Raw genomic sequence first — 115,343 nt, 5'->3', positions numbered from 1 at the left:
AGGGCGCGGGTCAGTTTTCTGCGTGTAAGTTTCATTCCCTTTTCCTCCCGTTAAACCTTCCCTTCGGTGCTCCTCAAGCAACCGAAGCGGAATCCTCCTCTGTCGGCGGTTTGTCCTCCGCCGGCGCGGCCGCTGTTCCGGCGATGACCAGCGTCACTCCCGCGGCCTCCACCATGCGTGCGGCCTCGTCTGAAATGTCCTCGTCGGTGATGATGGTCGATACCGTATCCAGTGGCGTCAGGATCAGGCTGGAGCGTTTACGGAACTTTGAGGAATCGACCATGACGATCAGCTCCTCTGCTTGGCGCATCAGCTTCTGCTCACTCTGGATCACCATTGCATCGGATTCCATGATGCCGAGCGCGCCCACACCCTGCGCACCGATAAAAATACGCCGCGCATAGAAATTGCGGATCGCATCATTTTCAAAAGGCGACAGGATCAGGCTCTGGTCGCGATAGATCGCACCGCCGGGCACACTGACATTGCACTTCGAGTGCTTCACCAGATGCTCGGCAATGGCGAAAGAATTCGTCATCACCTGCAGGCGCCGGGCTGACATGTAATGCACCATCTGGAAGGTCGTCGTGCCACCATTGATGATGATGGCGTCACCCTCTTCGCACAAATCGACGGCCTTGCGCGCAATTGTGCGTTTCTTATCGATATTGACCGATTCCGATACACGGAAGGGACGTGCCGCCAGATTTCCAAGCTGTGGAGGATGTACCGCTTCGGCACCGCCGCGCACCCGGCGCAGTTTTCCTTGAACATGGAGAGAGGCAATATCGCGCCGGATCGTCGCTTCCGACGCATCCGTCAGCTCGGCGATATCCTGCACCGTCACAACAGGCTTTTCCTGTATGGCGCTCAAGATGATGCGATGACGTTCGCTCTCGTACATGGGGTCCTCCTGACCGCAATCTTTCGTAAACTTCTGTTGTTGTCAATCAAGTTCAATCAAAAATATCAATTTTGCGGCGCACAATGAAAAATTATGATCGTTTTTGATTGACATGACGCTTTTAGATGCGCGATATCTGCGCTCAAGGGAGGCGAGTTCCTTTGAGAGACTCGCGACAATCGATGTGGGAGGATACTGCGATGGGACAAACCCGTCTTCTCGAAAATCGCTGGGACGATGCTTATGCAGCGACGCTGGATGAGCCGGGAAAGCTGCTCTATCGCTCCAACCTGCTCGGCGCAGACAAGCGGATCACCAATTACGGTGGCGGCAATACTTCTGCCAAAGTCTGGGAGACCGACCCGCTCACCGGCAATAAAGTCCGTGTCATGTGGGTCAAGGGATCTGGCGGCGATGTCGGCACGATCAGGCTTGACGGTTTCGCCACCCTCTACATGGAGAAGCTGGAAGCGCTGAAGGGCATTTACCGCGGCGTAGAAGATGAAGACCGTATGGTCGGCTTCCTCCCCCATTGCACGTTCAATCTCAATCCGCGCGCCGCCTCCATCGATACGCCACTGCATGGCTTCGTTCCCTTCGATCATGTCGATCACATGCATCCCGACGCAATCATTGCCATTGCGGCCTCGAAAAACTCCCGTGAACTGACAAAGGAAGTTTTTGGCAGCGATATCGGCTGGCTACCGTGGCGTCGCCCCGGCTTCCAGCTCGGTCTCGATCTTGAAGCTTTCGTCAAGGCAAACCCTGATGCCAAGGGCGTTGTGCTGGAAAGCCATGGCTTGTTCACGTGGGATAATGATGCAAAGGCCTGCTACGAGCTGACGCTTTCGATCATCAACAAGGCGATCGAATGGTTCGCCGCCAAGACCGAAGGCAAGACGATTTTCGGCGGTGCAGTCGCGAGCGCCCTCCCCAAGGAAGAGCGGCGGGCGATCGCCGCGCGCCTCATGCCGGAAATTCGGGGACGCATCGGGAAGGACGAACGCAAGCTCGGCCATTTCGACGATCAGGATGCGGTGCTGGAGTTTGTCAACTCGAAGGAATTGAAACCGCTCGGCGCGCTTGGAACATCCTGCCCAGACCACTTTCTGCGCACCAAGATCCGGCCCCTTATCCTCGACCTCGATACGTCGAAACCCGATGTCGATGCGCTGCTGGCTGGCCTCGATCAGGCCCTTGAAGACTACCGCGCCGACTACACCCGCTACTACGAGAGCTGCAAACACGCAAATTCGCCGAAGATGCGCGATCCGAATCCGGTCATCTTCCTTATCCCCGGTGTGGGTATGTTCTCTTTTGCCAAGGACAAGGCAACGGCTCGTATTGCCGGTGAGTTCTACGTCAACGCCATCAACGTGATGCGTGGCGCCTCCGCCGTTTCGGAGTACCAGGGACTGCCGGAACAGGAAGCCTTCGACATCGAATACTGGCTACTGGAAGAAGCAAAGCTTCAGCGCATGCCGAAGCCGAAGAGCTTGGCCGGGAGGGTGGCATTCATCACCGGTGGCGCCGGAGGTATCGGCCGGGCCACGGCAGAGCGGCTTGCAAGCGAGGGTGCATGCGTCGTCCTTGCCGATATCGATGAAGGTGCACTCGACAACACAAAGGGTGATTTCGAAAAGAGGTTCAGCGCTGATGCCGTTCGTACGGTCAAGCTGGACGTCACGCAGGAAGATGCCGTCCTTCGGGCGTTCGCCGAGGCGACCGTCGAGTTTGGCGGCATCGATATCCTTGTTTCCAATGCGGGCATTGCTTCGTCTGCACCGGTCGAAGACACCACACTTGCCATGTGGAACAAGAATATCGACATTCTTGCAACGGGCTATTTCCTCGTGTCGCGAGAAGCCTTCCGTCTATTCCGACGTCAGAAGCTCGGTGGAAATGTCGTGTTCGTCGCGTCTAAGAACGGGCTGGCATCTTCACCCAACGCATCTGCCTATTGCACGGCGAAGGCCGCAGAAATCCATCTTGCCCGCTGCCTGGCGCTTGAAGGCGCTGATGCCGGCATTCGCGTGAATACGGTCAACCCCGATGCGGTTCTGCGTGGCTCGAAGATCTGGAACGGCGAGTGGCGCGAGCAGCGCGCGGCATCCTCCAAGATCGAAGTGGACGATCTGGAAGAACATTACCGCAAGCGCTCCATGCTGAAGCTGAACGTCTTCCCGGAAGATATTGCCGAGGCAATCTACTTCCTGGCCTCGGACGCCTCCGCAAAATCGACGGGTAACATTATCAATGTCGATGCTGGCAACGCCCAGAGCTTCACGCGCTGACGCTAAAACGCCCGCCTGTTAACGCGCGGGCGTCTCTCAGATGAGACCGATACGTTCAAAAGAGCAAGTTCCACAATCGAGCTCCGGTCCTGCGCGCCAAGAATAATGACGGTGCGGGCAGTTTGAAAAAAGTGGTGCAGAGGGAGGATGAAATGACGGAACTTAGGATTGCCGCCGATGTGGTCGGTCGCGAAAACGAGAAGCGCGCGAAGGCTCATGAGGCCGACTATTCGGCTCTCGGTGAACATCTGTCGCGCCGCAATATCGATATCCATGCAATTACCGCCAAGGTCGCAGAATTTTTCGTCGCCGTTCCCTCCTGGGGGGTCGGCACCGGTGGGACCCGCTTTGCACGATTTCCGGGCCTGGGTGAACCACGCGGTATCTTCGACAAGCTGGACGACTGTGCCGTCATCAACCAGCTGACGGCTGCCACGCCGACCGTCTCTCTCCACATCCCATGGGATAAGGAAGATCCTGCAAGGCTGAAATCGCACGCCGACGCCCTTGGCCTCGGCTTCGATGCGATGAATTCTAATACCTTCTCCGACGGTGCGGATCAGCAGCATTCCTACAAATATGGCTCGTTGAGCCACACGGATGCTGCAACGCGCCAGCAGGCCGTCGAGCACAACATCGAATGCATCGAGATCGGTAGAGCACTTGGTTCCAAAGCCCTGACCGTCTGGATCGGCGACGGCTCGAATTTCCCAGGCCAAAGCAATTTCACCAAAAGCTTCGAGCGCTACCTTGCCGGGATGGCCGAGATCTACAAGGCTTTGCCGGACGACTGGCGGATTTTCTCCGAACACAAGATGTATGAGCCCGCCTTTTACTCGACCGTGGTGCAAGACTGGGGCACGAATTACCTGATCGCCAACACGCTGGGTGAGAAGGCCTTCTGCCTTGTCGATCTTGGGCATCATGCACCCAACACCAATATCGAGATGATCGTCGCGCGTCTGATCCAGTTCGGCAAGCTCGGCGGCTTCCACTTCAACGATAGCAAGTATGGCGACGACGATCTCGATGCGGGCGCCATCGAGCCCTATCGCTTGTTCCTCGTCTTCAACGAACTGGTGGATGCAGAGCATCGCGGCGTGAAGCAATTCCACCCCGCCCATATGATCGACCAGTCGCATAATGTGACCGATCCAATCGAAAGCCTGATCTCCAGCGCAAACGAAATTCGCCGGGCCTACGCGCAGGCATTGCTCGTAGACCGCCAGGCGCTCGAAGGGTTCCAGCAGGAGAATGATGCGCTCATGGCGTCCGATACGCTGAAGCGCGCTTATCGCACTGATGTCGAGGCCATTCTTGCTGAAGCACGAAGGAGGGCGGGTGCGGCAATCGACCCGATCGCGACTTACCGCTCCAGCGGCTATCGCACACAGGTTGCAGGTGAGCGGCCCTCACAGCGTGGCGGATCCGGTGGCATTGTCTAGGCATGGCGACATAAGGAACTTCATGATAAACTTGTGCTAAAGGAGTGAGTGAGCGCGACGCAGCTATCATTCGACCGAAACAACCTCATCGTGGCGGATTGCGTGCTCTTCCCGGCATCCTCGACTTCGTTGCCGGCCGACTACTGCCACTCCCCGGATCCCTCATCGCCACCCGTCGCCCAAGGTTCTACATCTTTCGCGAAGTCGGCGCCGGGGATGGTGACGTCAGGCCGAATGGGCATCGCTTTCAATGATGGTAGGCGTTCCAAAACGCTTGGTCATCTCGCCGGCAAAATCGATGTTGACTTCGGCAGTACTGATCTGAATCAGACCTTTCCGGTGCGGTGCTCGATCACGCCGGGAAGGCCGGCAAGCCCCGTCGGCATCCTTGAGCGAAAACCCTGCATCGATAATGCTTGGAGGCTTCAAGGCGCTCGGTGCTCTGCCTCTCAATCCCTTCAGTGTGTCAACTGAATGGCAGGGGGCGAACGACGAAGATATCCTGCTTGGAAAGCGCTACTGGCCGGGCACTTTGTCTGAATGTTCGCGGCGCGTGCAGTTGTCACGAGCGCCGGGCAGTCTTGTTGCCAGACCGTTATCAGGTGACCGGAATTTAGTAAAAATCCCCGGAATGATCGCATCTTTCCGGGGATTTGTGTGACATGCCGCAATTTCAGACGGCTTCGCTCATCTTATAGTCTGTGTTGGCAGGCTCCTCCTTATGCTGGACCAGCGGTCGGTTGCCCGAAAGTCTGCGGACGAGGACGTAGAAGACAGGCGTCATGAAGATGCCGAAGAATGTGACGCCGATCATGCCGGAAAACACCGCAACGCCCATGGCCGCGCGCATTTCCGCCCCTGCGCCAGTGGAAATGACCAAGGGTACTACGCCCATGATGAAGGCGAGCGATGTCATCAGGATGGGACGGAGGCGAAGTCGGCTTGCCTCGATTGCGGCAGCGACAGGTGAGCGTCCTTCGAACTCCAACTCCCGCGCAAATTCAACGATCAGGATGGCATTCTTTGCCGAGAGCCCGACGAGGACGATGAGCCCGATCTGGGTGAAGATGTTGTTGTCCCCGCCCGTCAACCAGACACCCGTCATGGCCGCAAGCACGCCCATTGGCACGATCATGATAATCGCGAGCGGCAGAGTGAGGCTTTCATACTGCGCAGCCAGTACGAGATAGACCAGCAGCAACGCCAGTGGAAAAACGAGAAAGCCTGAGCTTCCGGCCAAAATCTGCTGGTAGGTCAGATCCGTCCACTCGAAGGAGATGCCCGAGGGCAGCGTTTCGCTTGCGATGCGTTCGATGGCGGCCTGGGCTTCGCCGGAGGAGAAGCCAGGGGCCGGGCCGCCATTGATGTCGGCCGAAAGAAAGCCATTATACCGTGTCGTCCGCTCTGGTCCCGTCGTGGCATCCACCTTTAGCAGTGCGGACAAGGGGATCATCTGACCGTTGGATGACCGGACCTTCAAATGACCGATATCTTCCGGTTGGGAGCGGAATTGAGCATCTGCCTGCAGGCGAACGCTGTAGGTGCGACCAAATGCGTTGAAGTCATTTACGTAAAGAGAGCCTAGATAAATCTGAAGCGTCTCGAAAACGTCCGTCACGGAGACACCCAACTGCTCGGCCTTGGCGCGATCGAGATCTGCATAGAGCTGGGGCACGTTGATCTGGAAGCTGGAGAACAAGCCGGCCAGTTCGGGTGTCTGATAGGCTTTCCCGAGAAAGGCCTTCGTGACCTCGTCAAGCGTCTGATAGCCAAAGCCCGCACGGTCCTCGATCTGCATTTTGAAGCCGCCGGTGGTGCCGAGTCCGTTGACGGGCGGTGGCGGGAACATGGCGATGAACGCGTCCTGGATAGCGCCGAATTTCTGGTTGAGGGCCATGGCAATGGCGCCGCCGGAGAGGTCCGCTGTCTTGCGTTGCTCAAACGGGCTCAATGCAACGAAGACGACACCCGCGTTTGAGCTGTTCGTGAAGCCGTTGATGGACAGGCCAGGGAATGCAATCGCATGCTCCACGCCTGGCTGCTGCATGGCGATGTCACTCATACGTTTGATGACGTCTTCCGTGCGGTCCAGACTTGCGGCATCCGGCAACTGGGCAAAACCGATCAAGTACTGTTTGTCCTGCGCGGGGACGAAGCCGCCGGGGACTGCACTGAACACGCCATATGTAGCACCGGCGAGAGCCAGATAGACGACCATTACAATGCTTTTGCGGTTGAGCAAGCCACCGACGCTTTTACCGTAGCCGTTGGACGCTGCGCCAAAAGCGCGGTTAAAGCCACGGAAGAAGCCACCGAACAGCTTGTCCATGCCACGGGTCAACCAATCCTTCGACGCATGGTGATCCTTCAGCAGAAGAGCAGCGAGCGCAGGGGATAAGGTCAAGGAATTGATGGCTGAGATGACCGTAGAAATCGCGATGGTAAGCGCGAACTGACGGTAGAATTGTCCCGAAAGGCCCGAGATGAAGGCAAGCGGGACGAAAACCGCCACAAGTACCAGCGCGATCGCTATGATCGGACCGGACACCTCCCTCATGGCGCGATAGGTGGCATCGCGTGGCGACAGGCCGTTTTCAATGTTTCGCTCGACATTCTCCACGACGACAATAGCGTCATCCACGACAATGCCGATCGCAAGAACAAGCCCAAACAGGCTGAGCGCATTGATCGAAAAGCCGAAGACATACATGACCGCGAAGGTGCCGATGATCGATACGGGAACGGCAATCAGCGGGATAATCGAGGCACGCCATGTCTGCAGAAAGAGAATGACGACGATTACGACGAGCGCGATGGCCTCGAGCAGCGTGTCGATAACCTTGTCAATGGAAGCGCGGACAAACTGCGTGGTGTCGTAGACGATTTCATATTTTACACCGTCAGGCATAGCCTTTTGCAGATCCTGCATGGTTGAAGCGACCTGGTCGGAAATGGTGATGGCGTTGGAGCCGGGGGCCTGGAAGACCGGGATCGCCACGGCGGATTCGCCGTCAAGGAGCGAACGCAGAGCATAATCCGCGGCACCGAGTTCAACACGCGCGACGTCACGCAGACGGGTGATTTCACCGTTCGTGCCGCTCTTGACGATAATATTGCCGAATTCTTCCGGAGTGGAAAGGCGGCCCTGAGCGTTGACATTCAGCTGCAGATCGACGCCGTTCGGGCTTGGAGAAGCACCAATGGTGCCAGCCGCCGCCTGAACATTCTGTTCGCGGATCGCATTGCTGATATCGCTCGCCGCAAGATCATGCTCGGCGGCCCTCTGAGGATCGATCCAGACTCGCATGGAGTAATCCCCCGCGCCGAAGATCTGGACTTGTCCGACACCCTCGATGCGGGCCAGCCTGTCCTTGATGTTGAGAACGGCATAGTTGCGCAGATAGGTGAGGTCGTAGCGGTTGCCCGGGGACACGAGATGCACGACCATCATCAGGTCAGGCGAGCTTTTGACCGTGGAGACGCCAAGGCTTCTTACTTCCGCGGGCAGGCGCGGCTCGCCTTGCGAGACGCGGTTTTGTACCAATTGCTGCGCCTTGTCCGGATCCGTTCCCAGCTTGAAGGTGACGGTCAGTGTCATGACGCCATCCGAAGTTGCCTGGCTGGACATGTACAGCATGTCCTCGACGCCGTTGATCTGCTCCTCTAGTGGCGTTGCCACAGTCTCTGCGATGACCTTTGGGTTCGCACCCGGATAAGTGGCGCGGACGACGATGGATGGTGGTACGACTTCCGGATATTCAGAAATCGGCAGCGCGCGCATGCCAATGAGGCCGGCGATAACGATGAGGACCGATAGGACCCCAGCAAAGACTGGACGGTCGACAAAAAATCTGGAGATGTTCATGGGTTTGCCCTCTCCTGGTGAAAATTGGATGCAAAAGATCTTTCCGGTGACGTTTCGCCACCAGTCGAAGGTCTTTCTGTTGTTACTGGCTCTAGGCGGACCGGGACGATCCGCCGGATCGACTATTGCGCGACGGCGACCTTGTCTTCGGCCTGCGGAGCGACGATGGCACCCGGCCGTATGCGCTGCAGACCGTTGACGACGATCCGGTCACCTGCGGCAAGACCGCTCTCAACGACCCGCATGCCCTCGTCCGAGGGACCAGGCTTGATCTGCCGGTAGCCCACCTTGTTTTGGCTATCGACGACGAACACGAACTTCTTGTCCTGATCGGTGCCAATGGCGCGGTCTGTGATGACGATACGTCGCTCCGATTTCGGCTCGCCGAGGCGAACACGTACAAACTGGCCAGGGATGAGGTGCCCGTCAGTATTGGCGAAGACCGCACGCACTCCGATCGTTCCGCTGGCGCCATCGACCTGGTTGTCGATCAGGTGGAGCGTGCCTTTGATCGGCGTACCCTCATCGGCAAGCGTTCCAACCTCTACCGGGATCTGCTCAAGCGGCTGGACTGCGCCGTGCGATGTCGGAAGCTGCGACAAGGCTTTGGAAACGACCTCTTCGCTTGCATTGAAGCTCGCATAGATAGGATCTACCGACACGAGCGTGGTAAGCGCGGGAGAGGCAGACCCGGCGGCAACCAGATTACCCACAGTGATATCAAGCTTGCCAACGCGTCCCGAAATCGGCGCGCGAAGTTGCGTGTAGCTCAGATCGAGCTGCGCGGTTGTCAGGGCTGCGCGGGCCGCCCGCAGTTGCGCCTCTGCTTCTGCAACATTGCTCTGACGCTGGTCGAGGTCGCTCTGCGAAATGGTGCGATTGTCGGATAGGCGTTGGCCACGCTCGAGTTCGGTTTTGGCGAGATCAACTTTTGCTTCCGCTGAGGCTACTTGTGCTTCTGCTCCCGCGACTGCTGCCTGATAGGGTGCCGGATCGATAGTAAAGAGCAGGTCGCCCGTCTTTACCAGCGCGCCCTCCCGGAAGTGGACCGCTTGAAGCTGGCCCGCAACACGGGAGCGGATCTGAACTCGCTCGACAGCTTCCAGCCGACCGGAAAACTGCTCCCAGTGGGTGATGTCGCGGTCTTTCACCACCGCAACAGTGACAGGGATTGCAGGCGCGGGCGCCTCTGGTGCTGCGGCCACCGCGCCGGTGCTCACAGGAAGATCGAATAGCAATGCCGCTGCTGCAACAGACATAGCAAGGCCGATACCGGCACCCGTAAGGGCGCGGCGCTTGTTCTTGAGCGTCATGGGATACTCCTTGGCTTCATAAGGAAGCTGATCAGTGATTGTCTTTAATGCTAATGCTTGAGGTCTTGAACAAACCCCGAAAATTCATCGCAAACCGCCGAAAGCCATTTGCCACCTTCACATCGATAAAGCCCCGTCCAGCCGGAACCTGAGGGGAAAACATGCAGCCTGACAACTATTCCTGCATCCCGCAGCCGACTGGCATAATTGATAGTCTCGTCACGCAGAGGATCATCTTCTGCGGTAAAAATCATGGCTGGAGCCACACGGCCCAGCCTCGTACACAGACATGGTGCCGCGTAGGGATGCGCCGCCCCACAGGCTTTGCCCAAATATCTGCTCCAGCCTTCTGCCCAGCGTTGCCGCATGCCGATCCTGTCTGCATCTCTCATCGATATCGATGCCATAAGCGGATCGATCATCGGCGACAGAAGGATTTGCCCAGCGAGTTTTCCCGGCATACGATCCCGCGCCTTTAGCGCCAACCCTGCAGCAACATTGCCACCTGCTTCTTCGCCCGCAACGAACAGCAGAGATTTGGCGCTGCCATACTGCTTTCGGCTGTTGCTTAAGCAATTAAGCGCTACAAAAGCACGATCGATCACCGCGGGGAACTCATTGGACGAGCCAGTGCTATAGTCCGCCTCGATAACGACGGCACCGCTACTGGCCAGCGCTTTTGCAACAGGCAGTTCCGCTGGCTCGGCCTTATCTTCAAGGAAAGAGCCGCCCCTTAGATAAAGGACCAACGGAGGCGTACGAACTTTCCCCTCAGCACTGTACACGCGCACGGAGACAGGCGGGCTCGCTGTGCAGCTCATCTCGATCGTGTGCCATCGGCTGTCCATCTTTCATCCTTCAGAGGAGATCGCTTCCTCTCTTGTAGTGATTTCGAATATTGATATATTGTTCGGTGTAAGTCGCGCAAGCGCGCAAAATCGAAAACACTATTCCAAATTCGTGGATAATCTGTGGGGGATGACATGGATCAGTTGGCGGCGATGCGCGTATTTGCAAGGGTGGTGGAGACGGGAAACTTCACCAAGGCAGCCAACGCTCTCAATATTCCGAAGACCACCGTGACGAATATGGTCCAAGGGCTTGAAGCACATCTGCGCACTACCTTGCTGAACCGCACGACGCGGCGCGTGATGGTGACGACTGACGGCGCTCTCTACTATGAGAGAGCCACTCAGATATTGGCGGAGATCGATGAACTGGATGGCAGTGTCTCAAACGCCAACGTACAACCTTCGGGTCGCCTGCGTGTTGAAATGTCTGGAATGTTTGCAGATGAGATCATTATTCCCAACCTGTGTGATTTCCATCAGCGCTTCCCGCAAATCAGGCTCGATATCGGGGTCGGAGACCGCCTTGTGGACTACATAGCCGAAAATGTTGATTGTGCCTTGCGCGTGGGAACACTGCGCGATCAGTCGCTTATTGCCAGGAAGGTTTCCGAACTCAGTTTCCTCACGGTCGCTTCGCCTGCTTATATCGAACGCTTCGGCATGCCCCAGGCGCCAGAAGATCTTGAGGTCGACCATCACTGTGTTGGATATCTGAATGCCAATGCGGGCCAAGTCATGAGCATGGCCTTCGACAATGGTATCCGTTCAGTCGAAATCAATCCGCGCTACATTGTCTCGGCGAATGATGCGCGCACTTATCAGCATGCCGTTTTTGCCGGAATGGGAATTGGACAATTGGTGCCATTCGCGATCCGAGAGGAAATGAGGCAGGGGCAGCTGGTTCGCGTGTTGCCGGAATGGAAAAGCGAAGCCATGCCGATCTACATCGTCTATCCACAAACGCGCCACGTCACCAACAAGGTTCGCGTATTCGTGGACTGGGTGGCAAAGCTCCTGAACAAAAACGCACTGGGAAGTTTGTGAGCGGTATCACTACGATCACCATCGATTGCCTGGCAGGCGCTTGAAGCTAAAAAATCGCAGGTCTTCGATCATACCGCGTTGTCTGGTGTGGATAATTCAGTTCTGCGCCCGAGATATAAAGCGGCTTGGGAGGAGACTGATCGCCTTTTCGTTTCTGCTGGAGCATCCTTTGTGCGTTTTAAGCGATGCACAAAGGGTGCTCCATCTTCTTTAAACTACGTAACGTGCTTTCTGGAAAATCGTGTTCGATTTTCGAGCCGTTGGCGTAGAGCTTTTCCCGCTTGCGAGAGAAAATCCTCGAAATACTTCAATCGTTCATCACTATTGTGACTAGCAATCTCGAAGATAATTCGGTCCTCGGTGCGGCGACCGGCGAACTCTTTCACCAAAAGCGCGATTGCCTTGGCTGGCGCTTTTGCAGTGACGTTCAAGGCCAGTGCCTTCGGGCCAGCTTCAAGCCTGGAGAAGCCCAGCCGTGCTGCGGTAAGCTGAAGCCGAGTCGTGCGTAGAAGAAGCAAGACCTGTGGCGGTGGTTCACCGAAGCGATCTTCGAACTCCGCTTCAAGATCATCTACTGCGCTCAGATCAGACGCTCGAGAAAGCTTTGCATAAAGATTAAGCCTCGTCGCCGGATCCGCCACATATGCTTCCGGTATTGTTCCTGACGCGTCGAGTTGTAGAACCGTTCGTTGAAGAAAAGGGGGAGGGCGCTTGGTGAGGTCTGCGACCGCAGCGGCCAAGAGCTTCTGGTAAAATCCGACACCGAGCACCCGCATATGACCGGCTTGATCATCGCCGGCCATGTCGCCGCCGCCACGCAGATCAAGATCGCGCAGGCTGATCGCCAAGCCGGACCCAAGCCGGTCACCTTCAATAAGGGCGGTAAGTCTGGAGGACGTATCGTCGTCCAACTCCGCATGCTCATCCGTCAAAAGAGTGACGTGGCCTTGCGCACCTGAACGACCAACGCGGCCACGCAGTTGATGGAGTTGTGCAAGTCCGAAACGCTCCGGGTTAAATATGAACATGGTGTTGGCTCGTGGTATATCGAGCCCGTTTTCAATAATATTCGTCGCGAGTAGTATGTCCCCGTCACCTGCTGCAAAGCTGACAACGGTCTCATCTATTAGCGCTGCAGGCATCTTTCCGTGTGCTACTTTGACCGACAGCTCCGGAACAGCCGTCTCAAGTAGTCGTTGGATCGCATCTATGTCCTCGATACGAGGCACGACGACAAAACTTTGCCCGCCGCGGCGGTGTTCCCTCATCAGTCCCGCTCTAATTGAGGCATTATCTACCGCAGTGATAGAGGTTCGCACCGCTCGCCGTTTCGATGGCGCTGTTGTGAGAAGGCTGACCTCCTGAACGCCGACCATTGCCGACTGCAGAGTGCGCGGAATTGGTGTTGCCGACATCATCAGGGTGTGAAGCGAAGGCGCGAGCTTCGTCATGGCTCTCTTTTCCCTCAGGCCGAAGCGATGCTCTTCGTCCACAATCAACAAACCAAGCTTTGCAAATCGTACATCCTTCGCAAAGATCGCCTGTGTCGCCACGATCACGCCCAGCTTCCCTCCCGCCAGAGCCGCTTTCGTTTGCTTGGCTTCAGCAGGCTTAAGAAGGCGCGACAGCATGCCGACCGAAATGCCCGTACCCCTAAAGCGTTGCTCGAACGTGTGAAAATGCTGGCGTGCCAGCACAGTGGTGGGAGCGATAACGACAACCTGCGCACCGCAGAGAGCCACAGCGGCCGCTGCTCGTAAAGCCACCTCTGTTTTTCCGAAGCCGACGTCTCCGCAAACAAGACGGTTCGTGACGCGTCCTGACCCGAAATCAGAAAGGACGTCACGGATTGCGCTGGCTTGATCGCGGGTTTCGACAAAGCGGAAGCGACGGGTGAAGGCCGTGAATTGCGCACGTGGAGGGACGAACTTTTCCGCTTCTAATTCCCGCCTCTCTTTTGCAACCTTCGAGAGATGGCGCGCAGTGAAAGCGATATCCTCGGCGATCTTCTGGCGTCTTTTGCTCCAAGCCTCGGTATAAAGGCGATCGAGTGACACGGCGTCGGGCTCGGAACCGTAACGCCAGAGCTTGTCGAACTCCTGCATGGGCACGAGGATTGAATCACCATCGCGATACTCCAGTCGAGCGGCGTCGCGTGGTACATCCTCGACGATGATGGTCTCTAGCTCCTTAAGGACCCCAATGCCGTGATCTTCATGAACGACAACGTCGCCGATCCGAAGCTCGGGCTCCGATAGCAAATCGTTGGGATTTTCGGCAGACGATCCGCCGGGCGCTGCAATGACGACGATGTTAAGCGATTGATCGCAAAATCCCTCTTGTAGCAAACAGCTGCTTTTAAGCAGGCTACCCGGCTTGGCTTCCAACAAATCGCTCCATTGAACGAAAGAATCGGTCTTGAATTTTGCGGCATTCTCCAATCGCCGATAAAAAGTTTCTGCGCTCTTTCCTTCGCCAGCAACCAGAACTTTCTTCTCCTGCTGCAATGCCTCCCGTGCAAATTTTGTAGCCAACCTTCCATAGTTAGCCTCATATGTCCGTACCGGCAGGCCGCTGCCTCCTTCGAGGTCCAAGGTCTGTGTTTTGAAACGGTCTACCGCCTGATCCCATTCTTCGCGACTGAGGTAGAGCGAGCGCCGCGGCGAGGTGTTAGTTTCGTCGAGGTCTGCACTGCCCTGATAAGCGTCTGCAATTATCTCCAAACACCGTTCGATCCTCGTATGCATGCCTTGGCCCAGGATCAGGTCTGCGTCGCCAATGAGATCGAACACACTTGCCATGACATCGTAGTGGCTCAGCAGCAAATGCTCGATGTTGCGAGCCGACAGGCGAGTATCTTCGCAATTCTCGGTGGCCCAAACAACTTCCGATGCAGGGCCGATCGACACGTTCTCCAAAGAACTTTCTGTCCGTTGAGATATGCGGTCAAAGCCGTGCAACTCCAGCACTTCGTTATTCTCGCCAAGCACAATTCGCAGTGGACCAGGCGCGCCAGCAGGATAAACATCGATCACGTCCTCATGAAGAGCGAATTCTCCGGGATCGTCCGCAACGCCTTCTTCGGAATATCCATGACGCACGGCAAAATCGATGAACGCGTCGCGATCCAACGTCTTTCCAACTGCCAGCTCAAAGTGCGCTTGCGCGATCACGTGTAATGGCGGAACACGTTGAAGCAATGCCTCCAAAGATGTCAGAAGCAATCGTTGGGCGGATGTCTCATTGGTCCAGAGCCTCAACGCGTCCATTCGTCGTCCCATGGAATGTCGCGAGGGCGGCGCACGATCATACGGCGGGCAGTCCCAAGGCGGGAGGACGACGTGATCTATCGCCGGAAAGAGCGCGCTAATCGTCTGCGCGATGCCGTCTGCCTCTTCCTCATTCCTTGCAATATAACATATCGGCTTGTCCGATCTGCCGAGCCATTCTGCAAGCCTGGTCGCTATGAAAGCGGGCGGTGCCTTCAAAACTCTGCCTGCTTCAAGCTCTATTGTGGGGGCAGCGGCCCTTTTTTCCCGGCGTTTCGTCGCGCTCACGTCCATCGGCATTTCTTTCATTGGCAATTCGACCGTCAGCGCGAACAAAGTTCACCGCAACTTGTTCCGTTGCCAGTACAATACGTGCTTATAGGGCTCAGCCTTCTAGGCGCTTTAAGACAGGAAGCGTCTTGACGAGACGGATACTCTCTCTGCGGGCAGGTCCGTCCTCAATAACATGCCAGTAATGTCATTCAGCTTAGTCCTGCAGGCGCTAGCGAAGACAAAAGCTGAGCGTATTGGTATCAAACTATAAAACTTGCACCATGATGTGCGCCCACCGTCAATCGGATACGATGTGTCGTTGATGCTGCGGTTGCAGTAGCCTTGAATTCGCCGACATTTAAGGTCGTGTTAAGGAATACAGTCCTCTTCCGGAGAAAAATTTATGGCGCTTGGCGCATCGCATCGCTTGCAGGAAAGCCTGGCAGCGGTCGAAACGATGACACGTTTTGCCCTTGCTGTTCTTGCTCTCGCTTCCGGCGTCTACACATATCTCGGTGTACGTAGTATTCTCGACGGCTCGCCAACAGCGATCTTTTTCGCGGCCATCATCTACTCCGCTTCAGTTTCTGTCGGAATCTACGCGTTTTGGACATACATGGCGCGATTTTATCCGCACGTCACCAGCCGTTCCAGCCGCACCGCAATGCTGGCGGTGATGGCCGTTGGCTGCGTCATGATCCTGGCGATGTCGAGCTGGTTGAATGCTGCTGCGCTCGCAGGATCGGCAGCTCTCGAACAGCATCTGGCAGAGACTGTCGAGGATTACACGTCGGATCTGGAGCAGGCACACCAAAACGCGCTGGCTGCACAAAGCCTGCTGCCGGACATTCAACGCGCAAAGGAGCGTTTCGCCCAGCTGGCGTCCTCCGAGCAACAGTCCGGGGCGCTGACGGGCACGACAGGTTCCGGTAGCGTTGTCTCGCTGTTGTCGCAGATGTCTTCGCAACTAAACGAGTTGGAAAACGGCATCAATGCGTCGCGCGAGCAGGTCACCAGCTTGTTCAACGAAGGACAGAAGCGCCTTGAGACCATGCGTGGTCTCGTCTCGGCACCCGGTATTGTCGAACCCCGGGCAGATAAGTTTTCGTCGGAAGCCGTGGCTCTAACCGGCGTAATCACCTCGCTCCAGCAAACCTCTATCGCTCCCTCGATCCGCCGCGCGGCAGATGATCTGTCGCTCGGCTTCATAGCTCCAATCCCGGATGGTGGCGAACAGGATCTCATATCGCGCCAAGATCGGGTGATGGAAACGATCCGCACTTCCGTTGCAGCACAATCAAAGGTGCTGTCCGATGCCGCAGATGAAATTCTATCGCGTTCACCCGTGGCGGAGCGGAGGTTCGTGCCGCTTTCATCGGCGGAAGCCGTTCTGCGCTATGCGTCCGACTTCATTCCTGCATGGGCTGGTGCTATTTCCATCGATCTGTTGCCAGGGGTCATGGTTTTCATCCTTGCTGTCGTGAACGGCGCGATCCGCAGGCAAGAGGAAACGATGCCGCTTGCTCAGAGGATCACAGTGGCAGAGCTGATGCAGGCGCTCGCCATGCAAAAGGCGATCGCCGGAGAAGGCATGTCAGCCAGAGAGGAGCAGGATATCGAAGACGCTCTCGCCAAGGCCGGAGATGAAAAAGACGACGCCGAGGTCAATAACATCACGAGTCTCGGCCTTAACAAAGCACCGCGCAAAGGCCCCACGGCATGAAGCCGGCAACTGCGCTAAAGGCCATGACGAACATCAACGATGGGGTGCTGATGCGCGGCGCCTTCTATCTGCTGCTCGCAGCGGCGGCGACCTTTTTGGTAATTGACATAATAGAGATCAGCGAAGTCGAAGCAGCCCGACCAGGCGTGGAAACAGTCCCGGACGTGCCCACCTTTTTACCGCCGAAGATTGCGCCAGATGCCCCCGGAGCTCCACCGGTTAAACCCTCAAGCCCTGAGGCGGTTCTTCGTAAACCAATGACGTTCAATTTGATTTCGGGCGGAGTGCTCTATGCCGAGGGAACAATCGATCCGGGCGCAGCCGAACGTTTCGCCCACGAGATTGAGGCCCGAGGCGAATACATCAAATTCGTCGCGTTGAACTCGCCGGGAGGTTCGGTCGATGATGCAATCGCGATGTCCAAGCTGATCCGGCAAAAGGCAATCGGTACGAAGATCGACGAGAGGGCGCTTTGTGCCTCATCCTGCCCAATCGTTTTTGCTGGTGGTGTGACGCGAACAGCCGAAAAAGACGCCGTGATAGGCGTGCATCAGGTTTTCAATGGCGGCATCGAGCCTGTTTCACCAGACCAAGCTATGTCCAGTGCTCAGGCCGTCACCGCACGGGTCGCGCGACATCTCGACGAAATGGGTATTGGCGCTGGCTTGTGGATCCATGCGCTGGAGACTCCCCCCAATCAGCTCTACTATCTCACGCCCGAAAAAATGGCGGAATACCGGCTGACCACAAACGCAGCTGCAGTCGTAAAACTGAACCAAGGCTAACACTGATAAGATATATAAATTAGGGTTATGGCACACGATTTCTGTGCCGCCCCGTCTGAAGGCCCACGTAATCTGCGGGTTATGGGTTGAGAAACGGGTTCGATCGCGTTGAGCTTGGTAACCAGTAGTCTTTCGGTATTTTCCGGGCAGGGAGTGTAGTTTGCCTGACGCTATGCAGTCAGATCGGATTTCAAACCTGCGGCAGGTCGTGCATCTGATACGCGCCAGCGGTCGCCCTGCGTGCCATACCAACGAGGGCGTAGTTTCATTCGCCGGAGCTCGCGACATTCCTGCGTGACGCCTGGACGAACGAAGCGTCTGAGCTAACGGCGAAGGACGTGGAAGCAATCAGAAAGCTCGGTAACGCACACTGATTTGAACGCACATTTGGACACGGAGCCTGCTGCCAAAACAGCAGGCTCCTCCGCACCCCAATGACATCAATCTTTGAGTGGATCATGGCCCCAGTTCATGAGCGAGTGCCGCCAGGTGGAATTCTCCACATCTTCTTTGGGTCCGCCTTGGGCCACGTGACGGTGAACATAGCCGATCACCTTCTTCATGTGGGCAAAGTCGTCATTCGTGAGTTCCGATTTTGATTTGTGCTTGATTTCCACGATACGACGACCAGACTTATGACCAACGGTTTCGCTCTTGCCCTCTCCGGACCAGCCAGCTTCCTTGCTTTCTTCAGTCTTTAGCCACTTCTCCAACGCGGATGGTGTCATATTGACGGCGTCGGAAAACTCTTTCCAAATCTTCTCGTGATCGGTCTGCTCGCTACTCACACTGCACCTCTCATGGCGGCACTGCTTGCTCGCTCGATTGTTCCGTTTTCCTCGCCATCCCAGAATTCGATGGTGCCAGCCGATACCTTGATCAGAACGATTCGTGGCGTATCGGCGCCCTGCGGAAACCATCTATCTAGATCGCGCGACCAGTGAGCTTCGAATTGTGACTTGTCTCGAATCAGCCTCGCCTGACCGTTCACAGATATAAAAATTCCGGGCTTGCCGAGCATGCTTGGTGGAGCGGTAAAAGTCAGAGTGACCGACGCGTCTTGCTCGATCTCTCGAACCTTCTTGGTGTCTTCATAGGAGAAGAACCATGAGTCACCGTCATATTCCACATCGCCATTATTGCTCATCGGTCGGCTGTTAATGTGCCCAGCTGGATCGTGCGTGTTGAACATGCAGAAGTCGATCTTGCTGAGCTTTTTAGAAAGCTCTTCCATCTTCATCGGCAAATCCTCGTTTTACATCGTGAATTTCAACCCATGATGACGCTTGAAGTTCCTTCGGATCCGTTCGCGGATCGTTGCAAACTGACGACTTTCCTGCGGTCGTTCTTTCCCGTCTTGAGCTATTTCAGAAACCAGCGGATCAAAATTGCTATTGCGGCGAGCGTCCCGACGCCGGCCAGCCACAGGACAATGAACCACATTGTCTTTCGAAGGCCATCGCTCATCAATGATATCCTTCCTCCGGGTCGATTTTGCCGCGAAAGACCCAATACGCATAAGCCGTGTAGGCGAGAATCATGGGGAGGAGTACCACGGCGCCCACGAGGAGAAACATCAGTGAACTCTCCGGAGCCGCGGCCTCCCTGATCGTGAGGACGCCGGGGATAATATAGGGATAAAAACTGATCCCAAGTCCGGCGAAGCTCAACACGAAGACGCCGAGCGCTGCCAAGAACGGTTGCAGGTGCTTCCCACTGTTAAGGCCGTTCCAGAGCAAGAAAGCGCAACCAGCTAGCAGCAGCGGTACTAATGACGAGAAGAACGCGGTTGGCCAGCCAAACCACCGTTCGAAGTAAATCCGATTGATGAACGGTGTCCAGAGAGAAACGATCCCGATCAGCGCCAAGAGCGCGACGCTCAGAGGACGCGCGAGCAGTGCCGAGCGTGCCTGGATATCGCCGGAGGTTTTCAGGTTGAGCCACGTTACGCCAAGCAGCGCGTAGCCTGTGAGAACGGCGACGCCTGTCAGGATCGAAAAGGGCGTCAGCCAGTCCCACCAGCCGCCCGCATACTGCCTGCCATCAACTGCGATGCCCTGTACCAAGGCGCCAAGGGAGATGCCCTGCATGAGGGCCGCGATCGAGGATCCTATCCAGAAGCCGAAATCCCAAAGATGGGATTCGTCGTGAGTTCGCCAACGAAACTCGAATGCGACTCCTCTGAAGATAAGGCTGACCAGCATCAATATGATCGGCATATAGAGTGCTGGCATGATGATGGCGTAGGCGAGCGGGAACACGGCCATGAGGCCACCACCACCCAGCACCAACCATGTCTCATTGCCGTCCCAGACCGGAGCGATCGAATTCGTCATGACGTCGCGGTCGCGACGCTTTCGGAAGAATGGGAAGACGATCCCGATCCCGAGGTCGAAACCGTCCAGCACAACATAGGCAAGCACGGCGAAGGCAATGATCCCCGCCCATACAAAGGAAAGATCAATGTCCATGGCGGCCTCCAGGCTGATGGTCCTGCGTTACGCCGGGCACAATACCAGCGGTTCGGATTGGGCCGGCGTCGAGCTCCTGATCCATATCGAGCGGGGTCGGTGGCCGCCGCATAAGCTTCAGCAGGTAGTAGACCCCGACGCCGAAGACCACGAAATAGACGCCGATGAAAATGAGCAGGGAGGTCCCGACCGCGGGTGCGGAAACCGGTGACAGACTGTCGACAGTTCGCAGATGTCCATAGACCGTCCAAGGCTGGCGACCGACCTCGGTCGTGTACCAGCCAGCAAGCACGGCCATAAAACCAGAACCTCCCATGGGCACAGCGATGCGATGGAGCCACGGCGTGCTATACAGCCTACCCTTCCATCGAGCCCAGAGCGACCACAGCCCAACGCCGAGCATAAGGAAGCCGAGGCCGACCATGACGCGGAAGGTTATGAATGGCATGAGTGCAGGAGGGCGCTGATCGCGGGGCCATTCCTTCAGGCCTTTGATCTCGCCGTTAAGTTCGTGGGTCAGGATCAGCGAGCCGAGCTTCGGAATCTCGATTGCATAGCGGGTGGTCTCTGCCTCGTCGTCCGGTATGCCGAAAAGGACGAGAGGGGCACCTTCCTTATGTGTCTCGTAATGTCCTTCCATTGCTGCGATCTTCGCGGGCTGGTGTTCGAGTGTATTCAGACCGTGGAGGTCACCAACGAAAATCTGAACGGGTGTGACGATTGCCGCCATCCACATCGCCATCGAGAACATGATGCGAGCCTGGCGGTTCGTATTGTCCTTCAGCAGGTGCCAAGCGCCGACCGCGCCTACGGCGAAAGCGGTGGTTAGGAAGGCCGCCAGCACGGTATGGGTCATTCTGTAGGGGAAGGAGGGGTTGAAGATAATATTCCACCAGTTTTCGGGCACAAAGACGCCGTTAGAATCGATGCTAAAACCTGCGGGCGTGTGCATCCAACTGTTGGCTGACGTGATCCACGTAGCGGAGATCAGCGTGCCTAAAGCGACCATGGCGACGGACACCATATGTGCTGAGTCCCCGACGCGCTTGCGACCGAAAAGCGCGATACCGAGGAAGCCCGCTTCAAGGAAAAACGCCGTCAAGACCTCGTAACCCATCAGCGGTCCGATGACCGGTCCGGCCTTGTCTGAAAACGCGGACCAATTCGTCCCGAACTGATAGCTCATCACGATTCCGGACACGACACCCATCGCGAAGGTGACTGCGAAGATGGTCTTCCAGTACTCGAAGAGCTTCAGGTAGGCTTCGTCACGCTTCCACAGCCATAACGCGTTGAGAACGGCCAAGTAGCTCGCCGTGCCTATCGAGAAGGCAGGAAAGAGAAAATGGAAGGATACGGTGAACGCGAACTGTATCCGCGCCAGCATGTCCGCTTGTAGGCCGAGGAAGGTCATGGTAACTCCATCATGGAAACTCTCGAACTTTGCAACGCGGCCCCATGTTCCGGGCGGGCACTGCAGTTTCACAGAGTCGATGGCGAGCATCTTAAGCTCATGTCAAATGAGCCCAACCCCCCATAGTGTCGCGTGACGCAATGTCACGTCTAGAGGGGGCACAGAAAAGGTCCACCCACGGAAATACATTGCCCGTTCCCCGAGCTTGTACAAGAACCTATAAGGCCTCGTGTGTGGATATGACCTTTGGTGACATCCGGTATTTATAGAAGAGCCGTGGGCGTCATTACCGAGCTTCGTCCAAGCAGTACCAGTTGGGCCAATGCCACTCTAAGTCATTTTCCGCTTTCTTTATTCTGTGGTGCGATGTCGTAAATAGACGTATTCCCACTTCCCGCGTTAGCCCTCAAATCTCGCGACCCGTTGGTTGCTATCAAGAGGGTTTTTGTCAGTCTGACGAGACTGGTGCTGCTGCCAAAGGACCTCTCAAACGCTCGCGAAAACTCACTTCGCGAAAAATATTTAGGGTTTTTTTATGGACATTGAAAAAAAATTATCTTATGTAGCGCCTATCAGTGAGTTTGATGCTCACTATCCCGCGTCTTTATCGGACCAAATCGTGCGTGTGCGAAGTCGTCATCACGAATTTGGATCCGCGTTTTTGAAGCTTGTGCTAGCGGTGATGTCGCAAACGAGCTTTTATCCTGTCGATATCCCGCGTCTTAAGCGCTGAGGGTGTCAGGTGCAATTGCGGTAAGAAGGAGAGCGCCCCTGCTCTATGCTGGGCTGAATAAAATATATGAATTCTCAAACTGAAAATGACGCACTGGCTCCGCCGGTTACGACCAAAATCAGTCTCAATAACGTCTACAAGATCTTCGGTGAGGATACCGACAAGGCGCTGGATATGGTTCGCGCCGGGAAGACGAAATCTGAAATCCATTCTTCAACCGGATGCTCGGTCGGAGTCAACAAGGCAAGCTTTGACATTCAAGCCGGCGAAATTTTCGTCATCATGGGCCTCTCAGGCTCGGGCAAATCCACCCTCCTACGCCTGCTCAACCGACTGATCGAGCCCACAGCGGGTTCAATCAAGATCGACGGCCAGGATATCACGAAGATGTCCCGCCGCGACCTAATAGAGGTGCGTAGGCGCGATATCAGCATGGTATTCCAGTCCTTTGCTCTTCTGCCCAACCGCACCGTTATCAACAATGCCGCTTTCGGGCTTGAGGTTGCCGGTATGGGGGAAGACGAACGTAAAGCAAAGGCGCTTCTGGCGCTGGAGGCTGTTGGTCTCGCCGGTTACGCAGACAGCATGCCCGATCAGCTGTCAGGTGGAATGAAGCAGCGCGTCGGCTTGGCTCGCGCACTTGCCAGTGAACCCACAATTCTGCTCATGGACGAAGCATTTTCCGCTCTCGATCCTCTAATCCGTACGGAAATGCAGGATGAGCTGGTCCGCCTTCAGGCCGAACACAGCCGAACCATCGTTTTTGTCAGTCACGATCTCGACGAAGCCATGCGCATCGGTGACCGGATATGCATCATGCAGAACGGCGATGTCGTTCAGGTCGGCACGCCGGACGAAATCGTCATGAACCCGGCAAACGACTACGTCCGCTCCTTCTTTAGGAACGTTGACGTGAGTCACGTCTTCAAAGCTGGCGACGTCGCTCGAAAAACACAGGTGACGATCATCGAGCGACAAGGTGTAACCGCTGCCGCAGCACTCGAGCGAATGAAGACATTCGATCGCGAATATGCGATCATTCTGGGGCGCGACAAAACCTATCATGGCGTTGTCAGCCAAACCACGCTCGTCGAGAATATGCGTTCTGGACATTCGGATCCCTATAGAGCGGCGTTTCTATCCGAGATCGAACCGATCCCGGCTGACGAGCCATTGTCGAACGTACTGGGACGCGTAGCGGCGAGCCCATGGCCAGTTCCCGTTGTCGACAACTCCAGGCGCTACCTCGGCTCTATCAGTAAATCGACACTGCTTGAAACGCTCGACCGCGCGAGCTGATTTCAGCATTTCCCCCAACCGGCCAACAACCGGAGTCTGACTATGAATTTCGATATAGGGGACGGCGTCGATGCCGTCGTCAATTACATTCTGGACAATTTTTCACCCCTCTTGGATTTCGTCGCCACTCTGATCGGGTTCGTGACCAGTACCATCCAGGACACGCTCACTGCCATTCCCATGCCAGTGGGCATTCTCATCTTCGTCATCCTGTCATTTTGGCGGGTCGGCGCAGTTTTTGGTGTCTTGGCTGGACTTGCGCTCTGGCTCGTTGACCACATGGGTCTTTGGACCGCGATGATGGAGACTCTATCACTCGTCATAGCTTCAACGCTGATGGCTATGATCATCGGTCTTCCGCTTGGGATCGCCATGGCGCGGAAGGATTCGGTTGCTGCGATCATCCGACCGGTCCTCGACCTGATGCAAACCATGCCTGCATTCGTCTATCTTATTCCTGCGGCGATGTTTTTCGGACTTGGTGCAGTACCCGGCGCTATCGCAACTGTCATATTCGCTATGCCGCCGGTGGTCCGCCTCACCAATCTAGGCATTCGCCAGGTGCATGTAGAGTTCATAGAAGCTGGAAACGCATTTGGCTGCACGCCCTCGCAGTTGCTCTTCAAGGTCCAACTGCCGAACGCCATGCCCTCCATTATGGCGGGCATCAACCAGACGATCATGCTGTCGCTTTCCATGGTTGTCATTGCATCCATGATTGGCGCAGGCGGTATTGGGAACACGGTTCTCACCGGCATACAGCGCCTGGACGTGGGCACCGGTTTTGAGGGCGGTCTTGCTGTCGTGATTCTCGCGGTGATCCTCGATCGCCTGACACAAAGCCTTGGAAAGCCTCAAGCTGCCTTTTGGTCGGGGCTTTTCAACAGAAAGAGCGAGCGCAAACACTTGTCTCCGGCAACTGTCTGAGCACCGCGCCGCCCAACGATGCGGATGCTGAATCCGCAAATTCAAACCTCCCAAAAGGAGAACATATGTTCAAGACACTTTCCTCGACCCGCAGGGCTGCACTTGGTGGCGCCATTGGCTTTGCTGCCGCTGTGCTTTTTGGCTCAGCAACGCCAACGATGGCTGAAGATGCGAAAACTGTGAAGCTTGGCTTTGCCCCGTGGTCCGACGCTGAGTTCGTCACCAAACTCGCCGCCAAGCTGATCAAGGAGAAGCTCGGCCAGGATGTGGAACTCGTTCAGACGGATGTCGCGCCGCTTTACCAAGGCGTCAGCCGAGGCGATATCGATGCAATGATGATGGCGTGGTTGCCGGCAACTCACGCGGATTACTTCGCAAAGGTGAAAGACAAGGTAGAGACGCTCGGCACGGTCTATGACGGCGCGAAGCTCGGTTGGGTCGTGCCTGCCTATATTCCTGAAGCAGAGATTTCTTCGATCGAGGACCTGAAGAAGCCTGAGGTTCAGAAGAAGTTGTCTGGCACGATACAGGGCATCGATCCGGGTGCTGGTTTGACCCGCCTTTCGCAACAGGCGGTCAAGGATTATGCGCTCGACCAGTACAAGCTGCAAATCTCCAGCGAAGCGGGCATGCTAACGACAGTTGACCGCGCGATGCGAGGTGAAAAGTGGTTCGTCGCTACGTCCTGGAGCCCGCACTGGATGTTTGGAAAGTACAAGCTCCGCTATCTTACTGATCCGAAAGAATCCTTGGGTCAGGCCGAGCATGTCGATATCCTTGCATCGAAGAAATTCAGGCAAGAAAACCCCAAGGCTGCCGACTTTCTTTCGCGCATGAAGGTGCCGCTTAACGACCTGGAAGCGGCGATGTTCACAGCCCAAGAGACGTCTTACGACGCAGCTATCGAAAAATACATCAAGGACCATCCAGATCAGGTGAAGGCCTGGGTTGGGGAACAGAGCTGATGCAATCCGGCCTTCTCGTAAGATATTCGAGGAGGCCGGATCATTTTCGGGGGCAGGGATGGCACTAGAAACCAATCATAGAGCGCTCACCGAAACTGACACGCTCGGGGGACGCATCTCATTGGCGCGAGATGCATCTATGCTCTCTATCGATAATGCTGCGAAGATGGTTGGGGTGGAAAGCGACGTTTGGAGCGCTTGGGAGAATGATCGAAGCGAGCCGGGCTGCGAGTACCTTGAGCCGATCGCCGCTTCTCTCGAGGTCAGCGAAGCATGGCTTTCTACAGGCATCGGTGTCGGGCCGCGATGGCCAGATGATGAGACGTTGTTCTAAAATCTGTCCAGGTGGATTTGGACGCTTGAAGTGCTGTGGACGGCCTGCTCATCGCCTCTGACGAATTCGATCAGACCGTCGGCCGCGTTGTCAGAATCCTTTGGCAGCCATTGTTTTCACGGATCGCCTTGCGCGAAATCGCGTTGCTTACCTTCAAATCGAGCTCTGTTGCTCAGTCTGGGTATTTGTCCGCTTCGAAGATGTTGTTGCAGGATAAGCTAGACGCGTGCTTGGCTACACATGGCGCCCCTCGATCCAGACACTCGCTAGTGTTCTAGATATTCGGGACTGGAGCCGCTTGCTACGATGTCGCTGGACACGATCATGTCCGGCTTTGTGCCGACCATTTAGCACAACCTATCATTCGAGCCCTCGAGGAAGCATCTTTACGGGGTGCAAGGTTTCTGAGCGAATAGGTAGGGAGTACAAGAAGTCACTAAGCAGCATCGCTTGCCTGTTCTGTTTGCGAACAGGCTGCGGGAAAGCTGACGAAAACGGATAGGGTGTTTATTACGTCATAGCCATTAGAGACGACTTTGGGGCTGCTTGGATAGCCGGATCGAATAAGGTCATAGGCGCCGTCAGTCTTCTCTACGGAACATTGGCATGGCTTGCCCGTTTTATCGCCAGAAATGTACGGGGCCTCCATCGATGAAAATCAGAGTGAACTCTGTCCGGCTTAGCCTTTGGGCCTTGCCGACAGTCGGGATGTTAGTGACGTGCGGCGCCGCCTTTGCCGCCGATGGAAAATCCCCCGGCCCCTCAGAGGCCTTATTTCTAATCCAGATCATTGTACTTGTGGTCGTCGGGAGATTGCTCGGCGAGGCTATGGTGCGCATTGGGCAGCCGTCTATCATGGGCCAGATCATCGGCGGTGTCTTGCTAGGTCCTTCAGTATTTGGCCTTGTGTTTCCCGAAGCCCAGTCGACGCTGTTTCCGGATGGCGAGGCGCAAAAGGCGATGGCAGACGCCGTTGCTCAACTCGGTATTTTGTTCTTGCTTCTGCTCGCAGGTATGGAAACGGATCTTGGTCTGGCGTTGCGGCTGCGTCGTGCGGCGGCTGGAGTTTCGCTCTCTGGGATCGTGGTGCCTTTTGCACTCGGTTTTGCTTTGGGGGAGGTCATCCCCGCAAGTCTGTTGCCTGATCCCGACGCGCGATTGGTCACGTCGCTCTTTCTTGGAACCGCACTGTCGATCTCTTCGGTGAAGATTGTGGCGTCTGTGGTGCGGGAGATGGACTTCATGCGCCGTAATGTCGGTCAGTTGATTGTCGCTTCTGCTATTATCGATGACACGATCGGCTGGGTTATCATCGCTGTGACCTTCAGCCTGGCCACGAGTGGCGTTGTTGATGTTGCAATCCTCGCAAAGAGCGTCATTGGCACGATCGCGTTCATGGCCTTCAGCTTCACGATCGGACGGCGCATCGTTTTTGAGATCATTCGATGGGTCAACGATACCTTCAAGAGTGACCTGCCAGTGTTGAGTGCGATTATCGCCATTATGGGTGGCATGGCGATAATCACCAATTTGATCGGTGTTCACACTGTCTTGGGCGCGTTTGTCGCGGGCATTCTCGTCGGTCAATCCCCAATCCTGACACGCCAGATCGAAGGACAGCTACGTGGATTGACGACCGCGCTGTTCATGCCGGTCTTCTTTGGTCTGACGGGTCTGAATACTGATCTCGGCCTCTTGGCTGACCCATCTATATTGCTTCTGGCGGTAGGACTGATCCTGATCGCCAGTCTTGGAAAATTCGGTGGTGCCTTTGTCGGTGCTAAAATGGGTGGGTTCTCCAATCCAGAAGCTATCGCGCTTGGGTGCGGAATGAATGCCCGGGGATCAACTGAAGTTATTGTAGCTTCCATAGGGCTATCGGTCGGCGTGCTCGACGAACGTCTGTTTTCCGTGATTGTTGCTATGGCAGTCGTAACGACGATGGCTATGCCACCCACCTTGCGGTGGGCATTGGCGCGGTTACCGATGCGGGAAGATGAGGAGGATCGCCTGCGGCTTGAATCCTTCGAGGAAAAAAGCTTCCTGTCCAATTTCGAGCGTATCCTGCTTGCGGTCGACCATTCAGCCAGCAGCGATCTTGCTGCCCGCATCGCTGGACATTTCGCTGCCGTGCGCAAGATGCCAATTACCGTTCTGGATGTCTTGGACGAACCCGGCGATGGTCGAGCTGACGAATTGGCGGGACGTATGCCGGACAGTCGCGCGAAAGAGGTCGGCGAGCGCGTGCAGAGCACTGCTGATGCGGCCATGCAAATGGACGACGTCAAGCAAGCTTCGGCCGATGGCGAGGTCCATGTTACGATCCGAGCAAAGGACGGGGAACTGGACGACATCCTGTCGGAGACTGCGGACAAAGGCCATGACATGATGTTCGTGGGCGTTGAGCCGAGCACTGCCGAGGGCGGTGGGTACGGTGGTCGACACACAACGATGGTGGATGCATTCGGCGGGACGACAGCGATTGTTTCGGCTCGAGGACATCTTCCAGAAGCGGATACTCAACTGCGTATACTTGTACCTGTCAGCGGGACAGAGCGTTCGCTGAACGCAGTAGAGTTTGCATTTGTCATCGCAAAGGCTACCGGCGGATCGATCGCTGCAGTGTATTTCAAGGATCCTGCACAGGCAGCGTCTCTGTCGAGAGTGAGCGACACGAGTGGTGTCCAGCAATCGGCGTTCGAGCAACTTGACCGAATTGCAGAGTTCTACGGTCTGCCGTTGGAGAAGGTCACGTCGCAGCAAGCTTCACCGGAGCTGGCCATACTCAAGCATGCTCGAAGAGGCCGCTTTAATCTGATCATTTTGGGGGTCAACAGGCGGGCAGGCGCTGACCTTTCCTACGGCACTGTTGCTGACACGCTTTTGGAAACCGCCGACCGCTCGGTCGTCTTTGTCGAAATTTGATGGCCCTATTCCTAGGAACAGAAATCGCTCAAAATGTCACTCCTTGCGCGATAAGGGAGATCGTCCCCGCCCGTCCTAACACGGGACGCTGATCAGAATGCGCGACAGAGGGGTACGAAGCTCGTCAGGCGGACATCCTTGCTTGCGTGACAGATGCGAGCCGCTGTGTCGCTTTCTGCTGTCTAGAGAGGGAAATTATTGAAAGCTTGTCGGTGAGCGGTAGCTGAAACTCGGATTGTCAGACCCCAACTCGAAGACTGCGCCTGTGAAAAAATTCGGTGTTCCGTCCACGTCTTTGATACACCGGCCGAACGCGCCGAGCCTTAATAGGCCTGATCGTCTTGTGACCCTGAAGGATATTGTGCCGAATAATCCATCAAGAATGGAGGCATGGGTCCGCTCGGCGACAATTTCTCTATCCTCTTGCAGGATTTTGGACAAAAGGGTCTCGATGTCGATTCCAGCAGCAAGTTTGTCTGGATCAAACCCGTAGAGATAAGAGTAGTACTCATCGCCAACAAGGCTGTTTCGAGACAGATCCCACGTGTACATACCGAGCTTCGCACCATTCAATTGAAGCCACATATCGTTTGCCAACTCTGCCCCCAACGGTAGTCGTTACAGTTTTTTACAATATACTAGAACACTATTCGCACACTACACTCTTTCGACACATGGATTGCGCAAGGATCTGATAACAAGAATGCCTGCAGGCGGACACAGGGCAGTTGCTGGTGTCGCTGGGTAGTTGAAGTCAAATCATTCCTGCGTCACTGACGGCGAGGTTACATTCGAGCTGAAGAATTCCTGCCTGCTGGCGAAGCTCTGGCTCTGCAAGCGTAGACTTTTCGCCGGTAGTTCGAAAACGCTTTTTGGGCTCCTCACAAACCACGCGACTTTCTCTTCGATGGAGGCAGCCGTCATTGCTTCAACCGGCGTCAACGTAGCGTCGGCCAGCCGTTTCCTAGCCGGCGGTACATCTCTTGTATCGATCCTTGCGCCGATCTCCATTCTTTCGAGAATTTCCTGACGTGCCTGCTCAGCAGCGACCAGAGCTTTGACGACGCGGCACGATGCTCGCGTGTTGCGAAGAACGAGCTGCGAGCCTTTAAGGGGCTTCGCGTCCCATGTAGGTCGATAGCTCGATGACAGACAAATTACATCGAGCCCTGAGGAAGGCTTTCACTTCCGCGGCAAACACGATTTCCGTCAGCCTCTCTCCCGTCATCGCCAAGACAAGCTCGGTTATCTGACGCTGCAGTTCGGCAACCCGTTTTACCGCGAGTGAAAGCGCCTGCGCCTTTAGTCCGATGTCTGCCAATGGAGTTGCCCCATTCTTGAGACGTCCATAAGACATCGGACCCTTCACGGCCGGTGAAGCGATCGCTAAAATGCGAACGCCGGTGAACGTTCTGAGGACGACGGTAAGCTCGGTATGTGGCTCCATCGGTTAGCGCTCTCACACCGGATTTATCCTGCGGCCCGTCTTAGGATCAAAAAGATGAAGACTTTCGGTGCGCACTCGGAAATGTAACGTCTCACCAACATTCACGTCACTCGTTCGAGGGAACTCCGCGCAGAGCATCTTCGAATGACCGATCTCCACGTAGCCATACGTCTGACTGCCCAAGCGTTCTGCAACTACTAACTCTCCGGTTACCCAGGCGTCTTCCTCAGAACACTGTATAAGGTCTTCAGGCCGAATGCCGACCACGATCTGACCGTCGATCCTGCCGTAACCAACCGCATCATCTAGGTGGATCGACTTGTTGAGTAAAGTGAGCAGGCCACGAGCAAGGCTCGCAGGAAGGGTATTCATAGTCGGGCTGCCGATAAAGCGGGCGACAAACAAGCTTGCTGGTCTGTGATACAAATCCAGAGGTTTGCCGATTTGCTCGATAACGCCAGCATTCATCACAACGATGCGGTCCGCTAATGTCATCGCCTCCACTTGATCGTGCGTAACGTAAATGGTGGTCGCCTTCATGCGATGATGGAGCTTAGCAATCTCAAGCCGCATCTCGACACGGAGCGCTGCGTCAAGATTGGACAATGGCTCGTCAAAAAGAAACGCGGCAGGTTCCCGGACAATTGCTCGACCCATAGCGACGCGTTGGCGCTGACCACCGGAAAGCTGCGCAGGGCGGCGGTCCAAATAGTCTGTGATCTTGAGGATATCAGCCGCGTGAGAAACACGGTGACCGATTTCCTCGTCTTTGCTGCCACGCATCTTCAGACCGAAAGACATATTGTCTCTCACGCTCATGTGTGGATAAAGCGCGTAGTCCTGGAAAACCATTGCGATGTTGCGTTCTGCAGGCGGCAGACGATTTACTGCCCTTCCTTCAATGTGCAACTCCCCACCGGAAATCTCCTCCAGTCCGGCAATCATTCGAAGAAGGGTGGATTTTCCGCATCCGGACGGGCCAACCAAGACGAGAAATTCGCCGCTTTCAATATCAATATCGATGTCGTGAATGACTTTTAGACTGCCGTAAGACTTCTGGATTTCCTTCAGCGCAATTTCGGCCACGTTTTCCTCCCTGGTCGCAACTTCGTGCTTGACGATCATTATCGATGTCAATATCGATAATGATAAGTTCATCGATACGCAACAGCGCAGGCACATTCGGATGGCATATTTTCCACCCAGGCAAACCGCGACGAAATCCCTCAAATCCAGCGCAGCGTTTGACACGCTGAAACGGGACATCATGCTTGGCGTGCTTGAACCGGGAACGGGATTGACCGAACTCGATCTTGCGACGCACTTTCAATGCAGTCAGGGCACTGTGCGCGAAGCCTTGTTGCAGTTGCAGGAAGAGGGCCTTGTGCTTCGAAAGGGTCGTCGGGGCACGCAGGTTTCCGAGTGTACCGCTGACGAGGCAATCGAAATGTTTCGGCTGCGGCAGCAGATCGAGGGTAGCGGCATTGCCAGGATGATGCGCGCTCCGAGCCGAACCCTGGTCAAAGACCTTGAGGACCTGTTGAGCAAAATGTTGGATGCCGCGGACGCTGCCGACGAACTGGAGCTTGCAGCTGTCGACCGTGATTTTCATCGTCGTATCTTCGAGGATGCCAATCTGCCCGCCCTCGATCCCATTCTTCATCGCTGCCTGGTTCATAATCATCGGTTCAAGATTTCGCGTAGCCCGATGTCGCGCGACTTGAAGGCAACCGCACTGCGTCACCGCAGCATCATCGAGTCTATCGAAAGCGGTGACGCGCGGCGCGCAGCCGCTTCCATGCATCACCACATTGCAACGATCGTCGATTTTGGTCCTGAGGTATTTCCGGAGAGCGTTCAGTGAGCGCCGCCCAGGTGCTATCGGGTGCGTTGTCGGCAGAGACCGCTGCTTTGATGGCAAAGACGCTGGCGGAGCTTGGCCCGTTACCAGACCCAACGACGTTGGCGGCTAGAGAGGGAAGGGCCCAGGCGGCGTTCGCGAGCGCGCGTTGCAATGTCGATCTGCCGCCGATGCAGAGCGTCTCGGAAGTCTGGGTCGATGAAGATCAAGAACTTGGTGCCGCCCGCTGTCGCTTGAAAATTCTGGTGCCGAAAGGTGCTGGGCGCGGAGCAATCCTGTTCGTACATGGCGGAGGCTTCGCATTCGGTTCTCCGGAGACGCACGAGCGCTGTGCACGAGTCCTTGCGATTGAAAGCGGGATGCCTGTGGTGTTGCCGGACTACCGGCTTGCGCCCGAATGTCCGTTTCCTGCAGGTCTGAAGGACGTGGTATCGGCACTCCGTCACGTCTTTAGCACAACATCTGCTTTCGGAGTTTGCCGTGGCCCTTTGCTAGTAGCTGGCGACTCCGCGGGTGCCAATCTCGCATTGGCAGCCATGCTGCACGAAGAGCAGGATGGACGGCCACTCCCAGACGGTGGGCTGCTGTTCTACGGGAACTATGCGTGTTCATTCGAGACGGCCTCCTACATGCGCTTCAGCGAAGGGCCCGGACTGACGCGTGGCAAGATGCAGCGTTATTGGGGCTTCTATGCCGGGGGGGAGAAGATCGAAGCTGACCCTTTGGCATGTCCGCTCGTCGCAACCGATCTGCAACTGTCATCGCTGCCGCCTCTTCATTTGATGGCCGCGGAGGTTGACCCTCTTCTGTCGGACACGCTGGCTCTCAGCGAGCGTCTTCAATCGCTTGGTCGCAGCGATGAGTTGTTGATCATCCCGGGCGTGATTCACGGCTTTTTGCAGAACACATCCGAGCTGTCTGCCGCGCGGGAGGCGTTGGCGGCAGCGGGCAGTGCAGCTAGGCGACTAACCAGCCGCTGAAAACAAAACAAACCTGGAGGAGGAAGGCATGAAATTTCTGAAAGCAATGGCGCTCGGCGCTGCACTGGCGGCGTCGGCGGCGCTATCCCAGGCAAAGGCGGAAACGGTCCGCTTTTGGTATCATTTCGACAATCCAGCCAACCCGATGGCTGAGCTGGTCAAAAAGTTTGAAGCAGCCAATCCGGGTATTACAATTCAGGCCGAGAATGTCCCGTGGAACAGCTATTACGATAATCTATACACGTCGCTTGTTGGCGGTAACGCACCTGATGCCGCGATGGTGAAGCTTTTCGCTCAACCGCGTCTCGTCGAAATGGGCGCGCTTGAGCCGATCGGCGACAAGATCGATGCCTGGAAAGGCAAAGCCGATCTCCTCGATAACGTACTCGAACTGAACAAGGGGCCGGACGGCACTCAATATTATCTGCCTATCCAGTATGTTGTTCTTTATCTATATTATCGGAGCGATCTCTTTCAGGCGGCAGGTCTGCAGCCACCCAAGACCTGCGAAGATTTCAGAAACGCCGCTATCAAGCTGACAAAGGCACCTGACACCTATGGATTTGGCCTGCGCGGTGGCAAGGGAGGCTGGGATCAGTGGGGCGCGTTTGTCTTTTCTCAGGGAGCAGAACTGAAGCCAGGCGGCATGATCAAGCCCGAGGCGATTGCGGCCAATCAGTGGGTGATCGACCTCTTCCAGAAGGACAAGGTAATTCCGCCATCCGCCCCCAATGATGGGTTCCAGGAAATCATTGCAGCTTTCAAATCGGGCAAAACGGCGATGACGATCCACCACATCGGTTCATCGAAGGATCTCGTTGCTGCGCTGGGCGATAAGGTATCCGCGGTGCCCGTTCCGAAGTGTGGCAACGGTCAGTGGACGTCCTATGGCGACGAGTCTCTTGCGATCTTCTCCAGTTCCTCAGTCAAGGACGCAGCCTGGAAGTGGATTTCATTTCTCGCAGAGGGTGAGAACAACGTCGCTTTCAATAGCGCCACTGGCCAGATGACCGTGACCAAGAGCGGTTCGGCGAATTGGAAGCTTCACGAGCGCCGCTTCGTTGATGCGACGGTCCAATCGCTGCCGTTTGCGAAGGTACTGCCCCAAACCTCGAATGTTTCCGAATTCGTCAATAGCGCGTGGCAGACGAATATGCAGCAGGCGCTGACGGGGCAGGTAACCTCTCAGCAGATGATGGAGCAGCTGCAGGCGCTTTTCGCTGAGTAGTAGCCGCCACGTCCTTGCCCCGACAACTGTGTCGGGGCTTCTTCCCGGCAATGAAACGGACGCAGTATGTCTTTGTTAGCAACATCTTCCTCGCAGCGCCGCGCGATTTTCGACTGGCGCTCGGAACGGCTTCTTCCATATGTCCTGCTTGCGCCTGCATTTGTCGTGACGCTGGTCATTGTCTTCATGCCGATGGTGCAGGCGGTGTGGACGAGTTTCTACGATCTCATCCTTTTTAAACCGAATGCCAGCAAGTTCGTCGGTTTCGGAAACTATGTGAAGCTCTTCAACGATCCTGTTTTCTGGGCCGCACTCTGGAACACTCTGTTATGGATCGGTTTGACCGTACCGCTTCAGATGGGGCTCGGCCTTCTGACGGCTTTGCTCTTGAACCGGGAGTTTCCGTGGCGTGGTCTGGCGCGAGCGCTGATCATTATTCCCTGGGCCCTACCCAGCGTGGTGATCGCCCTGATGTGGCGTTGGATTTATGATCCCAATACAGGTGTGCTGAACGACATCCTCATCTATCTGTCGGTCGTCCAAGCGGCAGTTCCTTGGCTCGCCGATCCAAAGGTCGCGATCTATGCGATTATAGCAACGCTGACATGGCAAGGCTTCCCCTTTTTCGCGGTCATGATCCTCGCGGGGCTGCAAGGCATACCGAAGAGTCAGTACGAAGCTGCGTCGATCGACGGAGCGTCATCATGGAGGCAGTTCCTGCATATAACGTTGCCTGGGATCGCGCCGGTTCTTGCGACCGCAGGGCTGTTGCGCGTGATCTGGGTCGCGAATTCGATGGATGTCATCTTCGTGATGACCGGGGGTGGGCCGGGATATGCCACCTACACCCTGCCGCTCTATGCTTTCATAAAAGCTCGCCAAAATCTCGACTTCGGATACGGCACGTCCATTGCCGTTACCTTTACCATCCTTCTTGGCGCGTTCGTGGTTCTCTATCTCGCTCGCACCATGCGCGAGGTAGAAAGATGACACAGAAAAGCACGCTTCGCCGGATCCTCACAACAGATTTGCCTGTTCTTGCGATCGTCCTGTTCGCCATGGCACCGTTCGTGTGGATGATACTAACGTCACTCACGCCAACAGCCGTCCTTTCGGCTACCGGGGTCTCGCTGTCGCCCATGGGTTGGAGTATGGACAACTATGTTCGGCTCATCGAGCAGACGTCGTTTCTAAAAAACATGGGAGATAGCCTGATCATCGCCGGAGGCACGGTCGTCATCGGACTGATCGTTTCGGTCACCGCTGCCTATGCATTCTCGCGCTTTCGCTTCCGTGGGCGGAAACTATTGATGATGCAGTTCCTGCTAATCAACATGTTCCCGACGGTCCTGCTTATCCTGCCGCTTTTTGTGCTGATGCGCCGGTTCGGCATTCTCGACACGCATATTGGGCTTATTCTCGCGAATGCGACGGTCGCCATTCCGTTCGCGGTCTGGATGCTGACAAGCTATATCGCCGCGATCCCTAAAAGTCTCGATGAAGCGGCGATGACAGACGGATGTTCACGTCTGACGGCTCTCCGGAAGGTGGTTCTGCCTCTGACAATGCCGGGGATCATTTCGACCGGGATCTACATCTTCATCACCGCCTGGAATGAATATCTCTACGCGTTAACGCTTGGTGGCCGCAATGTTCGGCCTGTGACAGTCGCTATCCAGACGTTGATCGGTGAGTATCAAATCGAATGGGGCCTGCTTGCCGCAGGTGCCGTGGTCGGGGCCATGCCAGCAACAATTCTTTTCCTGCTCGTTCAGCGTCGGCTGATCGGCGGTCTGACGCAGGGCGCCGTGAAGGGCTGAGCGTCCTCGCAGAGGTCTTCGCGGCAATGGAATTTTATTCAATCATAAGGACACAAAGATGAACCCCATAGGGTTGATATCCATGCAGTATGCCCGCCCTTTCACGGCTGAGCATTTCCCGCTGTTCATGAAAATGCGCGATCATGGCTATGATTTCGTTGAGCTTCTTGTTCCAGAAATCGGTGAGCTCGCTATCACTGAGACAAAAAAGGCTCTCGACGATGCCGGAATTGGCGTTGTTCTCGCCGCTCGTGTCAATCTGCAGAGGAACCTGTCGTCCGCCGACGTGGATGCGCATCGTGCCGGTATCGATTATCTCAAATACACGGTCGATTGTGCTGCTGGTCTCGGCGCGACGGTGGTTGGGGGGCCATTGACAGGAAACCCGCTGGTCTTCGCAGGTCGTGCCCCACAGGTCGTGGAAGAAGCTGAGCGCCTTGCACGAAAAGATCGATGTGTCAGAGGGCTGAAGGAGGCGGGAGACTACGCGCAGAAGGCCGGCATTGTTCTGGCGGTGGAGCCCCTCAACCGTTTCGAGAGCGACGTGCTATGTACGACGCAGCAGGCGATGGAACTGCTTGATGCCGTCGATCATCCTGCTGTGAAGCTCATGCTCGACACCTTCCACATGCACATGGAAGAAAGTTCGCTATCAGAGGCCATCCGGCTCGCAGGGGATCGCCTTGTCCATTTCCAGGCGAACGAGAACCATCGTGGCTTCCCTGGGACGGGCTTGACGGACTGGGTCGACGTCTGCCGCGCCCTCCATGAGGTTGGTTACAAGGGGCCGATCTCGCTCGAACCTTTTCGTCGTACCGATGACCGTTTCGGTGTTCCGTTCGCCCAGTGGCGGGCGCCCCACGAAGACGAGAGCAATCGCCTGTCTGCCTCGTGCGCGTTCATGAAATCTCACCTCCTGCTGACGGAGTATCGTCGATGACTATAAAAATCGGTTGGATCGGCTGCGGCATTCACGCCACGCAGATGCTGCTTCCGCAGCTTGTTCGCCATGACGTCGAGCTTGTCGCGCTTTGCGATATCGACGGCGCGCGCCTTAAAGATGCTGGCCGGCAGTTCGGAGTGACCAATCTGGTCAGTGACGTTGCCGATCTGCTGAAGACGCCGGGCATCGACGCCGTTGGCATGGCGGTTGGCCCCGACCAGCACCTGGCTTTCGGAAAGATGGCTCTTGAGCGAGGCTTGCCTGTTTTCATGGAAAAGCCGCCGTCGGGTAGCGCTGCAGGCGCTCGTGAACTTTTGGCTGCTTCGGAAAAATCCAAAAAACCGCTCCTTCTGGGCTTCATGAAACGGTACTCGATCGGTAATCGCATGGCCGCCAATATCGTCAAGTCGGGTCGTTTCGGCGATGTACTGGGATTGACTGGCTACTACATGACCGCACCGGGCTACTTCGTCGGTAACGTCGACTATACCGGCTTCTTCCTTCACCATTGTGTTCATTACATGGATCTCGTGTCTTTCCTGGTTTCCCCCGTCCGCTCGATTAACGCCCGCAAAGTCGAGAAGACACCGGGGCGCGTACTCTTCCATGTTGGCTTCGAATTCGAATGCGGGGCTATCGGGAATGTGGCGATGGGCACCATCCAATCGCGCGGCACGCCGGTCGAGCGCATTGAGCTCATGGGCGATCACCAGCGGATCGAAGTGGACGACGTGATCGATATCAAATGGCACCGCAACCCGCCGTTCAAGATCGATGATCTCGGTGCAACACTGAACGAGGATTGCGACACGCTGACATGGAAGCCGAATTTTACGGCAGCGGCCAATGAGGATCCCAAAGGCTACCATTCTCTGCTTGCAGATGTGGTTCCCGCCCTTGCTGGAGCAAGTACCCCCGCGCCGACGATCGTCGAGGGAGTTATCGCGATGGAGCGTCTGGAAACGCTTCGCCGTCAACTTGCGCTTTGATACACGTGGGGGAGTGTCGTTCCGAAGATCGGAGCGACCTCATTCAATGATAGTCTTTGCGTCGAGTAACAGGCTAGTGCCCGCTATTGATCTTTCGAATGCGGTGCGCTGCCTGATTTGGTAGATACACGAGAGGAAACAGCAAATGTTGGTCATCAAGCGTTTGGACATAGAGGACGCGCGCAGCCTGATTGCAGGAGCGCGAGCGAAAGCAACGGAAATTGGCGTGCCAATGTGTATCGCTGTTGTCGATGAATCCGGTCAGTTGATCGCATTTGAACGAATGGATGGGGGTAAGATAACCAGCACCATCATTGCCCAGGACAAAGCGTACACGGCGGCCGGCGCCAAGCGCACGACCGAGAGTTACGGCGCGGCAAGCCAGCCAGGCAACCCCGCCTATGGCATCAACTCTGCGATCGGTGGGCGCCTGGTGGTCGTCGGCGGTGGCCTGCCAGTGATCGTTAATGGCGAGGTCGTGGGCGGAATTGGCCTGAGTTCAGGCACGCCGGCCCAGGATACGCAATGTGCTCAGGCCGGCATTGACCACTTCCTGGCGTCCAGACTACAGGCGTAGGACAAGTCGCGGTGATGCTTCGCTTGTTGTTGGGCATTACCCGACTGGAACCACCGCAGCAGGCGGACTTGCTTGTCACCCAGCAAGCATCTTTGCCAGCATGAAGCCGGAGCCGGCTCCCGTTCCTGCACCCGGCCACGTCGCGGCCCCGCACATGTACAGGCCATCGATGGGGCTCTTGTAGCGCGAATAGCCTGCAACGGGGCGAAAGAGGAAGTTCTGGTCAAGATGATGCGAGCCGGACAAACTATCGCCGCCGATGAGATTAGGGTTTTCCGCCTGTAAATCGACGGGTGACCAGACCGAGCACCCTCGAATTTTAGACCGAAAGCCTGGCGCGTAGTTCTCAATGATCGAGATGACGCGCACGGCATAGGCGTCTTTTACCGACGCCCAGTCCGTGGCGTTGATCTCGCCTGCAGCGTCGCCCTTGACCTCTGCCGGGAGCACGCGCACCTGTACCCACAGCACATGCTTGCCATCGGGCGCGCGGGTTGGATCAACCGCGGTAGGCTGACCGACGACGAGAGCCGGTTCTTGAGGCAGAAGACCAGAGATTGCTTCGTCGTAAACCTTCGTCATCATCGAAAGAGTGGGCGCTATGTGGACGTAGGCGTAGGTTTTCAGTTCTGGAGAGGCTATCCAGTCCGGCAAGCCGTCCAGCGTCAAATGGATCATCATTGCGCCTGGTCCAGACCGGTAGGACTTGATGCCTTCGGCGAATTTGGGCGGCAACCGACCGGTCTTCACGATTCCGTCGAAGAGAAGCTTGGGGTGAATGTTGGAGATGATGGCACGTTTCGCCGTAAGTCTGCGTCCATCTGCAAGTGTGACGACTTTCTTTGTGTTGCTGAAGATTTCCACAGAGGTGACAGGAGAATTGAGGAACACCTCGCCACCTTTGCTCTCCAGCAGGCTCACCATCGCCTTGATGATGATATCCGCGCCGCCTTCACCGATCACCATGCCGAAGGCCTGATCAGCCATCGTTTCCAGATAAGGAAAGAGTGCGCCACCGGAAGCATCTGGCGGGAAATCCAGATGGAGGCCCCACGTCGCCATGGTGACCTTCAGCTTCTCATTGTCAAAATGCCGATCGAGAAAACCGCGTGGCGAGGACAGTAGCAGGCGGAGCAGGTCGGTTAGCAGCGGAATGCCACCTGCTCGCCAGGCTTTCCAGATCGTCTTGACGCTGAGAAACGAAGGCATGGGTGCCCCAAGCAGTCCAAAGAGATGCGGAGCCTTGGCGCCGAACTCTGCCGACATGGCGGCGAAGCTTTCGGCATCTTTCGCCGAAAGGGCAGCAATTGCCGCTTTATTGGCTGCAAGGTCAGTGCCAATGCCGAGATGGGTTCCGTCTGGAAAAACGCTGGCAAAGCACTTCGCGGCGGGGACGAACTTCAGACCATGCGTTGCAAGGTCTTGAGCGTAGGTTTGATGAAAAGCGGAGCCAGCGAACATCGAAAGGTTCATCGCTGCCAGATCGTGCCGGAAGCCAGGTTCGATCACTTCCTGCGTCTTCACCGCACCGCCGGCAGTGGCTTTTGCCTCGACTACTGCGACCTTCCAGCCCCTCGCGGCCAGATGAACCGCCGCTGCCAGCCCGTTGTGACCTGCTCCCAGAACCACCGCATCGAATTCAGCCATCTCATTCCACCAGTATTATGATTTTATTTCTGTATGCATACATTTTCTCGATAATGCATCAAGCTTAAAATAAATTGCCTGTGTGAGAGCTCAATGGTTTGCGATCAGCGCGGCGTTTTATGTTGCGAACCGCTCGGCCCAACAAGGCTTTGCATAGCTGTACTATCCAGAAGTACCAGCGGAAACGCGACTGGCGGCGTGCCGGAAGTGCCGCCAAGAAATATTCCCTTTCATATTATTTTCTAAAAATGGACGACGTGGCTCTTGTCAAAATCCTGATTTTAATTTTAAGTTTAAAACAATAACTAATCCGGGAAACACCGGAAGTCCTTCAAGGGGAACTTTAGGAGTCCAAAATGACTGACATGACGCGTCGTGGCGTACTGGGACTAGGTGCGGCTACCGTTCTGACCGGCATCCTTGCCGGGCGCATCCCGGTTCAAGCTGCGCAAACAAATACTCTGACGATTGCCTTCAATTCTAACCTGCCATCCTTTGACGGGACAGTTGGGCTTTCCGGCGTTAACCCCGCCATCCAGGCGATCTACCGCTCCATTTACGATCAATATATTAGCCAGAAGCCGGATCTTTCCTTCGAGCCCGGTTTACTGACCGACTGGGGTTGGAACGACGACAAGACCAAGGTCTGGATGGATGTGCGCGAGGGAGTGAAGTGGCATGATGGCTCGGACTTCACCCCAGAAGATATAGTTTGGTCCCTGACCCGCGCCGGCAAGCCAGACAGCGGCAATCCTGTCGCGAGCGTCTGGGCCAGCATCGGTAACTACAAGGTCGAAGGCAAGCGGATCACAGCCGATGTTCTCAACTTCGATCCGACCATATTCAAGTGGATGGCGTTCCTCACCGGCTATGTGTTGCCCAAGGCCTATTACGAAAAGGTCGGGGCAGAAGGCTTCGAAAAGAAACCTATCGGCACGGGGCCATACATGTTTGACGCCTATGAGGGCAATTCTTTCCTGCGCCTCAAAGCCAACCCGAACTACTGGGGCGGCAAGCCTGCGTTCGAAACCGTCATTTTCAAATTCGTCACAGATCCGACGAGCCGTGTCGCCGAAATCGAATCTGGTTCCTCCGATGTCACACTCGAAATTCCCTATGAGGAATTCGACCGACTGAAGGCGAAGAAGGGCCTCGCCGGCGTCTCTTCGCCGATCTCCGATATCGGCATGATCTTTATTACCAATGTCGAACCGATGCTGGACACGAACGTCCGGCTTGCAGCTCATCACGCCATCGACAAGGCTGGTATCGTCAAGAAGCTTCTGCGTGGCTACGGCGTTCCGATCGACACACTGGAAGCTCCAGAATACGAAGCCTATGACGCCTCTATCAAGGTTGGCTACGACCCGGAGAAGGCTGCTGAGCTTCTCAAGGCCTCCGGCTTTTCCAAGAACAAGCCGGTCAAGTTCAAGATCCAGACCACACGGGGCTTGAAGCCAAAGGATTACGAGATGGTCCAGGCGATTGTGGGCATGTGGCGCAAGGTCGGTATCGAGGCCGAGATCGAAGTCTACGAGGTGGCTAAGCATTTCGAACTGCGCGCTGGGCACAAACTCGCGCCTGCCGCCTTCTACAATTGGGGCAACGCAATCGGCGATCCAACGACATCGACTGGCTTTGCCATGTTCTCCAAGTCACCACACTCGGCCTGGAAGAGTGACGATGTCGACGCGCTAATCGGCCCGCTTTGGGGCGAGAAGGACGAGGCCAAACGCATCGCCGGGTGGAAGGCCGCGGACAGATACATTGCCGAGCAGGGCTATGTCATCCCGCTTCTGCAGTATGTGCAGCCGATCGTCTTTAAGTCTTCGCTGAAGGTCACGCCGAATGTTTCGAGCGCACTTCAGCCGACGCTGGTCTCCAAGGCCTGACGGAAGAGAGCAGCGACGCGACCCGTGATCGTGGCGCTGCTTGCCCCTTCTCGCAGAACCGCGCATGTGGCCGCAGCCAACGCTGACGGCAACAGGAAGGTATGATCATGACCTTTTCCGATCTTCTCAATCGTCTCGTGATGGCGGTGCTGACACTTGTGGGTGTTGCCGTCATCGTATTCTGTCTGCTGCGCATCGTTCCGGGTGACCCCATCGCTATGATGATTTCGCCAAGTGCGACCCCTGCCGATATTACGGCACTGCGTGCCCATTACGGACTCGATCTTGGCCTACCACAGCAATTCGTCATCTGGTTCGGCGATGTCTTGAAGGGCGACTTCGGCACCTCGATTTCGCAACGTCGCGATGTCATGGAGTTGATCGGTGGTCGCTTGCCAGCAACGCTGGAGCTTGCATTCACCGCACTCGTTTTCGGCGTGCTCGCCGGTGGCATGATTGCCATACTTGGCGCGCTCGCACGAGGAACGAAGCTTGATCCTGCGCTGGATTTTATCAATGGGCTGTTTCTTGCTGTGCCAGATTTCGTCTGGGCGTTGGCGCTCGTTCTCTTGTTGGGCGTGTTTTGGCCGGTCTTCCCTCTATCCGGTCGTATCGATCCGGCACTGACGACGGACTTCCACACGGATTTCTATCTGATCGAGAGCCTCGTTACTTTCAAGTTCTCGGCTTTCGCGGACGTCCTCGCCCACATGGTGATGCCCATGCTGGCGCTTGGCCTGCCTTTGGCAGCCATTGTCGTACGCACGCTGAAGGAAGCGCTCGCAGAGGCCATGGTGCAGGATTATGTGCTGCTGGCGCGACTGAAAGGCATGTCGCCCGTGCGGCTCGTGCTTCAGGAGGCGCTGCGCAATGCCGTCGGACCAACGCTGACGCTCACCGGCGTGCAGTTTACCTTCATGATTGGCGGCACGGTTATCGTCGAGCGGATCTTTTCCTATCCCGGCCTCGGCAACATGGCGATCGATGCGGTCATCAACCGCGATCTACCGCTGATCCAGGGAATCGTGCTGACCTTCGGTGCCATCTTCATTTTGGTGAATATCTTGGTCGATCTCATCGCAGCATGGCTGAACCCGAGGAGCGCCGCGCATGGCTGAGATGTCCAAGATCGTGACCGATATGGAAGCACCTTTCCGCTTGTGGAGCCTGCCGATGAAAACGATCAAACCGCTTTTGCGGGAGCCGCGGGTGGTTATTGCCGGCGGCTTCCTCCTCATCCTGATGCTCATTGCTGTCTTTGCGCCCCACATCGCCCCCAAAGACCCGCTCGAGCAGGATCTGATGCTGGGCAACATGCCACCTGTGACCTATCCAGGGGCGGAGCCTGGCTACTATCTCGGCACCGATGATCTTGGCCGTGACGTTCTTTCCCGTGTGCTCTACGGGTCAAGGATCGCGCTGACCGTTGCATTCGTGGCCGCAAGCTTGTCTGCCGTCATAGGAACGCTTCTTGGCCTCGCCGCCGGTTGGTATGGCGGGTGGGCGGATCGCATCATCTCGCGCCTTGTCGATATCTGGATGGCCTTTCCGCCGGTCCTTCTTTCCGTGTTGCTGGTAGCGGTCATGGGCTCGGGCCTGCACTCGGTTATCGCCGCGATCGTCATCATCGACTGGACGCGCTTCTGTCGTGTCGTTCGAGCCGAAACCATGGCGCAGTCACAGCTAGATTATGTGATGGCTGCTCAAACAATTGGTTTTTCGCGCGGTCATATTCTATGGCGCGAGATTTTACCGAATGTGGCGCCTGTCCTCATCGCGTTGGTCAGCCTTGAAATGGGTATCGCCATCATCGTTGAAGCAATCCTTTCCTTTGTTGGCCTCTCGCTTTCTTCGGACATCCCAACATGGGGTGGCATGATCGCGCAGGGCCGCCAGATGATCCACCAAGGTTGGTGGGTGTTCGTCTTTCCTCTCGTTGCGCTCTTTGCCACCGTTCTCGCTTTCAACCAACTGGGCAACGGTTTGCGCAAGGCGCTTGATCCGGTGATGCGCCGATGACCCAGTCGCTTGTTGCTATCCAAGGTCTCAGCGCCATCTCCACCCGTGACGCTGGCGCGCCAGTGCTGCGTGACGTTTCGCTCACCCTCAAAAAGGGTGAGGTGTGCGGTCTCGTGGGTGAATCCGGGGCTGGCAAATCCACGATTGCGAAAGCGGTGCTTGGCATTTTGCCATCCACCGTCACAGTCACCGGCGGTTCCATCCGCTTCGAGGGGCGTGACTTGCTTGCCATGCCGCGCCGCGAACTCACCAATATCATGGGTCGTGACATCACGCTGATCCCGCAAGACCCGCAAACGGCACTCAACCCGGCGCGGCGGATCGAAGCGCAACTGACTGACGGGCTAAGGATGAGGCTTGGTATGGGCAAGACGGATGCCCATCAGCGCGCACTTCAACTTCTCGATGAAGTACAAATCCGTGATCCAAAGCGGGTGCTGGAGGCCTATCCGCATGAACTCTCAGGGGGCATGCGCCAGCGTATTCTGATCGCCTCTGCCTTTGCGTTGAACCCCAAGCTCGTTGTCGCCGACGAGCCGACGACCGCGCTTGACGTTACCGTCCAAAAGGAAATCCTCCGCCTTATCCGTCGTATGCAGGAAGCCCACGGAACGGCAGTGATTTTCGTGACCCACGATCTCGGCGTCGTCGCCAAAATCTGTGATAGCGTGACCCTCCTTTACGCCGGCAAGGTGATCGAAGATGGTTCGACCCGAGATCTGCTGACGGCACCGAAGCACGCCTACACTCGTGCATTGATTGCTGCAGGTCCACGTTATGATCGGCCCAATGCAGGGCTTGAGCCTGTGCCCGAAGCTGTGTTCCGTCAACTGCGCGCTGAAATCGGCATCGCCGAAAGGAGCATCAGATGAGCGATCTTCTCTTTGAAGCCAAAGGCGTCGAAGTGACATATGGTGCCAGCAAGCGGCTTTTCGGTCGAGGCCGGACGGGCGTTCGTGTCCTGCACGGGGTGGATTTGTCGATCAGGCGTGGGGAGACGGTCGGCATTGTCGGAGAGTCTGGCTCAGGCAAGACGACGCTTGGTCGCGCGCTTCTGAAACTGGTGCCGCTGTCGGCCGGCATCATTCGTTTCGACGACCATGACATTACCCACGTCTCTCCGGAAACGATGCGACCGTTGCGCCGACGTATGCAGATGATTTTCCAGGACCCGATGGCATCGCTCAATCCGCGTCATACAATTCGGCGCATTCTCACTGAGCCGCTTTTCTTGCACGGCCTCGCGAGTGACCGTCGTGATGCCGAGCGACAGGTGCGCGCCGTGCTCGAACGCGTGTCGCTGCCCGCCGTAGCATTGGATCGCGCGCCGCATGAATTATCCGGTGGCCAGCGTCAGCGCGTCGGCATCGCCCGCGCGGTGCTCATGAAGCCTGATTTCGTGCTCGCCGATGAGGTCGTGTCCGGTCTCGACGTTTCGACGCAGGCGCAGGTGTTGAACCTGCTGAAAGAGCTATCGCAAGAGATGGGGCTCGCCATGGCCTTTATCAGCCACGACCTGTCGGTTATCCGCGCGATATGCGACCGCGTGACTGTCATGCGCTTCGGCGAAGTTGTGGAGGAGGGGACATGTGGAGCTGTGTTCGACGCTCCGAAAACGCCCTACACGCGCTTGTTGCTTGACGCCATCCCGCTTCCCGAAATCGACGATGCGTGGCTGACACGGCCGCTGCCGGTGCTTGAGCCAGCCGCGTGAGGGTCGCACTCCAACTAGGACACAGGCTAAAAGGAGATCTGTCATGACAGCTTCCAGCCAAAAGGGCCTACCAGGCCTCGTTGGCCACGACCATACAGGACTAACGGTACCCAACCTCGATGAGGCCATCGACTTCTTCGACCGGGTGCTCGGCTGCATCCACGTGCTCACTTTCGGCCCGATCGGCGATCCGGAAGGAAGCTTCATGACCGCAGCACTCGGCGTTCATCCGCGAGCGCGGATCGAGCGCGCAGCAATGATCCGCTGTGGCAACGGTTCAAATCTTGAACTCTTCGAATATTCCGCACCCGATCAACGGGATTTGAAGCAGAAGAACAGCGACATCGGCGCTTTCCACATTGCCTTTTATGTCCAAGACATTGCTGCCGCCAAGGCGTATTTGGACGAGATGGGCGTGGAGACCAGGCTCGGCCCTTTGCCTATTCAAGATGGCCCTATTGCAGGTCAATCCATTCTCTATTTCCAGGCGCCCTGGGGTCTGCAGTTTGAGGCGATTAGTTACCCGAACGGCATGGCCTATGAGAACACAAGCCCGGTCCTGCTGTGGAATCCCCAACTGCCCATCGGTTGATCTTGAATGACCGATCGAGCTCAGTAGCCGCGGTAACGTGTGGTGAAGTGTCTCAGCGCGTGGCAAGCACCCCGTACTGAGCTGCTTTGTCGCGCAGGAAGGTCAACCCCTTTTCCAGCACTTCCTCTGCGCCCGATGCGACGGGTCGCCAGGTTGACGTTGGGCCAGCCATGAAGTCTGGCAAGCCGCCAAAGCTTTCAAGAACCAGAAGGCCCTTGAAATTGATGGCCGCCAGCGCCCCGAAAAGCTCGTCCCAGGCGATGGTGCCGAAGCCCGGCGTGCCGCGATCGCTTTCAGACATGTGCATATATTTCAGGTGATCGCGCGCCGCGACGATCCCGCTCGCAAGCCCCTTCTCCTCAAGGTTCATATGGAATATGTCGAGATGGACGAAGACGTTGTCCATGCCGATCCGCTCGATGAGATCCACTACCTGTTGCGCTGTATTAAGGAGATGGTTTTCATACCGGTTGACCGCCTCGATGCCGAACTGCAATCCAAGCGATTTGGCGTGTTTTGCCACAGTGCCTAAAGCGCGAGTTAGATTGTCGTATTCACCTTGTGTCGGCGGGAAACCAGTGCGCTCGGTGGTCCCCCCGAAGGTCACGCCGGTCAGTGCCTCAGCTCCAATCTCCGACGCCTTATCGAGCGCAGCCTTCAGGTGATCGATGGCGGCGTCCGGGCGAGCCGAGGCCCAGGCGTGTTCCGGCAGAACCAGCGAACATGTAGCTCTTAGCCGATGCTTTTCCAGAAGCGCGCGGCTGTGCGCCGCGTCAACCGAAGGAATGTCAAGAATGGAATTTCGATATAGTCTTGAGCGTAGTTTGCTGCCCCCGCAATTGCGCGCTCGGCGCTTGCATGGTCCCAGACACTTGTCCACATCATTGCGTGAACACCAAATCCCTGCATTTTATGCTTTCCTTCTGCGCGCTGTGGCGAATCTCGACGCCAATGTCCTTGCCATATCGACAATCATCAGCACGTCCCATGCGCCGTGGCAAGCTGTGGTTTCTGCCCACGGGGTTAAGAACAAGAAGACGGGAGTTGGTGCAAGCTGCCACGACGAAGTCGGGTAATACGGTCGGCAAGCCGCCGAAAGGTCCTACAACACCGAGAACGCCCCCAACGCGTCGAGAAAACCTGGGCGCCGCTTTCGGGAGACGCACAACGTCAAAGTAGGCAACGGTGATAACATTGGCGATCGCGAAGATAACGCCGAATAGTGTTTCGAGGATGAAATGTTGCGGGTAATGCGTCCGGAGTACGGGTTCAATATCAGCGCCAATAGACACAGTCGCTCCACCGCCCCGACGCTATCGCAACAGGTAGCATCGCACGACTCTTCGCATCAAAGCCGCTTCGACCGGGTCGTATAAAGGTTCCTCTGATCTCAAGACCTAATCCTGACGTCACAGTACAAACAGATGAAAATATATTTTCAGTCTCAAACGCTCCGCTCGTTTCTCATGATGGCGAGTTCTGTGAAGAGACCACCTTGTTTTGTTACCAAGGGATGGTTGGCAGGTGGAATGCCCTGAGCTTCGATTGCTGTACGCCAGTTTTCGGCGGAGTCTTTTGGTTGCCAGCCGAGCCAGCCGACGTTTGAATTGTCCCACCAGCTGGCAGGATTTGCCGAAACACCCCAGATGACTGGGCAGCCTAGCACAGGAACCTTGAAGACGCGTTCCGTAAGGGTGGCGAAATCCTCATAGGATAGCCAGCTGGATAGCATTCGATAATCCACCGGTTCTCTCGTGCAGGAGCCAATACGAACCGAAGCGGTTTCCTGACCGAACTTGTCGAAGTACAGGCGCGCAAGCAACTCGCCATAGCCTTTCGACACGCCATAGAGTCCGTCTGGCCGAAGCGGTTCATCCGCTCTGAGCCTCTGCGTTTGAGGGTAAAAGCCGACCGTGTGGTTCGAGGAGGCAAAAAGAATTCGCGGATGTCCATGTGCGCGGGCGGCCTCGTAGAGATTGTACATTCCGATAATGTTGGCATGGAGTATCTCATCGAAAGGACGTTCCACAGAAATTCCGCCGAGATGGAGAATGCCGTCGCAATCTGCGACCATGGCCTGTACCGCCGATGCATCCGCCAGGTCGCATTGAACGCATTCCTCGCCATCGTGCTCGGGCGTCAAGGCAACGACATCGGCCAGACGTATGACATCTGCTATGCCGGATAAGCGTTTGCGCATGACCCGGCCGATTGCACCAGCCCCACCTGTGATCAGAAGACGTTTCATGAGGGCTCTCCGTGTTTGATAGAGGTGATGGACATTTTGATGTCGCCGGAAAGATTTTCGCCTGGGGCGAGCATGACGAGACCTGATGCTTGTCTTTCGCTCTCTGGCAATCCCAGTACGCCGGCAGCTGCGGAAACCGGCTCAAGGCAGAGATAGCGCTCCGTTCGATGGACCGCGATGTGAGCGAAGATCTGGTCGGCAGAGATGACGATCTTGGCTTTACCGCGTACCAACTCTGCCTTGCTCCAGTTACGAAAGTGCAGCGTGTAGCCTGACGAGGCCGGGATCGTCTCACCGTCACGATGATCGGGTACAGAGCCGATTGGCATGCTCAACGGATCGAGCGGATAGGCGGCCTTCGCGTCGGTATGTGCCTCATCGTCGAGGCGGGCCTGAATATAAGGATGCCATCCGATGACCGCCGGAGCGGTACGATCTGCGCGGTTCAGAAGCTTCAGTCTCAACGCCAATCCTTGATCGTTGAGGATGAACGTCTGCCACGCGGTGAACGAAAACGGCCACTCCGTATCGGCCTCGTAATCTAGCCTAAGCGTCGCGCGATCGGTCGCTTTCTCTTCGATACGCCAGACGCGCCGGTGGGCCGGGCCGTGCATGGCATCACCCGCAAGCGCCGGATGAGGAAGGATGGTGTAGCCTTTTCCAAGATGACAGAAGGCTGCGCCAGCCACTCGGTTATGATAGGGAAACAGAGGATAAGCCCCGGCCTTCGGCCAATTCCAGGGATCGAAATCCGTCTCATGCGTCGGAACGAGAATGTCGCCGAGTTCAGCATGGATCAGATGCGTCAAGCGACCGCCCCATCGAGGAGCAAAGCGGGCGGAAATCGGCCCGCTTGCGATTTCAACCATATCAGGCAAAGGCATAGGATCCATCCGGACGCTTGGGAACGCGCCGCTGCCAGTGGATGTAACCGTCTTCCTGCATGGCCTTCTCATCCATTTCGACGCCCCAGCCCGGTCTGTCGGGGCGAAGTTCGAGATAGCCGTCCTTTGGCAGGTACGGATCAACGACATAGCGTGTCGTCTCCTCCTGCTTGTGGACCTCGGTTCCGCCGTAAATGTATCCTTGTCCCTTCGGAAGCCGATATTCGAGGATTTTGAAGTTCTGCTGGGCAGCGGAGAAATGCACATTGACGGCGGTCGCGAGCGGTCCCATCGGGTTATGCGGGGCGATGCCGACGAAATGGGCTTCTGCCAAGGTGGCAATTCGGCGCATTTCCGAGATGCCGCCGACAACGCAGATATCCGGCTGGATCAAATCGGCGCCCTTGACCTGCAAAAGGCGAAGGAATTCGTTGCGATTGTACAAGCTTTCGCCAGTGGCAAGGGTGCAGTTCAGCCCCTGTTTCAGATCGCCATACATCTCGATGTTTTCAGGACGTAGCGGCTCCTCGTAGAAAAGAGGATCGTATGGTGCCAACGCGTTTCCTAGCTGACGTGCTGCTGCTGGCTCAAAAATCTTCGCATGCGCGTCGAAGGCGATTTCGTAGTCGGAACGGACGTTTTCGCGTAGCGAGCGGAAATACTCGGCGGAGCTTCGCACGACCTCGCCCCAGCGGTGGCTGTGCATGTCGATCCGCCACGGGCTGAGCTTGAAGGCGGTGAAGCCCCATTCAGAATTTAGCCTGTCAAGTTCCTCTTTGGCTGCCGGAACGTCGGGCGCGGTGTAAACGCCGGCATAGACCTTGATCCGGTCGCGCACTTCGCCACCGAGGAGCTTGTAGACGGGCACACCGGCGGCCTTCGCCGCCAGATCCCAAAGGCAATGATCAAGGCCCGAAATGGCAGACAGACCGAGCGCGCCGGGAGGGAACCGGTTTTGCTGCAGCATGAGGTTATAGAGATACTCCACCCGCGTCGGGTCCTGACCGGCGATGAAGCCGTAGAGATAATCGAGGATGGGTGGCAAGGCGAGATCAGGTCCGTGGTTATAGCACTCGCCCCAGCCCGTCAGGCCGTCGTCCGTGTCGAGTGCAACGATGACACGGGGCCTGTCCTTGTCGCGGGTGACGAACACCCGCATCCGATCAATCTTCATTTTCGTCTCGTCCTTACGCTTTGAAATATTGACGCCGTGCAATGCGTGTCTGCACGTAGAGCCTTTCGCCATAGGTGCCAGGATTGTAGGAGTTGGCATTTTCCTGAACGGGGATTGAGAGGTTGCCTTCGCTTGGGAAGCGAGCGACGAACTCTTCATCGATGTCGCAGCCAAGCCCAGGTGCATCCGGTACCGTCAGGAAGCCATCAGACTGAACGGGGTGCGGCAAGATGGTCTTGAAGCGCCCCTCCCAATCGTCGTCGATCCGTTCCAGGATCAATGCGTTCGGTATCGATGCAAGAACTTGCAATGCCGCATATTCGGCAACCGGACCCAGCGAACCCGAATGCGGCGCCATCTGGATGTGGTGCGCCTCGGCCATCGCAGCGATTTTCTTCATCTGCGTAATGCCGCCCGCGCGTCCGGTGTCCGGCTGAATGATATCAACGAGTTCCTCCTCGATCAGCTGCCGCTCGCCGAAGATCGTTGCCGTTCGTTCGCCAGAGGCGAGCGGTATATGAGCGGCGTCGCGGATGCGGCGATATCCGGTCACGTTATCTGGCGCGATCGGGTCTTCCACCCACATCAGCTCGTAAGGCTCAAGCGCCCGCACCAGACGGCAGGCATCCGCAGGCGTCATCCACGGTGGACCGTGCAGGTCGATGGCGATGTCCATTTCGTCGCCGACTGCCTCGCGAAGCATCGCGACCTTCTTGACCGGGCTGGACACCCCGCCGCATTTGATCGCCTTGATGCCGCGGGCCTTAACGGCCAGCGCACGCTCCACCGTATTGGCATGCGAGTAGATGGGAATGCGGTCTCTAAGCTTGCCACCCAGCAGCATCCAGACGGGAACGCCAAGCGCCTTGCCCTTGATGTCCCATAAAGCCATGTCGACACCCGTCATGGCGCCAGCGCCAACCGTGCCCAACATTCCGTGACCCATCATGGCAATCGCCATTTTCTGCCACAGCTTTTCGATATGCATCGGATCTTCGCCGATGAGGATGGGCGCCAGATCTTTGATTGCCGTTTCGATGACGCGCGGCCAGCCGGAGCATTCTCCAAGGCCGGTTATCCCTTCATCGGTCTCGATTTTGATGAACAGCCAGTTGCGAGTGCCCTCCAACTTGTGATCGGTGATATGGCTGGCATGGCCGTCCGACGCCCATTTGGAGGGATCCGGCTGCCCGGCATGCATGAGAAAGGTGCGGATCGCGGTGATCTTCATCGTTGTACACTCCCATTCTTGGTCGCAACGAGGGCAGGGGCGATATCAGCTGCAGGCTCGGTGTAACGGAACCGCCGCGAGCGGTCTCGATCTCTCGGATCTGGGCGCGGGATGGCTGAAAGCAGCGCTTGCGTATAAGGGTGATCGGGCGCGTTGCAGATCTTCTCTGCGTCGCCGACTTCCACCAGCTTGCCGCGATACATGACGCCGACCCTGTCGCACATGTAGCGGATGACGCCGATGTCATGGCTGATGAAGATGTAGGCGAGGCCAAGCTCGTCCTGGATCCGCATCAACAGATCGAGGACCTGGAAGCGCACCGACACGTCGAGGGCAGAGGTGGCTTCATCGGCAACGATGATGCGTGGTTTGAGGGTGATCGCACGTGCGATGCCGATGCGCTGGCGTTGCCCGCCGGAAAAGGCGTGTGGGTAGCGCTCGCGACCGTTTGGATCAAGACCGACCTGCTCCATCAGCGTACAGACCCGTTCGTCCAGCTCACGGCCTTTAGCTATCCCGTTGACGAGGAGTGGCTCGCCAATGATCTGAGCAACTGTCATGCGGGGGTTGAGAGATCCGAAAGGATCCTGGAACACCATGCGTAGCTCCCGGCGCGCGGCTTTCAGTTCCTCACCTTCGATCTTTGCAAGATCGATAACGCGGCCATCGGCCTTTCGGTAAAGCATCTCGCCGGATGTCGGGTCGTAAAGCCGCATGATGGAGCGCCCCATCGTCGTCTTGCCCGAGCCACTTTCACCGACAATGCCAAGCGTCTCGCCAGGCAGCAGTTTGATCGACACGCCGTCCAGGGCCCTCATCGCGCCGAAGTGCATCGTCAGATCGCGTATTTCGAGAAGCGGTAACGCGGTGGTATCGAGTGGCGGGCGCTTCAGCCGAATTTCCGCCTTTTGCTCCAGCTTCAGCACCGAGCCGATCAGAATTTTGGTATAGGGATCGCGCGGCTCGTGGAAGATCTGCTCCACAGGGCCGTATTCCTTGACGACGCCATGATGCATGACAAGCACATCGTCGGCGATCTGCGCCACCACGCCCATATCATGGGTGATGAACAGCACTGCCATACCGTTGGCCTTCTGCAGCCTGGCGATGAGGTCAAGGATTTCCGCTTGCGTCGTCACGTCGAGAGCGGTCGTTGGCTCATCGGCGATCAGGAGGCGCGGTTTACAAGCGAGCGCCATGGCAATCATAGCGCGCTGGCGCATGCCGCCCGAATACTGGAAAGCGTATTTGTCGATGGCAGTCTCGGGGTTTGGAATTTCCACTTGCCGTAGCAGCGAGATTGCTTCGACACGCGCTTGGGCTTTGCTCATCTTCAGGTGCAGCCGCAACGCTTCCATGATCTGGTCGCCGACCGTGTGGACCGGCGAGAGTGAGGACATCGGTTCCTGGAAAATCATGGCGATGTCGGCGCCGCGCACGGAGCGTATCGCCTTGCCGCGCGGATCAAGCTTGGCGAGATCGACTACCGAACCATCGGCGCGACTGAGAAGAATAGATCCCGACGCGATATGACCGGGGGCATCGACAATCTGAAGAATGGAGCGTGCCGTCACCGACTTGCCGGAGCCGCTCTCGCCCACCACGCAGAGCGTCTTGCCGGGCTCGATGGAGAAGGAGATATCATTGACGGCTCTGAAGACGCCGGTTCGCAGAGGAAACTCAGTGACGAGATTCCTGACGTCGAGGAGCGGCTTGCGCCGCGCGATGTTCGGGATGTCTGTCATCGGTAATCTCACTTGTTGTACGGATCGGCGGCGTCGCGCAGGCCGTCACCCAGAAGGTTGAGCGCCATGACCGCAATGACGACAGCCACACCGGGTAGGAAGAGCCAAGGGGCAGTGGCGATAGAGCGGATATTCTGTGCTTCACGCAGCAGGACGCCCCAGGATATCGTCGGCGGCTGCAGGCCAAGGCCAAGGAAAGACAGCGAGGTTTCTGCGAGGATCATTGCCGGTACGGCAAGCGTGACCGATGCAATGATATGGCTGGAAAAGCTTGGAAGCATGTGGCGAAAAATGATGCGCCGTTCTGGCACGCCATCCAGGCGCGCGGCGGAAACGAACTCTTCCGTTCGAAGGGACAGGAAGCGGCCACGCACCACGCGAGCGAGCTGCGCCCAACCGGTAAGCGACAGGATGACGGTGATCATCATGTACTGCATCGTCGCCGGCCAGTTTTGCGGAAGGGCCGCGGCAAGCGCCAGCCAGATCGGGATTGTCGGCAGCGACAGCACGAAGTCGATGACGCGCTGCATCACGAAGTCGATGCGCCCCCCGTAATAGCCTGAGATACCGCCGAGTACGACGCCGAGCAAAAGCGACAGAGCGACGCCGACGAGGCCGATCGACAGCGAAACCTGCGCGCCCTGGACCACTCGGCTAAACACATCGCGCCCCAGACGATCAGCGCCAAAGATGAAAAGCGGCCGGCTCTTGTCGGTGGAGGCTAGCAAATGAATGTTGGAGGATAACAGTCCCAGCACGTTGTATTCGTAACCGCGGCCGAAAAATTGCAACGGCACCTTCTTGGTGGTGTCTTCCGTGAAAATGGCTGCAAGCGTGTTTGGATCACGGGTCAGCTTCATCGGATAGTAATAGGGTCCGATCTCAAAGCCGTTCGACGTATCGAAAAGATGAACGCGTTGAGGCGGATGGAACGTTGCACGCGCATTTTGCAGGACAGGATCGTTGACCGCGAAGAAACCTGGCACAAGTGCCACCGTGTACATCGCAATGGTTATGAAGAGTGAAGCCATGGCGAGCTTGTGCCGCTTGAAGGCCCACCAGATGAGCTGCCATTGCGAGGCGACGGCAGCGCGATCGGCGCGACCAGCGGTGATAGCGATATCGGTCATGGGCGCGCTCCTATTCGAGACGGATTCGGGGATCGACGAGGGCCAGCAGAATGTCGCTGATAAGGGAGCCGATCAGCGTCAGTGCGCAGATCAGAAGGACAAAGGCACCAGCGAGATACATGTCCTGCGCCATCAGCGCCTGGAGAAGCAAAGGCGCGGCTGTCGGAAGGTTCAAAACGATCGCGACGACAACGGAGCCTGAGATCAGGTTCGGCAAGAGCCAGGCGATGGTGGAAATGAACGGGTTGAGCGCGATACGAAGGGGGTATTTCGTCAGCAGACGGAACTCCGACAGACCCTTGGCACGAGCGGTGGTGACATAGGGCTTGGGCAGTTCGTCCAACATGTTGGCCCGCATGACGCGGATGAGGCTTGCAGTCGAGGAGACCGCAAGAATGATGACCGGCAGCCAGATATGCTGCATCAGGTCTATCATCTTGCCGATGCTCCAGGGCGCGGCCTGATATTCGTGCGAGAACAAGCCGCCGACATCCTGCCCGAACTCCACGGCCGCGACATACATTAGCACGAGTGCCAGTAGGAAAGAGGGTATTGAGAGACCGAAGAAGCTGAAGGCGGTGAAAAAATAGTCGCCAATCGAGTATTTTTTGACCGCAGAATAGACGCCGATGGGAAGCGCAATCGCCCAAGTGGCCAGAAGGCTTGCAATGGCGAGCACGAGCGTCAGCGCCATGCGTTCCCAGATCAGACCGGATACCGGCTGTTGCCATTCAAAGGAGATGCCGAAATCGCCGCGGGTGACGATGCCCCACACCCACTTGAGATATTGCACGATCATCGGCTGATCGAGACCGAAACGTTCGCGTAGCAGTGCAGCAGTATTCTGATCTACCACCTCATTGGAGGATGCGAGCGTTGCGACGTAGGTCGTTACATAGTCGCCCGGCGGCAGCTGGATCAGGACGAAGGCGAGGAAGCTTACCGCAAAGAGCGATGGGATCATCCATAAAAGGCGTTTAACGATGAAGGCTAGCATAAGTCTCTCGCAAGCAGGGCCACGGCTGACGCTTTCCGACCGATTGATCTTCGTCGGAAGGACTGCGGGTGGCGGATCAAAGGGGTGCCGCATTTTCAAGATGCGGCAACGTCCATCGTTCGCGTGAAGCGATTGCGACCTGTCAGATCAGCATCTCACGCTTCATGGGCTTGGTTAGTCTTGCCTTAGCTGGTGAAGAAGAACTGCTGGGGCAGGGCAGGGCCGGGGTTCGGCCACGTCCAGCTGTCGGGTTCCGTTTCCGGAACGTTGCGCAAATTGTTGCGAATGATGCCGAAACCGCCCACAGCCAGGCAGACACCGATCGTCTCAAACTCGTCCGCTGCGATATCGAAGATTTCTTTCATCTTCTCGCCGCGCTTTTGCAGGTCGGCAGTCGAGCGGGCTTCGTCGAAAAGCTTGAAACGCTTCTTCTGGCTTTCAGGCGGCTCCTGACCCTTCTGTCCGTTCGACGTGTACCACTGCGCCCACGGTATGGCGTAGCGCGAGCCCTGCGGATGGAATGCGAAGAAGTCGCGCGGATCGAGCATCGGGTCGAGGCCGCCGGGGCCGGGCCACACAGCCGCATCATGGGCGTTGTCATCTCCACGCGTATAGTAGAGCGCGCGCTCGATGGTGTTGACCTTGATATCCACGCCGATCTGCGCCCATTGAGCCTTTACCAGTTCAAGCGTATCGACAAGATCCGGATAGAGCGTCGGGATGACATCGATGGCGAAGAAAACAGGCTGACCGTCAGGGCGAAGCCTGATGCCGTTGTCGTTCTTCTTGTCGTAGCCAGCCTTGTCCAGCATGGCATTGGCTTTATCCTGATCATACTCGGTCAGCTGGCGTGCAAGCTTCTCGTGGTACCACGGATGGGTAGGACGGGGCCCTGTCTGGTATCCTTCGCTCTGACCAAAATAGACGATATCGATAATTTCCTGACGATTGAGTCCAAGCGACAGTGCTTGTCGGAAGGACTTGTCGGCGAACATCTTTTGCATCGCCGGATCTTTGTGGGTGATGTTGAGATAAATCTGGCACTGCTGCGCTGCAGAGGGCACCAGCGTCATCAAGCGGTAGTCGCCCTTTTTTGCGTTTTCCGAAAGGGTGGGCTTATTGGCCAGCGTGCTGATATGGCGTTCCTGAATGTCGATCTTGCCGGAGATGACGTTCAGCATCAGCGACTCGACATCCTGGGAAATGCCGAAGTTGACCTCATCCACATAAGGCAACTGGTTGCCCTCGGTATCGACCTGCCAGAAGTATGGGTTGCGGGTCATCACAACACGCGTCGCGCCGCCAGAATAAGGTTCCTTCACGACCCAAGGATCAAGCGTGGGCTTATCAACATTTGACCAACGAGATGGAATTTCGATATCGCCGCATTTGCTGCGGAAGAATTCGGTCCAGCTGGCTGCACCTGCCGCCTTGGCCTCGGCTTCGATGCCGGTGTTGTATTTCGGCAGGAATTTGCTGCAATAGTGCTTGGCAAACAAGGTCGGGTGCTGTCCCAGAGGTGTCGCCAGGTTTTCAAGATAGAGCGCGTTTGGCGCCGCAAACTTGAACTTGACGGTGTAGTCGTCGATCTTGGTCACATCCACGGCTTTCCCGCCGATGGAGACCTGGGCCGGTGTGGAGCCATAAAGCTCCTTGTTCTTCACCACGTCTTCGATTGCGAAGACCACGTCATCGGCCGTGAAGGGATGACCGTCCGACCATTTAACTCCCTTACGCAGATAGAAGGTGAACTCCGATGCGTCGGGATTGATCTCCCATTTTTCGGCCAGGTTGGGCAGGACTTCGGTAAATTCCAGGTTCCAGCGCACGAGACCTTGGTTGCCGACCATGCGCAGAATGCCATTATGGTCCGAGGAGCCGCGAAGGCCGCGCCGCAAGGTGCCGCCATAGGTGCCAATCTTTTCATGCGGAGTAACGACGAGAGGGTTTTCGGGCAGTCGATCTTTCAGCGGCGGCAGCTTTCCGTCCTTGACCAGGGCTGCAAGTTGCGGCGCTTCCCCGTTACTTGCTGCCCTGGCAACGCCGCCAGCAACTGAGAGAGCAACGGCCCCGCCCACACCCGCCAAAAACGTACGACGCGTCACGCCGTGCGAAGATCCTTGCTTCTCGCGCATTCCGAAATCCCTCCCAAAGATGATACCGGCGCCACGCAAAGCGACATGCCGGCCACGGCCTCCCCGACCGAATTGTCCGATCTCCTCATCGGATGAAGGCACCATAATCGGTTTTCAGATGATTACAAGTATTGACAGATTATTACAGCTTTTTTATGGTTCGCCCAATCTTGGCGCCGCGGCAGGCTGTGTGGTTTGGGGGAGAACATGGATTTCAAGGAAGAAACGCGTGAGAAACTAAGGAACGTTTCCACCGCGACGCTGACCACCATCCTTCTGAAGCGTGGATTACGGAACGTGTTCATTCGCGGCATCCACAAGATCAACAAGGCCGCTCCACGACTGGTCGGCCCTGCTTTTACATTGCGCTATATTCCCGCGCGTGAGGATCTCGATCATGTCGGTGTCTTCACGGACAGAAGCCATCCGCAGCGGCGCGCCATAGAAGAATGCCCGCCTGGCCACGTCTTGGTGATGGATAGCCGCAAGGATTCTTCCGCCGCCTCGGCGGGAGGCATCCTTATGACCCGACTATGGCAGCGTGGCGCGGCAGGCGTCGTCACGGACGGGGGCTTTCGAGACACGCCTGATATTGCCAACCTGCCGTTTGCCGCCTATCACGGGTCACCTTCGGCTCCTACCAATCTGATCCGCCATCACGCGCTGGACATCAATCAGCCCATCGGCTGCGGTGATGTCGCAGTTTATCCTGGCGATATTCTGGTGGGTGATGACGAAGGCGTAGTCGTCATCCCATCGGCCATCGCCGAAGAGGTGGCGGACGAAGCGGTCGAGCAGACTGTGTTTGAGGACTTTGTCGAGGAGAAGGTTCGGGCCGGACGAGGCATCTTCGGCCTTTATCCACCGGATCCGGGCGCACAGGCTGAGTTTGAAGAGTGGAGAAAGGAAAAGGGGCGTTAATGGATGGTCCGGTCGCGACAACGTCAGCGAGAAGCGATACCCGCTTCAGCGATATCATCTATGAGAAAATCGTATCGATGATCTCGGATGGGCGTTTTCCGATCAATGAAAGACTGCCCTCCGAACAAAACCTAGCCACTCTTTTCGGTGCGTCACGTCCAGTCGTGCGCGAAGCGCTGGAGCGGCTTCGCAATGATGATTTGATCGTATCGCGCAAAGGGTCTGGCTCTTATGTCCGACAAAGGCCAGATAGCTCGATTTTGCAGCAGGTGCCGGTGGGCTCTCTGGCTGATGTACAGCGTTTCTTTGAGTTTCGGGCGGGCCTGGAGGCATCGGCGGCCGAGCTGGCAGCTCGCAACTGGCAGCCGGTCGATCGTAATCGCATTTCCGATGCAATATTGGCCCTCGAGAACTGCCTGGAGCGGGGAGATCTTGGTGCCGACGAAGATTTCGCGCTGCACGAGGCAATCGCTATTGCGAGCGGCAACCAATATCATGCCACCGTCCGAACGCTGTTCAGGCCTCACTTTTCGATCGGCCAGTCGGTCACCAGAAGTCTGAGTTTGAAGAGGCCTCCGCATCACGTGCGTGACGTACAGGCGGAGCATACGGCGATCGTCGAGGCTATTTTCGCACGCAACGAACAGGCCGCTCATGATGCGATGAAGAACCATATCCTGATGGCGCGTGCCCGCATGTTCCAGGGTGTGGGACGTTAATAAGAAATCGCCGGGACGACGGTAAGCCCGGATGGAACGATAGATGTGTGCGGTTCGAGGCCGTACGCTAAGGCGGAGCTTTGTCTTGTTAGGCAGTTCCGGGGAGAGGAAGAAAGCATGACGTCACCAGGGATTTTAGAACCGAAAATTCGCTCGCTCATCGACACTCCGCTTTCGGTCGGAGAATCGCCCGTTTGGGACGAGCGAACCGGCGCGCTCTGGTTCGTGGATATTCTCGCGCCGGCAGCTTTTCGGCTGAGAGCAGACGGAGGTCTCGATCGTTTCGACATGCCAGCGGCGGTTGGTTGCCTTGGTCTTTGCGAAAACGGCATGGTGCTTGTCGGACTGCAGACCGGCGTTCATCTCCTTGATCCGGCAACAGGTCAGCTTGAATGCTTCTGCGACCCTGACGAAGGCAGGCCAGACAGCCGCCTCAATGACGGTAAGGTCGGGCCGGACGGCCATTTCTGGGTGGGAACACGAGACGAGGCCGTCCCTCAGACCGGCAATGCCAGGCTCTATCGCGTCTCACCCGACCGCAGCTACACATGCCTGATTGATGGGGGATTGTTGACGTCCAATGGTTTGGCCTGGAGCCCCGACGGCCGGCGCATGTATCACTCCGATAGTAGCGGCCTCATGCTCCAAGCGTTTGATTTCGATCCTGCCGATGGTGCAATCGGAGCTGCAGAGCGTCTCCACGATTTCGCTCCAGGCGAGGGCAGGCCGGATGGTGCTGCGATCGATAGCGAAGGCTACTATTGGAGTGCCGGCGTGCAGGGCGGCCGCTTGAATAGGATCTCCCCTGAAGGCCAGATCGTCGAAATCTACCGGATGCCTTTCGCCGGTCCCACCATGCCTTGTTTCGGCGGACCGGATCTCAAGACGCTCTATGTCACCAGCCTGACAACCGGGGAAGGGATAGCGAAGACACCCGGCACTCTCATTGCCTTCGAGGCGCCCGTCGCGGGCGCTCCCGTCCACCGTTTCGCGCTTTAGCCGCACATCCTTTTCTTCTGGAGATTTCTGACATGAACCGCTTCGACATGCGCGACCGATTGCACGGCGTATCAGGCGTACCGATTACTGCCTACGGCACAGATGGTGAGATCGATGCACAGGTGACCGCCACGATTTACGGCCGTGTTGCGCGCGCCGGTATCCACAATATCGTCGCTGCGGGCAACACCGGCGAGTTCTACGCCTTGACGACCGATGAAATTCTGAAGGTCTATGAGGCCGCCATCGCAGGTGTGGAAGGCGTCGCGCCGGTAACGGCTGCCATCGGCAGGTCTCAGCGCGAGGCTGTTGCCATGGCACGGAAAGCAAAATCCATGGGTGCCTCGGCGGTGATGTCGCATCAGCCCGTGGATCCTTTCGCTGCACCCCAGTCCCAGATGGACTATTTCCGCGGGCTTGCAGACGCAAGCGAACTCCCGCTTGTCGCCTATGTGCGGGCTGACGGGTTCAGCGTTGACGATATGACGCGCCTTGCCGCTCATCCCAATATCGCCGGTATAAAGTTTGCGACGACCGACGTGATGCTGCTGTCCCGCGCAATTGCCGCGTCCGACCCAAACGGCGCGCTTTATGTCTGCGGACTGGCAGAAAGCTGGGCGCCCGCCTTCGCCGCTGTGGGCGCGAGGGGCTTCACATCCGGGCTGGTCAATGTTGCCCCAGAGTTTTCGCTACAGGTGCATGCGGCGCTCGCAGCTGGCGATTTTGCCGCTGCCCGTTCCGTTGTCGAGCGGATCGAGTTGTTCGAACGGCTGAGAACAAAATATCGCAATGGTGCCAACGTGACCGTGGTGAAGGAAGCCGTTGCCATGCAAGGCTTTCACGTCGGACCGGTCCGTGCGCCAGGTCTTCCAGTCCTCGATGCTGCTGACAAAGATGCATTGAGATCTCTCATGCAGTCCTGGGGACTATTGGGAAGTGCCGTTGCGATGGGTTCCACCCTGTGAAGGGGCCGTGCCGTGGATGGGGAGAGATGCTCCTCGCCGGATCTCCTTCGCTACCGTACAAGGACGAAACTTCTGAACTGAAGGGACGGGAGTGGAAGATAACGAACTCAAGCTGTTCGCAGAGCCGCGGCAATCTAACTATCCGATATCGCCTCCAATCAATGCATTATTTCCAGCTTGAAATACCGCTCCTGCTTGCCGTATGATTGTCTTGTTCTCAGGGCGGGGCGCAATTCCCCACCGGCGGTATCGGGATTTATCCCGGAGCCCGCGAGCGCTTCCGGTCTCCGGAAGGTCAGCAGATCCGGTGCGATGCCGGAGCCGACGGTATAGTCCGGATGGAAGAGAACAAGGTAAAGAGGACCCGCATCCAGTGGGGCCTAATTACGTTGTTCGCCCAAGGGAAATTTGGCGTTTGACCAAACGCGAAAGTGCCGGAAACGGCATAACCCTTGAAAGGCAAGACATGACGATTTCTAAAATTGAAGATGCGATCGCAGCTATCTTTCGCGGTGACATGGTCATCGTGGTGGATGATGAGGATCGTGAAAACGAAGGCGATATCATCGCCGCTTCGGAGACCATCACTCCCGGCCAGATCGCATTCATGATGAACCACGCTCGTGGTCTCATCTGTGTTGCCATGGAAGGCGAGCGACTGGACGAGTTGGAGCTTCCTTTGATGGTTCCGCGCAATACGGAGTTCCACAAGACCGCTTTCACGGTATCGGTGGATTACATTCCTGGCACTACCACCGGCATCTCCGCACAGGACCGTGCCAAGACCGTGCAGGCGCTAGTTACGAAAGGGACGAAACCGGAAGATTTTGCTCGGCCTGGACACATCTTTCCGTTGCGTGCCAATCCGAAGGGCGTTCTCGGCCGCACCGGCCACACGGAAGCCGCCGTGGATCTCTGCCGACTCGCAGGAAAGGCACCCTCTGGGACCATCTGCGAAGTTGCCAATGACGATGGCACCATGGCTCGACTGCCGGATCTCGAGGTGTTTGCCGAACGGCACGGTCTTTTGCTCGTGACGATCAAGGATCTGGTCGAATATGTGAATGCCCGACAAGCCGAAGAGCGCAAGCAGGTTGCTTGAGGCGTGAGATCACCAATGCAAAATGCGCCCCGTCCGGGCGCATTTTCATTGTGTAACCTGAATTTAAGACTGCCCGTTACCAGCAGCAGAACCCGCCATCGACCAGAAGATCGACGCCGGTCACGAAGCTTGCTGCATCAGACAGCAGGAAGATGGCCGGCCCAACCATTTCATCGACATTGGCCATGCGCTGCATCGGCGTCTGCTCTTCAAACAGTTTTGTCTGGTGAACCATTTCGGGACGCGTGTTCATTGGCGTTGCGGTATAGCCGGGAGAGATCGTGTTGACGCGTAGGCCGCGTCCAACCCACTCCATCGCCATGGATTTCGACATGTGAATGACGCCCGCCTTGGAGGCGTTATAGTGGCACTGCATCAGTCCGCGATTGACGATCACACCGGACATGGACGCTATGTTGACGATTGATCCGCGTCCGTGCTTCAGCATGGCTTGGGCCTCTGCCTGGCAGGAAAGGAAAACGCCCTTCAGGTTGATATCCATCATCGTCTGGAACTGGCTTTCGTCCATTTCCTCGGCAGGATTGGCATTAGCGATGCCTGCAGCGTTGACGGCAAGCGATAGCGCCCCGAGATCCGCCTCGGTTTTGGCTACGGCGTCTGCCAGCGCCTGCTTGCTGGTGACATCTGCGGCAATCTGAACAGACTTGCGACCGGCCTTTGCAATGAAGTCAGCCGTTTGTGCAAGGCCGTCGTCTGTGCGGCGGTCGAGCAACGCGACATCGGCGCCGGCCTGTGCCAAACCCATGGCGATGCGCTGGCCGATACCAGAACCCGCACCCGTGACGAGGGCCACCTGACCGGAAAGATCGAAAAGCTTGGGCGCGTTGAGCGTGATCGTGGACATGCAGGTTTCCTTTTTCAAATTGTCGCCAGTTCCATGACGGACACATCGTTGGCTTCGTCACGGTTGAGAATACCGGCCTGATTTCCTTGGGCAAGAACGAGGATGCGGCTGGAAACGCCGAGAACTTCCTCAAGATCGGAGCTGACCACGATCACCGCTACGCCCTGTTTCGCCAGATCGACGATGATGTCGTAAATGCCAGCGCGTGCGCCGACATCGATGCCACGGGTTGGCTCATCCAGCACGACCACGCGCGGGTTGCGCGCGAGCCACTTGGCGATAACGACCTTTTGCTGATTACCGCCGGAAAGATCCGACGCCGGCTGTTCGCCTTTGCCCTTGACGCCAAACTTCGAAATGGCGGCATTTGCGAAGCGGCGCTTGAGCCCTGGTGTGACCCAACGCGTTCCGAGCAAGTCGAGATTGGCGTAGATAATGTTTTCGCCGATTTCATGCTCGACCACCAAGCCTTGAAGCTTGCGATCCTCCGGCACCATGACGATGCCATGATCGATGGCATCCGACGGTGATTTGAGGTTGAGCGGTTTGCCATCGAGAAGAATCTGTCCCTGCGAGGTGGCATCCGCACCGGCAATTGCCCGCACCAATTCGGTCCGGCCCGCGCCGATGAGACCTGCAATACCAAGAATTTCCCCGGCACGCACATCGAAGCTAACATTGCGAAAGGCGTTGTTGACGCCTGTCAAACCTTTCACCTCAAGCACGACCTTATCGCTTGCATCGGGGAGCGTTGGAAACATGCGTTCCAGCGAACGGCCGACCATGCTCTCCACGACCGTGCGGACGGGCGTCGCACTATCGGCGAATTCGTTGACCCTTTCTCCATCACGCAAGACGACAATCCGGTCGGTGATCTGTCGGATTTCCTCCATGCGGTGAGAAATGTAGATGATGCCGACGCCTTCGGCGCGCAGCTTTCGGACCTGTTCGAACAGCGCCTGCGTTTCCGCTCCGCCAAGAGCCGCCGTCGGCTCGTCGAGGATGAGGAGCTTCGCATCCAGTGCCAGCGCCTTGGCGATCTCGATGAGCTGCTGGTTTGCGGTGGAAAGGCCTGCGACCTTGCGGGAGGCGGGAATGTGGAGATTAAGGCGGGCCAGCTGCTCCTGCGCGCGACGCACCATCTCGGCACGGTCGACCTTGCCATTTCTCATCGGCCAGCGCCCGATGAAAACATTCTCCGCAATGGAGAGCTCGGGCAGAAGCTTCAGTTCCTGGTGTATCAGCACGACGCCCTTGTCGATCGCCTCACGGGGCGAAGCAGGGGCATAGGGTTGGCCGAGCCAGGTCATAGTGCCTTGCGATGGTTCGCGCGATCCGGCGATGATGCCAGACAGGGTCGATTTACCCGCGCCGTTCTCGCCCAGGAGTGCGACGACCTCGCCGGCATAGACGTCGAGATCGACATTCTTCAAGACCTCAAGCGGACCGTAGCGTTTGCTGATGCCACGCAGCGAAAGAACCGGCTCACGCATGCTGGGGACCTCCCAAAACTTGCAATCGAGACAACCGGATGGTCGCAAAGCGCCATGTCCGGTTCAAAGAGATGGGGTGCCGCCGATAGGCGGCACCCCCAGTGTAATCAAGGATGGTTGGCGATAAAGCCGTCGACATTTTCCTTGGTGGTCAGGGTCGCGTCCATCAGCTGAACTGGTGGGACCTTCTCGCCGCCGACAATCTTCACGGCCATCTCGACAGCCGTGCGGCCCATCTTCTGCGTCTGCTGGGTAGCCGTTGCATTGAAGACGCCGTTCTTCAGAGCTTCGAGGGCTGCGGTGTCGCCGTCAAAACCGCCAACAACAATCTTCTGCGATGGATTGGCGACCTTAATGGCCTGCGCTGCGCCAAGTGCCAGACCGTCAGCCTGAGCGAAGACGATGGAGACATCCGGGTTGGCCTGGAGCATGTTCTGCATGATCTGGAAGCCTTCGTCCTGGCTCCACATGTTGGACCACTGCTCAGCAACGACTTTCACATCTGGGTTCGCCTTGACGGATTCCATGCAGCCCTTGGTGCGATCCACTTCAGGCGTCGTGCCTTTCTGGCCGTGAATGATGACCATCTTGCCCTTACCGCCAGCCTGCTTGATGATGTAGTCGCAGACCGACTTTGCAGATGCGACAGAATCAGTCGCCAGGAACGTATCGCCGGGCGCACCGTCTGCATTGCGGTCAACGTTGATGACCGGCACGCCGGCCGCCTTTGCAAGCTTTACCGGAACGGTCGCGGCAGCAGCACCGGCAGGGATGTAGATCAGCGCATCGATGTTCTGGGTCAGAAGGTCCTGGATCTGGTTGACCTGCGTCGGGCCATCACCCTTGGCGTCAACTGTCACGACCGTGATGCCGCGCGTCTTGGCTTCTGCTTCCACCGACTGCTTGATCTGGTTGAAGAAGTTTGCCTGAAGATTTGCGACAGCAAGGCCGATTTTCTTAACTTCGGCAGCATTGGCGGGACCGAGTGAGAGGGCAAGTGCTGCGGACGCAAGCAGAATACGAGACAGTTTCATGTTGTTTTCCTCCGGTTTTGGTGATGGCTTTCGGGAGACTTTGCCTCCTCCCCTCGGGCCGGTTTCCTCTCCCTCCAGGAAGGGAGATGGTCTGTTGAGGGCGGAGTTGATCCCCGCCTGAACTTGAAGGTCAGCCTCTTCTACGGCGCAGGGTCTCTGCACCGACGGCCAGAACGATGACGACACCGATGATGACCTGCTGAAGGAAAGGCGAGACGTTGAGAAGGTTGAGGCCGTTGCGCAGTACGCCGATGATGAGGACGCCGATAAGCGTGCCGCCGATGCCGCCGGCGCCGCCTGAAAGGGATGTGCCGCCAATGACGACCGCTGCAATCGTATCAAGTTCGTATCCGAAGCCGCTGGACGGCTGGACGGAGTCAAGGCGCGCGGCGAGAACGATACCGGCAAGACCTGCGAGAACGGCGCAAACGACATAGACGCCGATAGTCACTAGTTGAACATTGATGCCTGCCAGGCGTGCCACTTCGGCATTGCCGCCGACGGCATAGACAGTGCGACCTTCGGCACGATAGCGCAAAAATGCCCAGGAAACGGCGACGACAACCAGCATCAGAAGCACGGTCGCGGTCAGCACGCCGAAATGCCGATCAATCGCGAGCATCATGAACCAATCAGGAAAACCAACGATCTGCTGGCCGTCGGTGATCATGTTGGCAAGACCACGCGCAACCGACATCATGGCAAGCGTGGCGATGAATGCGGGCACGCGAAACACGGTTACGAGTATGCCGACAACAAGCCCGCAAACGCCAGATGCCAGCAAAGCCAGCACGATGGCGGCTCCCATCGGCATCCCGGCCACATTTGCCGTCCATCCCATGATCATCATCGACAGGGCAAGAACCGATCCTACCGACAGATCGATGCCGCCGAGCAGAATGACGAATGTCATGCCGACAGCCATGATGCCAAGAACGGTGATTTGATCGAGGATGTTCAAGCCGTTGCGCAGCGACAGGAAATTATCGCTGGCGAAAGAGAGAAACACACATAGAAGCAGCAGACCGACGAGAGGTCCCGTGGCGCCACTCAGCCAGGCGAGCGGATTTTTGATCTGGACGTTCGCGTCCTTGCGCTCCAACACGGTCATGGCTCCTCCCACTGGTCATTCGTCAGAACTTTTAAACCGATGAGAATAAATATTCACAATCGACGTAAAATTCATAATTCAGTTTTTGGATGCTTGTCAATAGCGTCGATACAGGCATCCGGCTAAATGAAATCTGCGCGCCTTCTGTTTTTGCAACTTGACACTTTGGCCTCTTATGCAATTATATAGCCATCTGTATAAATATTCATGCGTGCATCTTGATGAGGAATTCATGGAGCCGAAAGAACTAGAGCGCGTAGCGCGCCAGATCCGCCTGCGCGATGTGCAAGCCGTTTTCGAAGCCGGTGCAGGTCATGTGGGTGGCGAAATGTCTGCCATCGATATCATGACGGCACTGTACTTCCGCGTCCTGCGCGTTTGGCCGGATGATCCGAAGAACCCGGCGCGCGACCGCTTCGTCCTATCAAAGGGACATACGGCCTGCGCGCTTTATGTCACGCTCGCCAAGCGCGGCTTTATTCCGGAAGATGAAATCTCAACCTTCCTGCAGCCAAATTCACGCCTGAACGGCCATCCCAACTGCAATAAGGTGCCGGGCGTCGAGACCAACACTGGGCCACTTGGTCATGGCCTACCGGTCGCGGTCGGAATGGCCAAAGCTGCCAAGCTTTCTGGTGCCGATTACCACACCTATGTGATGACGGGCGACGGCGAGATGCAGGAAGGCTCCAACTGGGAAGCGATCATGGCTGGCGCCCAGTTTGGTCTCGATAATCTGACGTTGATCATCGATCACAATCGCTTCCAGCAGGGTGCGGCACTCTCTGACACCAACGATATTGCCCCGCTTCGACCCAAGCTGGAAGCATTCGGGTGGGACGTCTCTGAAATCAACGGTAACGAGATGGGTGAGGTCGTTCCCGCACTCGAACACCGTAGCGATCGCCCGCACTGCATCGTGGCCCATACCAACAAGGGTCATGGCATATCCTTCATGCAGGACAAGGTGGATTGGCACCACAAGGTGCCGAGCAAAGAACAATACGACATCGCCGTCAGAGAACTTTCGGAGGCACTATAATGAACGCGCCAGTATCTGCCCCCAAACTCTATGACTGCCGCGATGCCTTCGCCGAGACAATTGAGATGCTTGCCGCCAACGACGCGCGCGTTGTCGCCGTGTGCAATGACTCGGTCGGCTCGTCAAAGCTCGGCGGCTTCAAGGCAAAGTTTCCAGAACGTCTGATCAATGTCGGCATTGCCGAACAGAACATGGTCGGCGTCGGTGCTGGTCTTGCAAATGGCGGCCAGTTGCCCTTCGTCTGCGGCGCGTCCTGCTTCTTGACAGGCCGCGCTCTGGAGCAGATCAAGGCAGACCTTGCCTATTCCAATGCCAATGTGAAACTTGTCGGCATTTCGTCGGGCATGGCTTACGGCGAGCTTGGACCGACCCACCACTCCATCGAGGATTTTGCGTGGACGCGTGTTTTGCCGAATCTGCCGGTGATTGCGCCTTGCGATCGCATCGAAACTGCCGCCGCAGTGAAATGGGCCGCTGAGTATGCGGGCCCTTGCTTCCTGCGCCTTTCGCGTGTCGGCGTGCCGGATCTGCTGCCGGAAGGGCATGTCTTCGAACTCGGCAAAGCCAATCTCCTGCGCGACGGCACGGATTTGACTTTGATCGCTAACGGCACCTTGACCCACCGCATGGTCAAGGCCGCAGACATCCTGGCAGCACGAGGCATCAAAGCGCGCGTGTTGAACATGGCAACCGTGCGACCGATCGATGAAGCGGCGATCGTCGCGGCGGCAACACAAACAGGCGCGATCCTGACGGCGGAAGAACACTCGATCTATGGGGGGCTGGGTTCGGCCATCGCCGAAGTGGTTGTGGAGCAGGCACCGGTTCCCATGAAACGCCTCGGCGTTCCCGGTGTCTTTGCCCATACGGGCCCTGCTGAATGGCTGCTCGATGAGTTCGGGATGGCGCCACATGCAATTGCCGAAGCCGCTGAGGCGCTGATCAAGAGAAAATAAGTCTCCTCCCTGCCGCTCACGTCTCGTTAATGGCGTGGGCGGCATCCTGCCTTCACCTGCGTGGCGCTTCGATTGCCTGAAAATCCCGGCTAGTATCACGCGTCATGAATTTCCGCCGGGAAGAAAGCACAGCGATGCGCGCCATTTTGTCCGTCGATCAGGGTACGACAAACTCCAAAGCCATCCTGGTTTCGGAAGACGGAAAGATTCTTGCCAGAGGCTCGTGCCCCGTCGGTATTGCTTATCCACAGCCGGGCTGGGTGGAGCAAGACCCGAAACGCATCTGGTCTTCCGTTTTAGAGGCCATTGATATCTGCCTCAAAGCCGCGCCGGAGCCTGTTTGCGTCGAGGCTATCGCTATCTCCAATCAACGCGAATCCGTGACAGTCTGGGACGCCGAGACAGGTGAGCCACTTGGACCGGTCTTGAGTTGGCAGTGCCGCCGCACCGCGCCCACGTGCGCAGACCTCATCCAGAGTGGCCATGCCGAACGTGTCATGACGCTGACGGGCCTGCCCATCGACCCGATGTTTCCCGGCGCGAAAATGCGATGGCTGCTGGACCGCGCGCCCAAAGGCCGCAAGGTCAGGCTTGGCACGGTTGATAGCTGGTTGATCAACTGCTTGACCGGCGGCCAAGTTCACGCCTGCGACGCCTCGAACGCAGCTCGCAGCCAGGCCCTTGATCTCAACCGACAGGTCTGGAGTGCTGAGCTCTGCACGCTTTTCGGCATCGATATGGATGCTCTCCCAGACGTTCGCGATAGCAGTGGAGATTTTGGCGTCACCAAAAGCGTGCCCGGCATTAAGGACGGGACGCCTATTCTGGCGGCGATCGGAGACAGCCATGCTGCACTCTTTGGCCACGGCGCATTTGATCCCGGTGACGGCAAAGTGACCTTCGGTACGGGCTCCTCGGTCATGACGACCTTGCCGCACTTCATCGCGCCGGAGCGAGGCATTACCACGACTGTTGCGTGGCGGCTTGGCGGCAAGCCCACATTCGCATTCGAGGGCAATATTCTGGTCTCCGCCTCCTCGCTACCATGGATGGTCGACATCCTCGGGCTACCGGATGTCGCCGCACTGGTGGAACTGGCCTCGACGGCCGCTCCGGGCGGCCCTGGTTTCGTGCCCGCCTTTGTCGGCCTCGGCGCACCTTACTGGGATTCCGATTGCCGCGCTTTGTTCTCCCAGATCAATTTCTCCACAAGCCGCGCACAAATGGCGCGCGCCGTAACCGATTCCATCGCTTTTCAAGTCCACGACGTCTTCGCCGCGATGGGTGCACAGTCTCCCACAGGTTTCGGCCGTCTGTTCGTTGATGGCGGTCCGAGCCAGAGCCGCTTTCTGATGCAATGCGTGGCCGATATGCTGGATCATCCCATTATTCAGCGCGATGCGCCGGAAGCCTCTGCCCTGGGTGCCGCCTACCTCGCAGGGCTTGCGCTCGGTTTGTGGCCTGACCTCCAGACGGTCGCCAGCCTCAATGCCAGCGGCACAAAGATTACCCCGGTCACTTCCAACAAAAATGACAACCTCGCCACGTGGAAGGATGCCATTGCCCGCTCGACCTTGAGAATCCCGTCCGCTACAAGTGAATAAAAATTCATTGGGGGTGCCATGGGTAGGATAAACGAACTTCGTCTGATCTCGCGTGTCGCGCAGATGTATTATAGCGAGCATAAGCGCCAGGCCGAGATTGCCGAACATCTTCACTTGTCGCAGGCGACTGTTTCACGCATGTTGAAGCGCGCAGAGGCGGAAGGCATTGTGCGCACCAGCATCATCCCGCCTGTCGGAACCTTCAGTGAGCTGGAAACAAAGCTTCGAGAACGTTTCGATTTGCCCGAAGTCATCGTCGTGGATTGCAGCGAGGACCGTGACGGGGCGATCATGGCGAGGATCGGCGAAGCGGCAGCGCATTTTCTCGAAGTCACCCTTTCACAAAATGAAATCATCGGAGTGTCCAGTTGGAGCCAGACCATTTTCAAAATGGTCGAAAATATCCATCCGCTGAAAGGTGCGAAGGCCAAATACATTGTCCAGACACTTGGCGGGATGGGCGATCCATCGGTACAGACCCACGCAACGCAGATTACCACTCGCCTTGCGCGGCTAACGGAGGCCGACCCCAAGCTTCTGGCTGTCCCGGGTGTAGCAAGTTCCCGCGAAGCGAAGCTCTTGATGCTGTCTGATCCTTTCGTGCGCGATACGATCGATCTCTTCGGCTCGATCACGCTTGCAATCGTCGGCGTCGGCGCAGTCGAGCCGTCAGAACTTCTTGCGCGCTCCGGCAACATATTTTCCGACAAGGAACTGGCAGACCTGTCGCAAGCGGGCGCTGTTGGCGATATTTCGCTGCGTTTCTTCGACAAGGACGGCACACCGGTCAAAACGCCGCTAGACGACCGGGTCATCGGATTACCCCTGGAGAACCTCGCCAATGTCGACCGTGTGATCGCGTTGGCGGGTGGGGCAAAGAAAACCGAGGCCATTGCCGGCGCTCTTAGAACCGGCGTCATCGATGTTCTAGTCACCGACAAATTCACCGCCGAACGTCTGGTCGGCTTGTAGCAAGTTCCAAGTTTCCTGAGGAGGAGAGATGAAACGTTTCGAAGGTCAGTCCGTCTTTGTCAGCGGCGGCAATAAAGGTATCGGTTACGGCATCGCTCGTCGCTTCGCTGAAGAAGGAGCAAAGGTTGCGATCGCTGCTGTAGAAAAGGACACTGCGGATATCGCAGCGAAGCTTGCCGACGAAACCGGCGCTCAAATCTTTGGCGTCACGCTTGATGTGCGTGATTTCGCAGCTGTTCGCGAGGCCTACGACGCGGCGGAGTCCGCGATTGGTGCTCTTTCCGTCTCTGTCCAAAATGCAGGCGTCATCACCATTTCCAAAGTCGAGGATCTGAGTGAGGATCAGTGGGACCTCAATATGGAGGTCAATACCAAGGGCGCGTTTCTCTGCTGCCAGGAAGCTATCCGCCGTTTTCGCCAGAGTGGAACGAGAGGCTGCCTCATCAACACCGCCTCCGGTCAGGCTCGCCAAGGCTTCATCTACACGCCACACTATGCAGCATCGAAGTTCGGTGTTGTTGGCCTTACCCAAAGCCTCGCCAAAGAGCTTGCCCCGGAAGGTATCACCGTCAACGCTATATGCCCTGGCATCATCCACACGGAAATGTGGGATTACAACGATCGCGTCTGGGGCAAAATGCTTGGGGACTATAAGCCAGGCGAACTGATGTCCGAATGGGTCGCTAACATTCCAATGCGCCGCGCCGGCACACCGGCAGAAGTAGCGGCCTTGGTGGCGTTCCTGGCCTCGGAGGATGCTGCCTATATCACGGGTCAGACCATCAACGTCGATGGCGGTCTGATCATGTCGTGATATTTCCCGCTCTCGGTTCTGATCATTTCGAAGAAAGGCCGTGCTACCGAGGGGCGGAATGTTGCCACGTGCTGGTAGTCTCGCCAATCGAGAGCAGTGATCTCAAGCATCGATCAACGGACGATCTCGGTGGTCTCGATCCTGCTTCCTCGCGATTTCGCTGAACTCAGGAGGAAGCCTTGGAAGCGATGCCGAACGAGGCCATCGCTACTTCACACGCACGTGTGAACCGCATGGAGGGGCCTTCGTTTCCGGTTGCAAGCTTGCTGACGCGCGCGCCTTCCAAAAGCATGGCAAGCGTGTCAGCCAAAAGTTCCGGATCGCTGACACCCGTCGAACGACAAAGGTCGGCAAGACGGGAATGCTGTTGCATCTTCAGGGATTCTATAACCGCGTGTGCCGGGTGACCCTGCTCCTTTAACTCCACGGCGGCATTAGCCAGATCGCATCCATAGGGCTCATTCGACAGACAGTGAGCGCGTGCTTCCACCCACGCCGCAAGCTGAGCTCTAGGGTCGCCAGGGTTCTCTGCCTCAAGATCTTCCCAAGCCTTATCGAGCGCTTGAGAACTGTGCTTGAGCGCTTCGCATACTAGATCGTCCTTGGAGCCGAAATGTCGATACAAGGTCATCTTATTTGTGGCCGCGGCCTCTGCAATGGCATCGACGCCAATCCCGCGTATCCCATGTTCGCGAAACAGTTGACAGGCCGTCGAGACAATCCTGTCGCGAGGTGGGATTTTCTCTTCCGGTAAGCGATCAGATTTGAGGGATTTCATGAGATTTAGTTTTTATCCTGAAGCACGGTTGACAGGGGTGTGACTGGTCGGTAACTATGCATTTGTTACTTACCGGTAACACCATGTGGCGAGATCGTCAAGTGACGGACCGCTTTCTGGATTTGGAACTCGTCGGAAGGAGACTGTTATGACCATTACGACAGGAGAAATGACCCTCGCTGAGATGTACAGGGATCCGATGATCCTCTCGGTAATGCGTGCTGATGGCGTTGCTCTGAGTGAGTTCAAAGAGATGATGGCCGCTGCCGCCACATCAATAAAGACGCGTCGAGAAAGCGTGTCAGATGTCAAGTTCCGGGCGACTGAAGCCGCAGCGTATGCAAGACGGCTGCAGGTTCCAAGTCTGCAGCCGTTGTTCGCTAGTTCACTGCAACAGTGCTGTGCACATTTGTAATGTCGGCATCATTTACAAGTCCTGTGTTGAAACAGTCGTTGTCGGCGCTAGCCAATCGTCGCCAGCTTGCGGTAGCGGCCACCCGCATTTAGCAGCTGATCGTGTGTTCCAGTTTCTACAATGCGTCCTTCTACAAGCACGACGATCTGGTCGGCGTGACGGACGGTCGACAGACGATGAGCGATCGAAACTACGGTCCGATCCCGGCTGGCCGCCAGTGCGGCGGACAATGCGTTTTCGGTTTCCGGATCAAGCGCGCTGGTCGCCTCGTCAAGTAGAAGCACCCTTGGGTTGCGAAGGATGGTGCGGGCGAGCGACAGCCTCTGCCGCTCACCGCCGGAAAACTGGTAACCGCGTTCACCTACCTCAGTGAGTATGCCCTTCGGAAGCTGCGAGACTTTTTCGCTCAACTGCGCCAACGCCAAGGCCTGTTCTATTTCATTAAAGGATGCATCGGCCTTGGCGAAGCGAAGGTTCTCTTCAATGCTGGCATTGAGCAGAAATGGATCCTGCGTAACAACACCTAGTATATGCGAGAGTGATTCAAAGCTGAAGTCCTTGATATCGATGTCATCGAGCGTCACTCTACCGCTGTCCGGATCGTACAGGCGTGCGAGAAGATAGCCCAATGTGCTCTTTCCTGATCCCGTCGAACCAACGATGGCCGTATGCTTGCCGGCGTCGATGCGCAAATTTATGCGATCAAGCGTTGGTCGGCCTGTCGCAGGGTAGGAGAAGGAGACGTTATCAAAGACGATCTCACCGCGAATGCTCGTGACATCGACAACGGCTGGCTTCGCAGGTTCGACCAGTGTGGGTTTTGTATCGAGATAACCAAAGACGCGGGTTAACAGCGCTCTAGCCTTACGCAGCTCGACACGCGCTTCGAACAATTCGAGCATTGGCCACAGCAACTGCTCCTGTAGCGCGATCAGTGCGACCAACGTTCCGGTCGAAACGCCGAATCCTTGAGCGAGCATCAGGCCGCCTATCAGAAAGGTCACGGCGGGAAGAATGTCGAGCGCGAACATGATTATGGCGACTTCCCACTGGCCGGCGGTATGGGATTTGAGCTCCAGACGCGCGACATCGGATGAGGTTTCGCGAAAAAGTCGAACGAGATGCCGCGCCCGACCCATTGTGCGAGCAAGGATAAAGCCTCCGGCGGAAAGGGACTCCGTGACCGTCGCAGACATATCGGCAATTCGCTCCTGCTGCTCGAAAGTCAGTCGTTCGCGCAGCGCTGCCACGCGATTGTTCAGCCATAACAACACGGGCATGAATGCAAGCGAGGCAAGCGCAAGACGCCAGTCAAGCAGGACCATGGCCACGATAGTCGTGAGCACGACGCTCACATTTCGAGCGACATCAGTCGCTGTCGTCGTAAACAGCGATTGCAAGCCCGCAATATCGCTCGACATGCGCGATTGAACTTCTCCCGTCCGTGCTGTCGCAAAGAAGGCGAGCGATAGTGACTGGAGATGTTCATAAAGAGTGACACGGAGCTCATGCATGAGCTGCTGGCCGATGTGCGTCGATACATAGGCCTGAAGGACACCGGTGATGGCGGCGAGAACCGCAACGCCGATCAGGCCTAGGCAGAGCCAGATGAGCAGTGTGGCATCGCGAGCAGGGAGCGCATTGTCGATGATGGCGCGCATCATGAAGGGAGTTGTTGCGCCTGCGATACCTGCAATTGCAATTAGCCCCAGAACAATCAGGAGGGCCCCACGGTGCGGGCGAAACAGCGCAATCACCCGCCTCCATGGGGTGTGCAACTGCGCCGACGTTTCATAGTCTGCAAAATCTTGGTCTGGCTCGTGCATGATCTCGTCTCATTGTCTAGGATCGCCTGCACGGGGGCGCCCGCGTAAAGCGTTGAATAGTTGTACGTGAGCGTGCCACGCATAACGGCAGGCGACGAACGTCAACATGCCCCAGCCGCTGCCGCCCCAGACATCACAGCTATGTTGAGTTATCGTGCAGAAAGCGTGCAGACCCAGCCGGAATGCGCGTGAGGTCTCGCTGGTTGTCGTTAGTTGGGGGCGCAGCCAGGCGGGAAATAAGCGTACCGAACGCTCAACTTTCGAGGAATACAAGTCACTTATAAACGCGTATAATCACCCTTTGACCAACCCGGAAAGGAGCATCGCGACTTACCAATATGGTAGAGCTTGCGGTACGGATGTCGTTGCGTTCCCCAGGCATTCCGTTCGACTGCATCAACACCGGAGAGATACGGCTGATACGGCCTTCATATGATTGACCTGATCTGTCTTCGGCAAGGACTTCAACCGGCAGTCCCGGTTTTACGCTGTCGAGAAACTGTTCGGGAATCTCCGCCCTTATGATCTTTTGACCTTCCGGCAAGATTGTAAACATCTCTGTCGCCCCGTTTGCAGCGGCAAACTCGCCAACTTTAACGCCTTGCCGAATAATGAAGCCGTCGACGGGAGCCCTAATCGTCCTGATCTCGACTTCGCGGTTCGCCATATCGCGCCGCATTTGCGAAGCCGCGAGAATGGACGCCGCGACTTTGTGTTCAGAGCCGAGGCTGTCTCGCGCCGATATCGCATCATCGAGAGCTTGGTCTGAGACAGCATTGCCGGCAGCAGCGCGTTTAACCCGATCCGCCTGGCGTGACAGGTTCTTCATCTTCATTTGCAGCAGCTTGTATTGCTCCTGCGCCTGCACCGCCTCTTCCGCGGCGATCTTGGCTGATAGTGACTCCTGTTCGGAGTCCAGTGTCGCCAGGATGTCACCCGCCTTGACCTGATCGCCTTCGTGCACCAAGAGGGACGCAACCGACCCATCTCTGGGGGAAGTGACCCTTAATAGGCCTCCGGGAATATCCACCACACCCCGTGCGGCAGCCATGATGGGTGGTCCCGCAAGCTCTGGCCTGTCAGCATCTTCCTCAGCGCTCGGAGAGAGCGCGGTGAAATAGAGAAGCGCACCACCAATCAAGCCAGCGGAAATTGTTGTCACGGTGGGACGTTTAACTCGGGGTAGAAACTTCATATCCTCAAGATCCTGTGGTGCTTTTGCCGGAGACCGGACGTACATCTCTTAGCAATCGTCCGTCCTCCATCTGGAGGACCCGATCAGCCTGTTTTACCAGACGCATATCGTGAGAAACGCACAGCACGGCCGAGCCAGACTCTTTCGCGATATCCTGAAGTATCGCGACGATGTTGCGACCATTTTCACTATCCAGAGCGCTTGTCGGTTCATCGGCGAACAAGATTGCGGGCCTTTTGACGATAGCTCTGGCAATCGCTACGCGCTGCTTTTCGCCGCCGGACATCTCCGCTGGTCGAAGATGGCTTTTCTTCGATAGCCCCACACTGGCTAACGCCTCAACCGCGCGCTCGCGAGCCACCGATGAAGGGACCGACATATAGTCCAAGGGGACCTGCACCTGCTCGACAGCGCTCAGCCCTGGAAAAAGGTTGAAGCCCTGAAAGACAAATCCGCAATTCTTCAAGCGAAACTCGTCTCGTTCTTTGTCGCTCAATGAGGAAAGCGTGAGGCTGCCAGAGCTTACCGAGCCGGCATCCGCTTTCGTCATTCCGCTGAGGATCGAAAGAAGAGTACTCTTGCCGCAGCCAGAGGGGCCGATCATCAGCGTAAACTCGCTGGCGAAAATATCCACCGAAACATCTGACAGCGCCTGCATGCGGATATTGTGGATGGTGAAAGACTTGCAAAGATGGCGTGCGCTGAGGACAGGCAGCATGGCTTACCTCAAGAGCATGGCGGGATCTGTATCCCGAAGGCGGTGTATCGCCAGTAGACAGGCGACCGCTGCAACCAGAAGCACAACCGTCGAGGCCGCGGCTACAATGCTGAAACGCAAGTCGAACGGGACACGGTAGATCTCTGCCGCCAAGGCGATTGCGGCGCTCAGAATAAGGCTGATGACGAAGCCGAAGAACGCGACCCACCCGGCCTGCTCGACGACGATGATCCTCAACCGGTCGAAAGGTACCCCGAGCGCTCTCAGCGTCGCGTATTGCGGAACAGTTCCTGCTACCGCTCCCATCAAGGTCTGGCTTGTAATAACAGCACCGATCATCACGGCGATCAATGTTGCAAAGATGAAGGCGATGCCCGCGCCTGAATCAAGCAGCATATACATCGTTGTCATTGAGGCGAGCTCTTGCGCGGACCATACCTCGAAGCGACGGATATCGGTTGCACTGTTCAAACGTGCTTGAACGGCAGGGCCGTTCGCGCCTGTTTTGAGGTCATAGAGGAAGTAAGTCGCGCCGCCGTCACTAGGGAGGCTATGATCAAGATTGCGCGCCGTTTCCTGAGACGTAACAACGTTGACACCTCCGAGGCCTCGCAGCCCATCGATATAACCGACGATGCGGACTGCACGCCCGTTAACTTCCGCGACGCCGCCCTTTTTTGTCGACAGTTTTGATGCGTCTGCAATGTCGACGAGAACGGTACCTGGTTCGTTCAATTCGTTGCGAAGCGTCTGCGGAATAATGCGCGCGAGCGCTTCGCTATTATTTGCCGTTTCGATACCGAGGACAGTGACGCTCACACCGCCACCGCCGTTGATCCCTCTCCAGTCACCGGACCCAAAAAGGACCGGCTCGACATGCGAAATTGCAGGCTGGGCGTAGAGACTTGTCGCGACACTTGCTGGGATCGCTCGTCCGAGGTCAACGCTCTGCGTACCGGGAAAGCCTACCCAGTACGCCGCCGTGGATTGCGTGACGTAAAGGCCATTGGCGCCGACGATGCCCAGCAACAACGCACCCTGAACCGTCATCAGAACCCCTGAAAATGCAATCGCGATCGTCGCGGGCAGAAACCGGCGCCACTCGTGAAGCAACGTCTTACGAGCGATGGATATCGTCATGACCGGCTCTTTGGTTGCGAATCAGAGTTGTTCGTCGCGCCTCGGGCGGCTGAGGTCAGATTTCCTCCCGTGGCTCGCGCCAGTGCGACCAACGCTTCAGCCTCATCTTTGATCGCCTCTATCAGGAGGCGTCTTGTCTCCGCGGCGTGGATTTGGCGCGCCGCAAGAACTGATTGATCCGACAAACCCTGGCGAGCCAGAAGCTCAGCGGCGGCAACAGACTTCTTGGCAGTGGCGTGCGCAGCGTTCGCACGAAGCGTTTCCTGTCGCGCAACGGAAAGGGCGCGCAAGGCGGATAAGGCTTCGCCGTGAGCGACCAGAATTGCCTGGTGGTATGCTGAAATCGCTTCTCGCATTTGCGCTTTTCTTGCCTCGACGATGTCGTGTCTCTTACCGTAGTCGAAAATGGGTATCTGCAACGAGGGTCCGCCAATGACGCCAAAAAGAGACCCGGAAACCGGTGATCCAAACCCAATCATCCCAGAGAGTTGAAGCTTTGGATAAAGATCGGCAGTCGCTAGCCCCACGTCAGCTCCTGCCTTCAATACGTTCCATTCGGCTCGTCGAACGTCAGGTCGTTGTCGAAGCACTTCAGCGGGAACTTGTGCGACGAAAGCTCTGGTGGGAAGGGGTTGAGACGCTTTTGCCGCGAGAGCGCCATCGCCATCTGGCAAACCCTGAAGAATAGCAATCCGCTGCATTTCCCCGGCTATTGCGTTGTCGAGGACATGTTTCTGTTGTTCGATCGCTCTGCTCTCGTCAGTAGCGACCTCCGTCTCGAGACTGGTTCCGAGCCCACTCGTTGAGCGGACGGCAGCGACATTTTTAGATTTCGCGTAGGCCGAGGAGAGACCATTGAGATTGCCGCGTTGCTGTTGCAGTGCTCGCAATCGAACATAGCTGATTGCGGCCTCCGCCGTGACAGACAGCTTTGCAGCATCGACATCTGCCGCAGCCATGTTGCCTTCCAAGGAAGCAGCTTTCTGGGTCAATTCGTTCTGACCAAAAAGAGCGATTTCCCATCCAGTCTCTAAATTGATCTGGGCGGGACGGCGGGAGATGTCGTCAATCTTGATCTTGCCCGTCGATCCGGTTGCAGACCCTGAGAGCGCGAGATTGGGTAGGTAAGCGGAAGATGCGCTGCGCTCCATTGCCGAGGCGGCGGCTCTGCGCTCACGTGCTTGGGCGAGAGTTAAATTCGATTGCTGAACGCGCGACACGATCGCGTCGAGTTGCTTGTCGTTCAGTGCTTTCCACCATTCCGGTTTCCTTGGTTCCGCAATCCACACTGCAGGGCTTTGGGGTTGCGCCAGCAATGCCGTCGGAGCCATGTCTGAGAGGTTCAGCGATCCTTGCTGACAGGACGAAAGAATCATAGCGACGAGGATCCAGTGCTGCGATTTCAGCATAAAACCGCAGGCCGTGGGTGCTTGCTTGAAAGGTTCGAACTGCATCCTACTCATCTCTGAACCATGAGGCATACGAAACCCAATACAATTGCCGTCACCCCTATTTTTGGCGAAGTCGTTCGTCCGATTGATGCGTTGGAAAGCATTTTGGCTTTCAAAATCATCGCCGGCATAAGATTTCGCGCAGTCACTGTGCAGATTTGGTCGAGGGCGCCGATGCGCCACGTTCCGCCGGCGCCGTTGATACGCACCAGGCTCCAAGGATGATCAAGCCACTACCGCTCAATTGGAGGGTGGAGATCGGCTCGGCGTAGAACAACCATGCGCTTGCAAGCACAAAAACATAGCTGATGGCTGAGAGAGTAAATGCCTTCGACAAGTCGGTCGTTGCAAGCACGCGCATCCACAAAATAAAACAGGCAATCTCGGCGGTGATGGCGAGGATAAACCAGGGTGAAGAGACGAGCGACATGATCCAGTGGATACCAAAGTCGCCTGGCAGACCATCAGCGCTCTGCTTGAGAAAAATTTGCTGCAGCGTGTTCAACAGCGGGATTGATAGCCACAGCGTATGAAAATCCTTCATTGCTTTTCCAGTCCGCTGTCGCCGAAGAACGGCGCACTCCAGCTCAATAGCGTATGCAGAGCTCGATTTTGGTGCTTGAAGAACATCGAGTTCATGGTGAGTTTGCTGCCAAGCCGCAGCTTGTTCTGGTAGTATGCCTGGCCGCTTTGATATATTTTCAGTCCATGCGTAAGGCAGAAGCGCAAGTTCTCGAACCAGCTGAGATAATAGAGGTTGTAATGCCTGCCCCGCTCGGCATCCATGCAGAAGAACTTGTCGATCAGCCGATCACCGTCGTGTAGAAGCAGGTTGAAGGCGAGGATGTCGTCCCCAACACGATAGACGGTGCAGAACGCATTTTCTGGCAAGCGCGACAGGACGCCGGCGAAGTATGCGGAGGTTAGTTCTTCGAACTGCCATTCGCTTCGGTTGCGGGTGTCGTGATAAAGCTCGCGAAAGCGAGGTAGCATGTCGCCCAGATCTGTGACCTTCTCGACAGACACCTCCGTTGCCGAACGGCATTTACGGCGCATGTCTTTGCGCGTCGAGTTGGACAGCCTCGACAGGTAGGTCTCGATATCAGGAAAATCGATGGCCAGCCACGCTGTCGGCAAACTCGACATGGCAACGAAGCCCTGCGACTGAATTGTTTCAAACATCTCGGGCTCAAGAGGCATTGGCACGTCTTTGAGTGCAAACAATCCGTACCCGGATTTCTGCGCCCACCGTTCCGAGCAACGGAGTAGCAGCGATATGAGATCAGCCTCGCTATAACCAGGTACAGCGGGATGGATGCCGATGATAGCGCATTCCGTGCAGGGAGAGCCGATACAGGCAAGTTTGAGAGACAAGAATGGCGGAAACTTCGTCCGGATGCTTTGAACCAACGAAGTAAGCCTGCCTCGTTCCAGAGTTGTCTCCAGATGGTAATCACATAGGAAAACCGGCGCGGCGGCGACGATCACTCCACAGTAGGTAACCGTCGCATACCTCCATTCAAAACCGGCAAGTCCCGATTGCTCAACCGCCAGCAAATAATCGTATCGCTCTATGTCAGACTGAAAGCAGGCATCCCACGCGCCTCTGTTTATGGTAGCAAGCGTCTCATGCATCTCGAATTTGAGATTTTGCGCATTGAACCTCGGGCCCTGGTCGATATCAAATCGCGTTTCTAGAAGCATGGTTCATCTCGAAAAATCTGGTGGAAAGATCGGCTACTTTGCGATGCTCTTTGTCCACGTGGATCATGTGATAGCTGTCATTCAACCAATGCAGCGCTTTCGGTCCGCCTAGTCGTGCGGCGATGTAGCGAGCGTGGTCTGGACCGCTAAGATCATCCTCCGTCGAATGGATGATGAGCGAAGGCGTAACAATGTCGGACAATTGCTTTTTGAGGTGATGGCCCAGCCGATCCATTTCCACCAAGCCGCGGCCCGGAAAATGGCTAAGAATGCCTTCACTCGCCATTCCGGAAATCATGCGCCGCATTCGTTCATCCTTGATGCCAAGCGAAGGCGTTTCGCTGAAATTAAGGCGATCAACGAAGGGTATCAGCCTGATCCACCTGATATGCGGCGACAGGATCGCGTAGTAGCGCGGGACGTTCCACCCGTCGTAATGAAAGCAGGGCGAGTAAAGCGCTACCGACGTGATCGGCGATGATTTCATATGCGACGCGAGTAGTGTCAGCTTACCGCCAACACAGATGCCCGCACCGAAGACCGTATCGCTTCGCGTTGAAAGCCAGTCGGCTGCAACTGCAACGCTTTCCAGCCAGTCTTCGAAGCGTGAACCACGCAGCGCCTTCTCGCCGCGTCCGTGTCCAGCGAGCAAGGGGGCAAGCACGGAGTAGCCCATTCGATTGAATTGCCTTGCGACCAGTCTCATCTCGGCAGGCGCGCCGCTCATCCCATGCACAAGAAGAATTGCCTTGCCGTTCTTGCCCTCTTCAAAAAACGAAAGCTTGTCGTTCAAAGGGTTGAAAGTCTGAGCTTTTCCTTCGCTGGTTAAGCGTGCGATCGGTCGGGAAAACTGTGTTTGTGAGGCGGTGAAAGAAAATGTCATAGGCCTGATACTCCCACGCAAATGACGCCGCCGGAGACGAGGGCAACGCCTATAGAATGCCGGAGACCAATCTTCTCCTTGAAGAGATAAGCGCTGACGACGCTGACAACCGCGTAACTTGAGGCCATCAATGGGAAAGCAATGGACAGCGGGACGTGGGCAAGGACATATGTCCATGCCACCAGTTCCATGCCCCAAAATACGATCCCGGATAACGTCCAAGGGTGCAAGTACGCATTGCGACCGCTTCTGGCGGAAGCAAGTTTGAAGCAGACTTCGCGGCCAGCCTCTGTCAGCACGCAAAACAGGATCAGCGCGAGCATCGTGTTATTGAGCCCGTCCGTCATTTCATCATCTCCGAAAGAGACCTTAGAAGTGTGAGATTGGTGACAGTGTTGCGGTCCCGCGTCATTGCGGCGTCGGGAGCGCACAGTGGCTGGTCAATTAAGATCTCACCGTGCTTCAACAACCGCGTGACGAGGGAGCCGGAGTAGATGGGTGTCGAGTAATCACCGATTACATCCGCTCCGATGATGCGGTGCCGTTCGGCGATGTCGTTCAACAGCCTGAGGATAGTTGAAAGACGCAGCTTGCCTTGATCCCAATTCGTGATTGCTTCATCCAGGGCGAGAGAATCTTTGTCTATGGTGATGTAAACGTTGGAGGTGAAAATCCTGGAGAGCAGGTATTCGTTGAATGTCGTTGAGCCCATCCTCTTCATTGTAGACCAGACAAGGCGATTGCCCGACTGGGTGTAGCTTGCGCAATCGCCATAGCTGCGTTTCACGCGGCTCGGCGGATGATCATAGGGATAAAGTTCGACCTTCCCGTTGACCAGACTATTGAGGTTCGCGCCCTTACGCTCAGGCGATTGCAAATCTTCGCTGCAGACACCGAGCGTGATGACCTTTTGAACACTCGCTTCTTTCGCGAGCTCGTTGATCCAGGAGCCGCAATGAATACCATTGTGAAAGTTCACCCAATCCGGGTGGTTGTCGATATGGATGACGGTCAAAGGTCCGTCGAAAGCTTCTGCTGCCTCGGCGATCAATAACGCCGAGACGTGGTGAAAGTCGCCCGATCCAAGGAAACACAGTCTAGGGCACGAACGCAGGCGGGCGGAGCGTACGATGCTGGGTTTCAGAAGATCGAGCGACTCTTTCCTGCTCCAAAGCCGAACGGCGCTTCCACAGCGTCGCTCGTCAACCTCGTGCGCGCCCACCGAAAGTGCGGCATCCACAAAGGTCGGTTGTAGATGTAAGGCGTCGTCGAGATGAAGCAGAAGGGTTTCCACGGGATTACCTCCGTTCAGCGCGCGTCAAAAGCTGATCGAGCAACTCAATCGCAAGATTGATCTCTTCGAAGGAGATGTTGAGATTCGGAGCGAATGTGATGACGTTCTTGTGGTAACCGCCGACATCGAGCACCAGACCATATTTGCGTCCGTTAACGATCATATCGCCCTTCATGCCCTCATCGGACATCCAGTCGAGTGTGGCCTTGTCGGGGGTAAAACTGTCGTCGCGGCAAATCTCCATCCGCAATGCAAGACCGAGGCCATCCACTTCGCCGACGATGGCATGCTTTTTTTGCAGCTGACGTAAGCCATCCAGGAAGGCCGCGCCTTTCAACGTGACGCTCGCGGCGAAATTCTCTTCTTCAGCCATCTTCAGAGTTTCGAGGGCGACAGCCGTTCCCATTGGATTACTGGCGAAGGTCGAGTGCGTGGACCCGGGCGGGAAGATCGTCGGGTTGATCATCTCTTCGCGTGCCCAGATGCCAGAAAGCGGGTTGAGACCGTTGGTTATCGCCTTGCCGAACACCAGAACATCGGGGGACACCCCAAAATGCTCGATCGACCAGAGCTTGCCCGTCCGGTATACGCCCATCTGAATTTCATCGACGACGAGAAGAATGCCATGCTCATCCAGCACCTTCTTCAGCTCTACGAAGAAGTTCATCGGCGGGATGACGTAACCACCGGTTCCCTGAATGGGTTCGATGTAGAACGCCGCGTATTCTGACTTACCGGCCTTGGGATCCCACACGCCATTGTACTCGCTCTCGAACAGACGAGCGAACTTCTGGACGCAATAGTGACCATATTCTTCCTTCGACATGCCCTTGGGGCCGCGGAAGTGATAAGGAAATTCGATGAACTGTGCGCGCTCACCGAAATGTCCGTAACGGCGGCGGTAACGATAAGACGAAGTGATGGAGGTAGCGCCGAGCGTACGACCGTGATAGCCGCCCTCAAAGGCGAACATCAGGCTTTTCCCTACGGAGTAGTTTCGAACGAGCTTCAGCGAATCTTCGACAGCTTGCGCGCCGCCGACGTTGAAATGCACACGACCCTTCTGGCCAAATTTTCTTTCTGCATCCTGGGCAATCATCGTCGCCAGCTCAACCTTTTCACGGTGGAGATACTGCGACGCGACTTGAGGAAGCGTATCCAGCTGCCGGTGGGCTGCTGCGTTGAGGCGCGGGTTGCGGTAGCCGAAATTGACTGCCGAGTACCACATTTGGAGATCAAGAAATGCGGTGCCAGCTTCATCATACATGAAGGACCCATCACAACCCGCGAAAAACTTGGGGTGATCGGTGTAATGAACGGTGTCGCCGTGAGAGCAATAGGTTTGCTCTAGCACGCGAAGATCGTTTTCGGATGCGATATTTGCTTGGCCGTGAGCCGGCTTGGCGAGAGAATGCATACTTATTTTCCTGGTTAGGCAGTTTGGGAGAGGAGGAGGCCTGCGTCATGAAAAGTGACGAGGTTTTGGAGTTGAGCTGCTGCTAGGTTCTGAACATCTTTGAATGTCGTGTAGGGAACGAACGGGATGAAATTTCTCGTGCAATGCACAGCCAGCGCGTGCTTGGCGAAAAGAAGGTCCACTTTCGAGGACACGCAAAAATCGCTGCGCCCGTCGCCCACGTAGATCTGCCTGGCATCGGATCGCACAACGGCGCATTTGCACACGCCCGAGCCGGCCCCGCAGGTGGCTCTGGAGAATGGTGCATCCAAACTGAAGTTGAAGCGGCCTCCAGTGTCTTCGACACGAAGCCGATTAGCGATAATGTCGAGGTGATCGAGACCGTGATTGGCCAGTATGCGGCGGATAAAGCGATCAACTCCATCGCTGACCACGGTAACCGGGATCAGGTTGGTCGCGCACCAATTAACGAATTCAGGGAAACCCGGGTCGATCTTTACGCTATCTAAAAATGCGTCAATTTCGTTCATCGATGCGCGTATGAGTGCCACTTGTGCGCTCATACATTGACGGGCGTTGATGTGCCCTTCTTCCCATGCTTGCTCGACATGACGCCATTCGGCACTCGCAAACCGCTCAAGGACAGCGTCTGTCACGTCGATCTCAGCGATGGTGCCATCGAAGTCGCAGTAGGCGTGCATTAGCACACCGCCTTGAGGCACAGCGGGCTTTGCTCTCTGTTGAAGTTAGGATTTTTCATCTGCGAAAGGCTCTCCGTGAACGTCAGCTCGACCGGCAAAGCGGTACATAGCGCCGGTACGTGGCTGGCAGAGAAGCAACTGCGCTCGGTTTGTTGAGAAAGCGTCGAGAAAATATTTGCGTTGAGTGGAGCGTGGGCCGACAGCCAACATCAGCGGTTGACGTTCTTCGGTAAGTCAGTCCAACTGACGGTCGAACGACGAAGCTCGCAAGTCATTGTGAGGCTGTCATCGCGGGAGGCGCATCGTGGAGCGATGGAGTATCTGCGATGTGTCCAAGATCCCGGCTTCTAGACCTTTTGCATCGAGAGATCAGTTATGAACAACGCCCTCATCCTCGTCATAGAAGACGATCCGGAAATATCAGACATCATCGAAACCTATTTTGCGCGTGAGGGATTCAGAGTGATTACTGCCGGTGACGGTGCTGTCGGTTTGAGCCATCATCAGCGTTTGCGGCCTGATCTGGTCGTGCTTGACATAAAATTACCGCGTCAAGATGGGTATGAGGTGCTCGCTGCCATACGCCGGGTTTCTGATACGCCTGTCATCATGGTGACGGCACTTGCAGATGATCTGGACAAGCTGCAAGCTCTGCGCATCGGCGCAGATGACTATGTCGTAAAGCCCTTCAATCCCCTCGAGGTTGTCGCACGCGCTAAAGCAGTGCTACGTCGCGTGGCGGGTCGCAGTCCAGATCACGTCTTACGCGTCGGGCCTCTCAGCGTAGATCCTCAAGCGCACCGTGCGCTTGTCAATTCCGGCTCGGAGCCGGTCACGCTTGATCTTACACGTACCGAGTTTCGGATTCTCGCTCATATGGCAGCGTCGCCGAACAGGGTATTCGAGCGGTCGGAACTCGTTGACGCGTGTCTTCCTGAGGGTGAGGCGCTGGATCGGACCGTTGACAGTCATGTCAGCAATCTCAGACGCAAGCTGACCGCTGCTGGGGCAGGGGGCGTCCTGACGGGTGTTCGAGGCGTCGGGTATCGAATTGATGACATCTAAACGCGTTAATCTGAATGCAGGCTTGATACGGGCGATGGTGTTGCTCACGCTGCTGGCATTCGTCGTCGTTTATGCCGGTTTGGTGGCCTATTTTTTCTTCATTTACGACTGGCTATATCCTGAAGCGGATTACGAGAGCGCATGGCAACTCGGCGATACGATAACGTTGGGGTTGTTGCTAGCGGTCGGGATATTGACCGCATCTTTGGTCGGTTGGCGCCTCGCGCGCTATGTTACCGAGCCGCTGAAATCGGTCGCAAGCGCAGCAAGAACGATCGCTCACGGCGATTTTTCCGCGCGTGCGGTGCTTCCTCGCCGAAGCTTTGGTGAAGCTGGCGAGCTCGTCGCCGACTTCAATCTAATGGCGGAGCGGCTGGAACGAGCTGAGACAGAGCTGAAATACTCCAATTCGGCCATCGCTCACGAATTGCGGACGCCGTTGACGATTTTGAGAGGTAGATTGCAGGGACTGCTGGACGGCGCGTTCGAGCCGAGCCCAGAGCTGTATTCCCGTCTTATCGCTCATGTCGAAGACCTTGGCGGCATTGTCGAAGAGTTGCGCACCCTGGCTCTCAGCAATGCGGGACAACTCGACTTGCAATATTCTCAGATCGATCTCGCCGCCGAGGTTGATGCTGCTGCAACATCGATGGATGATCAGCTCTCTGGCGCAGGCAGCCTCGTGGTCCGACGGTTGGATCAGGCTGTGACCGTTGCGGACAAGTCCAAGCTACGGCAGGCAATCGTCGCGATTCTTGACAATTGCCGCCGTTATGCTCCGAACTCCACGATCTACCTTGAGACTTGGCAGGACAAGGATCATGTCTATTTCCGATGCACGGATACGGGACCAGGTGTTGAAGACGAGAACCGCAGCCGCGCCTTCGAGAGATTTTGGAGAGCCGACGTGTCTCGGAACCGCGTGTCTGGGGGCTCAGGCCTTGGCCTATCCATCGTGAAGGCGATCATGCAGGCTCATCAAGGGGACGCGATAATCCTCCCCAAAAAAAACAAGGGTTTCTGCATCGAACTGCAACTCCCGTGCCGGGATCACGCCCACGGGTAGAGTTTTCCGCACGGCGTTCTCATGTTGTCTGCACGACAACTCATTACTCTCGTTCGCTGGGGCTTTATAATAGGATACTTCGCCTACAAATAAACCGCCGCCATCGTTTATCTACGTTTTCTCCACGAAATCTGGATTTGGACTTGCTTGGTCATACTCGAGAGCATTTTCCGCTCTCAGCCGCCGGGCTTCCTACCGGTTGAGTTATCTAACGAGGTTTCGATGCGAAACGCGCTCATTCTCGCTGCGGCCATTGCTGGCGTAGCAACCTTCACCAATACCGCTGCGGAGGCTGGCTCTTATGCCGCTGCCGAAATCAACATGCGAGCGGGTCCAAGCACGCGCTATCCTTCAATCGGTATTCTTCCCCAAGGTATACCTCTGAACGTGTTGGGCTGCACAAACGGTTACCGTTGGTGCGATGTCGAAGTCTCCGGCCGCCGGGGCTGGGTATCGGGCGCTTATGTTGAAATAGAGCACGACTCCCAAAGGCTTCGCGCACCAGCCTATGTCCGTGTTGTGCGTGAGCCCGCGGTGCCAACGGTTTCCTTCAGTATCAATAGCTATTGGTCCGATCACTATGAGGATCGGGACTTCTATCACGAGATCGATGCGTGGGACGATGTCAACTGGGAAGCCGACGAGCCTCCACCCGGCTGGGATCCGAGCTGGTGATACGGCACCCTTTTCGTCGCGGTGCTGTACGAAACCCGCTTACGACTTTTCGCGGCAAACGCTACATGAACGAGAAAACACTGCTTCTCGCCTGTATTGCCTTCTCTTTCCTTGAGCTGGCTCTTGCATGGCATACGACCGGTCCGCAATTAAACGATCGCTTACGAGCGACTGTAGAGCAAGTCGCGACCGAATAAGGGCACGCGAGGCGAGATGCCGTCGAGGTATCGGTGGCAGGGCGGATGATCGACCCTCGCTTGCCCCTGGCAATCGCCCTAAAACTCCTCGACGCGTTAGCACGACGTCGTATCGCATAGATCAACGGCAGGAGATTTCTTATGACCGGACCTTCCATGTCAGACATTCTGCGTCTGGACGTCGCTGAAAGTAAACATCTGCCACAGTTCAAAAAAAAATGATTACAGCGCGCCTTTTCCATGGCGCTTGCAAGTGAACCGGGATCTGCCACGGAAACGATCCCTGCGGATGAGGACATAGAGCGCTCGTTTCAAGCCGAAGGTTCGGTTGTTCTCCGTGTTCTCGCCGATGATAAGTGGGTCGGAGGTGCTGTCGTCACGATAGACGCTGTATCGCATGAGAATGAGCTTCCCTTTTTTTATATAGAACCGGGCGAGCATAGCCGCGGCATCGGATTAAAGGCTTGGCGTGAGATAGAGCGGCGGTTTCCTGAAACCCGCATATGGACGACGCACACACGTTATTTTGAAAAGCGTAACATTCATTTTTACGTCAACAAGTGCAGGTTCAAAATCGTTGAATACTACAATGCTCGGCATCCGGACCCCCATGATCATCACGATAGCGATACCGATGTCGATAATGGGGGCATGTTCAGGTTCGAGAAGCACCTGACCGACTTGAGAGACTGATCGATCTTGAGCTTCCTCCAGGCCCCGACGGCGAGCAAAGGCGCGTAGAAGCTGGAGCCCGGAGAGCGGCCCTCGACTTTTGTCCGTAGATATCGAGATCCCGCCTGTGCCTTTTGCTTGGAAGCGATGTCGCACGTCGCGTCCGGTGGTCTATGCAGCGAGCAACCCACATGATGGTTTAGATCATGCGAGGGAGCACGTCCGATGGGCCGCCTTTGTCCATCAGCCTGTGCTTGAGGGCTCCCAAAACGTGCAGACCGATTAGTGCCAAAATCGTGTAAGCGCCGTATCGATGCAATGCTTGAAAGACCACGAAAGCATTATCGTTTTTCGGAAGCAGTTCCGGCAGATGGGGTATCATGAAAAAGGGCACGCCGTCGCTTTGGGAGAAGCTGCTGGAAAGCGAATAGCCTAGCATTGGAACGAGAAGAGTGAGAAGGATTAGAAGTTTGTGGACTGCGTGCGAAAGAATTCTCTCCCACGAGGTCAGCGTTGTTGGCGCAGCCGGCATGATCTTGGCGTAACGCCAGCGCAGTGTCAGGTGAACGATCGCGAGCAGCCACACGAGAATGCCAAACTGCTTGTGATTGGGGTAGAGAATCGAGGCAGTCGCCATGTCACTTTCTGGCAGCCGCGTCATGTACCAGCCGGACGCGATCAGTCCTATGATGAGCACTGCTCTTGCCCAGTGTAGACAGCGGATGGGCAGAGGGTATTTGAGATTGATATTTCCAGCTTCGATGGACGACATCGTGATATCCTTATTTTTGTCTTTTTTGTCTTAAGAACAAAATCGATTTCAGAAAAGCTTGATGCGTGGTTCAAGAGGTCAGATGGCCGAAGGACGCGACTGCACACTAAGCACCAGCCTCGACATTTTTGAGGGCAAAGAAAACGGCGCCTGCTAAGACGCCAATGAGCGTACCCGCTGCCGTCAGCAGCACCGCATGCGCGGCAGAAAAGGCATTTTTGCCCGCTTCTACGAGCTCCGTTGCGAGGTCGTCCGGCAGCGTCTCGGCCAAGACTAAGGTATCGCCTATGGAGCGGCGTGCGGCATCGACGATCTCCGCGGGGATGCCAGCAGGCACCGCCATCGCGCCCATGTAGATTGCAGAAAGAGCAACGCCGAAGAAGGTGATGCCGAGGCCAGCGCCAAGCTCGTATCCTGTCGCCTCCAGAGATCCTGCCGCGCCCGCCTTGTCGGCTTCGACCGCGCCCATGATCGCGATCGATGATGCAGTCAGGCCGATGCTGAGCGACAAGCCAAGCATGGTGAGGCAGGCCGTAACGACAAGGCCTTGATGGTGAAAATTGGACTGCGCCAACATAACGAGGCAGACCGCTGCTACGGCAAGCGAGGTGGTGGCGACGACGCGAAGACCAAGCTTGGCTGACAGGAAGCCCGCGAGCGGCCCCCCGGTGGCCGCGGCCACCATGATGGGCAGCATGAACAGGCCAGCCTGGAGCGGTGATTTGCCGAGCACGAATTGCAGCTCCTGAGCGATGGTAAGCTCGACGCCAGCGAGCGCGCCAGCCGTGACGATCGCCATGGCGACACCGGTGACAATCGCCGGGCGTGAAAAGAGTGTCACATCAAGCATTGGATTTGCGGCAGACCGCTGGATGCGCACGAAGCTCAGAAGAGCAGCGAAGCCGATCAGGGCGGCTGTAATCACGACCACCAGCGATTGCTTCCCGGCAAAGCCGCTTTTGATGGCAAACACCAAGCCGATGATCCCCACGATTAGCAACAGCGCCTGGCTTATCTGCCACTCGCCTGATGAGACAAATTCCCTTTTTGGCAAGATGAGTGCGATGATCGGCATGATGACCAGGACCACTGGAACATTGATGAGAAAGACCGACCCCCACCAGAAATGCTCCAGCATCGCGCCGCCAACCAGCGGGCCGATAGCGGCGCCAGTAGCACCGACAGTGCCCCATAGGCCAAGCGCAATGGCACGCTCACCAGCGTCCTCAAAGGTTCGACGAATGATACCCAGCACGCAGGGCATGATCATCGCAGCACCGCAGGCAAGCAGGATGCGTCCACCTATCAGCATCCAGGGGCCGGTCGAAAATGCTGCCACAACTGAAGCCATCCCAAAGATTACCAGCCCTGTGAGCAGAATCTTTCTATGGCCGATCCTGTCGGCCAGCGTTCCCATCGGAACGAGCAGCCCCGCCATGAGCAGCGAGTAAATATCGATGATCCAAAGGACCTGCGTGGTGGATGCCTGCAACGCGAGCGTCAAGGACGGCACGGCGATGTGCAGGATCGTCATATCGAGCACGACAGGTAGAAACGCTAACATGACCGCAATGAGAATGATCCATCGCCGCGCGTGAACAGGGCTGTATTGCGTTAGGTTCTTCCGGTCCGCTGGGGGCGTCATTATTTTCACCATCAGATTGAATCGAGCGCCGCGACCTCCTGCTATGCGTTCGAGGACGTCTCAAGCGCTAACGCTAGCGGCGGGGTTTGATGGTCTCGTGGAGAAATTGTGGAGACTTCATGGAGACGAAGAAAGCCGAGTAGCTGTGCTGAGCATTGGTTCGTGCGCTCGCCAAGCGATGTGCAATCCAACACGGAGTTTCGAGACGCTGATCTTTGATCCGCCTCGTCTGGCAATTTGGTCGAGTCTTGGGGCCTCCACGAAATCTCGATAAAGCCTGCACATCTCACCGATTCTGAAATTCTAGACGGTCGCCAGTCGAAAAGGTTGTCAAAGAATTGGACGGTGGACACTCATGCTGTGCAGATCACGCTTCTGGAGATTTGGCGTCTTATGCTTGCCAATCATTCTTCTTTCTTGCAGCGACAAAAGCAAGAATGAGGACAATGCAGAGGTGGCAGCGCCTGCCCGTGTCAGTGTCATGACAGTCCAACCGGAAACGGTGACGGTCTATGACGAACTGCCGGGCCGTGTTTCTGCCTACCGTACGGCGGAGATCCGCGCGCAGGTTAGCGGCATCATTCAGAAAAAGCTCTACACCGAAGGCGTTTTCGTCGAGGCTAATACCCCGCTTTTCAAGATCGACCCTGCGCCATTCTCCGCTGACGTGGATGCAGCAGCAGCTGTGCTTGCGCGTGCGGAGGCCGAGTTGTTGAACGCGCAGATCAAATATGATCGAGCAAAATCGCTGTCGGCCCGAGAGATCACCAGCGCAGAATCCTTCAACAACGCCACTGCGGCGCTTGCCCAAGCCAAGGCAAATGTGGCGGAAGCCAAAGCCATTCTGGCCCGCCGAAAGCTCGAACTCTCCTATGCAACCATCCGCAGCCCTATCAGCGGGGTCATTGGTCAGTCGTTCATGAGCGAGGGCGGACTTGCGTCGTCCTCTGGCACATCGCCGCTTGCCGTGATCCAGCAGATCGCCAAGGTTTATGTCGATGTCCGTCAGTCGGCTATGAGCCTGGAGGTTCTGCGCGATACTGCTGCCGAGGCGGGTTCGCAGAATCCGGACGAACTGCCGGTCAAGATCATGACCATTGCAGGCAAGCCCTACAGCTACGATGGGAAAATTCAATTCTCGGATATTTCGGTAGACAGCGCCACAGGCAGCCTCGGCATTCGCATTCTCGTTAGCAATCCGGATGAACAGATGCTGCCGGGCATGTACATCCGAGCGTTGGTGCCGCGCGCGGTCTACGGCGAAGCGATCCGCGTTCCCCAAGAGGCGGTTATCCGCGATTTGGCTGGCCGGCCACAGATAATCGTCGTCGGCGCGGATGGGGTTGGCGCGCGTCGAACGGTCGTGCTCGGACCGACCGTCGACGGCCAATACATCGTTACAGGCGGCCTGGCCGCGGGGGAGACGGTGGTCGTTCTGGGGCAAGATCGTGTCGAGAGCGGGCAGAGGCTCGAAACCTCTCCCTATTCAGACGCCGCACCAGAAAAAAAACGCTAAGGAGCGGACGCAGTATGCCGCAGTTTTTCATCAACAGGCCGGTTTTCGCCTGGGTTATCGCTATTTTGATCATCATTGCAGGGGTTGTTTCAATACCCCAACTTCCAGTTTCGAGGTTCCCTGTCATCGCTCCGCCGAGCGTGTCGATCTACGCCACCTATACCGGGGCAACACCGCAGACCATCAACGACAGCGTCACAAGCTTGATCGAGCGCGAGCTTTCGAGCGCAAAGAACATTCTTTATTTCGATTCCTCGGCGGACTCCTCAGGCTCCACAACCATCACCGTCACCTTCAAGCCGGGCACCAATCCGGAACTCGCGCAGGTCGACGTTCAGAATCGTCTTAAGGCGGTGGAATCGCGTCTGCCGGAACAGGTTCGCCGCGCGGGCTTGACGGTGGAATCCGCTTCATCCGGCTTCTTGATGATCGTATCGTTGAAATCTAAGGATGGTTCGCTCGACGCGCTTGCGCTCGACGACTATCTCGTGCGCAACATCGCTCCGGAATTGAAGCGTGTCCATGGCGTCGGCCGCGTACAGTCCTTTGGCTCCGAAGCCGCGATGCGGATCTGGATCGATCCGATCCGTCTCGTTGCCCACTCCATCTCGATGGCTGAAGCGACGCAGGCCATACAGCAGCAGAATATTCAGGTTGCTCCTGGACGTATCGGTGAAGCGCCGACTGTACCGGGTCAGAAAGTCACCGTACCTCTGAATGTCAGCGGGCAATTGCAGACCCCAGAGCAATTCGCACAGATCATCATCCGCTCCAATCCCGACGGTTCCAAATTAACGCTCGGCGATGTTGCGACGATCAAGGTGGGATCGCAGAGTTCGAGCTTTTCCATTCTCGATGGTGGCAAGCCCGCGACGGCCGCTGCCATTCAGATGATGCCTGGCGCCAATGCGGTGACTACCTCGACCGGTGTGCGCGAGCGTCTTGCTGAGCTATCCACTACGATGCCTCAGGGACTGGAATATGCGATTTCTTACGACACAGCGCCGTTCGTAAAGGTCTCCATCCAGAAGGTGGTTCAGACACTTGCGGAAGCCATGATCCTGGTGTTCCTGATCATGCTGCTGTTTCTGCAAAATCTTCGTTACACGCTTATACCCGCCATCGTCGCGCCAATTGCTCTGCTTGGAACATTCGCGGTGATGCTGGCGATCGGCTATTCGATCAATGCGCTGACGATGTTTGGCATGGTTCTCGCAATCGGCATTATCGTCGACGACGCCATTGTCGTGGTTGAAAACGTAGAACGCTTGATGGCGAAGGAGGGGCTTTCGCCGCTCGAGGCCACTCGCAAGGCGATGAGCGAAATATCCGGCGCGGTTATCGGCATCACGCTCGTTCTGACGGCGGTCTTTCTGCCGATGGGTCTGGCGTCCGGTTCTGTCGGTGCAATTTATCGGCAGTTTACGGTGTCTATGGCGGTTTCAATCCTGTTCTCGGCCTTTCTCGCTCTCAGCCTGACACCTGCACTCTGCGCCACCATCCTGAAGCCGGTCAGTGCAGAGCAGCGCCAGCGGAAAGGCCTTTTCAGCTGGTTTAATAGGAGTTTCGAGCGTTTGACCGCCGGCTATACCTCCTACGTCGAGGCTCTCGTGCGCAGGACCGGGCGGTCGATGGCCGTCTACATCGCGGTTGTTGCAGCGGTCGTTTACGGCTATGGAACGATCTCTACGGCGTTCGTGCCGGAAGAGGATCAAGGGTCATTCATGACGTCCTTTACCCTCCCGGCAGAAGCCACGGCGGAACGAACCCGTACCGTAGTCGATCTATTCGAGGAGCACGTCAAGACCAGACCGGACATTGCCAACAATCTGACAATCATGGGATTTGGCTTTTCGGGTTCCGGGCCTAACACTGCGATGTCGTTTACCACGCTTAAGGACTGGGGAGAACGAAAGACGAGCATCGACGCCGAATTGGCCGCTGCGGCCGCAGCAATGGCCGGTGCCCGTGAAGGTGAGATATCGAGCCTCAAGCCCCCGGCGATCGACGAGCTTGGCACGACCTCCGGCTTTGCCTTGCGGCTTCAGGATCGCGCTAATCGCGGCGAGAAGGCGCTTGCCGAGGCTGCGGCAAAGCTGACAGAGCTTGCAGCACAGAGCAAGCTGGTCACCAGTGTTCGTGTCGATGGATTGCCCACCGGTCCGAGCGTTACATTGGACGTGGACCGGGCCAAGGCCGGTGCCCTTGGCGTTTCCTTCCTCACGCTCAGTGACACGCTTGCCGGGGCGATCGGCTCAACCTACGTGAACGACTTCCCACGTGACGGACGCCTGCAGCAGGTCATCGTCCAGGCTAAGGCGGCAAGCCGCATGCAGGTGGAAGACGTACTGAACCTTCATGTGCGCAGCGATGCCGGCAAGATGGTTCGGCTTTCGGAAATCGTTACGCCACGTTGGTCTACCATGCCTTTGCAATTCACCCGGTATAACGGATATCCTTCCACAAGCATTTCCGGGTCCGCGGCTGCGGGTGTGTCCAGCGGTAGAGCGATGGCGGAGATGGAGCGGCTTGCTGCCGAGTTGCCGAAGGGTTTCGCTGTGGAGTGGACCGGCCAGTCGCTTCAGGAGAGGCAGTCGGGCGCTCAGGCACCGATGCTGATGGCGTTCTCATTCCTGATCGTCTTCCTGGTTCTGGCGGCGCTTTACGAAAGTTGGACGGTGCCATTATCAGTGATGCTAGTCGTCCCGCTTGGCATCATCGGCGCTGTGATTGCCGTACATCTGCGCGGCCTGGAAAACGATGTCTTCTTCAAGGTCGGCCTGATTACACTCATCGGCCTATCCGCCAAAAACGCCGTGCTGATCGTGGAGTTCGCGCGCAGACGCCAGCAGGAAGGAGAAGCGCTCCTCGACGCCGTCATCACCGCCTCTCGTCTGCGTCTGCGCCCAATCGTCATGACCTCGCTGGCGTTTACCCTCGGTATCGTACCACTGGTGATCGCCAAAGGTGCAAGTTCCGAAACGCAGAACGCGATCGGCACAGGCCTTTTCGGCGGCATGATCTCGGCGACCATTCTGGCCGTGTTATTTGTTCCAGTCTTCTACGTTGTCGTGATTTCCTTCAGACACCGCTGGACACGGTAGAGGAGCGAAAATTGCTATTTCCAAGCCAACTAGAGGTCGACGCTGTAGCGCGAGCCTATGGAGGTTTGATTGGAGAACACGATTCTGCGATCCCGGTCGGACATTTTACATTACAACCTCGTGTTGTTTCCGACATCGTTTTTCTCCTCATGTTCAGGAAGACTAACCCAGCAGGATTCAGCTGGTTCCAGCCATCGAGTGGCGATGCACTGGCCTTCGTGTCAGTTCGTTTGGTTGAACGGTCTGGCGCGCAGAGCTTGTTCTCTCTTCAGAGACGCAAAGCACTCGTGTGAGATCGCATCTGTGAAAGCCGACATGACGAACGGGCGGTCGTGCCCGCGGCATCCGACCTCCAAAAGTCGACTAGCACTTTTGCCATTTGATGAATGTTGCGAAGCGTATAAGGTCCATGGATACCACCAGCGCGACAAGATCGCAGCGACAATCGGAAGCCAGTCAGACCCCGTTCCCATGATGAAATCCTCCCTCGATCATATTCCGCATAGAAAGCAGCGAGAGCTCTCCCGTGCGCTCGAGATCCTGCACGAGGAGTTTGAGGATGCGCTGAACCAAGGCACGGCCGACTTCAAGAAGCGCGGACGCATTCTGAAAATCATCCTCTTCGGTTCTTATGCCCGCGGCACCTTTGTCGATGAGCCGCATACGATGAAGGGCTATCGCTCGGATTTCGATTTGCTGGTGATCGTCAACAATCGCAAACTCACGGATCATGCGACCTATTGGTACAAGGCGGCAGACCGGATTATCCGGGACAGCTTCATCGAGACACCGACGCAGTTCATCGTACATTCTCTGCATGAGGTGAATACTGAGCTGAAGAAGGGGCACTACTTCTTCTCGGACATCCGCAAGGAAGGGATTGTTCTTTACGAGCTTGACGACGAGCCGTTGGCCGAGCCGAAGCTGTTGACGGCTTCTGAACGCTTGGGGGTGGCACGGGAGCATTGCAGAGCAAGGTTCGAGGCTGGCACCGAGTTTTTCGTTCTTTCAGGTCATGCTCGCAGCAGTGGCTTTACCAAGAGAGCTGCTTTCCTTTTGCATCAAGCCATTGAGCAAGCCTACTCCTGCGTCCTGCTAACCCTGACCAACTATGGGCCTGCCTCGCATAACATTAAGTTCCTGCGGTCGCTTGCGGAAGAGCAGGATCTGCGCCTGGTGGAAGCGTTTCCACGCGATCACCACAGGCAGAGAGCCTGGTTCAACACGATCAACGAAGCCTATGTTAAGGCTCGGTATTCGAAACATTTCGAGATTAGCGAAGAGGCGCTTGTGTGGCTTGGTGAGCGGACGGCGCATCTCCTGGAATTGGTGAAGGTCGTGTGCGACGAGCATATTCAGAAGCTGGAGCGCGATGTTTCGCGCGGGCAGCCGTAGCGTCAAGATTTGATCGTCAGGCTGTTGGCTCTGCCAGTCCACTCTTCAACTTGGCAAGCAACCACAGCTCGCGTCGTCATGGCGTGCTCACGACCGTCTCGGCCCAGTTCGACATGGTAGACCGCTCCGGGCTTTGGCTTGAGAAGGGGCGAAGTTCTTTCAGATGCGGGGCTTGGGAGCCGGTTCGCGATCTGAATTACCCGAATTTGGTTCGCCCTTCGGTTCTATCAGTAGAACCTTGACCTCGTTTTTTGCTCGTGGGCGATGCACGACCCCTTTGGGGACGACGAACAGCTCGCCGGCCTTAATAGTGCGAGACGGCTCTCCCTCGATATCCATTTCCATCTCACCCTCGAGGACGTAGAAGAAATCATCAGTCGTATCGTGCTTATGGAAAGGATATTCGCCGATAAACCTGACGACCATCACGTCATTGTCGTTGTAGTCGGCGATCACGTGAGGGTTCCAGTGGCTTGAAAACTGGTTGAATTTCTCATCGAGATTGATTGTTTTCATTCGAATTTTCTCGCTGTTCGGATGCGTAGAAACGACATGTTTCAGTGACTTTTGGACGCTAAAGTTTCTTGACACGGAAGGTAGCACCCGGTCTTGAACGATCGTGCACAAATGACCGGTTGCGAGCTACCCGGCGCAAGCCAAGGAGCCAACCCGTGAATCCGTTTTTTTTAAGTGGAGCAGGTGGCCATCCCGACGCCATGCATTTCGATTTTGCCTGGAGACTGGCGTTAGGCTTCAAATCGCTCCTGTGTGTCCACACTTCGCCCTTGAGGTAGATGAACAGATTCATTGGCGTCGATGTCGATGGCGATGACGATGCGGACGCTGCCAAACGACAGACTATATTGAAGACGAAATTCAAACTCCAAGGATGTAAATTGCGTCGTCGAAAGTGAACCTTGTCGACATAAATCAATTTAGCTGATCATGGCGGCCATTAGCAGAACATAGGGGCATGACATGGGGCATTTTTACCGCGCATTAGCGGCAACGTGTTCGGTTTTGGCACTTGTCGGGCTGGCTGGCTGCAATGGCGAAAGCGACGAACAACCCTCGAAGAAAGCAGCAGTGGAGGGCTCATCAGCTTCCAGTCAGACGAAACTTGCAAAATCGAACGCCTACATCACTGCAGCGAATGAAAGTTCAGGCATGTTTGCAAGGGCATTGGCGTCCTATCAGGACGTTATCGCTCCCCAACTCTCCAGTAGCCGTCCCCTGGAGCCCTACAACGTAGTCCCCGTCCAGCAGCTCACCAAAGTTCGCACCCGTTTGGAAGCGGCCGCTGCAATGGAAGGTTCCATTCCAGAGCTCGACCCGGCGGCACGTGATTACGCGGCTGCAATTGCCGCTTTCGAGCCTGTCAACAATGGTCTGTCCAATTACGCCCAGTCCAAAGGTTTTTTGACGGGTGGCTGCGCCAAAGCAAGGGCAGAGGATCAAGCTTACGTCGCGGCGTTGACGAAGGTCGTGGAGGCGGAAAAGGTGTTCTTCGAAAAAATCGAGGCTCGTGACGAACGGTTGATGCGCGAGGCCTATGATAAAGCGCCAGAGGGCAGCGCGGCGCGCTACCGAGCGGGCATTGTCCTTCGCAGCAAGGCAGCGATGAAGAAGGTCGTGACTGTCTTCAGCGAGCCTGGTGACATTGCTACGCGAAAAGCGTTTGCGGATGACCTCAACGACATGGCTGAGATGGTTGAGAAGTGGGACCGTGCGGTCAGAGCCGAAAAGCCTGACGGATGTCCGGCTCTTCAAAACAGTTTCAACTCAGTGATTGCAGACGGGCGTAAGGCAATCCAGAGCGCCGAAAAAGGACGTTTTAGCCCGGCATCCGGCACGCCATCTTCGGTTATTCAGTCGGAGTTCAGCATTCTTCAGCAGAACTTTTCCATGATGATCCTGCGGCTCAACCAACCCTTCTTTTGTTGAGGGTGCGGTTGGTCTCTGGATCGCGGCAGAAGTAGCCTGACTGGTCATTGGGCGGCCGCACTGAGCCCCCCAACGGGAGGGTTCAGACATTCAGTAGTAAGGAGTATCGATGAAATTTCCCTTTGCGCTTCTGCCTGTTGCAGCAATGCTGGTCTGTTCCTTTGTGGCGTCGACATTTGCTCAGAACTTGGAGCCTGTTCAGGTCGGGGGCGACGCGGAGTTCGATGCTTGCGCGAGCCAGGGACAGATCGCTCGACTTGATTCAAAGGGTGACAACTTCCTCTCGGTTCGCAGCGGACCTCACTCAAAGCGACAGGAACTCGATCGCCTCCGGGAGGGTACAAGCGTCATCATTTGCGAAAAACGCGGCCGTTGGCTGGGCATAGTATATCCCGCGCCAGGGACGACGACCGATTGCGGTTTGTCCTCTCCACGGACTAAGCGCTCACCTTACACCGGGCCCTGTCGCTCGGGCTGGGTATTCGACCGCTTCGTGGATGTTGTTGCAGGATGAGGTAGACGGGTGCCTGGGCGCGGAGATTTGAACGGTCCTCGTTCTTGCGTCGCATCCGTTTGTACGCTTCCTTGAGGGTCCGTGGGTCGCAGATCGAATGTTCAATTTGCGCCGCTCTGCATCATGTCGATGGTGACCGAAACAACCGGCGCAGGTATGCCCACTGCGTTAGAGCGTTATCCGCCAAGATGGTTGGGGTCTGTCGAACATGCGGACCGTGCACTTGACGATGCACGGGACCCGCAAATCGTCTCCGCTCTCTGATAAATGGATGATGGTAGCGACGTCCGCGATTGGCCCGAAGCAGCCCCAATTGTTCTCCTTGGCTCGATTTGTGGTTGAGATCGCTACCTTAAGATGTTTTGTTCTGCAAGTTGAACCCTCGCCCTCCGTCCCATCCAGAGTTCGAGCGACCATGTCGATTTCAGATGCACTCTACCGCCCATTCGAAAAGCTGATTGAGCCACTGGAGATACCTTACCGGCCACTACCGGCCAGCGGACCAGGGGCTGTCCTATTGCATTTCATATCTATGTTTCGCGGCGTCCTGATCGCCTTGGCGCTTTCAGCGATGGCCATGGAGGCCATCAATCTGTCCATCGTCTGGGGACTGACGGTCGTCGTTGATGGTGTTAGTCAATCTGGTGCAAGTGCATTCCTTCAGAGCGAGTGGCCACTTCTCGCTTTCCTTGCTTTCCTGATATTTCCAGCGATGCCGATTGCGTCGTTCATGCTCAACACGCTCCAGTCACATACTCTTGGCATCGGCATGCCAGCCGCTATTCAATGGCAGGGTCACAAGGCTGTTGAGCGTCAGGATCTCGCGTTCTTTCATGAGCTTTTTGCAGGTCAAGTTGCCTCGCGACTGCAGCAGGTGGCGTCTGCGGTCCAGCAACAGATCATAGCTGCGTTCCAGACCATTCCTCGGTTCTTGCTGCAGATGGTTGGCTCTGTGATCCTCCTCAGTTCACTGTCCTGGCAACTCGCGCTGCCAGTTGTTACCTGGATAGTACTCAATATCGCGTATACGGTAAGGATCGTTCCCATCTTTGCCGAAAGCGCTCGTCGGACGGCCAACCAGCGGAGCGTTTTGTCAGGTGCGATCACCGACCTCTATACCAATATGCAGATGATTAAGCAGTTCGCCGCTGAAGACAGTGAGGCCGGCGCGATCCGACGTGCCATCCTGACGACTGTGAAGACACAGCAGAGAGAACAACGGGTATACCGCACCTCGGAAGCGACGGTTGTCATTCTCAACACGCTACTCTGGGTGACCATGCTGACGATCGGTTTTTCTGGGCTTCTCAAGGGCTTCCTATCGGTTGGCGAGTTTGTCGGTGCAGTCTACATTCTGCAGCGCCTGTCAGCGCAAATCTTCACCTTCCTGCAAGTGGGCCAGCAGGTCTTCCAAGCGATCGGCACCATCAAAGACGCCATGCCCGTCATGACGACGCCGCCAACGATCACGGATCGGTCGGATGCCGCCGATCTCCAAGTTGAAGCAGGTGAGGTAAAGTTCGAAAATGTCAGCTTCGCCTACAAGTCGGGTAGGACGGTCATCGACAAGTTGTCACTGTCGGTTAGGGCCGGCGAGAAGGTGGGCCTTGTTGGACTTTCGGGGGCGGGAAAAACGACACTCGCAAGCCTTCTGCTACGCTTCTATGACGTGAAGGATGGCACGATCCTGGTGGATGGACAGGATATTCGCGCAGTCACGCAGACGAGCCTTCGACGCGCGATCGGGGTCATAGCTCAAGATGTTTCTCTTCTTCACCGCTCTGTTGGAGACAATATCCGATATGGCAGGCCGGATGCGACGCAGGAAGAGATTGAGAGAGTGGCGAAAATGGCAAGCGCCGATGGCTTCATCGCCGATCTTTCCGACGGTGAGGGCCGAAAGGGCTACGACGCCTTCGTCGGCGATCGCGGCATCAAGTTGTCGGGTGGTCAGCGCCAGCGGGTCGCCATTGCTCGCGTACTGCTAAAGGATGCCCCGATCCTGGTGCTGGATGAAGCGACGTCGGCGTTGGACAGTGCATCCGAGGCCGCTATTCAAGAGAAGCTGAACCTAGCCATGGAGGGTAAAACGGTGATCGCCATTGCGCATCGCCTTTCCACTATTGCTCGGATGGATCGGATCGTTGTGCTCGACCAGGGACGTATTGTTGAAGAAGGCAGGCCGGAGGAATTGATCGAAGGCGAGGGGCTGTTCGCCAGCCTGTGGAAACGCCAGACGGGTGGTTTTATTCCCGAGGAATTGAGATGAACGACGTGCATTTAGTTCGCTCGAAGAGCGTGGGCACTATATGTTACGGCTCTCGTACGGAACATTTTCAGACGCTGGAGCGCGATGTCCCTCAAAAGACAGACGTAAACCAGACTTCAATCAAGGCCCTCGCTAGTGTTTTAATAGTCGAGACCCGCGATCCGCCGGCCGATCGCATTTCGTGCCGATGGTATGCAACCGATCCTGCTCAAGAGCCCGTTGCGGACGGTACAGGCGGTAGGTGATCGAAGCGTGGCAACTCTCGTCATGCGATCGGTAAGACGGACGACAGACCGTGCCACCTTTTGTCGAGCGTCAGCCCAACCCAACAGCTGACTGCGATCTCCCTTCATCGCATGGAGGAGGGGATCGGCAAGTGAAACGGCGTCCTGGATCCCGGTATTCATGCCCTGGCCGCCGGCGGGACTATGAACATGTGCGGCGTCGCCGCACAGGATGAAGTTGCCGGAGACGACGCTGCTTGCCAGTCTGTGATGAACATGGAAACGTGAGCTCCAGATGACATTGTTGATGCGGCCAGGCTCACTGGGCGGAGCGCGTTCATCAAGCAGTCTCTGGATGAACGACATGTCGGGTTGTTGTGGTGGTTTGCTGGCAGTCGCGACAATCCGGTAACGGTCATGCGGCAGAGGCGCCACCACCATCAGCCCTTGAGGGGCAAAGAAAAGATCGACCTCGGAGCGGGCAAGCGGCCAGCTCATTTCGACATCCGCGAGGACAAAGTCTTCCGCATACGTGCCGCCGGCGAATGCTATGTCGGCAGCCTCTCTGACTTTGCTGTTAAGTCCGTCGCATCCGACAATCCATGAGACAGGCATGTCGATGTTCCCGGTCGGACTTTTCAAATGGGCGACAAGCTGATCCCCTTGTTGGACAACAGTGTCGAGTTCTGTCGCCCATTGCACCTCAACACCAAGGTGCTGCAGACGTGAGCGCAGGATGGCTTCGGTTTTATCCTGTGGCAGCATGAGCGTGAATGGATGGCGACCTGGCAGTGCGCCGAAGTCTATGTCGAGAAGCAACCGGTCACGATCACGAACGCGGAATCTTGGCACGATAATGCCCTCTTTGAGCAATTTTGCCGTGACGCCAAGCCGTTCGAGGACCTCCAGGGTCTGTGCATGGATGACGGCGGCGCGCGATGTGTTAGCGCCTTGTTTTTGCCGGTCGATGATTATAACGCGAGCGCCTCGCTGCCTTAGGGCAATTGCCAGAGAGAGGCCGGTTGGCCCAGCGCCAACGATCAGGGTTGGTGAAACATTGGCTGACATGACCGCTACACCTCGCTCCTAAATGCAAACACATGTTTGCACAGTGTGCTTAAGATGTAAACATGTGTTTGCATACCGCGACCATTGATGGCAGGTTAAGCTCATGACTCAGTCGAGCAACAAACCCCAAAACCTAAGGTCTCAACCCACGAGAGATCGCATTCTGGCAACAGCGCGGGAATGCTTCTCTCAGTGTGGTTTCGAGAAAACGACGATACGCACCGTTGCGGCCGGCGCTGGCGTGGCACCTGCAATGGTCATCCGCTACTATGGCAACAAAGAGGGCCTGTTTGCAGCAGCTGCCAGGATTGACCTGCAGCTACCCAGGCTAGATGGCGTTCCATTAGAGGGGGTGGGGGAGGTGTTGGTCCAGCATTTCCTCGATCGGTGGGAAGGTGCGCGCAGCGACGGGCAGCTGCAGGCGCTGCTGCGTGCAGCGATCAGCCACACCGGCGCACGGGAAGAGTTGGGCCAGATTTTCGAAAAGCAGTTGTGCGCTGCGATCGATCGGGCGGGTGTCGATCAACCGAGTACGAGAGCAGCACTCGTTGCATCACAGATGCTCGGGCTAGCGCTTGGGCGATATATATTGGAGCTCGAGCCACTTGCTACTATGTCGCCTGACACGATCACCCTGCTCTTTGCGCCAACCATTCAGCGATACCTTTCGTTCGAGCTTCCGGCGGAGCTTACGCAAAACGCGGTCTTCCATCGAGACGATTAGGCAAGGAGTTATCCTACACCCACTTGCGCGGGTTGGTAAACGATCCGTCGGCTGGGTTGATAAGATCGGCGGCCTATGCGGCGATTGGCGCAAGTCGGAGCGACCTGCTTTGAGTATGGGGTGCAGCTCTTGGCAGCGCCGATTATGATTTCACCCTTCACATCATGGTGGCCTACGGGGCCGACTGCGGCCTTTTTATTTTCGCCCAGGCAAACACTCTCCCGGCTCCAGCTTGTATGCCATTCGACGTCCTCACGATCAATGCGGTGCCCAAATAGGTTCATGGGCGTTTGCCGAAGATATGGGATTCGCGAACGTGGGAATCGGGCTTAACGGGCGCGACTATGTTGCAGCGAAGGGCACCCAGATGGCAGATGTCTCGTCGCCATAGGCTGTAGCGGTACCCTCCAGAACACATGTGCCGACCCAGGCAATCCTCGAAGGCTTTCAATTCATAGCCTCGCGAAGACGGGTCTGGTAAAGGCAGAGCGAATGCCACGCCCTCGATGCGATGGTCGAGCAGGCTGACGATGTCTGTCCAGACACTTAAGAGCTTAGCCCGACGATCGATGAGGCTGTCCTCCGGCCAGTATTTACGAGATTTAGCGTGTTTGTAGGGGAACCTTCTCTCTGCCTTTGCCAGTTCGATCAGAGCCGGATGCGGATAGACTTCGATGAGAGCAGGAAAAGATGCTCCGGATGTCAGGAGCGGGTAGCCTGCTCGTCCAAAACCCAAGGTCAACTGGTCACTGAGCTTTCCGGGCCGGCTTTGGCTTGGCGTATGAGTACCAGCATGCCTTGATCCATAGAGTGAAGAGATCGCATTATCGGAAACGCGTCGCCCAGTAATGGGGTCGTTCGACAAAGGCATGTCGATTGCAACGACACTGACTGGCGTTGCGGTGAGTTCAGCCGTCTTGGAGAGGAGAGCGTGAGGGTCGGGCGTCGAACCGCGATGCCTCGCGCTCTTCAAGGGATCTTTGGAAAGAAACGCCTGGTAAGACGCTGCAACCCGAACAAGTCGCCAATTGACGCCGTGGCGTTCAACCGCAGCTACGCCACTTGGCTCTGTGGACGTCCATGCCGCGTCGATACCGAGAACTGCTGTCATGGAGTATCGCTATCTCATGTTTGGACTGCTTGCGCTATCCAAACGTCGTTGCTGCAAACGTAACCTGAAACGACGATGACGTTTCGGTCGCTCGGAGGGGCAAGTCTTTATGGCGCTTGTCGCACAGGATACGCGTACGTATCATCTTCGTTTGGAAAGATTCGTTCGGAGATCATATCGATGAAGTCTGAAACCTTGGTTAAAATAGGTGCTGTTCTAAGGACGGCGCGAAAAGGCTTGGTTTAACGCAGGAGCAGGTCGCCGAGATGGCTGGCATATCGCGCCCACGCTACCGCGAGATTGAGACCGGAAGTAGTGCTGCCCGCGCAGCGACGCTGGTGAATATCGCGCGTGCGCTCGGTCTCGAGTTGATGTTCATCCCGCAGTCGATGGTGCCGGCTGTCAATGCGCTGCTTCAGCCGCATGACCGCGACGAGGATTTGCCAGCGTTCGTTCCCAGGTCCGATGGTGATGCTGATGCCTAACCCGGATCTCGATCCAAGGCTGCATCTCGTCGCTTGAGTTGGTACGGAAAGAGCGGGATGTTGATGCTATCTCGATAGTCGTCGTTCAGATGGCAGCCCGTCGGATGCCATGTCATGCTCGTCAAAGAGGGATAATTGGCTTGTTCTCGAAGCGAATTCTAAAGTTTCGGCGCTGGAAGTCCTCCCGGAAACAGACGAAGACAAGTTCGAGATCATGGGACGCGTCGTGTCTGCCGAGAAGGCTGAAAGAGGCGACGATGACGCCGTTATATCCACGGGTAATTCGAAACGCCGCGTTGCACATCACAATCGCATCAGGATCTGCACGGTCCTGGCGACGCTCATAGATGACCCAGAAGCGGGCGGCTTTCCAGGTCACTTCCAGTAGTTCTCTGACTTTGGCGAGGAACTCTTCGGCGCTCATGGAGGGCCCCCACGGCAGCGGCGTCTCGCCGGCATCGTCTGCGACACTCAAATAGCCGTCGTATTCAATGCCGGAGTTGAGCAGTTGCTCGATCCTGGAAAATGCGTTGTCTTCAGAAATCGTCGTCTTGAACAGGATTGCCATAACCGGGCTGTCTCATCGATATCGGTTCGTTGCGGGTAGAACATCCATACGATGAATACCGGTGCTTTGCGCTTCAATTGAAAGAGCGGAATTTATCGGGCACCGAGGTATGCTTGCTTGGCGAGGCGATTGGTGGACTTTTGTCGACAACTACGAGGGTGTTAAACCAGCCTCTGGTGAGGCTTTGAGCTGCCACGCGATGCGTTGATTTGAGCTATTCGCGAGCGAAGCTTGTTTATCTTGACCGCCAGGAATGTCGTGATCACCGATCAATTTTCCCCATCAGGTGGGCGATCATAGTAATTTACTAACCGTATGCCGGTCTGCAGTCTCGCGGCTTAGAGTTCATGTGATAATGGATGGTCTCGAAGGTCACCATTCTATCGATCTGTCGGTGAAGGTTGGGAGAGGTGGCGTCCAATCCCTTGTAGCAGGATAGCTCATGCGCATCTTTCTTGTTCGTCACGGCGAATCCCTGGGTAATCTGGACGAGCGGGCTTACAGTCAGTTTGGCGATCACAATGTCCCGTTGACGCAGTGGGGATATCGCCAGGCTCGTGAAGCTGGATCTGTGATCGCAGCCTACATTGCAGGACTGGCCGAACCGGGGTTAAAGCCGCTGCGCATATGGTACTCACCGTTCATGCGCACGCGCCAAAGCAAGGACGCTCTACTCGACGCCTTGCCTCCCAAGAGCATCGGCAAGGTCCGCGAGGATTATCTCCTGCGGGAGCAGGATTTCGGGCTCTTCACGGAAATTTATGACCATGCTGAGCGCAAGCAGAAGTTTCCCGACGAATTCGAAAAATGGGCGAGACTACGCAGCAATAGCGGCAAATTCTATGCCCGGCCGCCCGATGGCGAAAGTCGTGCCGATGTAGCGCAGCGGATGCGGCTGTTCCTGCAGACTATTATGCACGAGGCGCGGCACGGCCACGACAATGTGGTGATTGTCGGCCACGGTGTTACCAATCGTGCCTTCGAGATGAGTTTCCTTCAGCATCCGGTTGACTGGTTTGAACGATCCGTCAATCCCGGTAATTCGGACATTACGCTGATCGAGGGGGCGCGCGAGATCGGATACACCTCCAGGCTGCTCCATCAAGCGAGTGATCGTCAGCCTGGCCAGAAGGAACTGCGAGAGGTATATGGCGCGCAGGTAACCGTTAGGCCAGGGCCGCAGGCATGAGAGAGCTTCATTGAGCGCTTCAGGTCGAAGATCAGCACATCAGTCGGAACCGGTTCGTTAACAGTTTTGGTCAGTGCGAGATTGTACACCGCTTCGACATTTCCCACTGGAACGGCTACCATTAGGTCTACTCGCTGCGGGGGAGATGAAGAGTTGGAGCAGGGCACAGTTTTTAAGACCAATCGTGGTCAAGCGGTCCGCCTCCCGAAAGCAGTCGCTCTGCCGGATGATGTTAAACGCGTCGATATCGTTGCGATTGGACGCACCCGCATCATAGCGCCGGCCGGTGAGATATGGGATAGCTGGTTCGACGGACCCAAAGTGACGGCTGACTTTGTGGATGGGCGCGACCGGCCTGCTGCGCAGGAGCGCTAGGCATCGAATGTCAGGAATTAAGCGACAACTCTAGCCATTGAACGCTCCGCGGTTCGCATGGTTTGATCCACCAATTCGCTGTGGTCTCGCACATATGACACAAGGGAAATTCAAGATAGTCAGTGCCCGGATGAGAGGCGTGGATGCGGTTTTGGCCGACACGTCTCATACGTTCGGTCGACATACCCATGATCAATTCGGGATCGGCGTCATCCTACGCGGTGCGCAGAAGTCCATGAGCGCACGCGGCATCGTGGAGGCTGAGGCCGGCGATGTCATCACGGTCAATCCCGGCGAGGTGCACGATGGCTCACCGTTGGGGGAGAACGGCCGAGCCTGGCAGATGCTCTATTTCGACCCGGCTGCCGTGGCTGGCGCAATCAGCGACCTGACGGAAGGTAGTGCCGGCAGCGCGGAGTTTTCATGCCCCGCCTTGCGTGATCCGGCATCGGCGGCGTGTTTCCTGTCTCTCTTTCGGGCGGTCACTGATCCGCACGGCGGCCATAGCGAGATCGAAGGTAGGGAGAACCTGTTGCGGCTGCTGTCACGGCTTATCGAGCGCCGAGATCAAAAGCCACCAAGTGCCCCCACGGCAATTGGACAAGCGCGCGAGCGTATTGACGATGATCCCTCTGCGCCGCTGTCGCTGGGCGAGTTGGCTGCAATCGGCGGGGTCAGCGAGTTCCAGCTTGTGCGAGGCTTCTCGAAGGCGACTGGCCTTACGCCACATGCGTATCTCGTCCAGCGCAGGCTGCAAAGAGCGCGACAGATGATTGCCGGTGGCACGACGTTGGCGGATGCGGCGCATGCATGCGGCTTCGCCGACCAAAGCCACATGACACGGCTTTTCATCCGCGCTTACGGCATGTCGCCCGGCGTCTACGCTGCCGCGATGAAGTAAGCTGCAATTTCCTTCAAGACGTTGCACGGCGAGCCCCGGCATATGGTTCGAGATCAACCGAGCCAAAAATATGCCCACACAGTTTCGCTACGCACCTGAAATCCGACACCAGTTCCCGCAACTTTGCTCACGCACGCTCCTTGTAGACGGCATCAACGCGAAGTCCGATGCTTCCACCGAGATCGCACGACTAAACGCAATTGCCGACAAGCGGCTTGTCGCTGCCAGCGAAAGCGAGCTTCCCGAGGTACAAGCGTGGCGGCGTGCCTTCGCCACGATGGGCCTGAAGCCGACTCAATATCGATGTGCGTCCGAGGCTCTATTACGGCGCTACCGGAAAGAAGGGTCACTTCCCAGCCTTCATCCGCTGATCGACCTGTGCAATGCGGCTTCGCTTGCCTTCGCTATTCCGGTCGCGGTCTTTGATACGAGCAAGATCATGGGCACGATGACCGTTCGGTTTGCTCGCGGCGACGAAACCTATGAATCCTTTTCCGGTGACATCGAGCACCCCGAAGCCGGCGAAGTCATCTTTGCCGACGATGACGGACGCGCCCATGCGCGCCGTTGGACGAACCGGCAAAGCGGCTGGTCCGCTGTTCGTTCCACTACTGCGCAAGCTCTGGTCGTCACCGAAGCCCTGCACGAAATGGGTGATGAGGATACCGCCGCCCTCACATCCTCGCTTGCCGCGGCGCTGTCCGCGATCTGGCCCGCCGCTGCGCTAACACGAATGGAACCGGTATGACGCTTGAATTTCTACTGACCTCGTTGATCATTGTCGCATCGCCCGGCACCGGTGCGATCTACACGATGGCCGCCGGTCTCTCGGGCGGCGCACGCGCTAGCCTCGTTGCAGCCTTCGGCTGCACGCTCGGTATTGTCCCGCATATTCTGGCTGCGATCAGCGGCCTCGCCGCCCTGCTGCACACAAGCGCACTTGCCTTTCAGATACTCAAATACCTCGGGGTAGCCTATCTGCTCTACATGGCATGGTTGATGTTCCGTGATCGCAAAATGCTAAGCCTGAACGAAGAGGCAAGCATCAAGAGCGTTCGGCAGGTGATCGTCTCTGCGATCCTCATCAACCTACTCAACCCTAAGCTCTCGATTTTCTTCTTTGCCTTCCTGCCGCAATTCGTGCGGCCCGGCGATGCAGCACCTGTTAGCAGTATGCTGGAATTGAGCCTGGTGTTCATGGCGATGACCTTCGTGATCTTCACTACCTATGGAGCCTTTGCCGCCGCTGTGCGGCGCCACGTCGTATCCAGCGCTTTGGTGCAAGTATGGATGCGGCGCGGCTTCGCGGTAGGTTTCGCCGGTCTTGCTGCGCAGCTGGCATTCACCCAGAGATGAAGTCTCTAGATATCGCAGATTTTTTAACACTTGAAATATGCCCTAAGGCGGGCTGGCTGCAAGCCTCCACCGCGCTCTATAATGTATGATCATTTTTACAGTTTGTGCGACCGCTAGGTAGTTTTTAGCGACATGAAGAGCGTTCAGACTACACTTTCCTTCGACAAGCATGAGCTGATCAAGTGGTCCAGGGCTTGATCACATTGCTCCGTTCAGTTCGTTTTCCGGATGGCCGCTAGCCCGGCGCGAGACACATTGAAATCACAATCGGAATGTCCCAGTTGACACGCGATCATTCCAATCAAGTTTTTTCGGGCGCCTCGAGACTATCGATCTTCCGAAGTTTGGGAAAACGCGCTGCCCAGATGGCTGCGACCATAAGCGTGCCGATCCCACCGATGACGACGGAGTGCGCCGCGCCGAAAACGGATGCCATGCTGCCCGCGCGAAATTCGCCCAGTTCGTTGGAAGCCCCGACGAAGACCATGTTGACGGCGTTGACACGGCCACGCACTTCATCCGGTGTCCAGAGCGCGATCAGCGTTTCACGAACATAGACCGACACCATGTCCGCTGCGCCCATTACCACCAGGGCGGCAATGGACACCCATGGCGTAGCTGAGAGCCCGAAGACCACCGTTGCTGCACCAAAAAGGGCAACGCCTGCAAACATCATCACGCCGGCATGGTGGCGGATCGGATGGAAGGCCAGAAAGATTGCGACGACGATCGCGCCAATGCCTGGTGCCGCGCGCAAGAGGCCAAGCCCCCACGGCCCAAGCGTCAGCACCTCCTTGGCGAAGATCGGCATCAGCGCGACCGCGCCACCTAGAAGAACTGCGAAAAGATCGAGAGAGATCGCGCCTAGCACCACCTTTTCATGAGAGATGAACCGGAAGCCTGCGAGCATGCTTTCCAGCGTCACCGCGCGTGATGTTGTTCGCTGCTCCGGCTTCCCGATCATGAGTGCAAGGATAGCCGAGAGCGCAAAGAGCACGAGGGCGACCGAATAGGCGACAACCGGGCTTGCGCCATACAGCAGACCACCGGCAACCGGGCCGAGAATGGACGCCAGTTGCCATGACGACGAATTCCAAGCAATGGCATTGGGCAGATCGCTTTCCGGCACCAGATTCGGCGCAAGCGACTGCACAGCCGGACCCATAAACGCCCGCTCTATGCCAAACAGGATGAGAATGAGGAAGACGAGCGACGGCGTAAAGGCATGCGCCAGGGTCAGTCCCAAGAGCGCGGCCGCGCAGGCACAGGCAACGAGTAGGCAAAGCGACATGATCATGCGGCGATTATGACGGTCTGCGACCGTTCCGGTCACCAGAATGAGAAGCAGCGATGGCAGGAACTGAAAAAGCCCGATCAGGCCCAGATAGAAGGCGTTGCCCGTGACCTCATACATCTGCCAGCCGACCGATACGCTGACGATCTGCACTGCAAAGGCGGAGAGGAAGCGTGCGGAGAAAAATTGCCGGTAGGCGGGATGGCGAAATGCGCCGAAGCGGTTTTCGCTGGCAATTAGGGACATTGAGCTAATCTCTTACAAAGTGGGTACGGCTTGGATAGACCATGATGTCATATAATACGAGATGACAATGCGCTTTAGCGGCTGGAGATATTCGCTAGCAAGGTGAAACCATTTCGGCGACAGGCTTCGCTTGATCTCTACTGCCCAAGGCTTTTGGTCTGGAGGGGTGAGCAGAAAGATCGATCTCGGGACCGGCCGTCGCCGCTGTTGGCGCAAGGCTACAACGGGAGCATTTGACCTCACGGATGGGGTCGGACATAGTATTAGGGCGACGACCCCTAAGGTGCGGACGATGTGGAAGCAGCTGTCGTCCGGCAGAGATCTTCAGGATGGGCGAAATGACGGAGAAAGGTCGTGATGAATATTGACAATATATGCTACGCGTTCGATAATTTCAGGAGAACGAAAGGGCAGTCTGATGCCATCCGGTAGCATTCACGTAAAGGTTAGCGGGACTTTGCAAGACCATATACAGCGGCAAATCGGCGACGAGGGGCTGTATGAGAACGCCAGCGAATACATCCGTGCTCTGATCCGACGGGACCTTCACACGCGAGACGAAGCGTGGGAGGCTCTTCAAAAGGAACTAGCTCCCGCCATGCGCGCGGATGATAGCGAGTTTGTGGCAGTGACCGCCGATGATGTAATTCGCCGCAACAAACGCAGCTGATCATGCCCGTGTACCGTTTTTACGCCCCTGCCGACGCAGCGCAGGATAAGATTTGGCGTGACACAGTGGAGCAATGGGGCGAAGCGCAAGCCGAGTCCTACCTGAGAGGGTTGCACGCGCACTTGCATCGTCTCTGCGGCAATCGTCTTCTCTGGCGGCGTCTTCCGGAAAGGCTTGCTGTGCCATCCGACGTAAAGCGTGAGGCCTATTTCAGCCGTTACGAGCGTCACTATCTGTTCTTCCGGACGCTGGATAACGGCGATCTGGGCGTGATGAGCATTCTGCACGAGAAAATGGATATGGCGGTTCGTCTGAGAGAAGATCTTGCCGCCCTCGATGCAAGAGGCAGCGATTCCGACTGAATCAGCCAGAGGTTAAGCCTCGGCAGCAATTCATTATTTAATCTCGCCAACGCTTAGCCTTCCAGATCGAGGGTGTTTTTTACGAATTTGGCCCTTAGATGCCAAATGCAGATGGCGCAGCGTTCCGACTAATTGGAACTCTCCAACGAACAGGACCTGATCAAGTCTTCCACGGATCGATGATATTGATTCCGAGGCCTTCGAAATCTTTGGTATTGCGCGTCGCTAGCGAGAAATGATGAGCGACGGCAGTGGCTGCAATCATCCCGTCCATCGAAGCGAGCCCGCGGCCGCTTCGCTTGGCGAGCGCCATGAGATCGCCCCAGGCTCGGGCGACAAGTCCCTCCACCGGAATGATCCTCTTTTCGAAGCGTTGGGGCAGATCATCCGTCAGCCATTTGTCGAGTGCTTCTTGCTTTCTGCCCTTATCCATCAAAGCGACACCGCGGCGAATTTCAGCGATCGACACGATGCTGATGAACGTACGGTCTTCGTCTAGCTCGTGAAGCCACGTCAAGACATCTTCATTTGGGCGTGGTTTCGTTACTTCCGACAGAACATTTGTATCCAGGAGCAGCATCACAGCGCCGGGTCACGTGGTTCGTCATGCTCTCGTTCAAAGTCCAGATCCGCGCCGCGCATAGGCGATGCCAACAGAAATTCTGCCAGTGATCCATTACGTCCGGTTTTCCTCTGCCACTCTTCTGCGGAAACGACGACCACGCTCGGCTTTCCGTTGCGGGTAATCGTCTGAGGTGCCGATTGCGCGCGTTCCATGACTTCCGAAAGCTTTGCTTTCGCGCCCGCGACCGTCCAGTCCATTTCACCGTGTGTTGGTACTTTCATCACTTCGACTTTAACCATAATGACTATAGTGACTATAATAGGTGAACAGTCGTACTGCAAGCGCGTGGTAGTGAAAGTTAACCTCAGCTACCTAGCGCTTGAGAAATCGCTATTGAAGCATTGGCTGCCGACATTTTTCTCCAGGAGTTGGGAGTGACGAGACAAAGGGTGGTGGTCGAGTTATCTTCGCTGATCAGGCCGCGGCCCTGAGATCGAAATTCGCTTGGATCACGTCTTAAGGGACGTGAATTTTTCCGTCTCCAGTTTGTTCGAATATATCCCTTTCCAACAACGCGGACGTGTCCTTGTGTACGCTTGAGGTCACGTTCGACGGCGTTGGCAAGTCAGCGTATACTCGATGGGCCGATCTTCTGAAGGTTCTCAATCAATTCTCCATCTTTGGGGCTAATGGCTGAAATAAGCTGCGTCGGCGACGAGAAGTGTCAACGACTGCAAAGGTGGCGAGAGAGGGCTCCAGGGTATATTGTACCTATATATACTATGTTTATACATATACTTTCTAGTTTATAATATATATATGGAATAATTTATCAAAATTCGTTTGAGCGCGCTTGTTTTATAAGCGGCACCAGTTCACCAGTGTAGAGATTGGCGCGCTTAAGATAGATTGGCTGAGGCTGAAAAATATAAATTACTTTAAAGCTGTTCTGGGAAGGGGGTTTGGCATGGATTGGTTTTGGGTGCATTTTATTTGCGAGGGCTGATGATTTTGACTGTTGTAAATAGACGATTTTATAGTTTTTGTGGTTATGCGGAATCAAAAACGCTGGTGAATCCTAGGGTACGCGGATAAGAAGGAAGGCTGGAATGTGCTGATAATTGGCAGCGATCAATCATAATAACAATATCATGATATTGTTATT

Annotated in this window: 100 protein-coding genes, 3 pseudogenes and 1 riboswitch (1 of these 104 running past the window's edge); of the genes and pseudogenes, 53 read left to right on the top strand and 50 right to left on the bottom strand. The window is 56.4% G+C overall.

The genetic code is table 11. The annotated features are described in order from the left end of the window. Both rhaS and QZ869_RS12845 read right to left on the bottom strand, forming a co-directional pair. Window positions 1-35, bottom strand: partial view of a rhamnose ABC transporter substrate-binding protein gene (gene rhaS, locus QZ869_RS12850; protein WP_296019020.1) — the beginning only. The gene continues 976 nt to the left of window position 1, outside the view; the window shows 35 of its 1,011 coding nt (coding positions 1-35); it begins with the start codon at window positions 33-35; its stop codon lies off the left edge, out of view. 38 nt (window positions 36-73) lie between these two features. Beyond that, window positions 74-904, bottom strand: coding sequence for a DeoR/GlpR family DNA-binding transcription regulator (locus QZ869_RS12845; RefSeq protein ID WP_296019022.1), 831 nt, complete (start codon window positions 902-904; stop codon window positions 74-76). A gap of 200 nt (window positions 905-1,104) precedes the next feature. On the opposite strand from QZ869_RS12845, the gene QZ869_RS12840 reads away from it, so the two are divergent. The 3 genes and pseudogenes from QZ869_RS12840 to QZ869_RS21800 all read left to right on the top strand — a co-directional run. Beyond that, complete coding sequence (locus QZ869_RS12840; protein ID WP_296019025.1) at window positions 1,105-3,198, top strand: bifunctional rhamnulose-1-phosphate aldolase/short-chain dehydrogenase; 2,094 nt, start codon at window positions 1,105-1,107, stop codon at window positions 3,196-3,198. Between the two features lie 152 nt (window positions 3,199-3,350). Continuing rightward, window positions 3,351-4,643 carry an L-rhamnose catabolism isomerase gene (gene rhaI / locus QZ869_RS12835; RefSeq protein ID WP_296105226.1) on the top strand — a complete coding sequence of 431 codons (1,293 nt, stop codon included), beginning with the start codon at window positions 3,351-3,353 and terminating at the stop codon, window positions 4,641-4,643. Window positions 4,644-5,058: 415 nt separating this feature from the next. Next, window positions 5,059-5,166, top strand: a pseudogene (locus QZ869_RS21800) (carbohydrate ABC transporter permease); the annotation flags it as partial. 150 nt (window positions 5,167-5,316) lie between these two features. Here QZ869_RS21800 and QZ869_RS12830 read toward each other — a convergent pair. From QZ869_RS12830 to QZ869_RS12820, 3 genes are all read right to left on the bottom strand, one after another. Further along, complete coding sequence (locus QZ869_RS12830; protein WP_296105224.1) at window positions 5,317-8,508, bottom strand: efflux RND transporter permease subunit; 3,192 nt, start codon at window positions 8,506-8,508, stop codon at window positions 5,317-5,319. Window positions 8,509-8,630: 122 nt separating this feature from the next. Then, window positions 8,631-9,821 carry an efflux RND transporter periplasmic adaptor subunit gene (locus QZ869_RS12825; protein WP_296038658.1) on the bottom strand — a complete coding sequence of 397 codons (1,191 nt, stop codon included), beginning with the start codon at window positions 9,819-9,821 and terminating at the stop codon, window positions 8,631-8,633. Window positions 9,822-9,871: 50 nt separating this feature from the next. After that, window positions 9,872-10,669, bottom strand: coding sequence for an alpha/beta hydrolase (locus QZ869_RS12820; RefSeq protein ID WP_296038659.1), 798 nt, complete (start codon window positions 10,667-10,669; stop codon window positions 9,872-9,874). Window positions 10,670-10,804: 135 nt separating this feature from the next. Between QZ869_RS12820 and QZ869_RS12815 the strand changes: the two genes are divergently transcribed. Beyond that, complete coding sequence (locus QZ869_RS12815; protein WP_296038660.1) at window positions 10,805-11,716, top strand: LysR family transcriptional regulator; 912 nt, start codon at window positions 10,805-10,807, stop codon at window positions 11,714-11,716. 215 nt (window positions 11,717-11,931) lie between these two features. Here QZ869_RS12815 and QZ869_RS12810 read toward each other — a convergent pair whose 3' ends face one another. Next, entirely contained in the window at window positions 11,932-15,321 is a 3,390-nt protein-coding gene (locus tag QZ869_RS12810) for a DEAD/DEAH box helicase (RefSeq protein WP_296105222.1), read from the bottom strand. A gap of 340 nt (window positions 15,322-15,661) precedes the next feature. Here QZ869_RS12810 and QZ869_RS12805 point away from each other — a divergent pair, with 340 nt between their 5' ends. Both QZ869_RS12805 and QZ869_RS12800 read left to right on the top strand, forming a co-directional pair. Then, window positions 15,662-16,981: a hypothetical protein gene (locus tag QZ869_RS12805; protein ID WP_296105220.1), complete on the top strand. Its 1,320-nt coding sequence runs from the start codon at window positions 15,662-15,664 to the stop codon at window positions 16,979-16,981. After that, complete coding sequence (locus tag QZ869_RS12800; protein WP_296105219.1) at window positions 16,978-17,766, top strand: hypothetical protein; 789 nt, start codon at window positions 16,978-16,980, stop codon at window positions 17,764-17,766. Before QZ869_RS12805 ends, QZ869_RS12800 begins: the two co-directional genes overlap by 4 nt. Before the next feature lie 440 nt (window positions 17,767-18,206). Here QZ869_RS12800 and QZ869_RS12795 read toward each other — a convergent pair whose 3' ends face one another. The 4 genes from QZ869_RS12795 to QZ869_RS12780 all read right to left on the bottom strand — a co-directional run bounded on the left by QZ869_RS12795 (window position 18,207) and on the right by QZ869_RS12780 (window position 21,651). Beyond that, window positions 18,207-18,554: a DUF3140 domain-containing protein gene (locus QZ869_RS12795; protein ID WP_296105218.1), complete on the bottom strand. Its 348-nt coding sequence runs from the start codon at window positions 18,552-18,554 to the stop codon at window positions 18,207-18,209. Next, window positions 18,551-19,006, bottom strand: coding sequence for a pyridoxamine 5'-phosphate oxidase family protein (locus QZ869_RS12790; RefSeq protein WP_296105217.1), 456 nt, complete (start codon window positions 19,004-19,006; stop codon window positions 18,551-18,553). The genes QZ869_RS12795 and QZ869_RS12790 overlap by 4 nt, the downstream gene beginning before the upstream one ends. 226 nt (window positions 19,007-19,232) lie before the next feature. Continuing rightward, a complete protein-coding gene (cydB, locus tag QZ869_RS12785) occupies window positions 19,233-20,237 on the bottom strand; it encodes a cytochrome d ubiquinol oxidase subunit II (protein ID WP_296105216.1) in 1,005 nt (334 codons plus the stop codon). Continuing rightward, complete coding sequence (locus tag QZ869_RS12780) at window positions 20,227-21,651, bottom strand: cytochrome ubiquinol oxidase subunit I (protein WP_296105277.1); 1,425 nt, start codon at window positions 21,649-21,651, stop codon at window positions 20,227-20,229. The genes cydB and QZ869_RS12780 overlap by 11 nt, the downstream gene beginning before the upstream one ends. Window positions 21,652-22,450: 799 nt before the next feature. Between QZ869_RS12780 and proV the strand changes: the two genes are divergently transcribed. From proV to QZ869_RS12760, 4 genes are all read left to right on the top strand, one after another. Then, window positions 22,451-23,683 carry a glycine betaine/L-proline ABC transporter ATP-binding protein ProV gene (proV, locus tag QZ869_RS12775; protein ID WP_296038672.1) on the top strand — a complete coding sequence of 411 codons (1,233 nt, stop codon included), beginning with the start codon at window positions 22,451-22,453 and terminating at the stop codon, window positions 23,681-23,683. Window positions 23,684-23,719: 36 nt separating this feature from the next. Further along, the gene (locus tag QZ869_RS12770) at window positions 23,720-24,610 is read left to right on the top strand and encodes a proline/glycine betaine ABC transporter permease (protein WP_296105276.1); all 891 of its coding nucleotides are present in this window, start codon (window positions 23,720-23,722) and stop codon (window positions 24,608-24,610) included. 65 nt (window positions 24,611-24,675) lie between these two features. Further along, window positions 24,676-25,575, top strand: a complete 900-nt coding sequence (locus QZ869_RS12765; RefSeq protein WP_296081649.1) for a glycine betaine ABC transporter substrate-binding protein — start codon at window positions 24,676-24,678, stop codon at window positions 25,573-25,575. A gap of 985 nt (window positions 25,576-26,560) precedes the next feature. Then, window positions 26,561-28,834, top strand: coding sequence for a cation:proton antiporter (locus QZ869_RS12760; protein ID WP_296105215.1), 2,274 nt, complete (start codon window positions 26,561-26,563; stop codon window positions 28,832-28,834). A 195-nt stretch (window positions 28,835-29,029) separates the two neighbouring features. On the opposite strand, the gene QZ869_RS12755 is transcribed toward QZ869_RS12760, so the two are convergent. From QZ869_RS12755 to QZ869_RS12745, 3 genes are all read right to left on the bottom strand, one after another. Further along, window positions 29,030-29,431, bottom strand: coding sequence for a hypothetical protein (locus QZ869_RS12755; protein WP_296081651.1), 402 nt, complete (start codon window positions 29,429-29,431; stop codon window positions 29,030-29,032). A gap of 511 nt (window positions 29,432-29,942) precedes the next feature. Further along, window positions 29,943-30,281 (bottom strand): hypothetical protein, encoded by a 339-nt coding sequence (locus tag QZ869_RS12750; protein ID WP_296105214.1) that lies wholly within the window; start codon window positions 30,279-30,281, stop codon window positions 29,943-29,945. 12 nt (window positions 30,282-30,293) lie between these two features. Beyond that, on the bottom strand, window positions 30,294-31,367 hold the full coding sequence (locus QZ869_RS12745; protein WP_296105275.1) for an ABC transporter ATP-binding protein: 1,074 nt from the start codon (window positions 31,365-31,367) through the stop codon (window positions 30,294-30,296). Window positions 31,368-31,467: 100 nt separating this feature from the next. Here QZ869_RS12745 and QZ869_RS12740 point away from each other — a divergent pair, with 100 nt between their 5' ends. The 8 genes from QZ869_RS12740 to QZ869_RS12705 all read left to right on the top strand — a co-directional run bounded on the left by QZ869_RS12740 (window position 31,468) and on the right by QZ869_RS12705 (window position 38,679). Further along, window positions 31,468-32,145 carry a GntR family transcriptional regulator gene (locus QZ869_RS12740; RefSeq protein ID WP_296101414.1) on the top strand — a complete coding sequence of 226 codons (678 nt, stop codon included), beginning with the start codon at window positions 31,468-31,470 and terminating at the stop codon, window positions 32,143-32,145. Next, window positions 32,142-33,122 carry an alpha/beta hydrolase gene (locus tag QZ869_RS12735; protein ID WP_296101415.1) on the top strand — a complete coding sequence of 327 codons (981 nt, stop codon included), beginning with the start codon at window positions 32,142-32,144 and terminating at the stop codon, window positions 33,120-33,122. The genes QZ869_RS12740 and QZ869_RS12735 overlap by 4 nt, the downstream gene beginning before the upstream one ends. 28 nt (window positions 33,123-33,150) lie before the next feature. Continuing rightward, window positions 33,151-34,350 (top strand): sugar ABC transporter substrate-binding protein, encoded by a 1,200-nt coding sequence (locus QZ869_RS12730; RefSeq protein WP_296105213.1) that lies wholly within the window; start codon window positions 33,151-33,153, stop codon window positions 34,348-34,350. Window positions 34,351-34,416: 66 nt separating this feature from the next. After that, window positions 34,417-35,340 carry a carbohydrate ABC transporter permease gene (locus QZ869_RS12725; protein WP_296081672.1) on the top strand — a complete coding sequence of 308 codons (924 nt, stop codon included), beginning with the start codon at window positions 34,417-34,419 and terminating at the stop codon, window positions 35,338-35,340. Next, window positions 35,337-36,170 (top strand): carbohydrate ABC transporter permease, encoded by an 834-nt coding sequence (locus tag QZ869_RS12720; RefSeq protein ID WP_296105211.1) that lies wholly within the window; start codon window positions 35,337-35,339, stop codon window positions 36,168-36,170. The genes QZ869_RS12725 and QZ869_RS12720 overlap by 4 nt, the downstream gene beginning before the upstream one ends. A 58-nt stretch (window positions 36,171-36,228) precedes the next feature. Next, complete coding sequence (locus QZ869_RS12715) at window positions 36,229-37,110, top strand: sugar phosphate isomerase/epimerase (RefSeq protein WP_296101418.1); 882 nt, start codon at window positions 36,229-36,231, stop codon at window positions 37,108-37,110. Then, complete coding sequence (locus QZ869_RS12710; RefSeq protein ID WP_296101420.1) at window positions 37,107-38,102, top strand: Gfo/Idh/MocA family oxidoreductase; 996 nt, start codon at window positions 37,107-37,109, stop codon at window positions 38,100-38,102. The genes QZ869_RS12715 and QZ869_RS12710 overlap by 4 nt, the downstream gene beginning before the upstream one ends. 145 nt (window positions 38,103-38,247) lie before the next feature. Then, window positions 38,248-38,679, top strand: coding sequence for a heme-binding protein (locus QZ869_RS12705; RefSeq protein ID WP_296081680.1), 432 nt, complete (start codon window positions 38,248-38,250; stop codon window positions 38,677-38,679). 75 nt (window positions 38,680-38,754) lie between these two features. On the opposite strand, the gene QZ869_RS12700 is transcribed toward QZ869_RS12705, so the two are convergent. Next, complete coding sequence (locus tag QZ869_RS12700; RefSeq protein ID WP_296105209.1) at window positions 38,755-40,326, bottom strand: NAD(P)/FAD-dependent oxidoreductase; 1,572 nt, start codon at window positions 40,324-40,326, stop codon at window positions 38,755-38,757. 356 nt (window positions 40,327-40,682) lie between these two features. Here QZ869_RS12700 and QZ869_RS12695 point away from each other — a divergent pair, with 356 nt between their 5' ends. The 6 genes from QZ869_RS12695 to QZ869_RS12670 all read left to right on the top strand — a co-directional run bounded on the left by QZ869_RS12695 (window position 40,683) and on the right by QZ869_RS12670 (window position 46,543). Next, window positions 40,683-42,218: an ABC transporter substrate-binding protein gene (locus QZ869_RS12695; RefSeq protein ID WP_296105208.1), complete on the top strand. Its 1,536-nt coding sequence runs from the start codon at window positions 40,683-40,685 to the stop codon at window positions 42,216-42,218. A 107-nt stretch (window positions 42,219-42,325) separates the two neighbouring features. Then, entirely contained in the window at window positions 42,326-43,336 is a 1,011-nt protein-coding gene (locus QZ869_RS12690) for an ABC transporter permease (RefSeq protein ID WP_296105206.1), read from the top strand. 55 nt (window positions 43,337-43,391) lie between these two features. Next, window positions 43,392-44,237 carry an ABC transporter permease gene (locus QZ869_RS12685; protein ID WP_296105273.1) on the top strand — a complete coding sequence of 282 codons (846 nt, stop codon included), beginning with the start codon at window positions 43,392-43,394 and terminating at the stop codon, window positions 44,235-44,237. Further along, window positions 44,234-45,109, top strand: a complete 876-nt coding sequence (locus QZ869_RS12680) for an ABC transporter ATP-binding protein (protein ID WP_296105203.1) — start codon at window positions 44,234-44,236, stop codon at window positions 45,107-45,109. Before QZ869_RS12685 ends, QZ869_RS12680 begins: the two co-directional genes overlap by 4 nt. Then, entirely contained in the window at window positions 45,106-45,951 is an 846-nt protein-coding gene (locus QZ869_RS12675) for an ATP-binding cassette domain-containing protein (RefSeq protein WP_296105200.1), read from the top strand. Before QZ869_RS12680 ends, QZ869_RS12675 begins: the two co-directional genes overlap by 4 nt. A gap of 43 nt (window positions 45,952-45,994) precedes the next feature. Further along, window positions 45,995-46,543, top strand: coding sequence for a VOC family protein (locus QZ869_RS12670; RefSeq protein WP_296105199.1), 549 nt, complete (start codon window positions 45,995-45,997; stop codon window positions 46,541-46,543). Between the two features lie 52 nt (window positions 46,544-46,595). Here QZ869_RS12670 and QZ869_RS12665 read toward each other — a convergent pair. The 10 genes and pseudogenes from QZ869_RS12665 to QZ869_RS12620 form a co-directional block, all read right to left on the bottom strand. Beyond that, window positions 46,596-47,452: pseudogene (locus QZ869_RS12665) on the bottom strand (sugar phosphate isomerase/epimerase family protein). Further along, complete coding sequence (locus tag QZ869_RS12660) at window positions 47,425-47,835, bottom strand: hypothetical protein (RefSeq protein WP_296105198.1); 411 nt, start codon at window positions 47,833-47,835, stop codon at window positions 47,425-47,427. Before QZ869_RS12660 ends, QZ869_RS12665 begins: the two are co-directional and overlap by 28 nt. 152 nt (window positions 47,836-47,987) lie before the next feature. After that, window positions 47,988-48,791, bottom strand: coding sequence for an NAD(P)-dependent oxidoreductase (locus tag QZ869_RS12655; RefSeq protein ID WP_296105197.1), 804 nt, complete (start codon window positions 48,789-48,791; stop codon window positions 47,988-47,990). Next, on the bottom strand, window positions 48,788-49,675 hold the full coding sequence (locus QZ869_RS12650) for an aldose 1-epimerase (protein WP_296105196.1): 888 nt from the start codon (window positions 49,673-49,675) through the stop codon (window positions 48,788-48,790). The genes QZ869_RS12655 and QZ869_RS12650 overlap by 4 nt, the downstream gene beginning before the upstream one ends. Further along, window positions 49,662-50,849, bottom strand: a complete 1,188-nt coding sequence (locus QZ869_RS12645; protein ID WP_296077479.1) for a galactarate dehydratase — start codon at window positions 50,847-50,849, stop codon at window positions 49,662-49,664. Before QZ869_RS12645 ends, QZ869_RS12650 begins: the two co-directional genes overlap by 14 nt. Before the next feature lie 13 nt (window positions 50,850-50,862). Beyond that, the gene (locus QZ869_RS12640; RefSeq protein WP_296105194.1) at window positions 50,863-52,080 is read right to left on the bottom strand and encodes a mandelate racemase/muconate lactonizing enzyme family protein; all 1,218 of its coding nucleotides are present in this window, start codon (window positions 52,078-52,080) and stop codon (window positions 50,863-50,865) included. Then, complete coding sequence (locus QZ869_RS12635; RefSeq protein ID WP_296105193.1) at window positions 52,077-53,825, bottom strand: ABC transporter ATP-binding protein; 1,749 nt, start codon at window positions 53,823-53,825, stop codon at window positions 52,077-52,079. The genes QZ869_RS12640 and QZ869_RS12635 overlap by 4 nt, the downstream gene beginning before the upstream one ends. A gap of 8 nt (window positions 53,826-53,833) precedes the next feature. Then, the gene (locus QZ869_RS12630) at window positions 53,834-54,955 is read right to left on the bottom strand and encodes an ABC transporter permease (RefSeq protein WP_296105191.1); all 1,122 of its coding nucleotides are present in this window, start codon (window positions 54,953-54,955) and stop codon (window positions 53,834-53,836) included. A 10-nt stretch (window positions 54,956-54,965) separates the two neighbouring features. Continuing rightward, the gene (locus QZ869_RS12625; protein ID WP_296077472.1) at window positions 54,966-55,952 is read right to left on the bottom strand and encodes an ABC transporter permease; all 987 of its coding nucleotides are present in this window, start codon (window positions 55,950-55,952) and stop codon (window positions 54,966-54,968) included. 185 nt (window positions 55,953-56,137) lie between these two features. Further along, window positions 56,138-58,087 (bottom strand): ABC transporter substrate-binding protein, encoded by a 1,950-nt coding sequence (locus tag QZ869_RS12620; RefSeq protein WP_296105189.1) that lies wholly within the window; start codon window positions 58,085-58,087, stop codon window positions 56,138-56,140. A 207-nt stretch (window positions 58,088-58,294) separates the two neighbouring features. Between QZ869_RS12620 and QZ869_RS12615 the strand changes: the two genes are divergently transcribed. The 5 genes from QZ869_RS12615 to ribB all read left to right on the top strand — a co-directional run bounded on the left by QZ869_RS12615 (window position 58,295) and on the right by ribB (window position 62,793). Further along, window positions 58,295-59,008, top strand: coding sequence for a ribonuclease activity regulator RraA (locus QZ869_RS12615; RefSeq protein ID WP_296077471.1), 714 nt, complete (start codon window positions 58,295-58,297; stop codon window positions 59,006-59,008). Continuing rightward, window positions 59,008-59,727 (top strand): FadR/GntR family transcriptional regulator, encoded by a 720-nt coding sequence (locus QZ869_RS12610; RefSeq protein WP_296077470.1) that lies wholly within the window; start codon window positions 59,008-59,010, stop codon window positions 59,725-59,727. Before QZ869_RS12615 ends, QZ869_RS12610 begins: the two co-directional genes overlap by 1 nt. Window positions 59,728-59,844: 117 nt before the next feature. Next, a complete protein-coding gene (locus QZ869_RS12605; RefSeq protein ID WP_296105187.1) occupies window positions 59,845-60,726 on the top strand; it encodes an SMP-30/gluconolactonase/LRE family protein in 882 nt (293 codons plus the stop codon). Between the two features lie 32 nt (window positions 60,727-60,758). Beyond that, window positions 60,759-61,691, top strand: coding sequence for a dihydrodipicolinate synthase family protein (locus QZ869_RS12600; protein ID WP_296105185.1), 933 nt, complete (start codon window positions 60,759-60,761; stop codon window positions 61,689-61,691). Window positions 61,692-61,900: 209 nt separating this feature from the next. Beyond that, window positions 61,901-62,045: riboswitch (FMN riboswitch) on the top strand. A 112-nt stretch (window positions 62,046-62,157) separates the two neighbouring features. Beyond that, window positions 62,158-62,793 (top strand): 3,4-dihydroxy-2-butanone-4-phosphate synthase, encoded by a 636-nt coding sequence (gene ribB / locus QZ869_RS12595; protein ID WP_296105183.1) that lies wholly within the window; start codon window positions 62,158-62,160, stop codon window positions 62,791-62,793. Window positions 62,794-62,869: 76 nt separating this feature from the next. Here ribB and QZ869_RS12590 read toward each other — a convergent pair whose 3' ends face one another. From QZ869_RS12590 to QZ869_RS12575, 4 genes are all read right to left on the bottom strand, one after another. Then, entirely contained in the window at window positions 62,870-63,658 is a 789-nt protein-coding gene (locus tag QZ869_RS12590; RefSeq protein WP_296105181.1) for an SDR family oxidoreductase, read from the bottom strand. 14 nt (window positions 63,659-63,672) lie between these two features. After that, entirely contained in the window at window positions 63,673-65,151 is a 1,479-nt protein-coding gene (locus QZ869_RS12585) for a sugar ABC transporter ATP-binding protein (protein ID WP_296105179.1), read from the bottom strand. 107 nt (window positions 65,152-65,258) lie between these two features. Further along, window positions 65,259-66,185, bottom strand: a complete 927-nt coding sequence (locus tag QZ869_RS12580; RefSeq protein WP_144622101.1) for a sugar ABC transporter substrate-binding protein — start codon at window positions 66,183-66,185, stop codon at window positions 65,259-65,261. A gap of 130 nt (window positions 66,186-66,315) precedes the next feature. Beyond that, entirely contained in the window at window positions 66,316-67,296 is a 981-nt protein-coding gene (locus tag QZ869_RS12575) for an ABC transporter permease (protein ID WP_296105176.1), read from the bottom strand. Between the two features lie 232 nt (window positions 67,297-67,528). On the opposite strand from QZ869_RS12575, the gene QZ869_RS12570 reads away from it, so the two are divergent. The 5 genes from QZ869_RS12570 (at window position 67,529) to QZ869_RS12550 (ending at window position 72,684) form a co-directional block, all read left to right on the top strand. Then, window positions 67,529-68,338, top strand: coding sequence for a transketolase (locus QZ869_RS12570; protein WP_296105174.1), 810 nt, complete (start codon window positions 67,529-67,531; stop codon window positions 68,336-68,338). After that, complete coding sequence (locus QZ869_RS12565) at window positions 68,338-69,294, top strand: transketolase family protein (protein WP_113325934.1); 957 nt, start codon at window positions 68,338-68,340, stop codon at window positions 69,292-69,294. The genes QZ869_RS12570 and QZ869_RS12565 overlap by 1 nt, the downstream gene beginning before the upstream one ends. Before the next feature lie 134 nt (window positions 69,295-69,428). Then, window positions 69,429-70,898 (top strand): FGGY family carbohydrate kinase, encoded by a 1,470-nt coding sequence (locus QZ869_RS12560; RefSeq protein WP_296105169.1) that lies wholly within the window; start codon window positions 69,429-69,431, stop codon window positions 70,896-70,898. 18 nt (window positions 70,899-70,916) lie between these two features. Beyond that, the gene (locus QZ869_RS12555; RefSeq protein WP_296105167.1) at window positions 70,917-71,870 is read left to right on the top strand and encodes a sugar-binding transcriptional regulator; all 954 of its coding nucleotides are present in this window, start codon (window positions 70,917-70,919) and stop codon (window positions 71,868-71,870) included. A gap of 28 nt (window positions 71,871-71,898) precedes the next feature. After that, window positions 71,899-72,684, top strand: a complete 786-nt coding sequence (locus tag QZ869_RS12550) for an SDR family oxidoreductase (protein WP_296105165.1) — start codon at window positions 71,899-71,901, stop codon at window positions 72,682-72,684. Between the two features lie 166 nt (window positions 72,685-72,850). Here QZ869_RS12550 and QZ869_RS12545 read toward each other — a convergent pair whose 3' ends face one another. Next, window positions 72,851-73,462 (bottom strand): TetR/AcrR family transcriptional regulator, encoded by a 612-nt coding sequence (locus QZ869_RS12545; protein ID WP_296105162.1) that lies wholly within the window; start codon window positions 73,460-73,462, stop codon window positions 72,851-72,853. Between the two features lie 148 nt (window positions 73,463-73,610). Between QZ869_RS12545 and QZ869_RS12540 the strand changes: the two genes are divergently transcribed. Beyond that, window positions 73,611-73,877: a hypothetical protein gene (locus QZ869_RS12540; protein ID WP_296105160.1), complete on the top strand. Its 267-nt coding sequence runs from the start codon at window positions 73,611-73,613 to the stop codon at window positions 73,875-73,877. Between the two features lie 47 nt (window positions 73,878-73,924). Here QZ869_RS12540 and QZ869_RS12535 read toward each other — a convergent pair whose 3' ends face one another. The 12 genes from QZ869_RS12535 to QZ869_RS12480 form a co-directional block, all read right to left on the bottom strand. Then, a complete protein-coding gene (locus tag QZ869_RS12535) occupies window positions 73,925-75,703 on the bottom strand; it encodes an ABC transporter ATP-binding protein (RefSeq protein ID WP_296105157.1) in 1,779 nt (592 codons plus the stop codon). A 274-nt stretch (window positions 75,704-75,977) separates the two neighbouring features. Continuing rightward, the gene (locus QZ869_RS12530; RefSeq protein WP_296105153.1) at window positions 75,978-76,898 is read right to left on the bottom strand and encodes an efflux RND transporter periplasmic adaptor subunit; all 921 of its coding nucleotides are present in this window, start codon (window positions 76,896-76,898) and stop codon (window positions 75,978-75,980) included. A gap of 4 nt (window positions 76,899-76,902) precedes the next feature. Further along, window positions 76,903-77,616 carry an ABC transporter ATP-binding protein gene (locus QZ869_RS12525; protein ID WP_296105151.1) on the bottom strand — a complete coding sequence of 238 codons (714 nt, stop codon included), beginning with the start codon at window positions 77,614-77,616 and terminating at the stop codon, window positions 76,903-76,905. Between the two features lie 3 nt (window positions 77,617-77,619). Next, the gene (locus QZ869_RS12520) at window positions 77,620-78,756 is read right to left on the bottom strand and encodes an ABC transporter permease (protein WP_296105149.1); all 1,137 of its coding nucleotides are present in this window, start codon (window positions 78,754-78,756) and stop codon (window positions 77,620-77,622) included. After that, the gene (locus QZ869_RS12515; RefSeq protein ID WP_296105147.1) at window positions 78,753-80,390 is read right to left on the bottom strand and encodes a TolC family protein; all 1,638 of its coding nucleotides are present in this window, start codon (window positions 80,388-80,390) and stop codon (window positions 78,753-78,755) included. The genes QZ869_RS12520 and QZ869_RS12515 overlap by 4 nt, the downstream gene beginning before the upstream one ends. Next, the gene (locus QZ869_RS12510; RefSeq protein ID WP_296105145.1) at window positions 80,353-80,751 is read right to left on the bottom strand and encodes an EamA family transporter; all 399 of its coding nucleotides are present in this window, start codon (window positions 80,749-80,751) and stop codon (window positions 80,353-80,355) included. Before QZ869_RS12510 ends, QZ869_RS12515 begins: the two co-directional genes overlap by 38 nt. Continuing rightward, window positions 80,748-81,911 (bottom strand): GNAT family N-acetyltransferase, encoded by a 1,164-nt coding sequence (locus QZ869_RS12505; RefSeq protein ID WP_296105142.1) that lies wholly within the window; start codon window positions 81,909-81,911, stop codon window positions 80,748-80,750. The genes QZ869_RS12510 and QZ869_RS12505 overlap by 4 nt, the downstream gene beginning before the upstream one ends. After that, window positions 81,889-82,794, bottom strand: a complete 906-nt coding sequence (locus QZ869_RS12500) for an alpha/beta fold hydrolase (RefSeq protein WP_144622087.1) — start codon at window positions 82,792-82,794, stop codon at window positions 81,889-81,891. The genes QZ869_RS12505 and QZ869_RS12500 overlap by 23 nt, the downstream gene beginning before the upstream one ends. Further along, entirely contained in the window at window positions 82,791-83,141 is a 351-nt protein-coding gene (locus tag QZ869_RS12495) for a permease (RefSeq protein WP_116494852.1), read from the bottom strand. Before QZ869_RS12495 ends, QZ869_RS12500 begins: the two co-directional genes overlap by 4 nt. Next, complete coding sequence (locus QZ869_RS12490; RefSeq protein WP_296105138.1) at window positions 83,138-84,088, bottom strand: arginase family protein; 951 nt, start codon at window positions 84,086-84,088, stop codon at window positions 83,138-83,140. Before QZ869_RS12490 ends, QZ869_RS12495 begins: the two co-directional genes overlap by 4 nt. Window positions 84,089-84,092: 4 nt before the next feature. Beyond that, window positions 84,093-85,505 (bottom strand): aminotransferase class III-fold pyridoxal phosphate-dependent enzyme, encoded by a 1,413-nt coding sequence (locus QZ869_RS12485; RefSeq protein WP_296105136.1) that lies wholly within the window; start codon window positions 85,503-85,505, stop codon window positions 84,093-84,095. A 14-nt stretch (window positions 85,506-85,519) separates the two neighbouring features. Continuing rightward, complete coding sequence (locus tag QZ869_RS12480) at window positions 85,520-86,206, bottom strand: MtnX-like HAD-IB family phosphatase (protein ID WP_296105134.1); 687 nt, start codon at window positions 86,204-86,206, stop codon at window positions 85,520-85,522. 375 nt (window positions 86,207-86,581) lie between these two features. Between QZ869_RS12480 and QZ869_RS12475 the strand changes: the two genes are divergently transcribed. The 4 genes from QZ869_RS12475 (at window position 86,582) to QZ869_RS12460 (ending at window position 89,902) form a co-directional block, all read left to right on the top strand. Further along, complete coding sequence (locus QZ869_RS12475; RefSeq protein WP_296105132.1) at window positions 86,582-87,271, top strand: response regulator; 690 nt, start codon at window positions 86,582-86,584, stop codon at window positions 87,269-87,271. Further along, the gene (locus QZ869_RS12470) at window positions 87,261-88,337 is read left to right on the top strand and encodes an ATP-binding protein (RefSeq protein ID WP_296105129.1); all 1,077 of its coding nucleotides are present in this window, start codon (window positions 87,261-87,263) and stop codon (window positions 88,335-88,337) included. Before QZ869_RS12475 ends, QZ869_RS12470 begins: the two co-directional genes overlap by 11 nt. Before the next feature lie 222 nt (window positions 88,338-88,559). Beyond that, on the top strand, window positions 88,560-89,012 hold the full coding sequence (locus QZ869_RS12465; RefSeq protein WP_296105126.1) for an SH3 domain-containing protein: 453 nt from the start codon (window positions 88,560-88,562) through the stop codon (window positions 89,010-89,012). A 437-nt stretch (window positions 89,013-89,449) separates the two neighbouring features. Next, window positions 89,450-89,902, top strand: a complete 453-nt coding sequence (locus QZ869_RS12460) for a GNAT family N-acetyltransferase (protein WP_296105123.1) — start codon at window positions 89,450-89,452, stop codon at window positions 89,900-89,902. 178 nt (window positions 89,903-90,080) lie between these two features. Here the strand turns inward: QZ869_RS12460 and QZ869_RS12455 are convergent, their stop codons facing one another. Together QZ869_RS12455 and QZ869_RS12450 are read right to left on the bottom strand one after the other, a co-directional pair. Next, entirely contained in the window at window positions 90,081-90,653 is a 573-nt protein-coding gene (locus QZ869_RS12455; RefSeq protein WP_296105120.1) for a cytochrome b/b6 domain-containing protein, read from the bottom strand. A 106-nt stretch (window positions 90,654-90,759) separates the two neighbouring features. Continuing rightward, the gene (locus QZ869_RS12450) at window positions 90,760-92,298 is read right to left on the bottom strand and encodes an MFS transporter (RefSeq protein ID WP_296105117.1); all 1,539 of its coding nucleotides are present in this window, start codon (window positions 92,296-92,298) and stop codon (window positions 90,760-90,762) included. A gap of 454 nt (window positions 92,299-92,752) precedes the next feature. On the opposite strand from QZ869_RS12450, the gene QZ869_RS12445 reads away from it, so the two are divergent. The 3 genes from QZ869_RS12445 (at window position 92,753) to QZ869_RS12435 (ending at window position 98,313) form a co-directional block, all read left to right on the top strand. Further along, window positions 92,753-93,814, top strand: coding sequence for an efflux RND transporter periplasmic adaptor subunit (locus tag QZ869_RS12445; RefSeq protein WP_296105115.1), 1,062 nt, complete (start codon window positions 92,753-92,755; stop codon window positions 93,812-93,814). A 14-nt stretch (window positions 93,815-93,828) separates the two neighbouring features. Then, window positions 93,829-96,918: a multidrug efflux RND transporter permease subunit gene (locus tag QZ869_RS12440; protein WP_296105113.1), complete on the top strand. Its 3,090-nt coding sequence runs from the start codon at window positions 93,829-93,831 to the stop codon at window positions 96,916-96,918. 471 nt (window positions 96,919-97,389) lie between these two features. Continuing rightward, window positions 97,390-98,313, top strand: coding sequence for a nucleotidyltransferase and HEPN domain-containing protein (locus QZ869_RS12435; RefSeq protein WP_296105112.1), 924 nt, complete (start codon window positions 97,390-97,392; stop codon window positions 98,311-98,313). 159 nt (window positions 98,314-98,472) lie between these two features. Here the strand turns inward: QZ869_RS12435 and QZ869_RS12430 are convergent, their stop codons facing one another. Beyond that, a complete protein-coding gene (locus QZ869_RS12430; RefSeq protein WP_296105110.1) occupies window positions 98,473-98,829 on the bottom strand; it encodes a cupin domain-containing protein in 357 nt (118 codons plus the stop codon). A 462-nt stretch (window positions 98,830-99,291) separates the two neighbouring features. Here QZ869_RS12430 and QZ869_RS12425 point away from each other — a divergent pair, with 462 nt between their 5' ends. Together QZ869_RS12425 and QZ869_RS12420 are read left to right on the top strand one after the other, a co-directional pair. After that, complete coding sequence (locus QZ869_RS12425) at window positions 99,292-100,257, top strand: DUF3829 domain-containing protein (RefSeq protein ID WP_296105108.1); 966 nt, start codon at window positions 99,292-99,294, stop codon at window positions 100,255-100,257. Window positions 100,258-101,186: 929 nt separating this feature from the next. Continuing rightward, window positions 101,187-103,040: an ABC transporter ATP-binding protein gene (locus QZ869_RS12420; protein WP_296105106.1), complete on the top strand. Its 1,854-nt coding sequence runs from the start codon at window positions 101,187-101,189 to the stop codon at window positions 103,038-103,040. A 140-nt stretch (window positions 103,041-103,180) separates the two neighbouring features. Here QZ869_RS12420 and QZ869_RS12415 read toward each other — a convergent pair whose 3' ends face one another. Continuing rightward, window positions 103,181-104,332, bottom strand: coding sequence for an NAD(P)/FAD-dependent oxidoreductase (locus QZ869_RS12415; RefSeq protein WP_296105104.1), 1,152 nt, complete (start codon window positions 104,330-104,332; stop codon window positions 103,181-103,183). Window positions 104,333-104,435: 103 nt separating this feature from the next. Between QZ869_RS12415 and QZ869_RS12410 the strand changes: the two genes are divergently transcribed. Next, on the top strand, window positions 104,436-105,056 hold the full coding sequence (locus tag QZ869_RS12410) for a TetR family transcriptional regulator (RefSeq protein WP_296105103.1): 621 nt from the start codon (window positions 104,436-104,438) through the stop codon (window positions 105,054-105,056). Window positions 105,057-105,336: 280 nt separating this feature from the next. Here the strand turns inward: QZ869_RS12410 and QZ869_RS12405 are convergent, their stop codons facing one another. Next, the gene (locus tag QZ869_RS12405; protein ID WP_296105101.1) at window positions 105,337-106,167 is read right to left on the bottom strand and encodes a DUF429 domain-containing protein; all 831 of its coding nucleotides are present in this window, start codon (window positions 106,165-106,167) and stop codon (window positions 105,337-105,339) included. A gap of 180 nt (window positions 106,168-106,347) precedes the next feature. Here QZ869_RS12405 and QZ869_RS12400 point away from each other — a divergent pair. Continuing rightward, window positions 106,348-106,652: pseudogene (locus tag QZ869_RS12400) on the top strand (helix-turn-helix domain-containing protein). A 121-nt stretch (window positions 106,653-106,773) separates the two neighbouring features. On the opposite strand, the gene QZ869_RS12395 reads toward QZ869_RS12400, so the two are convergent. Then, the gene (locus QZ869_RS12395) at window positions 106,774-107,220 is read right to left on the bottom strand and encodes a hypothetical protein (protein ID WP_296105098.1); all 447 of its coding nucleotides are present in this window, start codon (window positions 107,218-107,220) and stop codon (window positions 106,774-106,776) included. Between the two features lie 442 nt (window positions 107,221-107,662). Here QZ869_RS12395 and QZ869_RS12390 point away from each other — a divergent pair, with 442 nt between their 5' ends. From QZ869_RS12390 to QZ869_RS12370, 5 genes are all read left to right on the top strand, one after another. After that, on the top strand, window positions 107,663-108,409 hold the full coding sequence (locus QZ869_RS12390; protein WP_296105097.1) for a phosphoglycerate mutase family protein: 747 nt from the start codon (window positions 107,663-107,665) through the stop codon (window positions 108,407-108,409). A 153-nt stretch (window positions 108,410-108,562) separates the two neighbouring features. Beyond that, a complete protein-coding gene (gene vapB, locus QZ869_RS12385; RefSeq protein WP_296105095.1) occupies window positions 108,563-108,784 on the top strand; it encodes a type II toxin-antitoxin system VapB family antitoxin in 222 nt (73 codons plus the stop codon). Window positions 108,785-108,878: 94 nt separating this feature from the next. After that, a complete protein-coding gene (locus QZ869_RS12380) occupies window positions 108,879-109,685 on the top strand; it encodes an AraC family transcriptional regulator (protein WP_116494911.1) in 807 nt (268 codons plus the stop codon). 70 nt (window positions 109,686-109,755) lie between these two features. Further along, window positions 109,756-110,433 (top strand): phenylalanine--tRNA ligase beta subunit-related protein, encoded by a 678-nt coding sequence (locus QZ869_RS12375; RefSeq protein ID WP_296105090.1) that lies wholly within the window; start codon window positions 109,756-109,758, stop codon window positions 110,431-110,433. Continuing rightward, complete coding sequence (locus QZ869_RS12370; protein WP_296105088.1) at window positions 110,430-111,041, top strand: LysE family translocator; 612 nt, start codon at window positions 110,430-110,432, stop codon at window positions 111,039-111,041. The genes QZ869_RS12375 and QZ869_RS12370 overlap by 4 nt, the downstream gene beginning before the upstream one ends. 301 nt (window positions 111,042-111,342) lie before the next feature. Here the strand turns inward: QZ869_RS12370 and QZ869_RS12365 are convergent, their stop codons facing one another. Next, entirely contained in the window at window positions 111,343-112,581 is a 1,239-nt protein-coding gene (locus QZ869_RS12365) for an MFS transporter (protein ID WP_296105085.1), read from the bottom strand. 418 nt (window positions 112,582-112,999) lie between these two features. Here QZ869_RS12365 and QZ869_RS21795 point away from each other — a divergent pair, with 418 nt between their 5' ends. Both QZ869_RS21795 and QZ869_RS12360 read left to right on the top strand, forming a co-directional pair. Next, entirely contained in the window at window positions 113,000-113,251 is a 252-nt protein-coding gene (locus tag QZ869_RS21795) for a type II toxin-antitoxin system ParD family antitoxin (RefSeq protein ID WP_367115332.1), read from the top strand. A 2-nt stretch (window positions 113,252-113,253) separates the two neighbouring features. Further along, a complete protein-coding gene (locus tag QZ869_RS12360) occupies window positions 113,254-113,613 on the top strand; it encodes a type II toxin-antitoxin system RelE/ParE family toxin (protein ID WP_296105083.1) in 360 nt (119 codons plus the stop codon). Window positions 113,614-113,773: 160 nt separating this feature from the next. On the opposite strand, the gene QZ869_RS12355 is transcribed toward QZ869_RS12360, so the two are convergent. After that, a complete protein-coding gene (locus QZ869_RS12355) occupies window positions 113,774-114,196 on the bottom strand; it encodes a type II toxin-antitoxin system VapC family toxin (RefSeq protein ID WP_296105081.1) in 423 nt (140 codons plus the stop codon). Beyond that, window positions 114,193-114,459 (bottom strand): type II toxin-antitoxin system Phd/YefM family antitoxin, encoded by a 267-nt coding sequence (locus tag QZ869_RS12350; protein ID WP_296105079.1) that lies wholly within the window; start codon window positions 114,457-114,459, stop codon window positions 114,193-114,195. The genes QZ869_RS12355 and QZ869_RS12350 overlap by 4 nt, the downstream gene beginning before the upstream one ends. Window positions 114,460-115,343: the final 884 nt, after the last annotated feature.

The sequence above is a fragment of the uncultured Agrobacterium sp. genome, from assembly GCF_913777885.1.
Classification (GTDB): Bacteria; Pseudomonadota; Alphaproteobacteria; order Rhizobiales; family Rhizobiaceae; genus Agrobacterium.
Note: the sequence above shows the minus strand (reverse complement) of the source record. Positions and strands in the feature narration are given on the sequence as shown.

Coding starts and splice junctions, on each gene's coding strand:
- QZ869_RS12780 (WP_296105277.1), bottom strand. CDS start 21,651: ATGACCTTCCTCGGCCTACAAGCGGACATGCTGGCGCGGATACAGTTC.
- QZ869_RS12615 (WP_296077471.1), top strand. CDS start 58,295: ATGGATTTCAAGGAAGAAACGCGTGAGAAACTAAGGAACGTTTCCACC.
- QZ869_RS12815 (WP_296038660.1), top strand. CDS start 10,805: ATGGATCAGTTGGCGGCGATGCGCGTATTTGCAAGGGTGGTGGAGACG.
- QZ869_RS12650 (WP_296105196.1), bottom strand. CDS start 49,675: ATGCCTTTGCCTGATATGGTTGAAATCGCAAGCGGGCCGATTTCCGCC.
- QZ869_RS12830 (WP_296105224.1), bottom strand. CDS start 8,508: ATGAACATCTCCAGATTTTTTGTCGACCGTCCAGTCTTTGCTGGGGTC.
- QZ869_RS12655 (WP_296105197.1), bottom strand. CDS start 48,791: ATGAAACGTCTTCTGATCACAGGTGGGGCTGGTGCAATCGGCCGGGTC.
- QZ869_RS12820 (WP_296038659.1), bottom strand. CDS start 10,669: ATGGACAGCCGATGGCACACGATCGAGATGAGCTGCACAGCGAGCCCG.
- QZ869_RS12675 (WP_296105200.1), top strand. CDS start 45,106: ATGAGCGATCTTCTCTTTGAAGCCAAAGGCGTCGAAGTGACATATGGT.
- QZ869_RS12725 (WP_296081672.1), top strand. CDS start 34,417: ATGTCTTTGTTAGCAACATCTTCCTCGCAGCGCCGCGCGATTTTCGAC.
- QZ869_RS12415 (WP_296105104.1), bottom strand. CDS start 104,332: ATGTCAGCCAATGTTTCACCAACCCTGATCGTTGGCGCTGGGCCAACC.
- ribB (WP_296105183.1), top strand. CDS start 62,158: ATGACGATTTCTAAAATTGAAGATGCGATCGCAGCTATCTTTCGCGGT.
- QZ869_RS12520 (WP_296105149.1), bottom strand. CDS start 78,756: ATGACGATATCCATCGCTCGTAAGACGTTGCTTCACGAGTGGCGCCGG.
- QZ869_RS12710 (WP_296101420.1), top strand. CDS start 37,107: ATGACTATAAAAATCGGTTGGATCGGCTGCGGCATTCACGCCACGCAG.
- QZ869_RS12765 (WP_296081649.1), top strand. CDS start 24,676: ATGTTCAAGACACTTTCCTCGACCCGCAGGGCTGCACTTGGTGGCGCC.
- QZ869_RS12715 (WP_296101418.1), top strand. CDS start 36,229: ATGAACCCCATAGGGTTGATATCCATGCAGTATGCCCGCCCTTTCACG.
- QZ869_RS12370 (WP_296105088.1), top strand. CDS start 110,430: ATGACGCTTGAATTTCTACTGACCTCGTTGATCATTGTCGCATCGCCC.
- QZ869_RS12740 (WP_296101414.1), top strand. CDS start 31,468: ATGGCATATTTTCCACCCAGGCAAACCGCGACGAAATCCCTCAAATCC.
- QZ869_RS12420 (WP_296105106.1), top strand. CDS start 101,187: ATGTCGATTTCAGATGCACTCTACCGCCCATTCGAAAAGCTGATTGAG.
- QZ869_RS12470 (WP_296105129.1), top strand. CDS start 87,261: ATGACATCTAAACGCGTTAATCTGAATGCAGGCTTGATACGGGCGATG.
- QZ869_RS12505 (WP_296105142.1), bottom strand. CDS start 81,911: ATGCTTCTAGAAACGCGATTTGATATCGACCAGGGCCCGAGGTTCAAT.
- QZ869_RS12585 (WP_296105179.1), bottom strand. CDS start 65,151: ATGCGTGAGCCGGTTCTTTCGCTGCGTGGCATCAGCAAACGCTACGGT.
- QZ869_RS12685 (WP_296105273.1), top strand. CDS start 43,392: ATGAAAACGATCAAACCGCTTTTGCGGGAGCCGCGGGTGGTTATTGCC.
- QZ869_RS12825 (WP_296038658.1), bottom strand. CDS start 9,821: ATGACGCTCAAGAACAAGCGCCGCGCCCTTACGGGTGCCGGTATCGGC.
- QZ869_RS12435 (WP_296105112.1), top strand. CDS start 97,390: ATGATGAAATCCTCCCTCGATCATATTCCGCATAGAAAGCAGCGAGAG.
- QZ869_RS21795 (WP_367115332.1), top strand. CDS start 113,000: ATGCCATCCGGTAGCATTCACGTAAAGGTTAGCGGGACTTTGCAAGAC.
- QZ869_RS12450 (WP_296105117.1), bottom strand. CDS start 92,298: ATGACGCCCCCAGCGGACCGGAAGAACCTAACGCAATACAGCCCTGTT.
- QZ869_RS12750 (WP_296105214.1), bottom strand. CDS start 30,281: ATGGAGCCACATACCGAGCTTACCGTCGTCCTCAGAACGTTCACCGGC.
- QZ869_RS12605 (WP_296105187.1), top strand. CDS start 59,845: ATGACGTCACCAGGGATTTTAGAACCGAAAATTCGCTCGCTCATCGAC.
- QZ869_RS12590 (WP_296105181.1), bottom strand. CDS start 63,658: ATGTCCACGATCACGCTCAACGCGCCCAAGCTTTTCGATCTTTCCGGT.
- cydB (WP_296105216.1), bottom strand. CDS start 20,237: ATGGACATTGATCTTTCCTTTGTATGGGCGGGGATCATTGCCTTCGCC.
- QZ869_RS12540 (WP_296105160.1), top strand. CDS start 73,611: ATGACCATTACGACAGGAGAAATGACCCTCGCTGAGATGTACAGGGAT.
- QZ869_RS12545 (WP_296105162.1), bottom strand. CDS start 73,462: ATGAAATCCCTCAAATCTGATCGCTTACCGGAAGAGAAAATCCCACCT.
- QZ869_RS12480 (WP_296105134.1), bottom strand. CDS start 86,206: ATGCACGCCTACTGCGACTTCGATGGCACCATCGCTGAGATCGACGTG.
- QZ869_RS12625 (WP_296077472.1), bottom strand. CDS start 55,952: ATGCTAGCCTTCATCGTTAAACGCCTTTTATGGATGATCCCATCGCTC.
- QZ869_RS12730 (WP_296105213.1), top strand. CDS start 33,151: ATGAAATTTCTGAAAGCAATGGCGCTCGGCGCTGCACTGGCGGCGTCG.
- QZ869_RS12570 (WP_296105174.1), top strand. CDS start 67,529: ATGGAGCCGAAAGAACTAGAGCGCGTAGCGCGCCAGATCCGCCTGCGC.
- QZ869_RS12575 (WP_296105176.1), bottom strand. CDS start 67,296: ATGACCGTGTTGGAGCGCAAGGACGCGAACGTCCAGATCAAAAATCCG.
- QZ869_RS12500 (WP_144622087.1), bottom strand. CDS start 82,794: ATGACATTTTCTTTCACCGCCTCACAAACACAGTTTTCCCGACCGATC.
- QZ869_RS12700 (WP_296105209.1), bottom strand. CDS start 40,326: ATGGCTGAATTCGATGCGGTGGTTCTGGGAGCAGGTCACAACGGGCTG.
- QZ869_RS12465 (WP_296105126.1), top strand. CDS start 88,560: ATGCGAAACGCGCTCATTCTCGCTGCGGCCATTGCTGGCGTAGCAACC.
- QZ869_RS12705 (WP_296081680.1), top strand. CDS start 38,248: ATGTTGGTCATCAAGCGTTTGGACATAGAGGACGCGCGCAGCCTGATT.
- QZ869_RS12350 (WP_296105079.1), bottom strand. CDS start 114,459: ATGAAAGTACCAACACACGGTGAAATGGACTGGACGGTCGCGGGCGCG.
- QZ869_RS12365 (WP_296105085.1), bottom strand. CDS start 112,581: ATGTCCCTAATTGCCAGCGAAAACCGCTTCGGCGCATTTCGCCATCCC.
- QZ869_RS12455 (WP_296105120.1), bottom strand. CDS start 90,653: ATGTCGTCCATCGAAGCTGGAAATATCAATCTCAAATACCCTCTGCCC.
- QZ869_RS12375 (WP_296105090.1), top strand. CDS start 109,756: ATGCCCACACAGTTTCGCTACGCACCTGAAATCCGACACCAGTTCCCG.
- QZ869_RS12565 (WP_113325934.1), top strand. CDS start 68,338: ATGAACGCGCCAGTATCTGCCCCCAAACTCTATGACTGCCGCGATGCC.
- QZ869_RS12525 (WP_296105151.1), bottom strand. CDS start 77,616: ATGCTGCCTGTCCTCAGCGCACGCCATCTTTGCAAGTCTTTCACCATC.
- QZ869_RS12760 (WP_296105215.1), top strand. CDS start 26,561: ATGAAAATCAGAGTGAACTCTGTCCGGCTTAGCCTTTGGGCCTTGCCG.
- QZ869_RS12695 (WP_296105208.1), top strand. CDS start 40,683: ATGACTGACATGACGCGTCGTGGCGTACTGGGACTAGGTGCGGCTACC.
- QZ869_RS12405 (WP_296105101.1), bottom strand. CDS start 106,167: ATGACAGCAGTTCTCGGTATCGACGCGGCATGGACGTCCACAGAGCCA.
- QZ869_RS12485 (WP_296105136.1), bottom strand. CDS start 85,505: ATGCATTCTCTCGCCAAGCCGGCTCACGGCCAAGCAAATATCGCATCC.
- proV (WP_296038672.1), top strand. CDS start 22,451: ATGAATTCTCAAACTGAAAATGACGCACTGGCTCCGCCGGTTACGACC.
- QZ869_RS12635 (WP_296105193.1), bottom strand. CDS start 53,825: ATGACAGACATCCCGAACATCGCGCGGCGCAAGCCGCTCCTCGACGTC.
- QZ869_RS12380 (WP_116494911.1), top strand. CDS start 108,879: ATGACACAAGGGAAATTCAAGATAGTCAGTGCCCGGATGAGAGGCGTG.
- QZ869_RS12550 (WP_296105165.1), top strand. CDS start 71,899: ATGAAACGTTTCGAAGGTCAGTCCGTCTTTGTCAGCGGCGGCAATAAA.
- QZ869_RS12475 (WP_296105132.1), top strand. CDS start 86,582: ATGAACAACGCCCTCATCCTCGTCATAGAAGACGATCCGGAAATATCA.
- QZ869_RS12840 (WP_296019025.1), top strand. CDS start 1,105: ATGGGACAAACCCGTCTTCTCGAAAATCGCTGGGACGATGCTTATGCA.
- QZ869_RS12430 (WP_296105110.1), bottom strand. CDS start 98,829: ATGAAAACAATCAATCTCGATGAGAAATTCAACCAGTTTTCAAGCCAC.
- QZ869_RS12620 (WP_296105189.1), bottom strand. CDS start 58,087: ATGCGCGAGAAGCAAGGATCTTCGCACGGCGTGACGCGTCGTACGTTT.
- QZ869_RS12410 (WP_296105103.1), top strand. CDS start 104,436: ATGACTCAGTCGAGCAACAAACCCCAAAACCTAAGGTCTCAACCCACG.
- QZ869_RS12800 (WP_296105219.1), top strand. CDS start 16,978: ATGAAGCCGGCAACTGCGCTAAAGGCCATGACGAACATCAACGATGGG.
- QZ869_RS12690 (WP_296105206.1), top strand. CDS start 42,326: ATGACCTTTTCCGATCTTCTCAATCGTCTCGTGATGGCGGTGCTGACA.
- QZ869_RS12440 (WP_296105113.1), top strand. CDS start 93,829: ATGCCGCAGTTTTTCATCAACAGGCCGGTTTTCGCCTGGGTTATCGCT.
- QZ869_RS12495 (WP_116494852.1), bottom strand. CDS start 83,141: ATGACGGACGGGCTCAATAACACGATGCTCGCGCTGATCCTGTTTTGC.
- QZ869_RS12670 (WP_296105199.1), top strand. CDS start 45,995: ATGACAGCTTCCAGCCAAAAGGGCCTACCAGGCCTCGTTGGCCACGAC.
- QZ869_RS12530 (WP_296105153.1), bottom strand. CDS start 76,898: ATGAAGTTTCTACCCCGAGTTAAACGTCCCACCGTGACAACAATTTCC.
- QZ869_RS12555 (WP_296105167.1), top strand. CDS start 70,917: ATGGGTAGGATAAACGAACTTCGTCTGATCTCGCGTGTCGCGCAGATG.
- QZ869_RS12845 (WP_296019022.1), bottom strand. CDS start 904: ATGTACGAGAGCGAACGTCATCGCATCATCTTGAGCGCCATACAGGAA.
- QZ869_RS12680 (WP_296105203.1), top strand. CDS start 44,234: ATGACCCAGTCGCTTGTTGCTATCCAAGGTCTCAGCGCCATCTCCACC.
- QZ869_RS12600 (WP_296105185.1), top strand. CDS start 60,759: ATGAACCGCTTCGACATGCGCGACCGATTGCACGGCGTATCAGGCGTA.
- QZ869_RS12460 (WP_296105123.1), top strand. CDS start 89,450: ATGGCGCTTGCAAGTGAACCGGGATCTGCCACGGAAACGATCCCTGCG.
- QZ869_RS12610 (WP_296077470.1), top strand. CDS start 59,008: ATGGATGGTCCGGTCGCGACAACGTCAGCGAGAAGCGATACCCGCTTC.
- QZ869_RS12510 (WP_296105145.1), bottom strand. CDS start 80,751: ATGAAGGATTTTCATACGCTGTGGCTATCAATCCCGCTGTTGAACACG.
- QZ869_RS12425 (WP_296105108.1), top strand. CDS start 99,292: ATGGGGCATTTTTACCGCGCATTAGCGGCAACGTGTTCGGTTTTGGCA.
- QZ869_RS12790 (WP_296105217.1), bottom strand. CDS start 19,006: ATGAAGATGGAAGAGCTTTCTAAAAAGCTCAGCAAGATCGACTTCTGC.
- QZ869_RS12535 (WP_296105157.1), bottom strand. CDS start 75,703: ATGCACGAGCCAGACCAAGATTTTGCAGACTATGAAACGTCGGCGCAG.
- QZ869_RS12720 (WP_296105211.1), top strand. CDS start 35,337: ATGACACAGAAAAGCACGCTTCGCCGGATCCTCACAACAGATTTGCCT.
- QZ869_RS12805 (WP_296105220.1), top strand. CDS start 15,662: ATGGCGCTTGGCGCATCGCATCGCTTGCAGGAAAGCCTGGCAGCGGTC.
- QZ869_RS12630 (WP_296105191.1), bottom strand. CDS start 54,955: ATGACCGATATCGCTATCACCGCTGGTCGCGCCGATCGCGCTGCCGTC.
- rhaI (WP_296105226.1), top strand. CDS start 3,351: ATGACGGAACTTAGGATTGCCGCCGATGTGGTCGGTCGCGAAAACGAG.
- QZ869_RS12640 (WP_296105194.1), bottom strand. CDS start 52,080: ATGAAGATCACCGCGATCCGCACCTTTCTCATGCATGCCGGGCAGCCG.
- QZ869_RS12360 (WP_296105083.1), top strand. CDS start 113,254: ATGCCCGTGTACCGTTTTTACGCCCCTGCCGACGCAGCGCAGGATAAG.
- QZ869_RS12580 (WP_144622101.1), bottom strand. CDS start 66,185: ATGAAACTGTCTCGTATTCTGCTTGCGTCCGCAGCACTTGCCCTCTCA.
- QZ869_RS12395 (WP_296105098.1), bottom strand. CDS start 107,220: ATGGCAATCCTGTTCAAGACGACGATTTCTGAAGACAACGCATTTTCC.
- QZ869_RS12560 (WP_296105169.1), top strand. CDS start 69,429: ATGCGCGCCATTTTGTCCGTCGATCAGGGTACGACAAACTCCAAAGCC.
- QZ869_RS12645 (WP_296077479.1), bottom strand. CDS start 50,849: ATGAAGATTGATCGGATGCGGGTGTTCGTCACCCGCGACAAGGACAGG.
- QZ869_RS12390 (WP_296105097.1), top strand. CDS start 107,663: ATGCGCATCTTTCTTGTTCGTCACGGCGAATCCCTGGGTAATCTGGAC.